The sequence below is a fragment of the Microbulbifer mixtoriginis (SeqCode) genome, assembly GCF_052466865.1.
The window spans coordinates 961,533-1,076,875 of sequence record NZ_CP174293.1; the positions used below are offsets into that span (position 1 = coordinate 961,533).

Sequence of the window (115,343 nt, forward strand, 5' to 3'; positions counted from 1 at the left end):
TGCCGTTGGTGGATGGGCCGGTATTGTTGGTATTTGCAACGCCCTTGCTAGTGTCGTATTCGTCAACCAATAGGCATGAGCGCTCGCCGGCGACGCCACAACCGGTTTCTGAGCTGGGATCGTCGTAGTCGCGTATTGCCCAGCTGCTTATTGCCAATTGTTCGTCGCCTTCCCAGGGCCCGTAAATCGGGTAGCCATCGGCGGTATAACCATAAATTGGTGAGTGGGCATCACCTACATCCCCCACCAGATTTGCCAGGCAGTCGCTGTAGAAATGATGATGGTAATCACCGTTGGCGGCATGACCACCACAGACATCCACATCATAGACTTCGGCCAGAGGGGCTAGGGTGTGCCAGGTGTTGTTGACAGACTGGCCGTCGCTCCACTGATAGATAGAGGTGCCATTTACCCAGTAGCCCTGCACGCCAAGGCTAGTTTCACAGTCTTCTGTTGCAGCTTCCGGGGATTTGGGGATGTAGCCCTGATGCGAGACATTCTCCGGGCAGACGGGGCCGGGGGGCCAAAAGCCATAGCCTGCTTCGGCACCACAGGAGGCGTTGCTGCGATAACCGATATTCTGACCAAAACTGATGAAGTCACCCACTTGCACATTGGGGCTGCCGTTTAGGAAATCACTGTTAACCTTGGGGCGGGTGAGCAGGGCACTGAGGATATTTTCGGTGATCAGAATTTCGTAGTCGGGAATTCCGCTCGCGGATACCCGGGTGTATTCCTTGCCGCTTACAGTAATGGATTCAACACTCTGCACATTGACCAGAACTTGCTCATTACTGTTGTTCTCGTAGATATAGGGCGCGCGCTCTCCGGTGGTATTGACGACCCAGACCCCGGTGTCTTCCGTACTGCTGTCGGCTCCTCCAGTGTCTTCGTCCCCACTGCTGTCATCACCGCTGTCGCTGCCGGTTGAGGAGTCACTGCCCTCGCTGCTGATTTCTGTATCAGAGGAAGAACCCCCTCCGCCACCGCATCCCTGTAAGGCACCGGTGATCAGTGTAAGGGCGATGGCGCAGGATAAAAGCGAGCGCTGGTCCGGGAGGAGCATTTCTATTCTTTTCATGGGTAACCCTGACATCAAAGGAGAAGCCACCTGAAAGTACTGAAGAAAAGAGGACAAAATATGGACAATATGCAGACTTGCGCAGCTGGTTTTCCCGATGAGAAATGCCTTTCACTATTGCGCTAAAACAGACCATTGCGTGAAAGCGTCTATGTCTGCAAAAACCTTTCTCCCCAATGGGTATGGGGAAGCCATTCATTCCCCCTCTGCCGATTTTTTAACGCGATGAAAAAAATATGATGCCGCTCTCTGGCAGAGATCGGCACTGTTAAATTTTGCAAAGTTTGCCTTGGGGAATAGTCTTCAAGCGTAGTGACAGTTGTGCGGGTGAGATTGCCACCACGCTGTGGGGGAATCCCGCAGCGCGGTTTAATTGCAGCAGCGCTTAAAAATAAATGCAAAACCTTAAGGTGTTTCGGCTTACCTTGGTGGGGGTCCCGGCGGAGTACCGCCCCCGACCTCATCGGAACAGACACTGACGATCGTCTGGCTATCCAGCTTACCGTAGAAGCGCGGCCCGAAGGTATAGGGAAAGGCCGGAATAAGCTGCCCGTCTTCGGCCTGGGTCACGGTGAGGTGATAGTGGTAACCGCGTTCACTATCGCTGTGACCGTTGTATTGATCCAGATGGGCACCGCCGAGCGCAGTAAGGACGCTGTCCCAATAATAATCCTCATAGAAAAAACCAGACCTGGTAATAAACGTATTGCCCGATAGAGAAGTGAAAACATCACTGGTGCTGGGACCTCTATTGTTTAGTACTTCAGTGCCTTTAGTGAAATCGTACTCATCGATCAACAAGCAGCTGCGCTCCCCGGCTATGCCGCAACCACTCGGTGCGCTGGGGTCGTCGTAATTGCGAATGGCCCAGCTGCTTATGGCCAGCTCTCCATCGGCTTCCCAGGGGCCGTAGATGGGATAGCCATCGGCGGTAAAGCCGTAAATCGGGGAGTGAGTACCGCCTGAGTCCCCAACCAGATCCGCCAGGCAGCCGCTGTAAAAATGGTGATGGTAATCCCCCCTAGCCGCATGGCCTCCGCAGATATCTACATCGTACTTTTCTGCCACCGGTGCCAAGGTGTGCCAAGTGCCATCCACTACCTGGCCATCGCTCCACTGATAGATGGAAGTGCCGTTGACCCAGTAGCCCTGTGCTCCAAGCCCGCTTTCACAGCTTTCATCGGACATTTCTGGTGCCAGTGGGAAGTAGCCTTGATGAGAGACGTTCTCAGGGCATACGGGACCGGGAGGCCAGTAGCCGTATCCCGCATTCGTAGCACAACTCTGCGTGTTACTGCGGTAGCCGATATCCTGGCCAAAGCTGACGACATCGCCAACCTGCACAATGGGGCTACCGCTGACGAAATCAGTGGCGGCCTTGGGGCGATTGATCAGCCAATCGTATAGGTTGTCAGTGATTTCGGTTTCGTAATCGGGGATGCCTGTCGCCGTTATCAGAGAGTAATCTTTGCCGTCCACCATGACTGACTCCACACTCTGGATGTTCACCAATACCTGTTCGTTGCTATCGCTTTCGTAGATATAGGGTGCGCGGACGCCAGTGGTGTTCAGAATCCAGGGCTCGTGGTTCCCGTTGTCACCGCCGCCGTTATCTCCGGGATCATCTTTTGGAGGGGTATCGGGGTCGTCCTGATCGCAGCCCATTAGGCTTGTTGAAACCAGGGTCGAGAGCAGAGCTGACAGGACTGTGTTGCGCCACAGTTGCCAGCGAAGCGGTGCACTTTCCTTTTCTTGCATAAATCACCGTCCTTGCTGCGGAGTAAGTAGGCGTGACCAGACTCTGGGTTCGGCTACGGCTGAAACTAACGTGCAAAGTGGGAAGTAATATGCAAGCTCACTAATGTGGCGGATAATTCATTATGAAGGCGGCAGAGTGAAATACAGCGCTGTAAAGTTGAACAAGAGGCAGCCTCATGGACGGGAGAGTTGCGCAATGAGGCTGTCGCTTGTGTTTTCCTGAACTGAAATTAACTGGCCGATAGGGGTTCTGTTGTGTCGACTTCCGCACTGCGCTTGCTGGTATCGTGGCGCAGCCACCACCAGGATAGGGCGCCGAGCAACAGGTTGGATGCGGCGGTAGCGGCAAACAATCCGGTCATGCCCCAGAAATAGTTGCCGACCCACGCTAGGGGGAGATAGATACCGAGTACCCGCAGGAACGAGATCATGGTTGCAGGCAATGGCCGACCCAGGCCGTTGAAGGCGGCATTGGCCGACATTACAAAACCGTAACCGGCATAGCTGAACGGCACCAGGCTCAGGTAGGCGACAGCCACGGCGATAACTTCTGGGGAGTCGCTGAACAAGCGCACTACTGGCTCGCCGATCAAATAAAGCAACACCGCCAACCCCGTCCCCAGTATCAGGCAGAAGCGCGCCAGTACACTGACGGTTTCCCGCAGCCGGTCGGTGTTGCCGGCCCCGGCGTTTTGTCCCATAAAGGGGCCGACGACTGCAGAAAGTGCATAAAAAATAATCAGGGCGACCGGCTCGATACGCAGGGCCACGCCGAGTCCGGCCACGGCCTCGTCGCCGTGTACGGCCACCAGTGCTACTACAACACCGCCGGCCATGGGGATAATGACATTGGTGAGTACCGCCGGCAGCCCCACGGCGAGGACTTTGCGCCAGGATTCGACTAGGGTACCGAAGTGCCATTGGGGCGCGGCCACAAGATTTTCCCGGCGGATCAAGTAATAGAAGGCGAAGAAGAAACTGATGGCGCGCACGATGACAGTGGCGATCGCTGCGCCCTGTAATTCCAGCCGGGGAAACCCTAGCAGGCCAAAAATTAGAATAGGATCGAGGATCACATTGAACAGGGCCACCCCCACCATGATTCGACCGGTCAGCGCGCTGTTGCCGATTGCGCGCAGAGCCGAAAGGGCAATGGTGGGGACTATCACGAAGATGGTGCCGATGTACCAGGGCACCATGTAGTCCTCAATCAGTGGCATCAGCTCTTCGCTGGCACCGAGCAGGGAAAACAGGGGGCGAATGCTCAACAGGCCGGCGACAGTAATCAGCAGAGAAATGAGGAGCGCCAATACCGAGGCGTCTGTTACTAATCTGCGCACATTCCCTACATCTCCAGCACCGTAGGCACGGGCTACGGCGGAGGAGGTGCCGGCGCCGAGACCAATGGAGAAACTGTTGATGACCATCACAACCGGGAAGGTGAAGCTCATAGCCGCTAGAGGGGCACTGCCCAGCTGTGAGACAAAATAGGTATCCACGATATTGAAGGACATTACCGCGAGGATACCCCACACCATGGGCAGAGCCAGTCTCTGCAGGTGGCCGGAAACCGAGCCTTCTAGGAGTGAGGGACTGCTTTTAGATAGCGACATTCGATAACTCTTTCCAACAAATCGGTTGTTTGGGCAGATTTTCTGATACTGCTCAGGCAATGAAGATATGGTTCGGCAGCATCCCCTGCGGAAAACTGCGTGGGATGGCACGGCGAGAAATTTGGGCCAAAAACGCCCGCTGACTGTTTTAAGCTACGGTTGCGGCTCTGCCAGGGCGAGGCTCATGAGTACAGCATTCTCGCGTTTGCCGTTTTCCGCGGGATAGTAATTCTTGCGCAAGCCATCCTCAGAAAAACCCAGTTTGCGATAGAGTGACTGCGCGGCGAGATTGGAGGCCCGCACCTCCAGCAATAGCCGCCGGATATCTTTGTGTCGCTCGTCGATAAGGCGGCGCAACAGCGTTTCCGCCAAGCCATGCCGGCGCCACTGGGGTACCACGGCCACATCGAGAATTTCCGCTTCGTCAAACAGCTGGCTGATTACACAGCAGGCGACAGTCACACTGCCGCTGTTGAGTAGCCAGCACTGGTGCCCGGCTTTTAGGCTCTGCAGATATTGTGTCTCACTCCAGGGGTGGCTGTGGGCACTGAGCGCCAGATTGGCCAGAGCGGCACAGTCAGTCTCCTCAGCGAGGCGTAAATCCAATTTGGTGTTGGACAACATCATTGAGCGCGGGTCTCTGCGGGATAGGCTTTGCGCAGCAGCTGCCAGAGTTCGCGCTTGCGTTGGGGCTGTTGTAGCAGTTGCGACAGACTGGGCATGGGAAGGATGCGTATACCATCCCAGTGGTTGATATCGCTTTCCAGAGGCTGAGGTGTACAGAATTCCTGTGCCTCTTGCCCCATCAACCAGATCGACCGCACTGGATAGCGCGAGCAGGAGGCCTCCAGCCAACTGGAAAAGGTATCGCGGGCCTCCGAGGCGTCTGCCGCCGGGCCGAAGCGGTTTTCTGCCATTGGCCAATGCAGACGCTCTTGCTGGCGCGGTAGCTCGTGCCAGTTAAGCGCTCGAACGATATTGCCGAAAAGAGCCTCCAGTGGCAGTGCGGCACCGGGCTCGTGGCTGTCTACTGCCAGCAGGGTTTCGCCGAGACGCCAGCAGTTGAGTACAAAGGGTTTCACTGGCTGGCTCGGCGCCGCCACCGGTATGGCAATAGTAGGTTTTGCCGGAGCCTGTGCTTTTGTCGCGCTAGTTAGTGCGTTGATCTCCGCCGCGACAGTATCACGCTCTTTGGTTGCCGGTGCGTCGACAATCTGTGCCGCAGACTGCGGCAGGGGGTTGCTAGCTAACGGCAGCGATTGGTCAGTAGCGGTATCCGGCTCCGCCGGTGGCAGCTTGGCCTGGCGGGGCTCGGGAGCGAGCGGTAATACAAAGCGAGGCACATAGCTGGCTATACCCAGTACCGATAGATATTCCGCTCGCTGCAGCTCGTTCACTTACACGCCCTGTTTCTTACTCTCACTGATGGCGAGCAAGTTTAACGCATCCATGTAGGCTTGTGCCGAGGCAATCAAAATATCGGTATCGGCGCCAACACCATTGACTAGACGGCCATCTCTCTCCAATCGCACGGTGACAGAGCCCTGGGAATCTGTTCCCTGGGTGACCGCGTTGACGGAATACAGCTTTAAATCTGCGCCACTATCCACGATATGCTCGATAGCTTTGAAAGTGGCATCTACCGGTCCGCCGCCTTGAGCCTCAGTCTGGTGGGGCACACCATCGATGGATAGTTCGATAAAGGCTTGTGGTGCACTGCCGATTTTAGTGCGTACGTCTAGGTCGAGCAGCTTGAAGCGCTCGGCGGGTTCCTCGCGCAGGGCCACCAGAGAGTGCAGATCCTCGTCGAAAATTTCGTGCTTCTTATCGGCCAGTTCCTTAAAGCGCTGGAATACCAGTTGGAACTCTTCGCCATCGCTAAAGGCGATGCCCAGCTCCTCATAGCGGGCACGTACCGCGGCCCTGCCGGAATGTTTACCGAGCACCAGGCGGTTTTGCCCCCAACCCACATCTTCGGCACGCATGATTTCGTAGGTTTCGCGGTGTTTGAGTACCCCGTCCTGATGGATGCCGGACTCATGGGCGAAGGCGTTGGCACCGACAATGGCCTTGTTGGGTTGTACCGGGAAGCCGGTTACCGACGAGACCATGCGTGAGGTGGGCACAATATGGCTGGTGTCGATGCCGGTGTGTACCGGGTAGAGATCCTGGCGGGTCTGTACCGCCATCACGATTTCTTCCAGAGAGGCGTTACCGGCGCGCTCACCCAAGCCGTTGATGGTGCACTCTACCTGGCGTACGCCGTTCATAACGGCCGACAGGGAGTTGGCCACTGCCAGACCCAGGTCGTTGTGACAGTGGGTAGAAAAGATGGCTTTGTCGGAGTTGGGGACACTCTCGATAACCCGGCGGAACATGGCACCGTACTCGCCCGGTTCACCATAACCGACAGTATCGGGGATATTGATAGTGCCGGCACCGGCGGCGATCACCGCCTCGATAATGCGATACATAAACTCCGGTTCAGAGCGACTGCCATCCTCCAGAGAGAATTCAACATCGTCGGTAAACTGGCGCGCGGTCTTTACGGCTTTCACCGCTTGCTGCAGCACATCCTCCGGATCCATCTGCAGCTTGTATTGCATATGAATTGGGGAGGTGGCGATAAATGTGTGAATACGCGAGGCGTTGGCTTTTTTCAGGGCCTCTCCGGCGCGCACTATATCGGCGTTGACGGCGCGAGCGAGGCTGCAGATACGAGACTCGCTCACGGCTTCGGCAACCGCCTGAACAGCTTCAAAATCTCCGGGGCTGGCAATGGCGAAGCCAGCTTCAATCACATCTACACGCATGCGTTCCAGCATACGGGCTATGCGCACCTTCTCCTCTTTGGTCATAGAGGCGCCGGGACTCTGCTCTCCATCGCGCAGAGTGGTATCAAAAATGACTAACTTATCTTTTTTGGTGCTCATTTCTGTTTTTTCTCCTTATTTGTTTCGAGGCTAAACAAGGGGCTTCGCCGCTGTCTACGCAACGTCCAAATAAAGTTGGGAATTCTGTTGAGGGTGGGGGGGAGAAAAATTATATGCCGCGCAAGGGCAGTCGTAGCGAGGAAGCTAGGGCGAAATGGCGAGGCTGAAAAGTACAGTTGTCAGTCTTCATGTGTGGCGATACCGGCAGCGGACTGGATTTCGCATATTATGGAGGTTATTTAAGCTTGAGGTCAATGCTCATCCTAAATATTCATTCAAATCGTTTTTTATAGGTAATTATGTCCTAATAATTATGCTATTTGTTGGCTTATTCTCTCTCTTGGGGTGTTTACCCCAAGGATGAAGGTTCCCGGGGGCGATGAGGAAAATAATGTTTCTACTTTGCAGTCCCTATGGGATTGCTACCTTCCAGCTTGTTTAGAAATTGCCAGAGGTCACCGTGAAGCTGTTTCACCTCAGTACGAGTAATGGCTGAGTTTTGGATGTTTTGCTGCACCCACTGCTTGGCCCGGGGCTTTAATGCCAGACCAGCACTGGTGGCAGCCACTAGAGTGACCCGTTCATCCCATGGAGCGCGTTTTCTCTCTACCAGTCCATGTTCCTGCATGCGCTTCAAGAGGGGGGTGAGAGTGCCGGAATCGAGCATCAAGCGCTGCCCGAGAGCGCCGAGGCTTCTCTCATTATCCTTTCCGTCTTTTTCGACTTCGCAGTTTTCATCTTCACGTGCCCACTCCCAGAGCACCATCAACACAAGGTACTGGGGGTAGGTGATGCCCAGGTCTTGCAGCATGGGCTGATAGGCTTTCGTCATAGCCCTGGAGGCAGCGTAGAGGGCAAAACAGAGCTGGCGGTTGAGAGCCAGCTCGGAATCTTCGTCGCAAATCACAGTTACAACATCCGTTCGATTTCTTCCTGCAGGGACTCAGGGGTGTCTTTTGGGGCGTAGCGTTTAATTTCCTTGCCATCCTTACTGATCAGAAATTTGGTGAAGTTCCACTTGATGCCTTCGGTGCCAAGGAGACCCGGTGCTCTTTTCTTCAGCTCCACAAATAGTGGGTGAGCCGTGGGGCCATTGACATCGAGTTTGGCGTAAACGGGAAAGCTGACGCCAAAATTCAGTTCACAGAACTCTTGGATTTCATCGTCACTGCCGGGTTCCTGTTTGCCGAACTGGTTACAGGGGAAGCCAAGCACGGTTAGGCCGCGGTCTTTATATTGATCGTAGAGGGCTTCGAGTCCTTTGTACTGCTTGGTGAATCCACACTTGCTGGCAGTGTTTACCACAAGGATCAGTTTGCCCTTGTAGTCCTCAAGGGAAGTGGTTTCGCCGCTGGCGGTCTTTACGGGGATTGAGTAAAGGTCTGTCATGGTGTGCTCCGCTTTTTAAGTTGTGCACAATTTAATTGTGGGCAATGTAAAAAGCAAGGCTTTTTCAACTCAATGAATATAGGTGAGTTTAAGCATGGGGTTTATTATGAGAATGATTATCAATAATATTGTGCGCTCCATAACGAATATTGTTTGTAGCAACTGAAAAGGACACTCCATGCGCCTTTCCCACTATCTGGCTCGCTTGTTTTTAGCGTTGCTGGCCATTTCGATTATCCCCGCCCAGGCCCAGCAGGGGGGGCTCTCAGAGCAGGAACTGCGCCAGTTGATGCAAATGGCGGAATATATTGGCGTTGATTACCCGGAGGCTGTGGCCGGAGGCAAGATCATCAATGCCGACGAATATGCTGAAATGGAGGAGTTCGCCGGGCTGCTGATCGACCGTGGGCAGCAGCTAAAAGATTCCACCGAGGCCAGTGTTATTCGCGCAGAGGCCCAGGCCTTACAGGCGGCGATCCAGCGCAAAGCGGATATTGATGAAGTGCAGGTGCACACAGCCAGTTTGCGCCAGGGGTTGCTAGCTATTGCTCCGGCATTATCACTGCCAAGTGGATTAGTCAGTACTGAAGAGACTCTCACGCTTTATCAGGCCCAGTGTATTGCGTGTCACGGTGTGGAGGGTCACGGCGATGGCCCCCTGGCGGCGAATCTGGAGCCTGCGCCGACCAATTTCCACGAGCGCGAGCGCGCTGTTAATCGTTCTCTGTTGGGGCTTTACGATGCGATCAGCAATGGTATTGATGGCACCGCCATGACTGCATTTGCTAACCTCACCGAGCAGCAGCGCTGGTCTCTCGCTTTTTACGTGGGTGGCTTGGCATTTGCCGGTGAAAGCGACTCGGCTGCGGAAATGAAACCTAGCTTGCAAGATATGGTGATGTATAGCCCACAGGTGCTGCGCAATGATCGTCCGGAAATCTCCTCGCAGACGGTGGCGGCACTACGCGCTGATCCGAGTGTGCTATTTACCGCAGAGGCCTCGGTAGGCGGCTCTCCCATTGATGTGGCGCGCACACAGTTACAGGCGTCGCTGCTGGCTTATCAACAGGGCGACTTCGCCAAAGCTCGCACACTGGCTATCAGCGCCTATCTCGATGGTTTTGAGATGGCGGAAAATTCCCTGAATGCTCTGGATGCAGACCTGCGCTTGGCCACTGAGCGTGAGTTGTTGGGATTGCGCGCGCAACTCCATGCCGATAGCGATCCCCAACAGGTTCGGGCGCAGATTGAGACAATCCTGCAGCAACTAGCTCAAGCGGAGTCGCTAATGCAGGAGGGCAACCTGTCTGGTGCTGCTCTATTTATTGCCAGTCTGGTGATTCTTCTGCGTGAAGGGTTGGAGGCGTTGTTGGTGGTGATTGCTCTGACTACCATCCTGGTAAAAACTGGCCGTCGCGATGCCCTCAAATTTGTGCATGTGGGCTGGGTCGGTGCCTTTGCCGCCGGCTTTGCCACCTGGTTTGCGGCGCAAACACTGATCACCATTAGTGGCGCCGGTCGTGAGGTGATGGAGGGCGTGGCCGCCTTGCTGGCCGCGGTAGTGCTCTTCTATGTGGGCTTCTGGATGCACAGCAAAACACAAGCGGACGAGTGGCAGAAATATATCCGTGAAAGCATCAACCGTAGCCTGAGTACCGGTGCACTTTGGGGTATTACAGGGCTGGCATTTATCGCAGTTTACCGTGAGATCTTCGAGACCATCCTGTTCTACCAATCTCTACTGGCGCAGACTTCTGTAGGTCATTATGGCACTTTGTGGACAGGGGTTGGCGCTGGTGTAGTTTTACTGGCGGTGATTGGTTTTGCCCTAGTGCGTTACTCGGTGAGCCTGCCGATCGGTAAATTCTTCAGCGTGACCACATATGTATTGCTGGCACTGTCATTCGTACTTGCTGGCAAGGCGGTTGCCGCGTTGCAGGAGGCGGCCTGGATTGGTATTTCACCGCTGCCGGTGCAGTTTAGCTTCGACTGGCTGGGTATTTACCCAACTTGGCAGGGGATTGGCTTGCAGGCCTTGGTGCTTATCGGAGCGCTTTGGCTGATGAGAAAGGGGAGTGTTTCTACTGAGGCTCCTGCCAAGGTTGCTTAATAAAACGCAGCTTGAAAGTATTGAAAATACCCGCTCCTAGAAGCGGGTATTTTTTTGCTAAAGAAGCTCCACTTAGAATCTGAATATGCCAATTACCCTATTTGGGTGTGGAGTTCGCAGCTGTTGCTGGACTTGAGCGCGATTAAACTCTGAATTTGGGGTTCGAATAAGGCACATTTTTTACTGGTGGTTAGTGGTTGCTGGTTAAATCGATGAATTAAGTAACACTTTGGCTGAGTTACTCAGCTAAGGCTGATTTGTTTATATCTTTCGCTGCAATAGGCTGCCCTACGCTGATATGTACTTTGGGGAGAAAGCGCATTTTTTTATGATTGGGGCTGCCTGAAACCTCATCGTGCAATCCCTTCAGAGTAAGGGGGAATATGGGGGTGGCCGTATGCGTTAAGACCTCCTTTAGTTGTCTTTCAATATCAGTAAATTCACTGTCACAGTGATCTTTAACGGGAAAGAAGCAGATTAATTCACCATTCCCTACAGCTCGACGTATTTCCGCTGAGAACTTATCTTTATCTCCTGTTGCGTCGTAAAAAATGGGCGCAAGACTGTAATTGTTAAAAATAAATCGCAGCAAAGGAAATTGGTTAAACCCCTGGGGCAGAATAAAGCGAATCGGCCTCAGTAGAGTATCCATAAGCAGTTGGGGCGCCAGCCGGGCTGCTGGGCTGCAGACTAGTAATGCAGCTCCTGTGGCGGGAATGTGCTTGAGTTCTCCGTAGGAGGTACGGGCGAATAGATGCGAGGAAAGCCACACAAGTAAGTGCACAATAAATTCTGGTTGTTTGAAAAACAATAAAGCCATTACTGTACAGTTCACCAGAGCCATCAGGATAAATAGCTGCGGAATTGTAATTTTCAGTACGTCGAGAAAAAAAATACTAAGCAGCGAGATCAGTACAATAAATAGGGCGTTTAAAACATTGTTTAGGGATAGGACTTGCGCACGCACAGCGTAGTCGGTCCTGTCCTGCATGATTGTATAAAGCGGTACAATGAAGATACCGCCAAATATGCCCAGTAAAGCGGTATATATGAGTACGGCATAAGCGCCATCACTTTGCAGGTATTCGCTGATAGATGCCCCGGACAAGGTGTCAAACTGTGCAGTGGTTATACCGAGGCCCAGCCCACCTAGAGTGATCCCCAAGGCGCCGATAGGTACTATGCCAAATGTGATGCGCCCTCTGGAGAGTGCTTCGCACATCAGGGAGCCCGCCGCCACACCAATGGATAGGCAGCACAGAATAATGGTGATAACTGGCTCGCTCGCGCCTAGTACATTCTTGGTGAGGCTGGGCACCTGTGCCAGATAGGCTGAACTGACCAGCCAGAACCAGGAACAGGCGAGAATAGCGTAAAAAACTGATGGATTCTTAACCGTTAGCCGCATTATACGCCAAGCTTGGGATACGGGGTTCCAGTCGATGCGCAAGTCTGGGGTCGGGGGAGGTGCTTGTGGGATCATTCGGCTGGCAAGATAGCCTAAGACGGCTATCACAACCATGATGGCTCCCAATTCCTCCAGTCCCGGTTGACCCGGTTTTGTGTAACCGGCGAGTAGGGTACCGGCAATAGTCCCGACTAACACCCCGGCAAAGGAAGCCATCTGTGCCAATCCATTGCCTCCCATCAACTCGCTGCGCTTGAGGTGTTGGGGTAGTAGGGCATACTGCACAGGGCTGAATATAGCGGTGTGTGTTGCCATTAAAAACAGCACAATAAAGTTCAGGATCTGGTTGTTATAAATAAGGCTATAGGCTCCCAGCAAGACAAAAAATATTTCCGCTAACTTCAATATCCTGATAATTCGGCTCTTGTCATATTTATCCGCTAGCTGGCCGGCCGTTACCGAAAAGAGAAAATACGGTAGTATATAAAAGCCCGTTGCGAGATTGATTAAGGCATTAGCCTCGGACTCCGCCAGACGAAATGCCAGCATCACCAGGAGTGCATTTTTGAAAATATTGTCGTTGAAGGCGGCACTGATCAGTGAGAGAAACAGTGGCAGGAAGCGGCGCTTGGTAAAAAGGGTGAATTGGTTTTGCTGGGCCATTGGCGCCTTTCTTTAGTTGGGTTGCTTCCCTTGAACAAATCCAGTGACTAAACCATTGTATCAGTGCAAAAGTGAGTAACTAATAGCATAGGGTAAAGCTGAATCAGTGGATGCTTGGAGAGTAGAAGAAACTGCTGCCAACTAGCAGATGGAATTTGGTTTTATAGTGTTGATTGTTATTGTAAAAGAGTAGTTGTGGTTTTTGAGGTCTTTATCCTTAAATGGTGAGGCTGTCTTTGTAGGTTTTCTTTTTAAATATCGTCGTCTTTGTAAATGTTTTTTAAGGTTAATAATGTTCTTCTGCTTAACTGGCTTTTTGTCTTCTTGATCTGCAATAGAGTTTGAATAATGGGAACTTTATGATTCTTAAATATGCCCCATAACTGTTTTCTTCTTTTCATGATTGAACTTGAATGATCTTGCTTGTCTATAAATAGACACAAAAGTTCCTCTTTTTTTGTTGCGCTTTCTATTTCGTTGAGAAGGTTGATATTCTTTTCTGTTTTTTCTGAGTTGTAAATTATAGGTTGTGTGCCCCCATTGCTAAGGGCAAAGCGTATTAATTTATGATTGAATAATGATTGCGGTAAGATAAAACGAACGGGGCGCGGTATTATCTCATATAGGATTAGAGGTGCCCGGTAATTTATGGACGTGCAGATGATGAGAGTGGTTCCTTGTTCCGGTATCAGTTTCAAGTTTTCTCCTTGCACTCGAGCCACGATATTTGTATAGGCCCAGGTGGTTAGGTGCACTAACAGCTCGGGTAATTTGAAACAGATAAAAATTAATGCAAGGAAATTTAAAATTGCAAGGAATATTATAAGTTGGGTGATAGATATCTTTGCCGCATCTAGCAATATAATATTGACTATTGAGATTATGACAACGAATAGGGCGTAGGACATGTTATTCAGTGCAAGAATTTGTCCGCGTATTTGCTTTTCTGCCCGGTCTTGAATGATGGTGTAGAGTGGCACGATAAAGATCCCCCCGGAGAAACCCACCAATACTGTGTAGAGCAAAATTGAAACTGCGTTGTCGCTCATCATAAATTCAGATATGGAAGCTCCAGATATAGTATGAAAACCTAGTGCGCTAAAACCCAGACCAAGCCCGCCCAGAGTTATCCCAAGCCCACCGATGGGTACTATGCCAAGTGTAATGCGGCCTCGAGATAAGGTATTGCACATAAGGGATCCAAGCGAAATACCAATTGTTAAGCAGCAAATCATCAGGGTAACCACGGGTTCGCTGGCGCCCAGTGTGTTTTTGGTGAAACTGGGAATTTGCGCAATAAAAGTTGTGCTGATTAGCCAAAACCAAGAACAGGCGATGATGGAATAAAAAACCGAAGGGTTCTTCATTGTTTGCTGTAAAATTTTCAGAGTTTGCTTTACTGGGTTCCAATTCACTTTTAAGCGGGGTGACAATGGTGGTGCTGGAGGTATTGCGCGGCTGCTTAAATAACCGAAAACTGCGATACCAGACATGACAAGGCTAAGATATAAAACCCCATGTTGTCCCGGCTTGATAAAATCTGCGAGTAGAGCGCCTACGATTGCACCGCTAAGGCTGCCAGCAAAAATTGCCATTTGTGCCAACCCATTAGCACCCATCAGTTCTTTTCGTTTCAGGTGTTGGGGCATAACTGCATAGCGGGCAGGGCCGTAGAAAGTCTCGTGGGTTGCTAATAGGAATAAAACTAAGAAGCTTAGCATCTTACTGTTGGCATACAGCGCAACAGCCCCCAGAAGTACAATGGGGATTTCTAGCAGCTTAATCAGCCTAATAAATTTGCTTTTATCGAACCTATCTGCCAATTGTCCCGCTGTGATAGAAAATAGGAAAAAAGGTAAAAGATAAAGTGCGGTTGCCAGATTGATCAGGGTATTGGCTTCGTTTTTTGCCAGCTGGAAAGCGAGAATAACTAAGAGAGCATTTCTGAAGATATTGTTGTTGAAATAGACAGTGATCAGAGTAAGGAATAGGGGGAGGAAGCGGCGTTTTCCCAATAGCTGAAACTGATTCTGTCGAGCCATTGCCACTTCCTTACATGAGACAGCCTATATCTGATTGTTTATCAGTCGGGGATTCATATTTGTTGAGTGATGCTGCGAATATTCCTTGTTAGACCCGTATTCGGTCATCGTGCTTTATAAGGTTCTGAAGATGGGGTTACATTGAAGGAAGTTTGGTTAAGCATAGGACAGCAGTAAGACTACAGTAGCCTTGGTCTGGTCAAATATCCTGGCGCGTAAGGGTTTTGATGACAGGGCTGGTGTTATCCCAGCCCCAAAATATGTGTTGATCTATTTTAATTCCCCGCGCAACTCCAGTACCTCATCGTGTAATGCCTCTACCTTGGCTTCAGGCGCTTTAATCGGAGCGCCTGCCACGACACTGACTTTGGACCAGAAGCGCTTTGGCAGGGTGGTGAAGGCGTGTCCACCTTTATGACTGAAGAAGCTGCCCCAAAGTCCGCGTAGGGCCATGGGGATTACTGGCACAGGGGTGCGCGCAAGGATTTTTTCAATGCCGGCTTTAAACGGTTGCATCTCTCCGTCTTTAGTGAGTTGTCCCTCTGGGAAAATACATAGCAGGTCACCATCTTGCAAACCCTGCTCAATGTCCTTGAATGCCTGATCATAGCCTGCAGGATCCCGTGACTTGGAGCAGATGGGAATGGCGCGCCCAGTGCGGAAGATAAAGTGCAGCACCGGGATTTCATAAATCGGCTTATACATGATAAAGCGTATTGGGCGGCGTACGGCGCCGGCTAACAGTAGGGCATCCACATAACTCACATGGTTACACACGATCAGGGCTGGTCCTTCTGCGGGAATCTGCTCTAACCCTTGATGCTTTACCCGATACATTGTGTGGGAGAGCATCCAGATAAGTAGACGCATCGCGAATTCGGGAACCTTGGTGAATACAAAGATAGCCACGGCGGCGTTCATCAGGGCGATGACCAGGAAAAACTGTGGAATCGTGGCTCCTAGGATATTCAGGAACAAAATACCCAGCAGCGCTGAAACAACCATAAACAGCGCGTTAAGAATATTGTTGACCGAGATAATCTGTGCGCGAATTTCTCGAGGCGATCGGTCTTGCATCATAGCGTAGAGAGGCACAATGTAGAGGCCACCAAAAATACCTAACAATGCGATGCAGATAAGAATAGTGAGGGCGCCATCGCTGTTGAAGAAAGCGCTTAAGGTGGGCTCTTGCAGTTCCTGAAAGCCCCCCCCGGCACTGGAAAGAGCGATTCCGGCAATGGTGAGGCCGGCGGCACCCAGTGGTACTAGGCCCAATTCGATATGGCCGTTGGATAAGCGCTCGCACAGCATGGAGCCCAGGGCAATACCGACGGTAAAGGCACACAACAATAGGGTGACAAGGGATTCATCTCCCCCCAGTACATTATTCGTAAAACTGGGTATCTGCGTCAGATAAGCCGCGCCCAATAGCCAAAACCAGGAGATGCCGATAATGGCATAGAAAATTGATGGGGTTTTGGCGGTAGTACGCAGGATTTTGTTGGTTTGGGTGATGGGGTTTGGGTTGATATGCAAATTTGGTGAGGGCGCTGGACTTTGAGGAATCCAGCGGCTTGCCAAGTAGCCGAATATCGCGGCCCCCATAATGATCAGGCTGAGGTAGAAGAGACCGTGTTCCCCTTGCCCGGTCAGTCCGGCGAGTAGGCCGCCCACAATGGTGCCGGCGAGGATACCAACAAAAGTACCCATCTCTATCAGGGCGTTACCACCGACCAGTTCAGAGCGTTTCAAGGATTGTGGCAGGATGGCGTACTTCACCGGGCCAAAGAAGGCGGACTGCACTCCGAGCAGGAACAACACGGCAAGGCAGAGCAGATTACTGCCGCTATAAAGCGCACCTATACCGAGGGAGCCAATAACGATCTCTCCCAGCTTGATCAGTCTAATTAAGCGGCTCTTATCAAATTTGTCTGCCAACTGACCTGCAGAAGCGGAAAATAGGAAAAACGGCAGTATAAACAGGCCGGCGGCGATATTAATTAGAGCATTGGCTTCGCTTTCCACCAAGCGAAAGGCGATCATCACGCTCAACGCATATTTATATACGTTATCGTTAAAGGCACCTAAAAACTGGGTGATAAAGAAGGGCAGAAAGCGGCGGCTGGCAAGCAGTTGGAACTGGGTGCGATGGGCCATTGGTGGTATCTCTTATGAAAGCACGCCATCCATCTTAAGCTATTGCGGCAAAGATTTGTCCATCCTGTAGTGTTGATGAAATGGATGGTACAAGAATGAGGAAATATTGGGAGAGAGGGAAACTTCGAGGAAAATATTGAGAGAAACCGGCCGCCGGGGCGGCCGGTAGAGCGGAAAGCCGGTAACAGATGGCAGGATTATTGCCAGCGATTACCAGATCTTCACGCGCTCCTCTTTCGGCAGGTACATACCGTCACCTTCTTTAATATCAAAAGCTTCGTAGAAAGCTTCGATATTGGGGAGGACCCCTTTCACTCGGTACTCCGCAGGAGAATGGGTATCCACCTTCATACGGCCGCTCAGAGCTTCATCGCGGATCTTGCTACGCCAAACCTGTGCCCAGCCCATAAATACGCGCTGATCACCGGTGAAACCGTCGATGACCGGTGCTTTTTTACCGTTCAGGGACATTTTGTAGGCTTTATAGGCGATGCCGAGGCCGGACAAGTCGCCGATGTTTTCACCCAGAGTCAGCTTGCCGTTGATGTGTTCATCTTCTAAGGGTTCGTAGGCGTCGTATTGGGAGACCAGCTTACTGGTTAGGCTCTCAAAGTTATTGCGGTCAGAGTCAGTCCACCAGTTATTTAGGTAGCCTTTGCCATCGAATTTACTGCCCTTGTCATCGAAGCCGTGACCGATTTCATGGCCGATCACACCACCGATACCGCCGTAGTTCACTGCATCGTCGGCATTCATATTAAAGAATGGCGGTTGCAGAATTGCTGCGGGGAACACGATCTCGTTCATTGCCGGGTTGTAGTAGGCATTCACGGTCTGTGGGCTCATGCCCCACTCACCGCGGTCGATGGGCTTGCCCAGTTTGTTGCGATCATAACTGGCCTCAAACATATTGGCTGCCAGCACATTGCCCACCAGGTTATCGGCATCTACCTTGAGTGCGGAGTAGTCACGCCACTTGTCCGGGTAGCCAATCTTGGTGGTGAAGTTTTCCAGCTTAAACAATGCCTGTTTGCGGGTGTCCTCACCCATCCACTCCAAGGACTCGATGGATTCACGGTAGGCGGCTTTCAGGTTGTCCACCAGCACAGTCATGCGCGCTTTAGCTTCCGGTGGGAAGTACTTTTCAACGTAGCGCTTGCCGACCAACTCACCCACTGCGCCATTCACAAACTGGGTGCCGCGCTTCCAACGGGGTTCCATCTGCTCTACGCCGTGGAGTTTGGTGTTGTAAAAATCGAAATGTGCCTGGGCAAGCTCACTGTGCATGTAAGGCGCCATGGCGGAAAGTACCTTGACCTTCAGGTAGCGTTTCCAGGTGGCCATATCGGTGTCGACAATGATCTGATTAGCGGCTTCCAGGTACTCGGGCTGGCCCACAATAAAGCTGTCAGCCTTGCCCAGTTTGGCTGCGCTTAGGTAGCTGTTCCAGTCAACTGCGGGCATCAGCTTTTTCAGCTCCGCAGTGGATTTCTTGTTGTAATACTTTTCGGGGTCGCGGTTGTCCAGACGTGTACGGTGATACTTGGCGAGGCTCTCTTCCAGCTTGAAGATTTTCTTGGAGAACGCTTCGGCATTATCCAGCTGGCCTAACTTTTGAATTTCTACCAGATACTCTTTATAGGCCTTGCGCAGCCCCTTGCTCTTCTCGGTATCTTCGAAATAGTAGTCGCGGTCGGGCATACCCAGGCCGGCCTGCCACAGGTAGAAAATATAGTTCTCGACCTCTTTCAGGTCTTGGTAGATGCCGCCACCGAAGGGTACGTCGTAGCCGGCGATATCAGCGTAGGCGAAATAGTTGGTCAGATCCTTGCGGGTCTTAATTGCGTCGATTTTGGCGAGTTCGGAGGAGACAGCGGTAATGCCTTTCTTTTCAATCAGCTTTTCATTCATAAAGCTGTTGTAGAGGTCACCGATCTGCTTGGCATCTTTGCTGCTGGCGCCTTTACTGGCCTCCATGATCAGTGTTTTAACTTGTTCTGTGCTTTTGTCTCTCAGGGTTGTGAAGCCGCCCCAGAGGGATTTATCTGCTGGAATTTCGGTGTTCTTTAGCCAGGTGCCGTTTACATAGGCGAAGAAGTCATCCTGTGGGCGAACACTAGTATCCATCGCGGTGAGGTCGATACCGGAAGTGAGCTGCTGCTGTTCAGCAGTGGCCTTATGGTGGCTGGAGCCACTGTGATCGTGGGCGTGAGCTGTTAGTGACAGCTGGGTGCCGGCGAGAATGCCTGCAATAGCGACAGGTAGTAATAGTTTTTTCATTTCGGCTCTTTTGGCTAAATTTTGTACAGTTGTATCAAACGTACATGGTAAAAGGGGATAGTAAGGTTGGGCAAGAGGGCTGCGTTTAGCGGCGGATGGATTGCGGCAGATGGTGGCTTGGCTAATTTGGTTAGGAGTTACAAATTTAGCGAAATTTCTTAGTAAAAAGCCCCACAGAGTGGGGCTTTTGCGAAAGAGTGGGTCAGTCGGGTAGATTGAAGGTAATCGGCAGTGAGAAGCTGAAAGTCTCCTCGCCCAGCTGGGAGGGTACTGCGGGGTATGGCGCCGCTCTCTCTACCGCAGCGCGAGCTTCACGGTTGAGAGTACCAAAGCGGGATTCTTGCACTGCCTGAATCTCCTCTACTTCACCGCGGGTGTTAATAACCACATTCAGGCGCACACTACCTTCCTGGCCCCGCTCCTGGGCGCGTTTCGGATAGCGAATATGACGGTAGGTGTGGCGCAGTAGATTGGAAGTGTAAATTTGGCGAGCCAAGATCATACCGGCGGTTAGGGGGGCCTCTTCTTCCTCCTCAAACTCCTCATCCATTTCTGCCAGCGCTATATCCTCAGGGCTGTTTGCGGCTAGTTGGATAGGCTCGCCGCTATTTTCGTTTTCCTGCTGCAGGGGGGCTTCCTCTGTCTGTGAAAGCCCATCGGTGACTCCAGTCTGAGCTACCTGCTCTGTGATTTGCTCGGCCACCTCCAACACTTCGGAGCTTGCCGGAGTCAGAGTCATGGTGGGCGGGGCGAGATCCACCTCAACCAGTGTGGGCTTGGATAGCTCCTCCTCTTTCTGTGGTGCCTGCGCCGCCGCCAGGGCTTCCTCTTGGCTAATCAACTTCAACTGCAGCTCGGCGATCCGCTCGCTGCTGGGCTCTAGGCTCTCAAAAGTGGAGCGCAGGGAGTCGGGAATATTTCCGGCAGAGAGCAGTCCGTCACGAAAATCTGTCGAGGGGGGGACAGGGCCGATCCAGGCGCGCAGCAGGGTATTGAAGAAATCCGGATTGGCTATCTCACCGAGGGTGATACCATTCAGGGAAACCGAAGTGATACCGCTGTCGGCGGCAAAATCGATGGCTAACTGGTCCCCACGGTGCAGGCGGCCTTTAAACAGGTTGGCAAAGGTCACCATATCCTCCGCCTGACTGCTCAGGGTGTCACCGCGGTTATTGATGGCGATACTTTCCATCCACTGGTTGCGGAAACGGCGCGCGGGCAGGCTTTTGGCGAGCACCCGTACTTCCAGGCGCCGCGGTGTCTCTGGGGTGAAAAGGCCGGCTGAATCACTGGAAAGACTCTCCGAGTAGACAGCGGCTATATAGAGTTCTTTGTTAAATTGTTGTTCGAGTGCAAGGCCATTTAGGAGCGGTGCAGCTGAGGTAGTTACAGCAAATGTTAACACCCAAAGTGAGAAGACAATTTTTATCGATTTCATTGTTCTATGGTGTCTGCATATCCGGACACACGGGTCCCGGTAATTAAGATTGAGGTGTCCCTCCCCGGTGCACACAAATCAGATGAAATAGTGCGCATTCAAAGTGTGAGTGAGCACACTGTACTCAACACTTCGCCTAACTCTACTGCAACTGGAATGGAGTTCAAGCCTGGAGAGGTTAGAATGCCCCCCTTCGCAGGATCGCGGGTGCCGAGTGGGAAACGATTGTCATAGCCAACGATGTGTGTGGCAGATCGATATCGTTTAGAATCCGGCATCGCCAAGTGGCATCGGCCACACTTTTAGAAAAAATGGAAAAGTTTTCACTAATTTTGCGGTATCTATGGAAACCAAGCCCCTTATTGACTATCCGCGGGAAGCTGTCGATAAGCTTCTTAACGTCATTCATCTGTTTCGAGATATTCGTGCGGCCAGTGAGTGGCAGTACGATGTATTGTTAAAGCGCTCCCGACTTTTGAGTTTGGAACCTGGCGAACAGCTGCTGCGCGCCGGCGACGTGGATCAGTGGGTTTTTTTCCTTTTGCGGGGAGAACTGCAGGTTCAAGTGGAGGGCAATGGGCTTAATGGCGAGCGTCCCCTGGCGGTTATTCGCCCAGGGGAATTATTTGGCGATCTCTCTATGTTGTTGGCAGAGCCTCGTAGCGCGAATATTTTTGCTGCGCACAATAGCCGCGAGACCCAGGTGCTCGGGCTCGATTGCTCCCTGTTTGGGGATCTTGAAGATTTCACTCTGCTGCAGTTGCCAACAAAATTGACGTTTTATCGCAATATGGTGCATTCGCTGCGCTGGAAGTTGGAAGTGTATCGCTCTAAGTACCCCAGCCATCAACTGGCCGACAGCCATCGCAAATTAAAGCTTTACACAGGGCCAAAGAATAGCCGCGAAGAGTTAGTTGCCCTGGCCGAACAGGCAAGGGCTCTGGCCAGAATACTTCTCGATTGGAATGCAGAATTTGGTTCCGGTGAACTGATTGATGATGAGTCAGACATGCTGGGCTTTTTGGAATCGATGCTGTCTTAATTCTCACTAAATGATGCGGTCGGAGTGCCCTGTGAAGACAGTCTGACCGATTTCCCCTCTTTGCCCCACGCGAAGCACCTGCCCCTTCTTATACTCAATTTACTCAGACATCGACTGATGTTACCGGCCCCGCAGCCTTGTCAGCTGGTCTATTTCTCTGAAAATTCAATTTAGGAATACGACTGGGCTGTGTAAAATTTGGCCTACTCAAAACACTGCGCCAGCGTTGCTGCCGGCCGCTTTATTTGTGCCTGACAGGTTTCTATTTATGAGTGCACTGGTATCTATCTGGTCTAACCGAAATTATCGAATCGCATTACTCGTTACCCTACTGGCCCTTGCCTGGCTATTCAGTGGAGTTTTGCTACCTGAAGAGGATAGTGAGAGTGCGAATTCCGCCGAAAAAGCGGGGATTGTTCCCGAGGCGGCGATGCGGGTTCAGGCCCGGCGGATTGAGGCTCAGTCCTACGCGACACGGGTGTTGGTCAATGGGCATACCGAAGCAAATCGCAGCGTGCGCCTGAGAGCGGAACTGGATGGTGTTATAGCCCGGCTGCCAGTGCCAGAGGGAAGCCAAGTACAACAGGGTGAGGTGATCTGTGAAATCGAAGCGGAGGACCGTCTGGAAAAACTGGCCCTGGCCGAAGCCGCGCTCAATAAAGCGCGTCTGGATTATGCTGGCGCTGAGCGGCTAAAAAAGAAAGGCTTGCAGTCCGATACGGCCATGGCTCAGCAGAATGTTGCTCTGGCGCAAGCGCAGGCGGATTTCACCTCGGCCAAGGTGATGGTGGATAACTTGAAAATCCGCGCGCCTTTTGCCGGCGTGGTCAATAAGCGCGTAGTAGAGCTGGGTGATTTTATTCGCCGGGGAGAAGAATGTGCGACCCTGCTGGATTTGGATCCAATTCTGGTAGTTGGTGAGGTCTCCGAGAATCAAGTGGGCAATTTAGTGCCCGCGGGCCCGGCCAGTGCAGAATTACAACGTGGTATTCCGGTTCAGGGTAAATTGCGTTACATCAGCCAGCAGGCTCAAGAGATCACCCGCGCTTACCGTGTCGAGGTGGCAGTGAATAATCCCGGCAACTTGCTGCGCGGTGGTTTAAGTGGTCGCTTGGCTCTGCCCACCGGTGAAATACTGGCACACCATATTAACTCCTCACTACTGACTCTGGATGACAGCGGCACACTGGGTGTGCGGGTGCTCAATGAAAACAATCGGGTCGATTTTATCAATGTCACTTTGGTGGGTGATGGAGACGGGGGTGTTTGGGTCAGTGGCCTGCCGGACCCGGTTACTCTGATCACCGTCGGTCAGGAATATGTGAGCCAGGGCGATATTGTCAAGGTGGAAATGTCTCCACCAGAACCTGCACCCAGTGTGCAATCCCAGCCTGTGGATATCACCCCTGAGCCGGTTTCAGTGCCCAGTGCACAGGATGATCAGGAAGGTAACTAGCGATGAAATTATTGGAGAATGCGATTGCGCGCAATCGCAGTGCCATTTGCCTGATGTTGCTGATTGTCTTAGTGGGGCTTGTGGCCCGCGGTGCTATGACAATTGAATCTAGCCCTGAAGTGAATCCGCCATTTGTCATGGTGCAGGTTACCCATGAGGGGATTTCTCCTGAGGATGGCGTGCGCCTTTTGGTGCGCCCCTTGGAGCAGGAAATCCGTGCGGTCGAGGGAGTTGTCGAGGTGATTGCGGTCGCCCGTGAGTCCCTGGCCTATATAGTGGTGGAATTTGACTCCGCAATTGATGTGGATGATGCGGTGGATGATATACGCAACGCGGTGGAGAGGGCCCGTGCAGAGCTGCCAAGGGATGCGGAAGAACCCACCGTTGAGGAGGCATCGGCGCAACCTTTTCCCACCATTGTGGTTACCCTCTCTGGGGAAAAAGTTAGTGAGCGGGTACTGCTCAGTAGTGCCCAGTTACTTAAGCGCAAAATAGAAAATATCAGCGATGTATTGAGCGCAGATCTACACGGTAATCGCGAAGAGGTAGTCGAGGCAACTATTGATCCGGTGCGCCTGGAGCACTATCAGGTGACCAGTGCAGAGCTGATTAACGCGGTGCTGGGTAATAACTTGCTGATTCCCGCAGGAGAATTGGATACAGATCGCGGGCGCTTTTCTGTCAAAGTTCCCGGCCTGATTGAGAGTGCACAGGATGTTTATGAGATCCCGTTAAAGAATTCGGCAGATGGCGTCGTTACCCTGGGTGATGTGACCGATATTCGCCGCACCTTCAAGGATGCTGTGAGTTTTACCAGCATCAACGGTCGCCCCGGTCTCGCTATTAATGTCGAGAAACGCAATGACGCCAGCTCCGTAAATGTGGCAGATCGGGTCAGATCGGTTGTGCAAGAGGAGCTGGGAGCTTTACCCCAAGGCGTAAAAGTGGAGTTTGTTTTTGACCAGTCCAACTTTGCGCGGGATATGGTCAGTGAAATGCAGGGCAATATTCTTACCGCAATGCTGCTGGTAATGATTATTGTGGTGGCTGCCCTGGGTTTCCGCTCAGGCATTCTGGTTGGATTGGGGGTGCCATTCTCGCTGCTGTTCGGTTCTATCGTCACCTGGTATCTGGGGTACTCCTTTAATTTTATGGTGATGTTCGGCATGTTACTGGCCCTCGGTATGCTGATCGATGGTTCCATCGTGATTACCGAATTTGCCGATCGAAAAATGGCAGAGGGTTTGAGTGCTCGTAACGCTTATATCGCATCGGTCAGTCGTATGTTTTGGCCGGTTGTCGCCTCAACGGCAACTACGCTCGCCGCTTTTCTTCCGATAATGCTGTGGCCGGGAGTGGTCGGCGAGTTTATGCGCTACCTGCCGGTGACTGTCTTTGCGGTATTAGCGGGATCACTGCTCTATGCACTGTTTTTTGCTCCGGTGCTGGGCGCTTTATTTGGCAAAAGTAATTTAACAGCTTCAACGCGTAGCTACTTAAAGCAGTTAGAGGAGGGGCAGCCCACGCTCCTACCGGGAATTACCGGTTACTATGCCCGCCTCTTGGCCTTTGTCTTGCGTCGCCCGGGGATGGCCTTTACCACCACAATTGTTCTCTTGGTCTGCATATTTATTGCTTTTGGCCGCTTTGGTGCCGGGGTTGAATTTTTCACCGAGACCGAAGAGCAGTACGGCAATGTTGAGATTAGAGCGCAGGGCAATCTCTCCATGGCGGAGAAGAAAGTGCTGGTCGCCCAAGTGGAAAAAGCGGTCCTGAGTATTCCAGAAGTACGTATAGCGCACACGACAATCGGTTCCGGTGGAATTTCCGGTAACTCCGATCGTGCCCCGGACCAGATTGCCAATATGTTGGTGGAGCTGCTGCCGGCTGAAGAGCGCGAGCGGCGCAGCCGGGAAGTTTTCGAAGATATTCGTGCACGCACAGCAAATTTTGCAGGGATCAAGGTTACGGCTAACGTAATGGAAGGCGGCCCGCCAGTTGGCAAAGATATTGTGTTAGAGCTACGCGGGCAGAACTATGAAAAATTATTGGCCGAGACTTGGCGACTACACCGTGCAATGGAAGATGATTTCGGTGGTTTACGAGATATTGTCAATACTGCACCACTGCCAGGGATTCAGTGGGAGGTGCGGGTGGATCGTGCCAAGGCCTCCTTGTATGGAGCTGATCTGACTGAAGTAGGACGAGCGGTTCAGCTGGTAACCAACGGTGTGCGAGTGGCTGAATACCGTCCCGATGATACTGATGAAGAGGTGGATATTCGTATTCGTTACCCGCAAAGTGCTCGCGGTATAGCCGCTCTTGATCAACTCAAGGTCAACACTCCGCGCGGTACAGTGCCTATCAGCAGCTTTGTACATACAGTGGCCATGCCGAAAGTAGACAAAATTGAAAGGATCGACGGCATTACCCGCATGCAAGTAAAAGCTGACGCTCAGGAGGGTGTGTTGCCAGACGATAAGGTCAAAGAAATCCGGGCTTGGCTTGAGCAGAATCCGGTAGATCCAAGCGTGGAGTTATTATTTCGCGGTGCGGATGAAGAGCAGAGTGAGTCCTTTCAGTTTCTAGGGGTGGCTTTTCTACTTTCACTGTTTTTGATGTTTATCCTGTTAGTAACCCAATTCAACAGTTTTTATCAGTCATTGCTGATCTTGTCTTCGGTGATTATGTCGACGATTGGTGTGATGTTGGGTTTATTGCTTAGCCAGAGCACCTTCAGTGTCATCATGACTGGAGTAGGGATTGTTGCCCTCGCGGGGATTGTGGTTAACAACAATATTGTTTTGATCGATACCTATAACTTTGTACGTAAAAGTGAGCCTGACCTTAGCCCCGCAGAGGCTGCCCTCAAAGCTTCCACGCAGAGGTTACGCCCGGTATTTCTCACTACTGCGACGACGATTTTAGGTTTGTTGCCGCTAGCCCTAGGTGTGAGTGTCGACATGGTAGGACGAAATGTTGTGGTCGACGGTGTAATCGCATCATTCTGGGTCAAACTGGCCAGTGCTATCGTCTATGGATTGTCCTTCTCCACACTCCTGACGTTACTGGTGACCCCGGTTCTTTTGGTTTTGCCTGGGCATTTGCGCAGCAAACTCTCTTGGAGAAAGTTAGCAGGTCCTCGATTGAGCTAGCATATTCAGTATTAAATTATTCTTGTGATCACTTTTTACGGGGGCCATGGCCCCCGTTTCTTTATGGTGAATAAGAGGCTTGATTAAAAATTGGAGCAGAATCTGGAGGGAAGATTGGGAAACAAGTTAGAGACTGGAATATGTCGCTGGCCGGAGGAAATTATCAAACTTAGCCGTGAATTAGCAGGGACAAGTCTACGGCAAGTGATTGGTAGTTTTATTCAGAAGCACCAACTGCCAGCAGATTTTTCTCATGAGATAGAGGCCTATTACTTGCCATTGGCTTTATGGCTCATGAAAAGACACAAGGAAGGGCAGACCCTGGTTGTGGGGATTAGTGGTGGGCAGGGCACTGGCAAGTCAACGTTATCGGACTTTATTTGCCTGATCCTGGCGAAACAGGGGTTCAACTGCTGTACTTTTTCTTTGGATGACATTTACCTGACTCATTCCCAGCGGCTGCAGCTCTCCCAAGAGGTTCACCCGCTCTTGCGCACCCGAGGAGTACCGGGCACTCACGATGTTCAATTGGGGTTAGATACTCTGGATGCTCTTTGCAGTGCTGGAGATCAGTCACAAGTTTATCTGCCGCGTTTTGATAAATCCAAAGATGACAGGGTGCCCAGTAACCTTTGGCCTGTGCATAGTGGCAAGGTGGATATTGTATTGCTTGAGGGATGGTGTCTCGGCGCTAAGGCATCGATAACACCAATTCAGCCTATTAATTCATTGGAGAGGTTAGAGGACACTTCCGGCAGCTGGAGACGTTTTATTAATCAGCAACTGGAAGGGATCTATCGCGAACTATTTCAGCGCGTGGATATCATGGTGATGCTGTGTGCTCCTGGAATGGAGTCAATTTTTGAGTGGCGCAAACTACAGGAACAAAAGTTACATAAACGTACAGGGGCGGGGATGGAGGAGTCTGAGCTGGACCGCTTTATTGAGCACTATGAACGGATAACACGAAATCTGTTAATTGATATGCCTAACTGGGCCGATTGCATTTTGTATTTGGGGAAGGATCACCACATACGCGCGGTCAGTATTGGTGTTCAAATCGGTGAGTACAAAGGATAGCCCCCGGGCTTGCCGGGGGCGGTTCAGCGGGCGCTGTTGTTCCCGCTGAACAAGCTAAGTGAGTTACTTATTACTTAGCCTTGGGCGGACGACCACGGCCGCGCTTTACAGGAGCAGCTTCAGTTGCAGCTGGGGCTGCGGCTTCGACTTTTTTGGGGCGCCCTGGCTTTTTCTTGGCTGCTTCGCTTTTAGCCGGGCGACCGGGCTTCTTTTTCGCAGTTTCTGCCTTTGGCGGGCGGCCGCGACCGCGTTTTACAGGAGCAGCTTCAGTTGCTGCGGCTTCTGTTTCTGCTTTCTTTGGACGGCCAGGCTTTTTCTTGGCAGCTTCGGTTTTGGCTGGACGACCGGGCTTTTTAGCTTCTTCGGTTTTCTTTGGGCGCCCCGGCTTTTTCTTGGGCTCTTCAGTAGTGGCTGCAGCCTTAGGAGGACGGCCTGGCTTCTTCTTAGCTGAGTCAGCTTTGGCTGGGCGACCGGGCTTTTTCTTTACCGCAGCAGCTTTTTTCTTCTCTGCAGTGGCAGCTTTCTTGGCAGCAGCTGCAGCTTTTTTGGCTTCTGCTGTAGCTTGCTTCTTCTCTTCGGTTGCCAGCTTCTTGGCGATAGCGGCTTCTTCTTTAGCGACGACTTTGGCTACTTTAGCCGCAAGCTTGTTTGCAGCTTTAATGCCGGCCAGCTCTTCTTTTGCTTCTGCAGCGGCAGTTTTGGCCTCTGCAGCGGCAGTTTTGGCTGCAGCAGCAGCATCACGCGCTTTTTTCAGCTGGTTTTGCTGGGCCGGGGTTTTCTTCTTAGCGCGGACAGCGGCAACTTTTTCTTGAGTCGCTTTAGCTTTTTCTGCGGTTTTCTTGGCACTGTTTGCCAACTTTTCTACTTTAGCGGTCAGGTCCTTCTCTTGTTTGAGACGGGCACTTTCCAGTTTTGCGGTAAGGGAGCGCAGCTCCGCTTCCAGCTGTGCAACATCGCTAGTGGCGACTGCGGATACTTTTTTTGTAGCCATTTAAATTTCCCTGCAAATGTATTGTTTTGTTAAATGGGGGCATTCCTATCAATTATTCTCAGCCATCTTCCCAGTGAAATGCACTGTCGAAGACGTCTGTTTTCGGCAGAAAACAATTGATAGTGAGTCCCCCCAAGTGAGCGGCGCTAATTGCAGCTTATTTGTATACCTAAATGCAAGTGTTTTATATGGAATTTTGCTATTTCATGTAAAAAAAATCGTTTTTTTTTATATATTTTCAATTTGAGGACCTAAAAAGAGAGTCGTAGTAGGTATTTGCGCAGTAAAGAAGGCTTTTGTTTTACTCTCGTTGCATAAACTGAAAGGTGTAATTGCAAGTGAATAGTTGAGTAATTTCCTATGGTTTATTGATGACTCTCGTTTTTGTATAAGAGATTAAACTGGAGAGCACTTACAGTTCCGATTTAGCGCAAACCCAGGTAGTGGGGTTAGTGTGTTGAGCAAGTAAAGAGTTAACAAAACTTAACGGACTGTTATCGACAAATGCTTAAGCTCGGAGCCTGCGACTATGAATCATTACAGTCTTTATCAGATGTAACCCTACCGCGCTGAGTTAATGTGGCTGAATACTGATTTCACTATAGTGAAAGTGACTCTAACCATGCCTTAAAAGCTCTGGCTTCTTAAGTGGAGTAAAAGTAGTGGCTGGCTCTGGAGAAATGCCCACTCTTTTCATGGGCCTCTAGTCTGGATGCACTGTCTAACAGAAGAACTTTGAAAGCCGTGGATATTACTATCCTGCACCTGCGAGAGGTTAGGGATGTCAAAGTTCAGCTGAGCCGTCGCGGATCAGTAAGGCACTTCTTATACGTGTACATGTAGGCTTTGATTAATTAGATAGCCTCTTTATTTATGGGGATATTACTCTGTTTAGGTGAGTTAAGAGAAAAGCTCGGTGGTTAAGCTGGATATTGGCCAAGAATTTTCCCATTGATGCCAACAGCCGATCTGAATTCTGGTTGAGTTTTGAGTGTTTGTGGCTATCTTGAAATAGTCGTAGGAACTAATCGCTTTGTTGCAGACTAACTCAACTGGTCTGTTAACTAAGTATCAAAAAGTTAGTGGGTATTTGCTGAGTGTTAAAACGCTCAAGAACATTCACTTGGGTAACTGGGATAATGAAGGCTTTAAAGTAAATTCTTTGTTATCTAGTGACAGGTTGAGTCTTTTGTAGAGTCATCACTTCCTGGAGCTAAAAGTATGCTTCCTAAGTAGGCATTGCTATGAATAGCCTTAGGGGGCTCAGTTTAATGCTGGGCAGAGAATTCTAGGTTAACAAGATATTCCCGTGCAGTGGTTTCTGGTAGTGATGGCGATTGCGGTGAATTAGCTGAAAGTTTTCAAGGTATCTTAATAGCGCTTGGAGATGGATTCTTCTTTATAAAGAGTTGATAACTTAAGCAGAGACTTTGGTGATAGAGGAAGGGATTGCGGCTCTATCACCGTGTCTTGGTATCTAAAGGTTACAGTGGCCCGTAGGGAAGGTAGCGGTTATTGGAGTGTTGACGAATCCAGAGAAGTTGTTCTTTTTGTAATGGTGCTTTGCGTTGGCGCAGCTCTTTGGCCAGGGGAATGACAGCAGACTCTGCCCCGGCATCCCAGCCGGTCAGTTCCATTTCTGCAAGGGTGAAGAAGCGTATGAGTTGCCATAACTGCTCGTTGTCCCAGTGTTGGCTCTCTTCTAACCATTGCTGAGCCGGCAAGCGAATCAGCTTTGAGGCCTTTAAGTCATCTTTATTTAGATTTGCGCTTAGGCTGTTATCAGAGGCGGCAACACTGATAAGCCTCTGTAATTGATCCCGGTCGAATTCCCACTGGTTTTCTTCTTGCCGGCCACTCACCTGTGGCTCCCAGGCTCCTACACTCATATTCTCTCCTTACTTAGGTACGAGGTTTTCACCATTATACCGAGGTGAACCTACTTCTGTGGGGAGCAATTCCTTAATACTTCGTGGGGTGGAGTAGAGGGAACAACTTCCGTGTGATTGGGATAATATAGAAGAGTTACTTTTTATTGAGGTCCTTATGGAATTTATCTCTAAGGCGTTACCCGCGAGTAAACGGATCGCCCTGGTCGCCCACGACAACCGCAAGGGGACCTTGATACAGTGGTGTCTTCGTCACCGTTATCTTCTGGAGAAGCACAGTCTTCTGGCTACGGGCACAACTGGCGGTAAGATAGAGGAAGCTACCGGTCTCAAAGTAGAGAAGCTATTGAGTGGTCCCCTAGGGGGGGATCAGCAGCTTGGAGCCCGAATCAGTGAAGGCAAGGTAGACTTGCTAGTCTTTTTCTGGGACCCCTTTGAGCCTATGCCTCACGATCCAGATGTCAAAGCACTGTTACGTATTGCTGCCGCTTGGAATATACCCGTGGCCTGCAATTCGAGTAGTGCAGACATGATTGTTCAGTCGACCCTAATGGAGCGTGAGTTTGACCGGGAGGTACCGGATTACCAGCGTTATCTGCAGCAGCGATAGTCGGATCTTTCGATCAAAAAATGATCTGATTATTCAGTTTGCTTTCTTAACGTATTGATTTTAAAGGGTTATTTCTATTGGTTATAGGTTGTACTTGCAATGCCTGGCGATTCGCGGCAATCTTGCCCACCAGATGAGACCGGTTAAACCGGCACCCTTGGTATTTGATAACAGCACGGTGTTTTATGAGTAGACGACGCGGAAAGGCCGTAGAAGAAGAGAAGGCGGATATCGACCTAACGCCCATGCTGGACGTAGTGTTCATCATGTTGATCTTCTTTATCGTAACGGCGTCCTTTGTAAAAGAGAAAGCGTTGGACGTAAATGTGCCTGATCCGAACCAGACCCAGGACAACCCGCCTGATTCAGATAAGCAAAACATCCTGCTGGTTGTGAACGCCAACGATGAGATCAGTCTTGCTGGTAGCCGTATTGATAGTCGCGCTGTTCGTGCCCGTATCGCGCAGCTGTATGCCGAGAACCCTCAAGCTATTGTGATTGTACGTGCGCATAACAAGTCGAGTGCGGATACTTATGTACAGATAGCGGATGCTGCTAAGGAAGTGAATCCGGCTATTCAAGTTTCCCTGGTGCCTTTCGAGAAGTAAACCAGAGAGAAGCGAACGAGCCTTCGCATTGCATAAAAAAAGCCAGCAATATGCTGGCTTTTTTTATGCCTGCTGCTAATTACTGAGACCCCGCAACGGGAGCCTTCAATAGCGCAGGAAAGGCGAACGGTAAAAATTGCTTTTTGCCCGCTCATGGCCGATCCGCCAGTGCCTGCTTTGCTTCCATCCTTCGCTCTACCATTATTGTTGTAAAGAACAGTCGATATCGAGCAGCCCTCACAGATCTCATTCAGCAGGGGATCATTGCGATAGATACCAATCAGAACCTTTATCTCGCAGAACTGAAATGACTGAAAGCCGCTGGCGGTTGAGAGCCGGTCCCTGAAGGATAAGAATTCTAGTAGTGTCAGCGTTTCAAGAATATTCACTTATTGAATCAGCGTACGGTAAATTTTATCCGCTCGCTTAAGGGGATGTAAGGCGTGGTCAACTGAAGAGCCATACCAGGAAGCTCTGTTCATGTAACATCTGCTTAAACCAGAGCTCGAAGCTCTGGTGTTTCACAATAAACAGAGGTTCATCTTGCTTAGAGCCATCTGATAGGGACTTCTGGCACCCTAGCAGCTCGTCTATTTTCAAGTATGAGCTATAAGTGAGAGTCATTTGGTAAATTCTGGTCGATTTTTGATCAGCGGCGAAATAATGCTCTCTTTAATCTGTAAGGATCAAAACATAACTTTTGCCAAAGTGATTAATATGATCCTCAATATCAGGCCCGGAGCTTTTTGAATGGAAAACCCCGCACAACAATTGCGTATTGATGGCACACGTCTCTGGCAAAGTCTTATGCAAATGGCTGAAATTGGTGCAACCCCTGCTGGGGGTTGTAACCGGCAGGCTCTGACTGATGAGGATCGTAAAGGGCGCGACCTGTTTGTACGCTGGTGCCGGGAAATCGGTTGTGAAATTCGCGTGGATCGCATGGGGAATATCTTTGCTCGCCGTTCCGGTACCGACAATGACCTCCCCGCAGTGATTACAGGATCGCATCTGGATACCCAGCCCACTGGCGGCAAGTTTGATGGAGTTTACGGTGTGCTGGCCGGCCTCGAAGTATTGCGCACCCTTGAGGAGGGTGGGGTTCGAACCAAGGCACCCCTGGAAGTGGTGGTGTGGACTAACGAAGAAGGGGCTCGGTTTTCACCAGCCATGGTCGGATCCGGTGTTTGGGCGGGGGAGTTTAGCCTCGATTATGGCCACAGCCGCATGGATAAATCTGGCATAACCATTGGCCAGGAGCTGGAGCGTATTGGGTATTTAGGTCCTGAACCGGTCCAGCCGGAACCTATCAAAGCGGCCTTTGAGGCGCATATTGAGCAGGGACCTATTCTGGAAAAACAGGATCAAGTGATTGGAGTCGTTACCGGGGTGCAGGGAATCCGCTGGTACGATGTGACCTTCTTTGGTACCCCCTGTCATGCAGGGCCCACCCCAATGGAGGATCGTCGCGACCCTGTCCAGGCCATGGCGTGGCTGTGCGAGAAACTATATGGGGAAGTGAAGGCTTACTCCGAGGATGCTCGGATTACCTGTGGCGACTTGCGTGCAGAACCGGGTAGCCGCAATACCGTACCGGAAAAAGTAGTGCTCGCATTGGATTTACGCCACCCAACACCGGAGGGGTTGGAGCATTTACACCGCACTCTCTACCGGGTAGCCGAGCAGGCGCAAGAGGCCAGCGGTGTTGTTATCGATGTACGCGAAGAGTGGTTCTCACCACCGGTGGCTTTTGATAAAGACTGTATTGAGGCGGTTGACAGTGCGGTACAAAACCTGGGTTATAGCAATCGTAAGATGGTTTCTGGAGCTGGGCACGACTCGGTCTATATCTCGCGGGTTGCACCCGTGTCTATGATTTTCGTTCCCTGTGCCGGGGGGCTTTCACACAATGAAGCGGAGTCGGCTGAGCCAGGCCACCTGGAAGCGGGCTGTAATGTTTTGTTGCACGCCATGTTAAATAGCGCCGAAGCGGGCTGATTATCCTTACTAGCCAAGATGCAATAAGAACGCCTGGTAAGCCTAAAAGGTTGGCTGGGTTCCTATCAATAGATTTAGGTTGATCATGAGTGAATTTACCTTGAAGTACCGCAAGGATAACGGTGGTACAGCTCCACTGACTAACTGGGGAATGGACTCGGAGTACGGCGTATTGCGCGATGTACTCATCGGGCCGGTGGATAACTTCAGCTGGCGCACGGGAAATGCCAGTGCACGCCGAGCTGAACGCTTAGGCATGCAGTTCGATCACAAAGTGGCTGAGATGCAGTATAAAGAAATGCTGGATGCCTATCGCCATGCGGGAGTGACTACCCATTTGATTCCGGCAGACAGCAGCTTGCCCTATCAGATCTACGGACGTGATTCTTCGGTAATGACGCCCTGGGGACCTATTGTTACGCAAATGTTTAGCCCTTGGCGCCGGGGGGAGTGGGCCCCTATCGTTAAGAAGTATGCGGAACTGGATATCCCCATTTATGATGTCATCACCGCCGGCTCTCTGGAAGGTGGTGACTTTATGGTGCTTGAGCCGGGAGTGATTCTGTGCGGTTATTCTGGTGAGCGCACCAGTCCTCAGGGCTTTGCGCAGATGAAGAGCTGGGTAGAGAAGGAGGGTTGGGAGGTAAAGGGCTACCAGTTTGACCCCTTCTTCCTGCATATCGATGTTATGGTGGCAATGCTGGCGGAAAAGCTTGCGGCCATCTGTGTTGATGCCGTCGAGCCGGAGCTGGTGCAGTGGTTTAAGAGTCGCAATATAGAGATTATCGATATTCCTTTCCCGCAAGTACTGGAACTGGGAGTTAATGTGGTGGCCCTGGGGAATGATCGAGTGATGCTACCCAAAGCCAATACTGGCCTTGCTGAGAAGTGTCGGGCCCATGGTCTTGAGGTAATTGATCCGGATATCTCCATGATTACTCCCGGAGGTGGTGGTGTTCATTGTATGTGCCAGCCTCTGCGTAGAGAATCCGCGCGAAAGCCCTAACAAGTGCCCTGAAAGAATAGCTCGGTGATCTATGAGCCACCGGGTTATTCCCGTCAACGAATGTGGTTGGTTATGAACTCGCCTCTGGGCTTATAGTCGTTAATATGAATCGCCTGTCAAAGGCGGCTCGCGGCTATACACCCGGTTATCAAGCCTTTTGTGCTAACTAATAAGATAAAAGTGGTTTCCCTTGGGAAAGGCATGGAAATTTCGCGCTAATCAACGGAAATCTGTTTATTTGCGGTTGCACACTTAGGCCAAGATCCTATTAGTATTCCGGAAGCACTATCAGAAGCTCTGCGTTTACTCACAGCTCTGTTTTTTGGCCGCTGCGGCTGTCTATCAGTCTTAAATGATTCGAACCCGGAGAACATTATGCAAAGCGCATGTGCGGAAATTCAGGCCCAGGTAAACGAGCGTATCCTGGAAATAACCATCAATCGCCCTGAGCGCAAAAATGCACTGACTATGGCTATGTATACTGCCATGGCAGAGTTGCTCAATAGTGCAGTCAATAATAGTGAAATCCGCGTAGTTATTCTCACTGGTGCCGAGGGCATTTTTACCAGTGGCAACGATTTGACAGATTTTCTCGGTGGCTCTGCAGAGGGTGAGGAGTCTCCGGTATTCCAGTTTATGAGCGCACTTTACAACTTTCCCAAGCCAGTGGTTGCAGCAGTGAATGGCCCTGCAGTGGGTATCGGTACCACTATGCTGTTGCACTGTGATCTGTCATTTGCCGGACACGATGCCCTGTTCCAAATGCCGTTTGTCAACCTGGGGTTATGCCCTGAGTATGGTTCCAGTTACTTATTGCCTCGTATTGCCGGCCACGCAAAAGCATCGGAATTATTGCTATTGGGCAAAAAGTTTAGTGCTCAGGAAGCTGTAGAGATCGGTATCTGTAATGCGGCGGTGGAGCCGGAGCAGGCGATTGTTCGGGCCCGAGAGGTGGCCGCTGAGCTAGCGGCGAAGGCACCGGCTGCCGTGCGGCTTTCCAAGCAGTTATTGCGTCGCGCAACCCAGGAAAAGGGTTTGGAGATTATTCAGGAGGAGGGTCGCCATTTCCAGGACCGCCTCACTTCTGAGGAGTTTAAAGAGGCGGCTACTGCCTTTATGGAGAAGCGCCCTGCAGATTTCTCAAAGTTCGATTAAAAAAGTGGCCCCTGATGCGGCCACTTTTTTGTTTGCTTAATATCTGCGTTTTCTATGGTGAGGGCGGGAAAGGTAATTGACAGCTTGATCGGGCTGGTCAGTAAAAATTCCATCGACGCGCAGTTGGTAGGCGGCAAAGTGGAGGAATTGGTTAAAGCTATCGAATTCCTCTGGAAGCTTCTCCGGGTCGGCGCGAAAAGTATAGGGGTGAACTTGGAGATCCCTACGATGGGCACGGCGGACGATATTATTGGCCCTTGGCTTGCCATCCTCAACTTCTATTAACATGGGGTACCAAGGGCCGATGCCATCGGCATAGCTGGTGATTTTGCGCATGCCGCCAGGCTCCAGCATCCAATCGTAATCATAATTTTGAATTATGCCATCAATCTCAATCAGTTTTTCCCCCCAGCTGGTTGCAGCAATAAGCTGAACGAGGGAAAGATCCATCCCCATGGCGGGCATTAGTTCAAACTTGATACGTTGTAACTCTTCTGCATCGAAGCACTGTAAAAAAACTTTTTGTTGTTTGTCGCTATAGCCGTATTCCTTAAGTTTTTGCAAAGCGATTGTGGCGATATCTTTTCCTTCCCAGTGGTGGAAGTATGGTTTTTTTATTTCTGGATAAATACCAATTTCATATCCAAGGGATTTATTTAAACCCTGGATGAGTTCTATTTCTTCTTCGAAAGTGGATAGTTGAAAACTGGATTTCCATAGGGGGAAGCGATGCGGGTATTTTGCCTGAGGCCCATCCTCGCCTATTGAGAAAGCTTCGCTAACACGGAGCTTTTTTAATTCTTCCAGCGTGAAATCGATAGTGTAGTAATGCCCATCTTCACGAGCTCGTCCAGGAAATATCTCTGCAACATTGGTGGTGCTATCGAGGTAGATATCATGCATCACGATCAGGTGATTATCTTTGCTAAGAACCAGATCCTGCTCAATATAATCTGGTCGCATAGCATAGGCCATGGCCTTTGCTTCGAGAGTGTGCTCTGGTAAGTAAGCAGAGGCACCACGATGAGCGATAACCAAGGGGGATTCGGCTCCAGCGGTACTGTTTTCAGCACAGGTGATATTTGCACTGGCAGAGCCAATGAGTAATAAGGTAGACAGAATTCTTTTGAACATTTGCAAGAGATCTCAAATAAGTGTGGGAAGCTTTCTAGCAAAAGAATATGACAGAGATATATCAATGCTAAAGTGGTTAAATATAGTGTGAACCATAGGGCATTTAGATTTGCTCAACGGTTTCAAGTGGCAAACCGGGCTTATTGCCCGGTTGAACTGGTTGCTAAGATGCTTGCCTTTCTGATGGCAATTTATACTGATACTTCTTGAGGCCAGAGGTGTTGTGCAAATTGCTGCCGCAAGTCTTTCTTGCTAATTTTTCCCGTAGCGGTATGGGGGATTTCTGAGGTGATAATACAGTCATCAGGAATCCACCATTTTGCGAAGCGCCCGTGAAAAGCGGCGAGAATCTGCTTGGCTTCGAGCTTTCCGTCGGTCTCTGGCACCACGATCAATAGTGGCCGTTCGGCCCATTTTTCATGAGCGACACCTATAACTGCTGCCTCAGCAACTCCATCAAGGGTTATAGCGAAATTTTCAAGCTCAATGGAAGATATCCATTCTCCCCCAGATTTAATCACATCCTTGGTTCGGTCGGTGATGGTCAGATAGCCTAAAGAGTCTATAGTGGCCACATCGCCGGTATCAAACCATCCGTCCACCGTGAGCGCAGACTCTTCGGCTTTATAGTAGCGTTCGCAAACCCAAGGGCCTCTTACCTGTAGTGTGCCAAAAGCAATACCATCGTGAGGAAGGGGGCTGCCGAGAGGGTCTACAATTCGCATTTCTACTCCAAACCCCGCACGGCCCTGCTTCAGGCGTAGGGCCTTGGCTTCATTCTTAGGTAAATATTCATCTATGCGGGCATTGTAGGTACCAAGTGGGCTCATCTCTGTCATACCCCAGGCATGATGGGTATAGACACCATGCTTTTCTTCAAACTCTTCCATGATACTCCAAGGGCAGGCAGAGCCGCCGACGACCACACGGTTCAAGCTAGAGACCTTTTCTCCACTTTCACGCAAGTATTTGAGAAGTGCTAGCCAAACGGTGGGCACGCCAGCGGCGATGGTGACTGACTCTTGTTGTATAAGTCTACTAAGTGTTTCACCACAACCCATTTTAGGGCCTGGTAAAACTAACTTAGCGCCAACAGCAGGTGCCGCGTAGGGAATGGACCAAGCATTAACATGAAACATGGGCACTACGGGAAGGATGGCTTCATCGCGGCGTATGGCGAAGACATCGGGCATTAGTACCCCGTAGGTGTGCAGTGTCATTGCTCGGTGAGAGTAGAGGACTCCCTTAGGGTTCCCTGTGGTGCCGGAGGTATAACAGAGAGCGGCGGCACTTTGCTCATTCAATTCCGGCCAGTGGAAATCGCCAGAATGATTATCGAGAAGCTCTTCATAGCAATAGTAATTATGTAGAGTGCTTTGGGGCATATGAGCCCTGTCGGTTAAAACGATGAAACCCTCTACGCTGTTGAGTCTATCAACCATTTTTTCAATAAGCGGAACAAACATTGGGTCGATAAACAGCCAGCGATCTTCGGCATGCTCGACAATATAATGAATTTGTTCCGGAAATAAGCGTGGATTGATGGTATGGCAAACAAATCCACTACAGGAAGTCGCATAGTAGAGTTCAAAATGACGATGGTCATTCCAGGCTAGAGTGCCGATACGATCTCCATTGCTGGCTCCAAGTCTGGCTAGGGCCTGGGCAAGTTGGGCAGAGCGTTTAAAGGCCTCTTTGTAGGTGTAGCGAAACTGAGAATTATCCGTAGTAATGGAGACAATTTCACTATTGGGTGAATTACTCAAGGCGTGCTGCATGATACCGGTTAGGGTAAGTTGTGACTGCATCATCATGCCGTTCATTTAAAGCTCCTATTATTATGGTTTTTAGCATTTGATCTATATAGGGTTGTGCGGATCGATATTTATGCCTTGCTATGAATGAAGAATAAAAAAGAATACATTGTACTGTGCATAAGCTGTGAATATGTTTCTATGCACTTAATTAAAGTATCCATACACCACTGATGTTACTGGCATAGAGTGTTCTTCAATCGTGAGTAAGGTAGACCAAGGGGTCTCTATGAAGAATGAAAAATTCTGCACGTATAGTGAATTCCGTAAGTTATTATTTAATTTTCCATACGGTATTTCTCAGGTATACAGAATATTGCTACAAATGCCAAGAATAATTGAAAGGTGGTAGCTTTTTTACTGGATTATTTTGATCCATTCACCGGGCTCTGGTTCGCCCCGAGGATAATAACCATTGAGAAGTCGCAGCTGTTCCTCAGCATATTCACCAATTTCCATGTGTCGTGCCAGGGAGGAAAAGGTAGTTTTTTCTGTGGCTTTTACGTAGCGCAGTCGTCTTATATCCTTCTCTACAATATCGGTTTCCCGCAAGGGTCTGAAACTGCGAATACTGGTTAAAAATAGTGTGTCATAATGTTCAAGATCATCTTTTTTCTGCGATGATGCATTGGCCACTTTACCTTCCAGCATAAATTGACGGCTGCCGTAGTAGATAATTGCAACCCGATCTAGATCAATATTATTCTTTTCAAGTGATGGGACTTTACCTGTGTGTCCCTCTAATCGGTATTGATTTAGTTTTTCATCTTGTTCCAGCTTGCGTAAATCGTACTGCTCACGCAAGGCCATATCTGCGGGTTGATTCCCCTCACGTTTAGCGACCTTAATCGTAATTGTTGCTGATTGGTCAGGAGCTGTGCCTACGATGGAGGAGCGTTGATTGGCTACTGTCCAACCATCAGGAAACAGCAGTGAGAAGCCTAAACGTTTATGATTAAAACGATTTTTATTGGATTGCCTGGCATTATCACCGTAAACAAGACCATCAGTTTTTTCACGGTAATAAGCTACTTTAACATCCTTGCTCTCTTCAGGTAGGGTACCTGCGGCCTTGACTACTTCCTGTAGACGAATATCGTTGCGTGGGTGAGTAGAAAAAACGCCATGATATGTCTGCGGTTTTTTACCCTCCACACGCGCCCGTCTGCGGGCGAAGATTTCCTGATCTTTTAGTATGCCAATTACATTGAGCATTGCGGTGGGATCATAACCGGCTTTGAACATATACTGCGCACCAAAGCGGTCTGCCTCCAACTCCATTTCCCTCCCATAACCTTTCACCGCAGCAGTACTCCAGAGATTTGCTGCATCACCAACAACCCGGCTACCTGTTACCAATACAGATAATACTGATGCGGCACTGGCACCAGTGGCAGCGGTTTTTTGACGAACGGCATGGCGTGCAGTGATATGGCCTATCTCATGGGCGAGCACAGCTGCCATTTCTGCTTCGGAGTGAAGGTAAGTCAGCAGGCCGCGATTGATATATACATAGCCTCCAGGTAGGGCAAAAGCGTTGATATCCTGGCTATCGATAATCGTGAAGTGATACTTGATGTCGGGCCTATCGCTGGCTGCCGCTACTTTTTGCCCTACGTGGTCAACATAGGCGGTGAGTACTGGATCCTGGTAGATAGGGGTGCTTTCGATCAGCTTTTCATGCATTTCTTTGCCGATAGAAATCTCTTTATCCTCAGACATCAAGACCAGATCGGGTCGGTTGGTGGCCGGGTTGAAAGCACATGCAGTACATACAAGGACCAATAAAAAGACGTACCACCGAAAGAAATTTTGCATTAACCCTGCCTCCCTGCTTATTTATTGTTTAAGAACTGCTGCCTGCTGCGGGTACCAAAAATTGCTGTAGTTGTACGGCCATCCCTTTACAAGCATTGTTTTGTACCCGTGCGATCAGTGGGATTGGTATTACGATGGCGGGCATATAAGATGTGCCTTTGGCATCTGCGCTCAGCTTTCCGGACAGCTCTCGATCGCGAAAATCCCATACTGATGCTTCATAGTCAGATTCCTTATCCCAGGTACCGAAACCGAAACAACCAGCTCCGCCAGTACTGATCGTGCAGCTTATTGAGCCGGCACTGGCAGTGGTTTCTGTGGAGCCGTCTATCCAGACGATGTATTTCACCCCATAAGACTCCATTCGCTCACGGACCTCCTTATTTTCCATAAGGCGATCGAGTGAACGCACATGCATGGGGGCGGTTCTTGGCTCAAACCAGGGATACATAAGATCGACAAACTCTTTTTCGGGAATAATATTAACCCCCATCTCAGGATTGTGTAATTCTCTGCCGACACAGTCGATAAGATTGGGTTCTGTTTCGTAATCACTGGAATGGCGGCGCCCTAATATCACCACGGAATCCCCAGCCGCAAGTTCACCATCGCTACGTCTGTATTCATCAATAACTACAGTGGTGCATCCGCTAAGGATGAGCAGGGATATAACAATTAATGGCTTGAACACGATGAAACCCTCTATTCAGCCTGTGGGGACTTTACTTTAAATTCCTGTAATGACGCAGATCTAATCCTGCCAGAGAGAAATGCCTGTAGCTCGGGAACCTTTTCGAAACCTGTATATAAGGTTGCACCTGCATCGCGAAGAGCAATATTGATTGCCTGGGTTAAGGCCTGCTCTTGGGACTGTAAAAAGGCGGTTGGTGTTTTACCGTAAGCAGTGATCACCCAGTTGGCAACTTGGTTTCCCTGGGAGTCATAGGCGTTCATATCATATTTGATCCACACCTCAAAAATATTGACTCTTGTTTCTCTGGGCATGGTGAACTGAAGTTCACGGACTTCCGGAACTATAACAAGCTCAACATTAGCGGGGACATCCTTAGGGTATTCAGAAAGTGAGATAGTATTGACAAACATAGAGCGGAGAACTGTTTCAAATAGATTTCCCTGTGCTCTACCAGTATTTATTTTCCATTCCTCTCGGTCCTCACTATCCTCCTGATAGGTATAATTTTTGAAATCCTCGCTCAGATAGATACCCACGGAGAGTGGAAATTGATGACCTACAGGGGCGGGATAGTTTCCTTCAACCTGAACCGTATGGGAGCAGGCCGTAACCATTAGAGAGAGAAAAACCACAATCGCTAGATGAAATGTGGGTGTCTCCTTTATCCTGTGCTTCATGCATGACTCCTGATAACAATCAGCTAGCGAAAATCATTAAGTCCAACAAAAGTGCCACCATTACGATAGGTTAGTTCTCTCATCAGCGCGGCAAAACGTAATCCGGTAGTTTGCAAATGCGGAGGCCTGGAAAACTGTATTGGGAACCCTACTGCGTGGATGCGAATATTGCGTTTACCCTCTCCATGTTGGGCATTGACTCGATCCACAGCCAACATGACATTGCGAATTGATTTCCCTGTAAATTCATCACCTAATACATAGATGCTAATTTTTTTACTGGGATCGTAGAAACTACGCACGGCTTTTTGTATGCCCTCTACAGGACTAGAGTTACTGAAAGGGTTCCATGTTTTTAATCGTTGGAGGATCGCCTGGCGACGTCCAGGGGTATCGGGGATCCACTTGTTGCGGTAATTGAAAAACATGTAATCCCCCATGTCATTCATTACCTGAATACCTTTGACGTTGGGATACAGGTCTAAAGTATTGACCATTTCCGCCATCATGCGGTCCCAACCATAGTTAAACATACTGCCGGAGGTGTCGATAATGAAAAGAATGTATTCACTGTCGACTGGTATACCACCTATGACATTATTTTTACGCTGGTAGTTTTCGCCGAGTAGGCGACGCATTTCTTCGGTCATCGTCTGAAGAGCGATCGTCAACTCACCCTTCAACTTGCCTTCCTGGCTTTGTCCTTCCGTTTTACTGGCGTAGACGGCCTGCAGAGCTTGAAGTTCTCCACGTAGATTGGCAATGCGCTTGCGCTCAATGTCAATCTGCTCGCGCTTGGCGTTGAGGTCCCGGTTGAGGACGGTGGTTTCACCACGAATTTCTGCGATTTGTTCTTGAAGCTCTATAACCTGAGCCTCCAGATCTATCTCCGCTTCTTCCAATACAATGGGCTCGGCTGTTTTGGCAATCATTAACAGCAATACAATAGCGCCAAATCCACAGCAAATGACATCGAGAAAGGAGATGCTGAATTCTTCTTGGCGTTTTTTCTTTGAAGAACCAATCATGGCCAATCCCTTGATGGGGCGAGAAAAGATCCTTGAGTTTGCATGGCCAGTTTCCAGTATTCACTGGCCGCGAAAGGGTCACCTTCCATTGGGGTGAGAATGATATTGATTGGTACATTCTTGGGAAGCACTTTAACCGCACGTTTGAATAAATTACGGCGTTCTCTACCTGAGACAGTGGCACTTCTGGGTGGCTTCATACCTTGTGTAGGCAGGCCATCGGTGATCAAAATAATGTTATCGGGTAAAGGTGTCATGGCGTGAATGGCATTGAATACCCTTTCTAAACTAGTGCCATTTTCTGGCACGATTTCATCCAATTGTTTGATTGCTTTATCCAACTGGTCACGATCATCCACATTGAGCCAGCGATCTTCCGTCCCGGTGATTGCGGCGCGAAAAGATGTATTGAAAGTATAGATCTGGTACTGACTATCTGGTGGCAACTGGGCGGTGAGCCAGGAAACGGTATTGATGGCCCGACGCCATTTTTCTGTCTGACGTTTAACCCTTGATGACATATTGCGGGCGCGAATAACTTTGATAAGTTCATCACCGAGCATTGAAGCAGAGGCATCAAGTAAAATTAGGATGCGATTACCACCAAGTCGAAGCCCTGTAAGGTACTGACGGTCACCATCTCCACTATATTTTCGGACATTGTTACCGAGCTTCTTATTTTCTTCCTCTAAGTCCTTTTTGGCCTGTTCTAATTTTTTGAGTTTGTCTTGTAATCTTTTTATGTCTTCCTTTTCATCAATACTGTCCACTTCGGCAATATTGCCTTTTACCTCTTCTATTTGTTCGAGTATACGACGTGCAAGTCCTTGTGCCTCTGCGAGTTCATCGCTGACGATATCCAAGGTGTTGCGTGCCAATACAAGGTGCTCCTCCCCAATTTCAACTTCTTCTTGTAGCAGGTTGACTTCAGCGCTCAAGTCCTCAGTTTCTACTTCGATTTCGTGATCGGAGCCATGCTTAATAATTAGAAAAATTAGTGCAACCGCACCAAATCCACAGGACATGATGTCTAGAAAAGATAAGCTGAAGGTAGAAAAGCGACGCTGTTTACGTCTCATAGCGTTCCACACTGATTGCAGTTATGACGTCATGGCGATCCGCAATTCCGATCTTATCTCCGGCGTTTAGGTTAACCGGTGCTGCAATTTCCTCACCGTTAAGCATCAGACGAATTCCCGCATCTACTCTTAATGCAAGACGCCCCGCATGGTTGGTAACCGTTGCTGCTGGGTGCTCAGGAGGGGTGGGAGTAACCTGAAATTTATCTTCGTGCCAGAAAACAAATAGTGGCTGTTGTGCGGCAAGGGCGCGATGGCCATATAAAAGATGTGTGGCTACGGCTTCTGAAGGTGCTTCTAAATGCAGGCTGATTTCACTTTCTGGGGCGGCTCTGACACTGCTCACTAATCGCAAAGCAGAGTCAGGACTGCGCAACTCTGTCCAGCGATTCTTAATAGATTGGGCAGTGCTGTCCCTGGATAGAAGGTGCATACGCTGGGCTATCTGCAGACCACCGGGAATTTCTGCCCAGCGATGGGATATAAAGCTCACACTGCCACTATCTGCAAGGTTTTCAATCATTGCCCGAACACGGGAAAGAATAGGAGCTGTAGCGTCCTGAAGTTGGCGCAAAGATATTTTTGCCGTACGATCATCTAACTCTGCAAGAACTTCCCCCTGACTCATTGCGCGGCTGACCCACTGGGGCATCAAATCATAGAGTTGCTGTTCGGATTCTGCAGAGTGCAGTGGATCAAAACGGCACTGCATAACGAAAGCATCCGTGAAAACTCTTGCCCAGGCCTCTTGAAAATGACATAGGCCTGCATCTGCAACACTCTCCGATGATTTTACGGTGGCTTGGTTATCCACCGAAATACGGGAAACGAGAGTTTGATGTAGTTGCAGTTCTACATGCATTTGCAATCCAGCGGGGGCCAAGTCACCAATAGCAGCACTGGCAGAGTCAACCAGGCCAACCACATTCATATTGCTTTCTTTAATAATCCCGAGTAACAGCGCTAATTGCTCGCGGGTAAAATTGCCTGGTACTGCTAGCACCAATTCTTCGGGAAGATCACAGTGTTCGGATATTTCTTGTAAGTGGCAGTAGGCAAGATCGGCATGGTGGCGGCAGCGTTGGTTGGTTGATTTTAAAGATTCTAAACTCAGCCTTCGCCAAAACTGGTTGTTGACTTGGGTGGGGTGGCTGCGGGCACGCATTTGCGCTGCGGTGCCTATGTGAATACGTCCCGGTTCAATTACCGCAATACCGGGGCTTTCCAGAACTTCCGTGGTATCGATAAAAACTCTTAAACCACAGTCATTGATTTCAAGGACACCTTGTCCCATGGAGTATTCCTCGCGGCGAATATCCGAGATGATAATTTTAAGTTCGGCTAGCTGATTTTGAGAAATCTCAGCAGGCGGTTATCGCAATAGTTCTGTGTATCCAAGACCAGTCTTTCTTGCATAAGCTGTAACTGGTGGGTAAAAAACATAATGACAATGCTGATCACCAGGGCAATAAAGGTTGAGTTGAAGGCGACCCCAAGGCTTACGGTAACCCCGGCAATATCACCCTCTACTGCTTTATGGGCTTGAGAAAGTGCCTCGCCGATGCCGCGCACGGTTCCGATAAACCCGATCGAGGGAATTGCCCAAGTGATATAGCGCACCATTGCTAATTCCGAGTCGAGCCGATCGCCCTCTGTTTCGCACACTTCTTTTACCGAATTGGAAACCGCAGCCACATTTTTGGTAGAACCGAATCTTTGTAGCGCGGTGAGCAGTGCTCTTGGCACGAGATAACTTCGCTCCTCTTCGGGTAGTGCTTGTATGGGGCGGGACAGGTCGCGGGTGTCTTCGGGTAATATAGGTGTGCCTTCGCTGATATTAAGAAGGGCTTTATCGAGCAGTTTGCGCTCGCGTATGCTGCGGTGTGCCTTTAGGCCCATGATTGCCATGGCCCACAGCATCAGTACAAAGCAAGCTTCCTGCTCGTAGTCTTTCATCACAATATAAATGGAACGTTGCTGAACGTAGGTTTCTCCTGCTGCCTCCCGTGCAAGCTGTTCTTCTATCAAGGCATCTGCGTTAGGGCGAATAATGGCAACATAAATGGCGTGAACCAGGATAATAGATCCCAGCAGAGCAAATATCTGGAACACAAAGTCTGAGGATTTGAATTTCATGGTGGTGCCCTTGGCGGCTTCTCTTTTAAATATCCACAGGATAGGAAACAGATAAGTCTTCAGAAATTTCTTCTGAAGACTTGTAATCATCTGAACGATTGCCCTTGCGTTTGTTTTTTTCTGTTTTTTCCTTGTTCGCCTGAGCAACGGTCATCTCATTGGTATCTTCTTTCTCCTGGGCAAATAAGTAAGAGGGTAAAAGAATGATGAGTATTAAAATGATCCTGAACATCTTCACTCCTTCTTTAATTAATCCAGCGCGCGACCCTAAATCCAATATCATTGCGGGGAGCTTCGCCATAATCACGGTAAGATAAACGCAGTTCGGTTAACCCTGAATGACGCCAGCTAGAGCCGCGAATTACATGGTAGTCGCCATCCTGTGGGCCAATCGGATTTTCTTCCAGGCGCGATGAGAGTCCGGTACCAATGGTATAGAGGTCGTGAATCCACTCAGAAACATTGCCACCCAAGTCGTATATACCAAGAGGATTTGGACTGTAACTGCCGACGGGAGCTGTGGCTGCATAGCGATCGCTATAGGTACGTAATACTGCCGGGACCAGCTTGGCAGCGTGGCTGTCGGCATAGTTACCAGAGTTGGCGCCGATAGGTAGTTCATTGCCCCAGGGGTATTTACGCATGGTGCCCTTATCATAGCGTGCCAACCAGGCCCATTCGGCTTCTGTGGGAAGACGATAGCCATCTGCCGCTGAATCAAACCCAACTATTTTGCCGCGCTCGGTTAGGTATACAGGGTTAAGACCTTCACGTTCACTGAGCCAGTTGCAAAATAAAGCCGCATCGGCCCAACTGACATTGACGACAGGTAGGTTGTCATTATCCAGGCTAACTCCATTCACATGCCTTGAGGTATGCATACGTTTAAAGCGTCTGAATTCTCCATTAGTGACTTCGGTGGCTCCAATATAAAAAGGACGATTGAGAGCGACTTGGCGCATCACCTCATTGGCACGGCGCCCTTGTTCACGTCGTGAGGATCCCATAGTGAATACAGCATTGGGACGCATTAACTTCATGGTTCCATTCGCGCCATGTTGATAGGATGCCGGAACCTGCTGCCAGCGAGCCTGCTCTTTGGTCAATAATACTGCGCGTACCGTCTGCTCCAGCTTGTCGCTTGGGATTACTCTGGTATCAAATGCTTGGTAGCCATTTTTCCTCACTTCAATTTTGTGACTTTTCGTTGGGAGGTTGAATGACTGTCCGCTTTTACCCGCATATTGCCCATCAATATAAACCTCTGCATCAGTGGGTACACTCGTTACAAATACCCTACCGTACACGGCGTTTAAGTTAACGCTGAGATCCCGTTCCATTCCGGCGGAAAGGTCTATGGTGTGTACTACAGAGGCGTAACCTTCTTTAAAAAAGCGTAATCGATGAGCTTCTCCTGATGACAATTCAAGTTCAAGAGGAGTGTGTCCGCGGAACTCCCCATCAACAGTTACACTGGCGCCTTCGGGAATTGAAACAACTCGTAATAGTCCATCGGCTGGGCCCAGATTTACCGTGGGAAGGGCTTGGTCCACACCGGCGGTAACGGCTATTGGGACATCGACAGTTTTATGTTCTGGTAGGGAGATGGAGACAACCCTATCCCCTTGCACCAGCTCTGTATTGAGAGGTGTTGTGCCAAGAGTTTTTCCATTGGAGGTGACAGTGGCACCTGGGGGATTACTACTAATACGTATATTGGCCCAGGCTGGACGAAGTTTTGCTTGCAAGCGATGAGTGTTGTCGAGCCCCTCGACTTTGATTACTTGGGTATAGGGGAGATAACGATCGGAGAGAATTGTTACCCGAAGGGAACCTGGGCGTATATTTTCCACCAGTCCGTTTGTATTGGGCACTTCACCGCCATTGATTATTACTTTGACTGGAACCGGGGGGTCTGTTTCAACTTGCAGATGGCCTGGCAGCTTATCCAGGGTCACTGCATGGCGGCTGTGCCCATCGCTGCCGACTTCAACCTCACCACTCTTGGATAAATAACCATCTGCACTGATGGTGTAACTGTAGTTGCCGGGAAGCACCAGATGTCCATCTCCCAGTGGCAGGGCAAAGCCATTAATATTGACTTTTGCATTGTTAGGCACGGTTTCAAATATGAGGGAGCGGGCGATGACTAAGTAGGTCAGCGCCAAGAGACTTAATAACAGGCAGGCCGCTACTACCAGTGCACGCTTGGACAGGAACAGGCGTGCACGGTTAGAGCTGACTTGAACCGGTGTGAAACCTATAGGTTCGATGAGAGGTGAGTCATCGACTACAGGCTCATTATCACGAACTGAGACCGCCTCTTTCACTGCCATTTACACTTCCCTATTGCTGTGTCGTTATGGAGTTATCGCAATAATCTGGCACCGATGAAATACGCGCTGAAGCGCAGCCGATACCAAGGCTGGGTTGGATGTTTTTTTGTGTGAAATAAAGCTTAGCTCGCTGCCACCGGAGGGTTGGCGATCAGCGAGCCGTTTGTCACAGAACACCTCTTTTCCTGTGAATGAATCTTCTGATTCATCTCAGGATTTGCCCCTTGCGAATATCTTCTTTATTGGATTTTCATCTCGCTCAGGGGTTCTTGTCTTCAGCTATTATTAGCGCCGTTTACTTTCTCTGCGCACTGAATGACCACTTCGGTGACAGGTTTTCCGGGTTTTACAATGAACTCACGCCGTACATCCCGATACCCATCGCGGGTACCAATGGCTGTGTAGCGACCGGGTTTTAAGGCGATTTCTCGTTGGTCAAAATTACCCAGTCGTCCAACATGGTAAATCGTGACACTGGTACTACGATCGGATTTGAAACGAACGGGTAGAGGTATCAGAGCTTGGGTAAGCGCATTTTCTAGGTCTTCTATTTGCTGAACTAAGCGTGGTGTTTGACCGTTTACTTTACGTGCATCGGCTAAGACAGTGCGGGCAAAGTGGTTGCGCTTACCCTCACTAAGGGTAAGGGGGTCTTTGAGTAATTCTTGTAACTGATCATCTAATTTGGCCCTGGCAGAAGAGCGTGCCTTCCCCGTAACTGCAGCAACCAGGCTACTATCCTTTTTCAACAAGGCCGTATAACTTTTAAGAGCATCACGCCAATCTTCTTTTTTTTCCTGTGAGCGTGCCAAGCTCAGTAGTTTATTAATTTTCTCCCGCTCCATACCATTTTTTGCCTGTTGTAGGCCGATGGTCGGTGCTTTAGCAGTAGGCTTTAATACTTGCGCTTGATTGAAGAATTGTTTAGCGGATGTGTAATTTTTATCGGCAATCGCTGCGTAGCCCGAAGACATAGCCTTTTGATAGTCTCTCTCAGTGATTTTTATTTCAACCCTTGCCAGTAATGCTTGAGCTTCAACAGTCTCAGGGTCAACCGAGAGTGATTGCTCAAGAGATGACTTAGCCTGGTCTAGGTCGGAATCGGAGTAGGCGTCTTTTGCCTGAATATATCTCCACCAGGCAGAGGGTAATTTATCGGTCCGCTCAAGTCCCTTGAGACCTCTTGGGTGATCTTTAGAGATAGTAAGTACTAGATTAAATGCATCTAGTGCAGAATCCTTATCCCCTATATCCAAAGCACGTTTACCCTCGCTAAGGTGTAACTCAATTCGCTCGGGAATACTGTCACGCAATGTCTCTAGTGCTTGTAAGGATTCCCGGTACTTTTCCAGGGCTTGCATGAATTGTCTTTTTCGATAAAGGCTATCAGCCTTTAGAGCTAGGTCTTCAGCGGAGTAGAAATCTTCGAATGCCCATAACTCAACCTGACGTTCTTGTAGCTCCTCTTTAAGGGCGAGAATATCTTGCAGAATTTTTTGCACATCCCTGCGTTGCTGCATGATTTCAGCATCGGAATAGGGGGATGCCTGTGCCGGATCTTCCTCTGGTGCATTTATTGTTTTGGCAACAGCGGTTTTATCGGTTTGTAATTTTGGAGTTTGCACAACTTGGGGAAGTCCCCAGAAAACCCCTACCAAGCCACTGAGCATTACTGCCCCCAGCAAAAAAGGCCAGTATGAATTTTCCCTTTCCGGCTTGTCAGTTTTAGGGCTGGTTTTCTTGGGGATGCGAGCTTCCTCACCGCCAAAGCTAAACTCTGCGGGCTCGATCGGAGTTGAATCTTCCTTGGTGTTATTGCGGTGCTGCATAGTGATTCCGCCGTTTTATTAAGTTACCCAGTGAAGATCTTGGGTGCTTGCTAAGGGTTAAAATCTGACCGGTTTACCTCGATAAGGTCTGCACTTCATATACTGGTTTCGGAAGACGCTGTTTCGGCTTCATAAATTTCTTTCAAGATTTCCCGCCACTGACGATATTGGTTCTCTACTGTGCCGCTCAGGGTGACGGTGCGATCTTCCAGTTCGACAATTTGTGGTTCGACTTCAGCCTCCATCGAGTCTCCCAATTCCTGCAGAGCTTCCAGATGCATCTTGGCATCTGCACGACGATCAAAGCCGCTCTTAATTAAATAACCGCCAGCACCAATACCTACCTGTCCCGCAGCCTGGGCACTGCCTCCTCCTGCACCGGCTGCGGCAATACCGCCGATAATGGCCGCGGCCCCCATGATGGTGTGGTTGCGGGCTTTACGCTTGAGTTCGCGCATTTGCCGAACTTCCTCATAGCTGCGTGCTCGCCACTCTTGGTAGGGTACTTCCATAGTTTTGGCAAAAGTGCCGTAGTATTCCTGGAGTGTGTCCACAAATAGATAATCGCGCTCACGGATTTTTCGTACTCGCTGCAACATAGGATCATTTTCTGCAGGTAGAGCGCTCAGGTAATAAATACCTTCTTGGCTTTGCTGCAGATAGCGCGTAAAGGCTTCGGGGGAAAAGCTCCTGGCGAAGCGCATCTCAGAGATAGTGCGGATTTCAGCAATCTGTTGATTGGATAGCCCTTGTCGATAATTCAACATGTCATTGGAAACCCGGTTATAGATTCCCTGAAAGGCATCTCCTTCAGTAGGGTGCTTACGATCATAGGCGTAGTGAGAAGCGTATTCCGAATATTCCTTGGTAAACCAGCGTTGACCACGGGAATCGGTAACGGTCACTTCCATGGTGAGAATTTCACCATCGGATTGGATTATCTTTCCAGAAACCGTTACATCAATATTGGTGCGGGCAGATGGGATAACTCTCACTGCCCCCCAACCCAGGCTGGACTGCAATGAGTCAGCCAGGGTGACTGCCATAAAGCGGGACTCAGCCTGGCGTAATTCGGGAAAGACCAGGGTGTCTTCGTCAACTTCAACAGTGTCTATACCGGGATCGAACTGGATAACGCCGACGTCCAGCAGGCGCTCTTCCGCAATATTTTTGTCCTCAATGGTGAGGGGAGTAAATGCAGTAGTTCGTACTTCGGTTGTGGTACATCCGCTAAGTAGTGCTAGCAGTAACCCAGCAGTTATCAATGCGAGCCGAGCTGTAAATAAACAGCGATAGTTTTTTCGAGTTAAAAGTGCCATCTATGCGTCCTCTGTAACTACTTCGTCGCATTTTTATATTTTCGATACTCTTCCCAGAGCTTTTCCCGTAATTCAGGATCGGTCTCCCGTGTGGCGGCTTCACGAATTTGTCTTGCCACTACATCATCATCGGTACCACTGGGAATATCTGCAGGCACCACAGGCTGTGAGCCGCTGTGGTTGTACTCCCCTTGGCGCCCCTTAGTGGGTAAACCGGGGCCTGTTACCTGGCCGCTGGAATTGTTTTGCTGTGGGCCCCCGCCGCTGGGTGCTCCGCTTCCGGGTGGAGGGGGGATTTCGGCTTCCGCAGATTCAATGAGATCTTCCAGTGATTCTCCAGGTGGCGCTTCATCCATTGCCTCTTCCTCGCCCTCTTTTGAAGCGGAACCAGGCCTGTTACGGACATAGTCCCGTTCACGCAGGATCATGCCGTCGTAGCTCACCATAGTGGATTCGAAGCGGCCCTCAAGCTCTGCGACTCTCTCCGCGGCTGTGCTGGGAACTTCATTGGGCGCACTGCCAGCGCGAGTAGAGCCACTACTGGGTTGACCGTTGGTGGACGCATTGCTATTTGAGGCTGAACTACTCGACGAGGAGCTGTTCGAGGAAGAACTACTTGATGAGGAGCTACTTGAAGCCGAAGCTGTTTGCTCCTCCTCGGAGAAGTCGATCTCATCCGGCGGGGTGCCGTCCTGGCTAGAAGAGGGATCTGGAGGCGTACGTCTTTCATCCGGAGATTGCTGTGAATCACTGTAGACAGGGGATGATGGAGAGCGATTGCGGGAATCTGCCTCCGGCATGCTATCACCTGCTGAGGGTTCACGGGAGGAACGTTGATTTTCACTGGAAGCTGTTCCGGACTTTTGTTGGGACTCTCGCTGTGCCGTTGGCATATTCGCGCTGGGTTGGCTCGAAGAACGACTACTGGGTTGCCCACCACTGCTACTGGACTGTGACTGGCTAGAGCTCTGTGAACTACTGCTAGAACTGCTGCTTGATGAGGCGCTGCTCTGAGACTGAGATTGCGAGCTGGAAGAGGGCATCGCCGGTGGTTGCGATTGGGTTTGCTGGCTTTTACATCCAGTAATCACTGTAGTCAGTACAACGACAGAGAACAGAGTGTGCCAGCTAATGCCCTGGCGGTGACTTTTTCGTACCGCTTTCCGAGTTGTCATCTCTTTTCTCCTAGAAGGGCTTGGCGTTATGCCGGGAGGCCGCGATCAATTCTGCGACTCCCCGGCTGCCCGGAAAATGGCTGGTGTGGAAATTTAAAAGTAGTTGTTATTTGATTATTTGCGCGCTCTCCACAACACATCACTCAGTGTCTTTTCAGTGAATCACTCAATCGAAAACAAAGCGCTGAACAATACCGCGTGTTGCTACCGCTTCACCATCTTCAAAGCGCGGCCGGAATTTGGCGCGTTTAAGTATGTTTCGGACTTTGGAGCGAATCTGTACTTTATCGGATGGGTAGGCTCTGAGGATTTTAATATTGCGTGCTTTGCCAAAGGCAGTGACATCGTAAGAAACAGTGATATGTGAGTTGGCCAGGGCTTTGCTTTCCGATTCCAAAATCGGCAGGGCAGGAAGTGCGATCGGGCGACCAAAAATATCCTCAATTTCATCGCTGGAGGCACCATTGTCCCACAGAGATTTATAAGCCTCTCCATAAGTGCGGCGCGCGGAATGCCATTTATTGAACATCATATACCAGTCGCCCAACTCGACTTTTGCTTTTGCAGATGCGGCCGGGGGCGATTGAGGGTTACGCTGGTAGACATCAACGATTCGGGTAATCGCTTTTTTGCCAGTATTGAAGCTCTTCATTCGATAGTGGTCTACCATACTGCGCTGACTTACATCGGGGCCGCCGCCAAAGCTGGTATTGACGACGAGCGGCGCCTGGGCCTCTCCTTTGTAATTGGCGAGATAGTAATTCGTTGCTTTCAGCCCGCGTAGTGCGTCCACAAGACGCAGATCGTTGGAGCCAAAATTTTTGCTGATGATATCGACTGCGAGGGTGTAGAGCTTGGTGGCGTTGATTAGGTGCTCGACCAGAGTTTCACCTTTCTTCTCAACATAAGACTGTAGGTGCCAGCGACTCAGGTTATTGATTACAGGCAACATCCGAGGATCTTTTTTACCGTAATTTTTTTCGTGCAACCAGTAGAGATACTGTTGGTTGTCGTTGGCTTCTTCCCATTGATTCAACGCAATCTGGCTTTCTATCAAGCGTTCAATCATCGGTATCTGACTGAGGGAATAGAGGCCCTCATTCACTCTATTAACTAACATTGCACGGCGGAATTCGGTGGCGGCTTCCTCATGGGCTCCAGCTTTCTGCAGTGCAGTGGCCAGGCCCAGCAGCTGCTCATCAATACCGATACCATAGGCACCATACTCAGCTTCAAGATCTTCAATGCGTTCACGGTAATATTCGACAGCCTCTGAGGGGCGCAGTTGTCTTCGGTTTTTTTTCAGCGGTTTGGAGGCGGCTTCAATAAAGGCCTGGGGAGGGCCTTTCGGATCTGGATTCGCAGTGGCGTCATCTGCGGCAATGGCGCCGTTACACAGCAGTGCTGTGGCTGTAAACATCAAGCCGATAGCAAGGCGATTGCAGGTATCTATCTGTGTCACGATTGAACCACTTCCATTCCGGTTTACTTTGCCCACAGCTGTGCAATAGGCCTTAGCCATCACGCAGGGGTGTGGATCTCGTCTCCGCCCGATCGCCGGAAAACCGACAGATACGGTGGAAGCTCTCTCCTGAAATGTGGTTCTGTTACAACTCTGAAGGCACGTCTTTTTTACTCATAGCCGCTCAGAGAAGCCGCATCCGGAGGCTTATTTTTGCGCTCCTGGCTGCGTATTAAACAGTATAGCCAGCACAGTCTGTCATCAGAGGGATTGTGACGGAGACTTCAACCAACCGGTGAATAGGTTACCGGGATGCCTGCGGGCACTCTTTCGGTTTAGCAGCTGGGGAGAAATAGCAGTGCCGAAGGTCGGCAAGTAAGTGCCAAAAATTTTTAGAGTAAATTTAAGTGACTACTCGATGGCTTTGCGCTGCAGGGGTAAGAACAGGAGTATTTGGATTTTCATCCTATATGAATAGGTTTGATTAGGTGAAAACGGCTAAAGCCATGGGGTCTGTGGTCACTACATTTGGATTGCTGGCCGGCAGGCGCCATAATCAGCCGATTCGAATGAGAGGAGAGTGTCGGTGAGCATCTATATCGATCCCGAAGTGGCCGCAAGCCTGCGTGGATATGAAGTACCCGAGAGGCTGGGCTTCGGGACGGCAATGGCCCCTATAATGTTTCGTGCAGTCTATCAGGACGGTTGTTGGAGTCAGGGTGAGTTGATTCCCTATGCACCCTTGTCGATAGATCCTGCAGCAAAAGTACTGCACTACGCTCAATCGTGTTTTGAAGGAATGAAGGCCTACCGGACCCAGGCTGGTGGTATTGCTCTATTCCGTCCCGAGAAAAATGCTGAGCGAATGGCCTTTTCTGCCAAACGCTTGTGTATGCCCCCGGTGCCAGAATCCCTGTTTCTCGATGCCGTGCGTACTGTTGCTTCCTATTGTGCCAACCTGGTACCCGGTAATAGCGGCGAGTCTCTCTACTTGCGGCCGTTTCTGATTGGCACCCAGGCGGACCTTACCGTATCTGCTAGCAGCTCTTATGAGTTCTATGTGATTGCCAGTCCCTCAGAGGCTTACCACTCCGGTAGCATGCGTCTTTGGGTGGAGAGGGAAGATGCACGCGCCGCAGTGGGTGGCACAGGGGATGCCAAGGTTGGCGGTAACTACGCGGCCTCTCTATTGAGCGTAGGACGGCTCAAGGAGCGCGGTTACGATCAGTCTCTATGGCTCAATCCGTCTGACCGAAACAGCGTAGATGAACTCTCTGGCATGAACTTCTTTGCGGTAATTGAAGGGACATTGCATACGCCAGCACTGACCGGCTCCATCCTGGAGGGTATTACCCGTTATTCACTATTGGAGCTGGCCGAAAGCCTGGGCTACCAGGTCGTAGAGGAGTCCATTCCGGTTGATCGATTACTCAGCCAGATAGCTTCTGGCAGCTGCACAGAGGCTTTTGCCTGCGGTACTGCTGCTATTATCAGCCCTATTAGCGTTATTGGTGATGCAGAGCATTGCTATGAGCTGCAGCAGGCTCCAGGTCCTGTGGCCGAAGCTTTACGTCAGGCGCTTCTGGATATTCAAGAGGGGCGGGCAGAGGATCGCTTTGGCTGGATGCAGACTGTTGAACCTGCGAGCTTCTGAGCTTAGCTAAATTATTAAAAGTAACCGGCTGTAGGTTGGTGGCTGGTTACTTTTTTTAATTAGCGAAATTAGCATGGCAGCATTTGATTTTTCTCTACTTCTGCCTCTTTCCCTTTAGTCTGGGGTTGTTTGGTATCACCTCACGCTTTAAAAATGTTTCCGCGAGAAACGTGCATGTAAGCATTCCCGCCAATCTCTTTTCTACGGTTGACTTGAACGACTGTTGCTCCTACAAGTAACTCGATACAAGAAGAAACGCACTGGAGCTTTTGGGGTGGCCTTTTGGTAGTACCTTCATATTGACCGGCAGTTCCAAGATCAATTTGACTAGATAGGTCGCACTCAGAGTTCCCTAGAACCTGAGGAAAACAGAATGTTGACCCATATGTTCGGCCTGATGCTCCAACCTCGCAAGCAGTGGGAGTTGATTAGCTGCCTCCCCGAGAAAAAACTTCGCCGACAAATCTCCTACGTTATTATTTTGGCACTATTCCCTGCAATCGCCTGGTATTTTGGCACTACTCAGGTGGGTTGGAGTATCGGCAATGGGAATCCGGTAAGAATAACCGGCCAGAGTGCGTTGGAATTGGTAGCGGTTTTCTATTGTACGATGGTGTTGGCGGTTGTCTCAATTGGGTACTTAATTCACTGGATGGCGAGAACCTATGGTGCAGAAACGCACCCGATGAAAGGTGTAGTCGTGGCAGGGTTTACAGCGACTCCAATATTTTTGGCAGGTATTGCGGGAATCTATCCGGTGTTGTGGTTGGATATTTTGTTGGCAACTGTGGCGGTAGCTTATGCGGTGTATCTACTTTACCTAGGGATTCCTATTGTTATGGGTGTCTCAGAGGAGCGAGGATTTCTTTTTGCCAGTGCAATTATTACTGTTTCCCTGGTTATCGCTGTAATAATTATGGTAGGCACGGTATTGTTCTGGAGCTATGTGTCCGCTCCTGTTTTCCACTGATTTTTTTTACAGATCACTACCTGTGAATTTTTGTGTTTATCTGCCAGTCGGTTTTACTTGAGCCGGCTGGCTTACCCCCTTCATTTATCAGCTTGTCTTGAATCTATTTTATCTCAACTCAATTGTAATATTCCTTTTTGCACCAAAACACTATGGGTGCTGTTACTCTTTGGAGGTCTCTTTTGAGGAAAGTAAATCCGAACCTCTCTGAATTTCTCAGAGTATGCAATGAGTTGTTATCAGAGCGTACAGCCAAAGGTCATGCCTTTAGTGTTATCGACTCTCGCGAGAGGTCGGAAAGGATAATACAGGAATATGTTACAGACATCCCGGACATTGACCAGGTGATAGATGATGAAATCTATACCAGTGGATACAATGTCCCTGTGAGGATATTTAACCCTAATTCGAGCTTGGCACTACCGGTTCTTTTATATCTGCATGGGGGTGGTCATATGCTGGACAGTGTTAAAGCCTATGACCCTATTTGTCGTAAAATGGCGATAGCTACACAGCATATTGTGGTGGCACCAGAATATCGGCTTGCTCCAGAAAATCCTTATCCAGCCAATATTGAAGATACTTGCGCTGTAGCTCGTGGAGTTTGGGCGAGCCTTTCCCGACACAAGATCGACTATCAAAAGTTACTCTCAGTAGCGGGAGACTCTGCAGGTGGTTCTTTATCGGCAACTTTGTCGCATATAGCACAATTTGACACTGGGATTTATATAGACAAACAGGTTCTTATTTATCCTTGTGTTGACTATACGGCAGGCTGTCAATCTTACCAAAAATATGGGAAAGGATATTTTCTAGAAGCTGAGAAATGTTACTGGTTCTTTGAAAAATATTTTCGGGATGGCCAGTGTAGAAAGTCGGCATCTCCACTTTATATGGATTTTACTCAAAGGCTGCCAAAAACTCTGGTGATTACAGCAGAGTTCTGTCCCTTGTGTGATGAGGGTAAATTTTACTTTGAGAGGGTGAGGTCGGTTGGTGCACACGCTGAGTATATACACTTTGAGGGTGTTATACATGGATTTTTAAATGTTGAAGATTTGCTCAAAGATATTTGTGCAGAAGCTTATGAAAAAATAGGTAGATTTCTGAACAGCTAAATTATTGTAAATTCTTCAGCCAGGCTTGTAATGGTACTTAAGAATATAGCCATTGCTGAGCTCCAATTGCTCAGAAGCTTCTTTTCCAATAGAGAGTTCAATTTCAGTGATCGCATTGATTATCTGTGTGGGCTCGACATCAATGCATTGAATACTCATTGAATAAATGGCACCTTCTTTACTGTCAACAGAATATTCAATAACTTGCAGAAAAAGACTATCTGTCCCATATAAGATTTTAATGCCGGGGCCCTTTAATAGGGGGATAGTATATTTTACAGCCCCCCAGGGGCCATCGCAGCGAATTGCCTGGTACTCTGAGGGCGCTGTTTGGGCAGATGTAGACTTAGATTCCTTACTTAGGGTTAATTCACTCAATATCTGTCGAGTATGAAACTGCCATCCCTCTGGGGTTGTAATCTCAATCTTTAAAGTCGGTTGAGCAAGCACCTGAAAACTTAGAAAGGCAAATGGCATTAGAATCAACTTGCGAAATTCCATCTTGATTGCGATTCCTTAGGGAATGTGGGGTACGGGCAAACGTGCTTTCAATAATTGGTTGCATGAAGCGCCAAGCTGGTAGCCCTGCATGTTTTCTAGTCTTTCAAATAATAATAGTGTCTTGAAGGGTATCTAGGGGTCAGATAGTATGCAGAAGCTTGCCTAGCAAGTTTTTTTGCGCGACTTAACTGGTACATTCGTACCTACCAAAGCCAGATGTAGTAGCTACAAACAATAATTCAAACAAAGGGTGAAGCATGAAGACCTTGTCCTACATCGGGGTGGCTCTCACGTTATTACTAGTCTCCGCCTGCGGAGAGAAGAAAGCCCCTCAATCAAATCCTGCAACTAATGATGTTGATTATCAGAAAAAACTGTTGAGGCAACTTATTGCTGCTAAGCCAGGTGATGTCATTATTGTTCCTGAAGGGGAATTTCAGATTGATCGTAGTCTTTCTCTAAATGTTGATGATGTCACTATTCGTGGTATGGGAATGGATAAATCTATCCTCTCATTTAAGAGTCAAATTCAAGGGGCTGAGGGACTGTTGGTCAATGCTAACGATTTCACGATAGAAAACTTGGCAATAGAGGATACGGTGGGCGATGCCTTAAAAATTAATGAAGGGCAAAACATTATTATTCGTAATGTTCGTGTTGAGTGGACTAATGGCCCATCTACAGAAAATGGTGCCTATGGGATTTATCCGGTGCAGACACGAAACACCTTGGTGGAAGGTTCAGTAGCTATTGGCGCCTCAGATGCTGGCATTTATGTCGGTCAGTCTCGCAATGTGATTGTGCGAAATAATCGCGCTGAGTTTAATGTGGCGGGCATCGAAATAGAAAATACTATCGGTGCTGATGTGTATGGTAATGTGGCAACCAATAATACTGGGGGCATTCTGGTTTTTAATATGCCAAATTTGCCTCAGCCTGGGCATAGTACGCGTATTTATGATAACGATATATTTAAAAACAATGTAAAAAACTTTGGGCATGAAGGAACCCCTGTGGCTGCAGTTCCTGCAGGATCGGGTATCGTGATTAATTCCAATGATCAGGTTGAGATATTTGATAATAAGATTGCGGATAATGATACTGCCAATATTATCGTGAGTAGCTACTTTACTGCGGGTTATTACAGCGATAAGTCGACTCAGGCAGACTTTGATCCATATCCAGAAGGTATTTATATCTATAACAATCACTTTGCAGGAGGTGGTTCATCACCAGACCACTTGGAACTTAAGGCGCTAAAGTTAGCGCGTTTTGGATTAGGTGGAAGCTTGCCCGATGTACTTTGGGATGGTGTTGTGGATAGCAAGAAAATGTTTGAGGGCGCCCTGCCAGACCACCTTCGGCTATGCATCGATAACACGGATGTAGGCATATTGAATATTGATTTCCAAAATAACTATCAGAATATTTCCACAGATATTTCTGCTCATCAGTGCCGTCTGAAAAAGCTACCAGAGGTCGTTTTGAAATTTGACCGGCCAGATAAAGAAAAAAACGCGGGAGATCATTTGGCTGTCTTGGAGGGGGGGAATGAATAAGTGGAAATATTTGGTGGGCTCTTTCCTTCTCCTTATTGCTACATTAATGGTCACCCTTAGTGGCTGCGAGAAAGCCCAAGCCCCAGTTCAACTATTTGCCGAAGATGCTATTCCTGAGAGGCTTAGTGACTGGAATTTGGTCAATATTATTGATAACGGTTTGACCCCCAACGCAGGTGTGCTGCCGTATGATTTAAATACTGGGCTATTTACCGATTACGCCCATAAACTGCGAACTGTGTGGATGCCCGCCGGCACCTCGGCAGAGTATGGTGAGGAGCAGTTTGAGTATCCGGTGGGCACGGTACTTACCAAGACTTTTTACTATCCAAGAGGAGAGGGTGATACAGTTCTGCGCACCGATAATTTTACTCGGGACTACCTTGAAGGGCGCAGTGGAGAAGCTTTGGATATGCGGGCTGTGCGCTTGATTGAGACCCGTCTGTTAGTAAAACGTCAGAGGGGCTGGCAGGCGATCCCCTATATTTGGAATGCGGCTCAAACTGAAGCCGTTTATGAAATCGCTGGTGATACCACACATTTTAAACTGGTGAACGACTCTGGGGATGTCTCAGAATTTACTTATGTGGTGCCCGATGCCAATCAATGCGCCGGTTGCCATGCTGACAACTTTACTGGAAAGAAGATTTCTCCACTCGGCCCGAGAGCAAGACACTTAAATCGAGATTTTACCTATCTTAGTGGAACAGAGAATCAGTTATCCCACTGGCAGAAAGTGGGATATTTGAAAGGGCTTCCCGCGCTGATATCACTACCAAGCCAGGCTAGTTATGCAGATACTTCAAAATCGCTAGAAGATAGAGCTCGCGCCTACCTCGATATCAACTGCGGTCACTGTCATAACCCGGCCGGTGCCGCTGACACATCGGGGCTGATGCTTCATCACAGTGAAACAGACTGGCGCAAGATGGGCCTGTGTAAACCACCAGTAGCGGCGGGTACTGGCAGTGGAGGACGGGTATTTGCCATAGTACCGGGAGAGCCGGATCACTCAATTTTGAATTTCCGTGTAGAGTCCAGCGATCCGGGCGCGATGATGCCGGAGTTAGGGCGAAGTTTGGTACATGAAGAGGGGGTGAGCTTACTACGCCAGTGGGTGGCGGCTATGTCGGGGAGTTGCTCATAGTGCAGTGAGTGATGTCAGGCTGGCCACTTAAGGAAGAAGGCGGCACAGTGTTTGGGCACCGTGCCGCTAACCTGTGAGATAGTCTTTATATTTCAGCCGTATGCTGCGGTCTCGGCAACTTGGGTAGCTGTTGCAGGAATTAAGCCGCGAACCATCATGGTAACTGTGCGCTCAAGCAATGGAGAATCCAGTGCAATGGAGCCACTCAAAATTTCATATTCCAACTTGAGAATAGTGCCGTGAGCGATTTGCGCAGCGGCTTCCGGATCAACAACGCCCAGCAAGTGGAAGAATTCCTGAATTAGGGACTCTCTCGCATGGCTTGACATGCGTACCGCCCGCGTCAGTTGCTCGTTGCGCAGCGCCTCATTGCGGAAGGCCAACTCAACCAAACGGCGGTCACGATCTTCAGCCTGGTTGCGCACATGTGTGAGGATGAAGCGGGTGAGCTGCTGCACCAACAGTTTGTGACTACTACTCGATGCGCGCTCTTGTGAAGAGAGGTTGCGAGCCGCATTGAAACTTTCTTCTTGAAGTTGGCGTGTGCTTTCCAATCCCTGCTCAACGAAGTAAGTGAATGAATCACTGATCAGATCGTTGAGGTCTTTAAAATAGTAGGTAGTGGCGGCCAGTGGTACATTCGCTTCGCGAGCTACGGCGCGGTGGCGGATACCGCGAATCCCCTCTTTTACGATTAGTCGCAGGGTGGCCTCTAGGATGGCCTTGCGGCGCAGGCGGCTGTCGGCTCGCTGTGCGCGGCGGCCGTGATAGACCAGATCAGACTTTCCATTGTCTACAGTCATAGCAGTATCCCTGTTCTTTTTGTGTTGGCTCCGATCGCTCTAGCAAGCTGTTCGGTCGTGCCATTCTAGCCAAACGAATTCAAAAAGAGAGAATAAAGCTATTACATTCGATTACACGAAGATTGCACAAGTCAGAGGCTTCACTTGTGGTTTTTCTACGTGAATCTCCTCAATATGGTGCACTTTTGTGTAGGGGGCTTTTATTGAATCAGAAAATAAAGATTTAGGCGTCAATCCTAGGTCTTTTTCTCACCGGAATATGACAATTACTCGGCAAGTGGGTCAGCGACAATCGAATAGCTTTCGCTACACTAAACGATTGTCGTAGGGAATAAGGGCTTGTTTGGGGCAATCTTAAGAGATTTTTCCAGTAACGCGCACCCGTTTGGAGCCAGGTACAATTCTGATTTGCTGACTGCGGCGCCGTTCAATACCTGTATCAATAGCATTTTTCGCTGCAATCAGTAGACCGGCTACCAGAAATGCACCGGGCGGTAACACCGCTACCAGCACACCGGGATAATTACTTCCCAGCAAGTTTAGGCTCCAGTCTTTGGCCATAGGCCCCAGCAGCAAATCCATATCTGAAAACAAAGTGCCTTGGCCGAGTATTTCCCGCACGGCGCCGATAGCAATCAGCACTGCGGTAAAACCAACCCCCATCATAAAACCATCGACCAGTGACGGCAGCACTGGATTTTTACTGGCGAAGGCATCGGCGCGGCCGAGGATGGCGCAGTTGGTAACAATCAATGGAATAAAAATTCCCAGCACCAGGTAGAGCTCATAAGTGAAAGCCTTCATCAAGAGTTCGACACAGGTGACGAAGGTGGCGATGATCATCACCGAGGCGGGTAAACGCACGGTGTCGGGCATCTGTTTCCGTACTAGGGAAACTGCCAAGTTGGAACAGGTGAGTACACCAGTGGTGGCGAGCCCCAGACCAATAGCGTTGACCACTGAGCCGGTAACTGCCAATAAGGGGCAGAGCCCCAAAAGCTGAACTAGGGCGGGGTTATTTTTCCAGAGCCCGTTGTGAGTAATTTCTGCGTAACCGGGGGTCGCCATTAATTCTGCTCCGTCTTGGGCTGAGCCTCATCAGTATTTTCCGCTTCAGGATTTTCCACCTCAACGGCTCGCTTGGACACCGGTGCACTGAATATTTGCTGATGGTTTTTGGCGACAAACTCCAGCACCTGATGTACTTCAGCAACCACTGCGCGGGGGGTGATCGTTGCACCGGTAAATTGGTCGAAGACCCCGCCATCTTTTTGAACTCTCCACTCGCTAGAGGGTGGGTTTTTCAGTGAGAGGCCATCGAACTGAAGAATCCAATCACTTTTTTTAAGTTCGACCTTATCACCAAGGCCCGGCGTTTCACTGTGGCTGGTGACCCGTACACCAGCTATGGTGCCATCGCGGTTGACGCCTACCAGCATTTTGATTGGGCCCGAGTAACCGTCTGGTGCCACCGCCGGTACAATGACCGCTGAAATCTTACCGTCTTTGCCACGCGCTAAGTTGATATCGCCACCCTGAGAGAGCCCTAGTTGATTCCAGTAGGTCTTGGGAATTGGATAGGTGTCCACAAGTAGGTCATTGCTGTGGCGATCCAGAGGAATAATTTCCAGCAGGGCTTTGGCAGAGGCTGCGCGTATCGCCCGTTCAATGGGCTCTCGGGTGGTGATCTGGGTCACTGCCAGAGTGCCTGCAGTGACCAGGGCAAACAGGGTCAGCACAACGGCATTGGTGGCCATAGACTGCTTGAGCATCAGTGCTCCTCCAAGTCAGTAGCGCGACGCGCCCGCTTGTGGCCATAAGTGCGTGGCAGGGTGTAATTATCAATGGTGGGTGCGGCAAAGTTCATCAGCAGTACCGCAAAGGCCACGGCATCCGGGTAGCTGCCCCAGGCGCGGATAATATAAGTGAAGAGTCCAACACCGGCGCCGAAGATCAGGCGCCCCTTATTACTGGTACAGCCACTGACCGGATCTGTGATGATGAAAAAGGCCCCGAACATGGTAGCGCCGGAGAACAGGTGCAGCAGTGGTGAGCCTTCGGAAAGAGAGCTGCCGCTGTCGTAGAAAAACAGAGAGATCAGGGTCAGGGTTGCGAGCATGGCTACTGGCGCGTGCCAAGTGATAATGCCGCGAAACAATAGAAAAAGTCCGCCCAACAGGAACCCGAAACTGATGGTTTCCCAGCCTGCCCCGGCAAAAGTCCCCTGGCTGAAAACCGGTTCCATCTCGTAGAGTTGTGACAGCAACACTGACTCGTTGAGGCGCACGATTTCCAAGGGAGTGGCACGGGTGAAACCATCCACGTTGTAACTGCCAAAGACCAGGGAGATGGCCTCGCCAATATCCGGTGCACCACCGATCACATCCGCCGCGCCAACCCAGCGGGTCATATCCACCGGGAAACTGATCAGCAATACCACATAACCCACCATGGCCGGATTGAAAGGGTTGTACCCCATGCCGCCATATAGCTGTTTAGCCAATACGATGGCCACGGCGCTGCCGACTACCGGCAACCACCAGGCACAGTATGGAGGCAGAGCAATGCCCAGTAAGAGTGCCGTGACCATGGCACTGTAGTCACGCAGGTAGAAAGCCACGGGCCTGTCCCGCAGTTTCATGATTGCGGCTTCGCACAGCAGAGCGGTAATTACAGAGAAGGCAATATTGATCAACACGCCGATGCCGAAATAAATCACCATAGCCAGAACACCAGGTGCGGTGGCGGCCGCTACCTGCAACATCACTTTGGCCGTGTTATCGCCGGAGCGGGCGTGGGGGGAGGTGGCTCGCATCAAGGACATTACTGGCGACCATCCTGTGCGGCTTTTTGCTCTCGCATCTTGTCTTCCAACTTTTTCTGCAGCTTTTCCAAGGCAGTCTCAAAGGCCGCCAGGTTGGCATCATTTTCATTTTTGGCTTTTTGCAACCTTGCCTCGGCTTTGCCAAGACGCTTCTGCAGGGCCTCGATATCTGCGGCGAGTCGCTCGGCATCGCTCATTTGAGAGCGAGCTTCTGCCGAGGTACGCGCCTTAGTGATAGCGCGCACGGCGGCACTGGTCTCTTCCTGACTGGGCTCTCTGGCGGGATCGCGATCGGCGCGACGCCTGGCCAGAGTGAGCTTGTGTTCGGCTTCCTGCAGTTTTAACCCGGCAGCCTTGAGTTGGGCTGCCAGCTGGTCGCGTTGGCCTTCTTCTGCGGCCTCCACCTTATTGCGCAGGCGTTCGACGCGGCTTTCGGCGCTGGAGAAGGTGCGCTGGGCACGGGCGAGCAGCTGCTGGGGATCCTCCTGGCGGGATTTAACCCGGGCCAGGGCAGCGGCGACGATATCTGCTTGTTGCTTACTCTCTTTGGCTTCCTCGGACTCGGGGCTCTGCTCGCGCTGTTGGCGCGCCAGTTCGGCTGCCTTGCGGCGTGCCTCACGTTTGGCTTCTTTTTCTTTCTCGGCCTTTTCCAGGCGGAGCTTGCGGAATTCAAAACGATCGCGGGCGCGGTCGGACTTTTCTTTCTCCTCCTCCGCCAGGCGTATTGCCCCTTTGGCCGCGCGGTAATACTGCACCAGCGGAATCGTACTGGGGCAGACATAGGAGCAGGCGCCGCATTCGATGCAGTCGAACAGGTTATAAGCTTGCAGCTTTTCGCGCTCATCGGCGCGTGCATACCAGTACAGCTGCTGTGGCAGCAGTGAAGCAGGGCAGGCCTCGGCGCAGTAACCGCAGCGAATACAAGCCTTGGCTACCGGTGCTGGTGGCAACTCCTGGTTGGTGGGCACCAATAGGCAGTTGGTGGTTTTGACTACAGGGGCGCGCTCATCGTCGATGGTGTAACCCATCATGGGGCCGCCGATAATCACCTTTTGCATCTGGCTGCGGTGGATACCGTGGTGTTTGAGAATATGGTGAATGGGGGTACCGATGGGCACTTCGATATTGCGCTGGCGCTCCAGGGCTTGCCCCACAACCGTGGTTACCCGGCTGATTAGAGGTTCACCATAGCGAACGGCGCGATAAATGGCCCTGGCGGTACCCACGTTCTGGCAGACGATGCCGACATTGGCCGGCAGGCCCTGATTGGGTACTTCGCGGCCGGTGAGAATCTGGATAAGTTGCTTTTCCCCACCAGAAGGGTACTTGGTGGGGAACACCACGATATCAAAGCGGGTATCTCTGGCGGCTTCGCGCATGGCGGCAATGGCCTGCGGCTTATTGTCCTCAATCCCGATCAATACGCGCTCAGGCTCATCAAGGATATAAGAGATGATGCCAATCCCGGCGATAATCTCTTCGGCGCGCTCGCGCATCAGCATATCGTCGGCGGTAATGTAAGGCTCGCACTCGGTCCCGTTAATGATCAGTGTGTCGATTTCCGCCCCGCCGTGGGGATCGAGTTTCACTGCGGTGGGGAAGCCCGCACCGCCCATGCCGGCGATGCCGCAGTCGCGAATTTTCTCCAGAAGCTCAACAGGCGAAAGCTGGGTGTAATCCTCACAGGGTTGCAGTTCACACCAGTGCTCCTCGCCGTCGGTACGGATCACAATACTGTCCTCGGCGAGCCCCGAAGGGTGGGGGACGGCGCAGGGCTCTATGGCCACGACTTTACCGGAACTGGGGGCGTGCACAGGGCTGCTGATCAGGCCATCCGCCTCGGCAATTTTTTGGCCCTTTAGTACGTCATCGCCGAGTTTGACCAGGGGCAATGCAGTGGCACCACTGTGTTGCAGCAGAGGCACAATCAAATCCTCGGACAGGGGAATGCTGCCAATGGGTTCGCCGGTACTCTGTTGTTTGTTTTCCGGTGGATGTACGCCGCCGTGGAAATCATTGGGGCGCAGTTCCCGCGCCTTTTCGCTGGCGATTAGCTGTGCCTCGCGGGCGGCGCGACGCTCCTCTACCGCTTCGCGCCGCTGGTTTTTTTCCTGTAGCGCTGTGCGGTTTTCATTTTCGGGGTTCAAACTGCACCTCCCCGTTGATCTGTTTGCTGCGGGCGACGGTCGGTGGCAATCAGCTGGATACCGTCTTCGGGCTTTTGTGGATGCCAATCTTGTAGCGGCATATCTACGGGCACCATATCAATACAATCCACGGGGCAGGGCTCTACGCAGAGATCGCATCCAGTGCATTCGTCGGCAATTACGGTGTGCATATATTTGGCTGCACCGGCGATGGCATCCACCGGGCAGGCCTGAATGCACTTGGTGCAGCCAATACATTCGGCTTCGCGAATAAAGGCCACTCTTTTTACATCTTCGACCCCGTGCTCTGCATCCAGGGGCATGGGTTCCATATCCAGCAGGTTGGCCAGCTCGTTGATGGTGGCTTGACCGCCTGGGGGGCATTTGTTGATGGCGTCTCCATGCACAATTGCTTCGGCATAGGGACGGCAACCGGGATAGCCACACTGCCCGCACTGAGTTTGCGGCAGCAGGGCATCGACCTGTTCTACCAGAGGGTCCCCCTCCACCTTAAAGCGAATGGCGGCAAATCCCAGCAGGGCGCCAAACACTAGAGCCATACCGCCGAGTACCAGCAGGGGGGAGGAAATTTCAGAAATCCAGTCCAGCATCACGTAACCCTATACCAGACCGCTAAAGCCCATAAATGCCAGGGACATCAGCCCTGCGGTGACCATGCCAATAGCGGCGCCGCGAAATGGCAGCGGTACATCCGCGGCAAACAATCGCTCGCGCATGGAGGAAAAAAGAATCAATACCAAGGAGAAACCTACCGCGGCGCCAAAGCCATACAGGGTGGACTGTATAAATGTGTGGGCCTTCATGGTGTTTTGCAGCGCTACGCCCAGTACGGCACAGTTCGTGGTAATTAGCGGCAGAAAAACGCCCAAAACCTTGTACATCAGTGGGCTGGTTTTTTCGATAAACATACGGGCGAATTGCACCACTACCGCGATCACCAGAATAAAGGAAATAGTGCGCAGGTATTCGATGCCAAAGGGCTCAAGCAAATAGGTATTCACCAGGTAAGAGCAGATTGAGGCCAGTGTGAGTACAAAAGTGGTGGCGCCAGCCATACCCACGGCGGTCTCCAGTTTGTTGGAGACACCCATAAAGGGACACAGCCCAAGAAACTGCACCAACACATAGTTGTTGACCAGGATGGTGCTGAGCAGGATGACTGCAAATTCGGTCATATCAGGTCCGGTTGAAGCCCAGGAACAAAATGATGCAAGCGCCTTGGCGGAGTCGAGGTGCCCCGGTGAGAGGCAGAGGGCCTGGGGCTCCGTCGAATGTCGCGCAGGGCCGGTATTATGGGTGAGTCGCGGGGGGCCTTCAACTCAGTGGGGGATCTTCTGGCAGCAGAGGACCCCCGTAAGGTGCCAAGCTAGGTTCTGGCTTTGAGAATAGTTGGTACCTCTGGGCTAGTGCGCGATGCTTGCGAGAGGCGATTTAAGGTTTCCATGGATTTATTGGCGCGACCCTTTACTCTCGGGGAGTATGCCCTTATCTCTATTGGATTAACCCGTAACACCAGTTGGAGCTCTGTAATGCCGGATCAACCCTATACTCCGCCCAAGGTTTGGAAGTGGGATGCGGAAAGTGGTGGGCAGTTTGCCAAAATTAACCGCCCCATAGCGGGAGCCACCCATGATAAAGAATTACCTCGGGGCAAGCACCCGATGCAACTGTACTCCCTGGGAACCCCCAATGGTGCCAAGGCTACGATTATGCTGGAGGAGCTTCTGGCACTGGGGGTTGAAGGGGCGGAATACGATGCCCACTTGATTCGCATCACTGAGGGCGAGCAATTCGGCAGTGGTTTTGTGGATATCAATCCGAATTCAAAGATCCCAGCCCTGGTTGACCACAGTACGACACCACCAATTCGGGTTTTTGAAAGCGGATCAATTCTTCTGTATCTGGGAGAGAAATTTGGCGCCTTTCTGCCGCATACACCGGAGCAGCGTACCGAGACTCTCAATTGGCTGTTTTGGCAGATGGGGGCGGCGCCCTATCTCGGTGGAGGCTTTGGGCATTTTTATGCCTATGCGCCCGAGAAACTGGAGTACCCCATCAATCGTTTCGCCATGGAGGTAAAGCGGCAGATGGATGTATTGGACCGGCAACTGGCTAAGCACCAGTTTATCGCTGGGCGTGAATACACCATTGCAGATATCGCCATCTGGCCCTGGTACGGAGCCCTGATCCGTAATGAGGCCTATGATGCCAGCGAATTCCTGCAGACCGAGAGTTACAAACACCTTGTGCGCTGGTCTGATGAAATTGCACAGCGACCGGCGGTACAGCGTGGGCGTATGGTGAACCGCACCTGGGGGGATCCCAGTAAGCAGCTCCATGAACGCCATGACGCCAGTGATTTTGATGAAAAAACCCAGGACAAAATGGCGCAAAAAGACAGCTGAGCAGTATTGAATGGCAGTTTTTTCTATTGCACGCCCATGGTGAGATGGTTGTCTCTCTGCTTATTTAGCTTTAGCGAAATAGCTTATAGGGCGCGCATAGAGAGTGCGAATTGAATGATTTGTGAGGTGTGTGGCAGCTGCCAGAGTTTTTCGGTAATAAAGCCGGCGGCAAAAGCGACGCCGAGAATGGCCACTATAGGAATTTTGCCCAGCTGCTGGTTGACTTGCCTTTGCTGTTGATCAAACAAACGCAACGCACTGCGGCGCTGTTTTTCAGCGTCCACACGGCATTGTGTAATTTCTCTATTTAATTGTCTCAGCGACATCTTGTAGGGCCTCTTTTACCTGCCGTTTGGTTTCTTCAAATCCCAGCAGAGGGCGCAGCTTTTGCTGATAAAGCAACACACCGAGGAAAAGGGCAATTTGTATCAGTACAAATACAAGGAAACCGATATAGATCGATTGGCTAAAATAGTAGGCAATCAAACCAATGCCACCGCAAAGGCTGACGAGTAGTGCGGTTCCCAGGGGTACCAGCATCAACTGCAGAATAATCAGTCTTTTCCCGGCTGTTAGGGTTCTCTCCAGCTCTAGCTGAAATAAGCGCTGAATATTACCCATCCATGCAGTTATAAGAGTGAGAGTGGCTTCAACACGAGCCATAGTCTCCTCTAAACTGCCGCCAGTGTCGCTACTATCACCGTTACCGCTGCCTTCAGCGGAACCGTCCCGCCCGCGCTGTTGCGCGGTCGGGTCGGAATTCTGGTCAGTTCCCTGGCGTTTTTCTCCATTGCCCATCGGCGGTTTCCTTACCGGTTAAAACGGCAAACGCTTTGGCTTTATTTAAAAAGCTTGGCGATTGCCCAGCCGACCACAAAAGCACAGCCGACTGCGAGGATCGGTCTTTCCCGCAGGGAAGACTCCGCTTTTTCCATAACCTCTGAAGCGCGTTGCCTCTGTTGCTGGACAGAAGATCTCGCTCTCTGTCTCAGGTTTTCAGCAGCATCAGAAGCGGCCTCTCCTGCGAGATTATAGGCCTGTTGCAGCTTATCCCTGCTGGAGTTATGTGGAGATCTTGCAGTTGCCATCGGGTTGCTCCTTTTCAGGGGATGATTGCCGCAGAATTCTATAGTCGCAGCAATCAATTCACAGAAGCATTGGCTCTTTATTTAGGGTAATAAAAAATAACTCCGAACTGTTTTGGTGAATTTAGTTATATCGCTATTGATCGGTGTCTCTACAGGGGGCTGATGGCATTTATGGTGTGAGTGTCTGTTTCCAGGCCTCAATATTGTTTACCACACCATCGAGTAAGCGCTGGCGGCTCTCACGGCTGATCCAAGCGTTGTGAGGCGTGATAATCAGGTTGGGAATATCAGTGGCCAGTAGGGGGTGACTTGCCGGTGGGGGCTCTTCACTCAAAACATCCATTGCGGCGCCGCCGAGCTTTCCACTGCGCAGTGCGTCGGCTACTGCCTCCTCATCCACCAAACCGCCCCGCGCGGTATTGATCAACAGTGCGCCGGATTTCATGTTGGCGATAAAATCGCGATCGATCAATTTCTCCGTCTGCTTCGTGAGGGGGCAGTGCAGACTGATTACATCGGATTCCTTTGTAAGTTGCGCCAGTGGTGCCCGGTCAGCGCGTTTTTCTCCACTGAAGGATTCCGCCACCAAAATCTGCATATCCAGGGCTTCCCCCAGTTTGGCGACCTTTTGCCCTAATTCACCATAACCGATTATTCCCAGGGTTTTACCGGCTAGTTCTACGACAGGATGATCGAGTAAACAGAAAATTTCCGACTGACTCCAGCGGCCGGTCATGACGTCCTGATGGTAGTGATGCCAGCGGGAAGCGAGGGCGAGAATTAGTGCCAGGGTGTGCTGTGGTACCGAAGCGCCGGCGTATCCCTGCACGTTGCGCACGGGAATACCCGAGTCCTGTGCGGCTTGCAGGTCAATATTATTCGTGCCTGTAGCGCACACACAGATCAGCTTGAGAGAGCGGGCCTGCTCCAGAAGCGTGCGGTCCAAAACCACTTTATTAGTAATAACTACGTCCGCATCGGCGATACGTTCGGCGGTTTGCTTGGCTGAGGTGGTCTCATAGAAATCCCAATGATCTAGACTGTTTTTTAGGGACTGTATATTCAACTCCCCAAGTTTCATGGTCATTGCGTCCAGAAATACTCCGCGCATGGAATCTCCTCAATTTCCTGTGTGAGATAGCGGCATGCTACGTCAGCAGAGGTCGAATGCAATGGCTTTTATAGGACGGCTGCAGATCTTGTAGGGTTGGCTACGGTTTGTTTACGGGCCTTTCTGTCACAAATGAAGAGGGCCTTTATGGGAATATCGATAACTGCAGCATCATTGGTTTTAATCTCGGCATTTCTTCACGCGGGCTGGAATTTACTGGGAAAATCCCGCACCCCCTCCCCAGCTTTTTTCTGTATCGCCACCCTTAGTGTGGGTTTACTACTTCTCCCCCTTGGTCTCTGGGTCCTGTCACAGGCTCATTCACTGCCGCGTGCTTTCTGGTTGTTGTTACTGGCCAGCGGTTTTTTTCAGATGATTTATATGGGAGGGCTGGCATTAGCCTATCAGCGCGCTGATATCAGCCTGGTTTACCCTATCGCACGGGCTCTGCCGGTACTCCTTGTGGCACTGGCAACGGTGTTGTTAGGGCAGGTTCTGCCCTGGCAAGCCTGGCTGGGCATGTTGTTGGTGACGATCGGCTGTTTGTTGGTGCCGCTGGTGTATTTTCGTCAATGGCACTGGAGTGTGTACTGGAGAGCGGACTGTGCCTGGGCTCTGGTAGCGGCACTGGGTACGGTGGGATATTCATTGGCGGATAAGGGCGCACTGCTTTATTTGGAAGAGGCACTTGGCGACGCGGTAACACCTGCGGTGGTGGCGTATAGCTACTTGGGCTTGCAGTTTTTTGTCAGTGGAGTCTGGTTACTATGTGGCTGTATGAGTCGAGTGGGGCGCGGACAATTATTAGAAAATCTGCGGGATTTGAAGGTTGGTATCTTGACCGGCCTGATGATGGGAGCGACTTATGGACTGGTGCTGCTGGCGATGACGATGACGGAAAATGTGAGCTACGTGGTCGCTTTACGCCAGCTCAGTATTCCGTTGGGAGTGGGATTTGCTATCTGGTTGTTGGGAGAACCGGCACACAGACCCCAGCTGTTAGGCGTGGGGCTGGTATGTGCCGGTTTAATTGCGGTATCGCTGCGCTAAGGTGGACAGTGCCCACCTCCAAAATAAATTACATTACGCGCATACCGGGCCTGGCGCCTGTGTGGGGTTCGAGAATCCACAGGTCTTTACCGCCTGGACCGGCGGCCAGCACCATGCCTTCACTCACACCAAAACGCATTTTGCGCGGCGCCAGGTTAGCGACCATAACGGTGTGCTTGCCCACCAGGTCTTCCGGCGCATAGGCACTCTTGATACCGGCGAATACCTGGCGGGTCTCTCCGCCCAGGTCCAATGTCAAACGCAGCAGCTTGCCGGCACCCTCGACGTGTTCCGCCTTGGCGATCAGGGCAATGCGCAAGTCTACTTTGGCGAAATCGTCGAACTGGATCTGCTCGGCGATAGGGTCTTCTGCCAGCGGGCCACAGGCCGCTTTGACTTCAGCCTGTAGCTGGGCCAGTGATTCCTGTGCGGCTTCCATCACCGCATCTACCTGGGTTTTTTCTACCCGTTGTAGCAGCGGTTTGAATTTTTTGATCTCGTGGTCCGCTAGCGGTGTGGTGGCCTGGGTCCAATCCAGTTCACTGTTGAGGAATTCCGCTGCCTTTTGCGCGGTATTGGGTAGTACCGGTGCCAGCCAGGTGATCAGGGCGCGGAACATATTTACGCCTTGAGAGCAAATCGCCAGTACTTCGGCTTCTGTGCCTTCCTGTTTGGCAAGGGACCAGGGTGCCTTGTCGGCGATCCAGGCATTGGCGGCATCGGCCAGGGCCATTATGTCGCGCATGGCGCGTGCGTATTCGCGCTGCTCGTAGTAATCGGCAATACGCGGTGCGGCCTCGACAAATTGATTCCACAGCTGTTCATCGGCCAGTTCGGTGGCGAGCTTGCCGCCGGCCTTACTCACAAACTTGGCGGTGCGCGAAGCGATATTGACCACTTTGCCCACCAGATCGGAATTTACCTTGGCAATAAAATCGTCGAGGTTGAGGTCCAGGTCATCCACGCCCGCTGTGAGTTTGGCGGCGAAGTAATAGCGCAGATATTCCGGGCTCAGATGGTCCAGGTAGTTGCGGGCATTAATAAAGGTGCCACGGGACTTGGACATTTTCTTGCCGTTAACGGTGAGGAAGCCGTGTACGCACACTTTATTGGGGGTGCGGAAATCGGCGGAGTCCAGCATGGCTGGCCAGAACAGGGCGTGGAAATTGACGATATCCTTGCCGATAAAGTGATATACCTCGGCATCGCTGTCTTTTTTCCAGTAATCGAGCCAGTCGCTACCATTTTTATCACAGTAATTTTTCAGGCTGGCCATATAGCCGATGGGGGCGTCCAGCCATACGTAAAAGTATTTGCCCGGCGCATCGGGGATTTCAAAACCGAAGTAAGGCGCATCGCGAGAGATGTCCCACTCCTGCAATCCCTCTTCGAGCCACTCGGCCAGCTTATTGGCCACTTCATCCTGCAGGGTTCCGGAGCGGGTCCAGTTGCGCAGGAACTCGGTAAAGGCGGGGAGAGTGAAGAAGAAGTGTTCTGACTCTTTTTCCACCGGCGTGGCGCCAGAGATGGCGGACACTGGATCAATCAACTCCGTGGGGCTGTATGTGGCACCACAGGCCTCGCAGTTGTCACCGTACTGATCGGGAGTGCTGCAACGGGGGCAGGTGCCCTTGATATAGCGATCCGCCAAGAAGAGTTGTTTCTCCGGATCGAAGGCCTGAGTAATGGTGCGCGAAGCGATGTGGCCATTTTCACTGAGGCGGCGATAGATCATAGCGGACAGCTCGCGGTTCTCCTCCGAGTGGGTGGAGTGGTAGTTGTCCACGCCGATTAGGAAGTCGGCGAAATCCCGCTCGTGCTCCGCCTGCATATTAGCGATATGTTGCTCCGGTGTCAGACCCAGCTGCTCAGCTTTGAGCATGATTGCGGTGCCGTGCGCATCATCGGCGCAAATGTACAGGCAGTTGTTACCGCGGGAGCGCTGAAAACGCGCCCAGATATCGGTCTGGATATATTCGAGTATGTGGCCCAGGTGCAGGGAGCCGTTGGCGTAAGGGAGTGCGCTGGTGACTAGGATTTTGCGCGTATCGGGCATCGGTTTTTCCATCGCTGTGGGGTTGCGGCCGGAGGCTCCGCTGGAGTGGCCGGAGATCGTCAAAAGACGGCGAAATATAGCAGATTTGTACTATGCCGGGGAGGTGTGGGCCATGCTCGTGTATAAAGCGGTCGGGATTGAGCCCGTCGCTGGCGCTGGGCCGCTTCATCCGACACAATGCGGTTCTGACAAGAAGCACCTAGAGGGAGATACCGTGAGCGATCACCACCACGATCATGAAGAGTTATCAAAGGAAGTGCAGGCCGAACTGGAGCGTCTGGCAGAGTGCCTTGGTCAGTTGCAGGACCCGGCCAGTGGCCTGCCGCTGGATCAACTGGATGCAGATATTGAGGTGGGCTACGAAGATGATACCGTGTACGTCGGTATTACCCTCGGCTACCCCTGCGCAAGCCAGGAAGTACATTGGCGCAAGCGGGTTACCGAGGCCTGTGAGCCCCTGATGAAGAGTGGTCCCCTAGGCGGCCACGGCTTGCAATTTGAATTATTCAGCGATATCCCTGCCACCTCATCGGCCAACGCCCCAGAGCCATTGCGTGGCGTAAAGAATATTGTCGCAGTTGCTTCTGGTAAGGGTGGCGTTGGCAAGTCCACCACAGCCGTGAACCTGGCCTTGGCGCTGGCGGCAGAGGGTGCGCGGGTCGGGTTACTTGATGCGGATATTTATGGCCCCAGCCTGCCCACCATGCTTGGTACCGAAGGGGTCCGCCCGCATGTGAAGGAACAGAAGTTCTTCGTGCCGGTGGATGCATTAGGTATCGAGACAATGTCTTTGGGGTACTTGATGACTGAGGATACCCCGGCAGTTTGGCGCGGCCCTATGGCCAGTGGTGCACTCAATCAAATTCTCACACAAACACTTTGGTGTGATGCTAAAGAAGAGCTGGATTATTTAATTGTGGATATGCCCCCGGGTACCGGAGATATCCAGCTGACTCTGGCGCAAAAAACCACTTTAGCGGGTGCGGTGATTGTGACTACACCACAGGATTTGGCGTTGAAGGATGCTATCAAAGGCGTGGAGATGTTTCGCAAGGTGTCGGTACCAGTGCTTGGCATTGTTGAGAATATGGCCCTTCATACCTGTTCCAAGTGTGGCCATAGTGAGCCGATCTTCGGCATAGGTGGTGGTGAGCGTATCGCTGAGGAATACGATACCCACCTGCTTGGCGAATTGCCTCTGGCACAGAAAATTCGCGCCGATATCGACAGTGGTCGCCCCAGTGTAACCGCAGACCCCGAGGGTGAAATTGCCGGTTTCTACCGGGAAATTGCCCGCAAAGCTGCAGCCCAGGTTTGGTTGAATGCCAGCAGCGACGAGGAACTGCCGGAAATCGAAATTAGTTGAACCCAACCGCGATATTGATCACAAAGCATTAACTTTTTATTTTTTGTGGTTTTTTAAAGGGGCAAAACTCCCTATATTGAACTCCTTCGGGCGCCTCTGTGAAATTTCGTTTTTGCAGGAGCGCTCAATCTTGATAAGCCAGAATTTAACGCAGGCTTTTCATGTCTCTGTAAAGATTCGTAATAATGACTTGTGTTGATGGGTCGCAGTTGAGCCATTGAAAAATGGGTCTTTAAATAATTTATTTATTGCGATTTTGTATTTACGGCGCCTTCGCTCGCGCTAGTGTGCCTGTTAGCCTTTATTGGTACGCTGCCGAGTTAATCGTCAGGGTTTTAGTATTTTTTTAACAGACCCAATTTATTCTGTAGATACTTATGGCAGTTTTGCCTATGACTGCTCGAATTCAGCCTCTGCGGTAAAAAGAGTAAGTATTCCTGCTGAATATCCTTTGGCAATCGTCAAGGTATTTATGTGATTTTACTTTTATTGGAGGGACAACTCGGATAATCAGAAAAGCCGCGATAATCCACGGAATATACCGGGAGATGCTTAGTCGGTTCGTGGATAACACTCGGTTGCGTGGTACAGACATACTGCGCCGAGGGCAATAATATCAGGAGTGCAAACCTGTGGTGGCCACCGTGTTATTGGTCTCAGGTAGGGCATACATCAGGCATTGCAGTAGCTGTAGTCGATAAAAATAACAAAGACAAAAGCGCGAGTGCTTTCATCCATGAATTTTAATATTAGCTATCGACCGATAGGGGGTATAGCGCGGGTTTTATTTTATGGGCCCGTGGGATTTGCAGAAAAAATGGAGGCGGCTGCCCGATTGGTAGAAAAGTACCGCCACCGTGTACCTTTGCGGGTATTACTGGATATGCGCTATGCGCGCACGAGGGTTACCCTGGAGGAGCAGCGGCAGTTCACCAGCTTTATAGCCGAGCACCCGGTGTTGCGCTGCGCTTATATTGCCGTTTTACATCCGCGCAACCGTTGTACTTCCCCCCTGTCGACCGACGGCACCTGCCTGTGCCGGCATAGTTCGCGGGAATTCGTTGCCGAAGCTGAGGCTGAGGCCTGGCTCACCCAGATCAAGGGCGTTCCCAGGCCGAGACTTCGCTGATTGCTACGCCTACTGGGCTTTGGCCTGCTCAGCTTCCGCCTGGCGGCGCCGCTCTTCTTTTTTCTGCAGGCGTTTAGCGGTAGTCATTTCACGGGCATCTTGGCCCATGTGTTTTTCCCCGCGTTTTTTCGCCAGTTGAATCTGCTTCTCGCGCTCGCGGAAGCGGTGGCGATCGGCGTCACTCACTTTGTCATAGCAATGCGGACAGCTAACTCCCTGCTCAAACTGTTCTGACTGCTGGTCCTCCTTGGTGATAGGCATACGGCAGGCATTGCACTGATCGTACTGGCCTCGCTCCAGATCGTGGTTGACGGTGACGCGCTCATCGAAAACAAAGCACTCCCCCTCCCACAGAGATTCCTCTTTGGGTACTTCTTCCAAGTACTTGAGGATGCCACCGTGCAGGTGATAAACCTCTTCAAAGCCCTGTTCTTTCAAATAGGCGGTGGACTTTTCACAGCGGATACCACCAGTGCAGAACATGGCGACTTTTTTGTGTTTGGCTGGATCCAGGTTCTCTTTGACGTACTGGGGAAACTCTCGGAAGGTTTCGGTATTGGGGTTGAGAGAATCTTTGAAAGTACCCACCTGGAATTCATAGTCGTTGCGGGTATCCACAACAACGACTTCTGGGTCGCTGATTAGGGCGTTCCAGTCTTTTGGTTTGACGTAGGTGCCAACCACTCGGCGGGGGTCAATGCCCTCTACGCCCATAGTGACAATCTCCCTCTTCAATTTGACCTTGCTGCGCAGAAACGGCATCTCGCCAGTGTAGGACTCCTTGTAATCCAGCTCGGCAAGGCGCTCGTCTGACTTCAAGTAGGCGAGGATGGTGTCGATGCCCTCGCGGGAACCAGCAACAGTGCCGTTAATGCCCTCTCGGGCCAAGAGTAGGGTGCCGCGCACTTGGTTTTCCAGCATAACGTCAAGCAGGGGAGTGCGCAGAGACTCAAAGTCCTCCAGAGTGACGAACTTGTAGAGTGCACAGACAACGAATTGATTCATGGTACTTCCTTAAATGCAGTCCGGAGCGTAAATCCGGGGCAGAAAAAATCGCCGCGCATTTTATCGCAAAAAAAACAGCTTGTCGTACATTTAGCAAGCGCTCCAGCTGTTGTCCCAGCACAACAATATTTGTTGACCGGGGAGCCGCAACTTGTCAAAGTTCTGGCCGAATTTTCAGGGTCATAGCGAGGTGAACCCCATGGGCGAAGAATTTGCACCGAAAGAGTCAGAATTGAGCCAGATCTACCGCGAGGGCGAGGTATCTGTGCAAATCGATATATTCGAGGATGGTGAGGGCGGATGGCTGCTCGAAATTGTCGATGAGAATAACAACTCCACCGTGTGGGAGGATGCTTTTGAGACAGAGCAGGATGCTCTTGAGGAAGCCTTGGACGCTTTGCGGGAAGAGGGCATCTCTACTTTTGTCGGCCCTGTTCAAGAAGCGGATGGCGGCTGGTAGATAGTTTTGCTGTGACCTCAAAGTGCACCTGCTGCTGGTGGATGTCTTCCCGGTAGTCCTGGGAGGCGGCTCTTTGGGCCCAATATGCCGATAACTGCTATGGTTATGGTGAAGGGAATCGCGACTGTGTGACAGCACACCCCAATCACAGCGCCGTCGCGAGGCAACTGTGGAGCTTTTGTCTCCGGCGGTGCTACCAAACCAGCGGTTGCCTTCCCCATGATAATGCGCGGTATTTTTATCATGGTCTGCTTGCAGATCCCGCCCCTTTCCCTCCATGCCGACCCCTTGGTGCCAATTGTCCAACAGCAGCTTTATGCAGACCTCAAGGAGGTTCGCCTAGTTGCGAAGCTGCATGGCTACGCAATAGTGGCTGGGCGCCACTGCATTGATTGCGATGAGAATCTAGCGATTTATATACGACGTATTGCCAGGCCGGGTGAAGTAGTTGGTAATAACCAGTCAGATGGTGATCGTTATACCTATCCGGGTAGGTATCTCGACTATATGACGAAAAAGCTGGTAGAAAAAACCCGTATGTTTTACGGCTATTGCTATGAGGGGCTGCCTTCACTGTTATGGTTGACCGAGTACCGGTCGGGGGATGCTTGGATCAAGTCTGAATACCTGCTTTTACTCACGGGTGAAAATCTGGAGCACCGTTACGTAGAGGGGCATCAGCCGAGTGTTTTCCATTTGGAGAGTGCGAACTGTAAGGAATTACCGGGGATTTTGATGGAAATGGAGCCCTAGAAATTGTGGCCTTTTTCAGTCATTTGAGGAGAGAGTGAGCCGGCATTGTTTCAGGGGCTTCTTTGCATAAGGGCCTCGAGAGAACAATTATAGTGCTCTCTAATCAAGTCCTTATTAATAATGGACCGGTATGTAATTAGCGGTCATCCACTTTTTACTCTGATTCCTACTTAATGACAGAAATAAAAAAACCCCGCTGGAGGGCGGGGCCAAAAGGGTCGTTGAAATCAGTTCTGCTTTACTTTACCGGTTCAAAAACAATTTTCAGTTTCTTCTTACCCCAGGCGCGAGCCTTGCGGATATCTTTTTCCATCCAAACATCAATACGGTTTGTGAAGCGTTTGTTCATGCGGTCACGCACAGTGTAAGTACCGGGCAGACCTTCAATCTGAACTTTAGCGCCGTTGGTCAGGCCGTGTTTTTCCAAATCACGGGAAACGGCAATGATTTTATCGCCTGGACGCAGGCGGTTGTTCCAGGCAGCTACCCAAGGGTCGCTATCTGTCTGGCCGGGCACCGAGTTATACGCGGTAGCGTCGACAATCATGGTTTTCTTAAGAGCGGCTGATGCATTGACACTCACACCAATAGCAAGCAGGGCGGCGATGAAAAAAGCAGTGTTACGCAGAGTCTGTTTCATGATGTCCCATTACCTCCAGGAATCAAATGGTCGCAAGCCAAAAGGTGCTTACGAAATTTCCAAGTGCTTTTGGAAATGGTTGATCAATATTTAATCAACGCTGGTTATATTACTGGGGATTTGGGTTGAGGCAACTTTTTCTTATTTGGCGACAAAAGGCCTTAAAGAATGGCTGGTTATTGTGAGTGCTTGAAATCAATAACCCTTTTTAGTCTTACTTTTAAGATTTTTGTTTGTGCTTAGACGCTACTACTGGTTACAGAATTCCTATTTTTTTCTGATTAAGAAATTTCATTTTTTAGGTGGGATTTGCAGTGACAGCGATGTCATTCTACGGTTTACAAACTATTTTCTTGGATCGGCTTTCTAATTCGTACGAGAAAAGTAAAAAATTTCCCTGAAACTATTTGTGACCATTCCGCCAAAACTGTCTGGTTTGAAGGGAAAACCTGATTTTAGGTGGAAAAACTGCTTCGTCACTGATTTTTTTGGCAAAGAAATGGGGTAAATAAGAGCTAAAGGGTGGCTACCCAACTCTGTTGTAGAGGCTCGACTATCTGTGGTGAGACTATAGGAAGTAGACTCTGCTGCAGAGATACAGAGATACAGAGATACAGGGATATAGGGATATAGGGATACAAGGATCTCTTCTTTCAACGTTCCAGGCGCATACGTTTGAATAAGCCTCTAATTAATCATTACTAATAATCTCTGCCATGAAATTAGAGAGCAGTAATTCTCTCTTTTGATTGTTTACCTAACGGCAGAAATAAAAAAACCCCGCTGGAGGGCGGGGCCAAAAGGGTCGTTGAAATCAGTTCTGCCTTACTTTACCGGTTCAAAAACAATCTTCAGTTTCTTCTTACCCCAGGCGCGAGCCTTGCGGATATCTTTTTCCATCCAAACATCAATACGGTTTGTGAAGCGTTTGTTCATACGGTCACGCACAGTGTAAGTACCGGGCAGACCTTCAATCTGTACTTTAGCGCCGTTGGTCAGGCCGTGCTTTTCCAAGTCACGGGAAACGGCAATGATTTTATCGCCTGGACGCAGGCGGTTGTTCCAGGCAGCTACCCAGGGGTCGCTATCTGTCTGGCCGGGCACCGAGTTATACGCGGTAGCGTCGACAACCATGGTTTTCTTAAGAGCGGCTGATGCATTGACACTTACACCAATAGCAAGCAGGGCGGCGATGAAAAAAGCAGTGTTACGCAGAGTCTGTTTCATGATGTCCCATTACCTCCAGGAATCAAATGGTCGCAAGCCAAAAGGTGCTTACGAAATTTCCAAGTGCTTTTGGAAATGGTTGATCAATATTTAATCAACGCTGGTTATATTACTGGGGATTTGGGTTGAGGCAACTTTTTCTTATTTGGCGACAAAAGACCTTAAAGAATGGCTGGTTATTGTGAGTGCTTGAAATCAATAACCCTTTTTATTTTTAAATTTAAGGGTTTTGTTCACGCTTATACGCTATTGATGGTTACATAATTCGTATTTTTTTCTGATTAAGAAATTTCATTTTTTAGGTGGGATTTACAGTGACAGCGATGTCATCCTACGGTTAACAAGCTATTTTTCCGGATCGGCTTTCTAATTCAGACGAGAAAAGTAAAAAATTTCCCTGAAACTATTTGTGACTGCCCCACCAAATTAGTCTGAATTGAAGAAAAAACGTGTTTTAACGCAGCAAAACGGCTTCGTCGATTCATTTTCTGGCAAACAATTTGGGGAAAAGTGAGGGCTAAAGGGTGGTTCCACGGTTCTGCTGTACCGGTTCTACCTGCTGGCGAAGCGCGGCCAAATAGTCACTATCCTCTTTTAGGTCGGGTAATTTGTGCTGTAAATCCAGTTCTACCGCTTTCTCCAGCCAACGAATGGCCTCTTCAATATTTCCTTGCCACTCACAAACCTGCCCAAGATTGAAATAAGTAATAGAAAGGTTGTGCCATTCCTCCTGATTGAGCAGACCTTCAAGGGCACTTTTATAGAGGAGATAAGCAGTGCTGAGGAGGTGTTCACGCTGCGTGGCCAACTCTTCGCTGGCAGCTTGGCGGTGGTAAGTGTGTGCCAGGGCAGAGCGCACTCTTGCGCTGGAGTGAGGTAGTTGTGCACCTGAATCCAGGTAGCGCAGAACTGATTGAAACTGGGCCCGCGCCAGCGGGTAGAGATCTGGCCTCGATTTGGCCCCCAAGGCATTTAGTACTATGCCGTAGCGGTAGCGCAGGGTGTGCTGCTGGGAGGGATAGGCGCCGAGAGCGGAAATGGCTTTTTCATAGAGTGGCAAGGCATCGCCAAAATTACCCTCGCGGGCGAGTGCCTCCGCTTCGTTGACCCAGTGGATCGCCCCTAGGGTTTCTCCCCCGTGAGATTGAGCTCTGTGAGTCTGGGTATTGTTGGGGAGAACGTCCGAAATAAGGGAGACTGCCGCTAATAGTGCGGTTAGGCAGAAAAGTGCATAAAAAAATATGTATAAATGAGGCAGTGGTTTATGCATAGGGATTTTCGCGCTTGGCCCGATGACGTATGGGGCCATAGTTACGGCCCTCATACGTCAGTAAATCCCTAGTTATCGAGTTGTGCCAGTAATCCCTGCAGAGGATGGCGCAGACTAACACCTGCAAAGCGGCTGGCTTGGCAGCGGCAGGAGTATCCGGTGGCGAGTTGGTTGTGCTCCCCACCATTGAGTTTGGGAGCCCAGGACTGCTGGAAGATCACCCGCGATGTTTCCTTATGCGCGGTCTCGTGGCCATAGGTCCCAGCCATACCACAGCAGCCGAGATTTTCACTCTGCAGCTCCAGGCCCAAGGCGGCGAATACTGTTTGCCAATCCTTGAGTGAGGCGGCGGCATTGGTTTGCTCGGTGCAGTGCGGCAGTAGTTGAAAGCTGCCAGGTTTTACCCGAGCGCGCTGTTGCTGCAGGTGATCTTCTTGTTGAACCAGCCATTCTTGTAACAAATGTACTTTCGGGGCGCGTTCCCCGAGGAGTTTCTTGTATTCAGAGCGATAGGTAAGGGTCATGGAGGGATCAATGCCCACCAGGGGGATACCGCTCTCCGCCAGGTTGTTAAGCATCTCACTATTGCCTTCGGCAATTCGTTGGAACTGGCGTAAAAAACCATGAACGTGGAGGGGTTTACCGTTGGCCCGATAGGGAGCGAGAATCGGCACAAAGTCCAATTGTTTGAGCAGGCGCAAAATATCCGCTACCACTTCGGCATCAAAATAGCTGGTGAAGGCATCCTGCACAATGATGACCGCGCGGCTGCGCTGGGAGGGCCCCAGAGTATCCAGGCAGGCTTTTGTAGCGGTGGGTACTCCCAGTTCTCTCATGCTGGTTTGCAGGGTTTTTTGTGAGAGCTGTGGGCTATCCACCATGCCGAAAACACGCTCCATCAAAAAAGATATAGGCTTCAGCTTTAGCGGCCAGTTGTACAATTGCGGTAGTCTGGCTAGATGCGGCATCAGGAATTCCAGTCCGCCCACGGCGTAATCCTTTAGCGGGCGAAGGTAGCGGCTGTAATAAAGCTCCAAAAACTTGCTGCGAAATTCCGGCACATCCACGCGAATAGGGCACTGCCCTACACAGGATTTACAGGCTAGGCAGCCCTGCATGGCTTCATTGACTTCGTGGTTGAAGTCGTACTCGCCGCGGGTTTTTGCCAGGGTATTTACGATGCGTTTGGGCAGGCCGACAAAAAAAGAGCGTTCGCGGTATTTACGCGCGCTGGCTACCGCGTCTACATCGTGTTTACTCAATAGACGCAACCATTCTCGCATCAGCGAGGCACGCCCTTTGGGGGAATGGATCCGGTTGCGCGTGGCCTTGTAGGAAGGGCACATGGCATCGTCTGGATTCCAATTAAAACAGGCACCGTTGCCGTTGCAGTGCACACCCTCGTCGTATCCCTCCCATACTTGCGCGGGAATTTGTCGATCGTGTTCACCGCGGGTGCTCACCACATCAATTTTCAGTAGGCTGGCGCTGTCATCGGGTGTGGCAATTTTGCCGGGATTTAATTGATTGCGTGGATCGAAAGCGGATTTAATTTTCTGCAGCTCTGGATACAGCTCGCCGAAAAATTCCGGGGCATATTCGGAACGAACACCTTTGCCGTGTTCTCCCCACAGCAGCCCTTTATATTTTTGTGTCAGTGCCACCACCCGGTCGGTGATGGGGCGAATTTGTGCGGCCTGTTGGGGATCTTTCATATCAATTGCCGGGCGTACATGTAATACGCCGGCATCCACATGGCCGAACATACCGTAGTCGAGGCCGGCCTCATCCAGCACTGCGCGGAATTCGGCAATAAAATCGGCCAGGTTTTCTGGTGGTACGGCAGTATCTTCTACAAAGGGAATCGGGCGCTTTTCCCCCTGGGCGTTGCCCAGCAAACCCACTGCGCGTTTGCGCATGGCCCAGATACGATTCACCTCGGCGTGGCCGCGGGCGATAGAATAGCCGAAGCTCTTGCCTGGCTGGCCAATGGCAGCCTCGATATGTGCAATAAATTGCTGCAGAGCTTTTTCCAGTTCCTCCTCGGTATCTGCAGCGTACTCCACCAGGTTGATACCCTTGACCGGGCGATCCTCTGCGGGGAAAAATTCACTGACGCTGTGCCAGACGATATCTTCCATGGCCAGCTGCAGAACTTTGCTGTCCACTGTTTCGATCGACATGGGGCCTGCGCCCATTAGGTCCTTGGCATCGCGCAGCGCTTCCTGGAAGTGGTCGTATTTTAAATTGACCAGAGCCACACTCTTGGGAATGGGCAGCAGATTGAGTTTGGCTTCTGCAATAAACCCGAGGGTGCCTTCGGAACCGCACAATACGCTGTTGAGATTAAAGCGATTGCCTTCACGAATATGGGCCAGGTCGTAGCCGGTGAGGCAGCGATTGAGCTTGGGGAATTTCTGCTCGATGAGTTCGGCTTTTTCCCTGGCAATCTTGTCACAGGTTTTATGCACCTCTGCGACGCGGCTATTTTCAGCGCATATTTCTTGCAGCTGAGTGTCCCCTATAGCGGTGGAGTGCCACAGCTCCCCGCCCATTAACACTGTGTGCAATTCCAACACGTGATCGCGGGTTTTGCCGTAAACACAGGATCCCTGGCCTGAGGCATCCGTATTGATCATGCCACCGATGGTAGCGCGGTTGCTGGTAGAAAGTTCTGGCGCAAAAAACAGGCCGTGGGGTTTAAGTGCGGCATTCAACTGGTCTTTTACCACGCCAGCCTGTACGCGAACCCAGCGCTCTTCCACATTGATCTCAAGGATCTGGTTCATATGGCGGGAGATATCCACCACCAGCCCATCGGTAAGCGATTGGCCGTTAGTACCGGTGCCACCGCCTCTGGGTGAGAGCACTACGGAGTGGAACTCCTCCCGTTCGGCCAGTTCCGCCAGTAGTTGCAGGTCGCGGTGATTGCGTGGGTATACCACTGCCTGAGGTAGAACTTGGTAAATAGAGTTATCGGTCGCTAAAACGGTGCGGCTGGCGTAACTGGGTGTGGTGTCACCGCGGAAACCCGCGTCTGCAAGCTCCTGCAAAAACTGCAAATAGAGCGCCTGAACCTCGTCGACTTCGCGCAATGCTGGAATCATGAGCTAATCCGTACTTTCGGGGAGGAGGAGGCCGCAAATTGCCGGGGTAGCTGGTGAGATAAAGAATCACAGCCCTGCCGCTCGGTAAAAATGCGGCCCTGCATTGTAGCTATGGTGTGTATGGGCGCAAGCGGCCATAGAGACTTGATTACTTTCCAAAAGTTGTACAAAGCTATCTATTGTACAACTAGTTGTGAGAGTCTATAAAAGAAGAACGTGAACCGATTCTGTGCAGCAAAACTATGCATATACAGCTCTTGTCTCAAAAAATTCCGGTGGGCATTAGCCGCTGTGCCGTGGGTGATCCGGTGCGTTACAACGGCAGCCACAAGCACAGTAAAGTCTGCACCCAACTGCTGGGCAATTGTTTTGAGTTGCAGGCTTACTGCCCGGAGGTTGCCATTGGCATGGGCGTGCCCAGACCGCCTATTCACCTTATTGTGAGTGACCGGTTGCGTGCGGTTGGCCGGGAAGATCAGAACTTAGATGTTACCGAGGCTCTAGAGGACTACGCGGATACGATTGTCCCTGAAGTGGAGAATCTGCGTGGTTTTATTCTGATGCAGAAATCTCCCAGCTGTGGAGTGCGAACCACTCCCCACTATAAAGAAGATGGTACCGGGGTGCTGGCGCACGACTCCGGCTTATTCGCGGCACGCTTGCGCCAGCATTTTCCCCATATGCCGATGGAAGAAGTGGGGCGGCTCAATGCCAGCGATTTGCGCGAGAATTTCCTCACCCGTGTTTTTGCTTACGACGCCTGGCATCGCTATGTGGCCACCGACCTGCGCCCAGCCAGGGTCATTGAATTTTACACCGCTTATAAATATCTACTGTTGGCGCACAGTCAGCCAATGACCCGTGCACTGGGTCAGTTTGTTTCTAACTCGCGCGCATTGCCGGTGGAGGAGTTTGCCTATGAGGTGAGAGGTAAAATAATGGAGATTCTCAGCCAGTTGGCCAGCCGAAAGGACCGCACCAACGCCTTGATGCACAGCCAGGGCCACCTGAAGAGCTACCTGAGCAAGGAAGAGAGAGCCGAGCTGGCGCTACTCATTGACGAATACCGTCAGGGTAATAAGCCTTTGTCGGCAGTGCTAACGATGTTGCGCCATTATTTGCCGCGCACTCCTCACCAGTTTATCCATAGTCAAGTGTTGCTCGCCGCTGAGCCGGCAGAGCTGGGTCTGTGTGAATTTCGCTGAGAATTGTGATGGTTGAGATTGCCCCCCTTACTGAAGCCAGCTTACCAATTCGTGAGGTAGCGCGTCGTACCGGCGTGCACCCTGTCACCCTTCGGGCCTGGGAGCGGCGCTACGGCCTGTTAACACCGGCCAGAACCAGCAAGGGGCACCGACTTTATAGTGAAGAAGAGGTCAGGCGTATCGAAGAGGTACTGGCCTGCCTGGCCCGAGGTGTAGCTATTGGACAGGTGCGGGAATTATTGGCACGTGGTCCATCCTCCCTGTCAGCCAAAGAGAGAGAGGCAAACACTGCAGGTGGTTGGCGTGAGATGATCGATGAAGCCTTAAACTTGTCACAAAACTTTGACGAGCCAAAGCTTCGCAAGCAACTGGACCACTGGATTTCCACCTTACCGGCATCACTATTACTCGATCATTGGCTCAAGCCGCTGCATACCGAGTTGGCTAGGCTGAGGCGATCGCAAGCCGCGCAAGGTTTCTTTTGGCAGCTGGTTAATGAACAATTGTTATTGGCCAACGGCATAGCTCGCAGAAATTTAAATAAAGATCGTTTGGCTTGCGAGAGTCGAGTCCTATTGCTGGATTTCCCCGGTGAAGATCAGCGGGCCTTTGTGCAATTATTTTGCGCCACACTTTTGGCTGCCGGTATTGGCGTAGTGGTTTTGAATTATCGGGCCGTTCTGCTGGGGCTTACTGAAAATGTGAGAAAGCTGGATGTGCATGCGCTGCTCTGGTACAGCCATCGGGCACTGCCAAAACCCTTACTTGAGGAGGAATTACCACGTTCATTTCAGGAGCTAAGCAAGCCTCTTAGGCTTGTGGGGGATTTCGTAGAGTTACAGTCTGCAAGCTTGGATAACCTAAAGAAAATACCGATGATATCAGTATTATCAGGTACTACAGACTTCGTGGTAACGCAACTGCGGGAGCAGCTGAAGCGATGAGCCGACAAATATCAATACAGCGGGGCCTAGTCTGGTTCCGCAGCGATTTGCGTATACAGGATAATTCGGCGCTGTATCATGCCAGTACTCGATGCGAACAATTGGCCGCAATTTTTATCGCCTGTCCAGAAACCTGGAAAAACCACGATGAAGGCGATGCACTGGTTTCTTTTCGTATGGCCTGCTTGCAGAAACTCCAAGGGCAGTTGCAAACTTGCAATATTCCCCTGTACTTCCTCGAAGTCCCTGAGTTTTCTCTGGTTCCGGACGCGCTGCAGCAAATTATTCAGCGTCTGAAAGTAGAGGCATTGTTTGCCAATGCTGAGTATCCTCTGAATGAGCTGCGTCGAGACAATGCCGTTCGAGAAAAATTGCTGGAACACAATGTTTCGGTTGAATACTACAGTGACCGCACCTTATTACCGCCAGGAGCAGTGAGAACGGCGAGTGGTGATCCCTACAAAGTGTTTACCCCTTTCAAGCGTGCCCTAATCCAGTTATGTGCAGGGAGCGAGGTTAAGCCCTTGCCCACTCCCAGGAAAATACCACCTTCTGCCAATAGCAAACATTGGCCGAAGTGGTTCGCAGTGGATGTAAAAGGAAATCGAAAACTAACGCAGAAAATACCTAACCAGTTATTGGGCTACTCACTCAATATTGATCGATCAGGTAGTGTTAAAGGTTGGGAGAGTGGTGAGCAAGCTGCGCAAAAGTGCTTGAAAGTTTTTGCCAAAATTATTGATCAATATCAGGCCGAACGAGATTTTCCAGCGAAAGATAGTACCTCTCGCCTTTCCCCTTATTTAAATAGTGGAGCTATTTCTATTCGCCAGTGCGTCAAGATGGCCCTCAGCCAGAATAAAGGCCTTTGGCAGGGTGGAGATGAAGGGATTGCCTGCTGGATCAGCGAACTTATCTGGCGGGAATTCTATACACATTTACTGACTGACTTTCCCCGCTTGAGTATGGGCAGGCCATTTAAAGAGGAAACAGAACAAATTCCTTGGCGCTATGATGAAGGATTATTTTCCCTTTGGGCAAGTGGCGAAACCGGAGTGCCTATTGTCGATGCTGCAATGCGCCAGCTAAATGAAACCGGCTGGATGCACAACCGCTTACGAATGATTGTCGCCTCGTTCTTGAGTAAAAATATGCTGATCGACTGGCGTTGGGGTGAACGCTATTTTATGCAGCACTTGATTGATGGTGACTTTGCCTCAAACAATGGCGGTTGGCAATGGACCGCCTCAACCGGTACGGATGCAGCACCTTATTTCCGGGTATTTAACCCTTATAGCCAGTCGCAGAAGTTCGATCCTAACGGAGAGTTTATTCGACATTATGTGCCGGAAATTTCCTCACTAAGTAATAAGGAGATTCATGAGCCCCCAATGATTGAAGGGTATCCCCAAGTAATTTGTGATGTGAGTGCCGGGCGCAAGCGAGCGATAGAGGTATTTGCCAACCTTAAATAACCATGTTCAGAGGCAGGTTGGTAGGCAGAGATAAGTTTTGTAGAGCAGGTACTCTAGATAAATAGAAGAGAACTATGTCGACTATTTGATAGTATTCAAAACGACTCATCCTCCCTGTATAAATTGATAGAAATAGAGCCCTCTAGGTCAGCGGTAACGTGAAAAACTATGGGCTTACAGCAGACCTGGCAGTCTTCTATATATTCTTGCGGAAGTACAGAAATATCAATGAGTGTACTAAAGTGTTCGCCGCAGTAGGGACATTGAATAGTTTCTTCTAGGATTGGGTTCATGCTGAAGTAAAGCCTATCTAATTCGAGATTTTTGAATTTTAGGTTAAAGCCTACGTAAAATGCCAGAATGATTTTATTTCTAGTTGAATGTCTGGAGTGATATTTTGAAATTCTATCTTTCTGTAATTCTTGCTAATAAGTTAGCTAGGAAATTAGTAGTGTTGGGGAGTTGAGGTATGTGATTGCTCAAGGGGAGTATATTTATTTTCTTGAGTATGGGTGTTGACAGTTTTAGGGGTTAATGCAAGGGTAAGATAGTAAATTTTTTTGCATAAACCCTATAGGTTTCTTATGGTTTTCCTGGAGGATGTTTTTGTTAAATGGGGAGTTTGGTCGAATTAGGCTTTGTCGGTCTTTTTGTTTCAGCATTTCTAGCGGCAACAATCTTGCCAGTAAGTTCGGAGATCGTATTAACCACTCTGCTGATCAATGGTTTTTCTCCAGTTGCATTGGTGACTGTTGCAACAATTGGTAATGTGGCCGGTTCATTGGTGAATTATGCTCTTGGCTATTGGGCTAGTTTGGGTATTATAAAAAAATGGTTAAGGATGTCAGAAAATGAATTTGTAAAGGCTGAGCAGCGTTTTAAAAAATATGGCCTGATTTCATTAGCTTTTGCTTGGGTTCCAGTTGTTGGAGATCCATTAACCGTTATGGCGGGGGTGTTAAGAATACGATTGTTATGGTTTTTGATTTTGGTGACGGCGGGTAAGCTTTTGCGCTATGTAGTTGTTAGTTATATGGTGTTGCAGGTTTCTTAAATTTAATGATTTTTAGTAACGTTGTTTTTTGATTTTTCAATTATTTTTTTTGTTTTTTTCGAAGAGTATGACCATAAAGTATCGATTGTGGTCAGATTGTCAAGAGCTTTCAAGTTATATGCCGGAATAATGTCTGGCTTTATATTTGAGGTGGATGATCTTGGTTTTAAGAGTTTGGGGGTAGTTTTTTTAATTTTTTGGGTTGGTTGATTTTTGTGCGGTATTTATCAGTACAGAAAAAGATATTGTTAATTTGTATAAGCTCACTCTTATCCCTGGCCTTTTTTGTATAGTTGGAAGTAGATGGTGGTCATGCTAACTGCTGCCAGTTTAGAGTTTTCATTATAGGGGTGTTCCTATAAGTACATAAATTAAAAAAACCTAGCCTTAAATTTTTATTTTATGTTCCATAAACGTGCCGGATAAATCTAGATTAATTAGCAGTATTGTAATATGGAGGTCGTCTAAAATACTCGCGAAGAAGGTTGTATTTTTGAGGTGAGTGATCTATTTGTTATTTTTGAATACCAACTCTCCGCTCGCTTTTTCTCTATTCCAGTCAACTGTCTGAAATTCTGTTACGGCTTCATTAAAGTAAAGATACATATTGTCAGTTTTTGCTTTGAGAATGACTTCATTCTTTTGAGTGATATCCCAGGTCACCCCTGACCAACTTTTAAGTTTGGAGATGGTGCCGTCGGGTTCAAAAGTGAAAATATAGTTTCGATTCCTCCATTTGTAATTCCATGTGGAGCTCGATACTTTGCTTTTGAAGCTCGCAATGTCAACCATATGATCAAATGAATCCTTATTCTTCGCAAAAGAGAGTGGGCTTAAAAGTAAAAGTGTAATTGCAATAGTTAAACGATTTTTCATGATGAGTCTTGTATGTAATGCTCGATCTAATGTTTTTATTGGTTTTAGCTCAATAAATTTTATAAGAGTGAACTAATCTTTCAGTTTAGAAATTGATGTATTTATCAGTTTCCCCACTTAACCAATTTCTCCAGTTGATTTCCAGACCTCTGATCCCGCCAATATAGTCTTTATCGACCAGATAATACGAGTGCGTACGATCACCACGCTCCAGCTTATGGACTAAACGAATTACAAAGCTTTTACCGACTGGTGTTGATAATAGAAAGTATAAAAATTGCCCGGCCTGTGCTTGTAAAGGCGCAGTCCCATTTCTTTGTGCTTGTCGCCATCTTGTGTTAGGGATCCTAAGGAATGTACTGATATCCATAAGCCTCTCATGGCGCTTGAGAGGATTTACCCATCTATAATTTTCCCAGTGACTAGTGATGCGCAGTTGCCCGTTCACTTTAGTGAGGGTTTCCATCTGCTCGGCCAAACCTTCATTTAGCCAGGATTGGGCGTAGGGAGTGACAGTATCGGTTATTGCATGACTAACCTCGTGTTTAATAGTGCGGAATGTTCTGGCTCTATCCTCTTGGATGTAAACAATAATTTGGTTATCTTGAGAGAAATATATCCCATAAGAGGCTGATGGTTCTTTTCCCATTCTCTTTCTTAGGTGTTCGTAGTAGGCTTTTTTATCCTTTAGAACCAAGACCTTAACGGGTACCGTTTTGTAAAAGTCAAAAAACAGAACGCGATCGTAAAACTCATAGACGAGGTTGACATCTGTAACAATCCTGTTTAATTCCTGATTGCTCAGGTTGGTGTCAATGGCTTCGACGGAAATATCAAATCGAGACCAATCAGACTTGTGCTTTCTAGGCTTAATAACTTCTTGTTTAATATTTTCTATTTTCTTGTCACTGAAGTGGACTTGGCCATTTTCATCGATCCACTTGTAGATATTGGCTGTTGCGTTTAGTGGAATTAGAGACAGAAGAGTAGCTAATACAGCTGGTAGGTGAGGAGTCACTGCTAGAAACTTTTAACTAATTGAAAGTTGGTACTATGATTCTTTGACTGACACCTGACTCAAGAGGCTACAATCGCCTCTTTTATCGCGGCCTCAGCTAAAAGGTGGTTAGAGTTTAACGTTGGTAACGCAGAATTACTATCATCGATAATCAATGGTATTTCGGTGCAACCCAGGACAACTGCATCACATCCATCCTGTTTGAGGTTGTTAATAGTGTCTTGGAAGTATTGCACTGTTTCCTGTCGAAATACCCCAGTGACTAACTCTCCCATAATCAGCTGCCCGATCCTTTCAACAGCCTTCTTAGGCGGCCGTAACCAACCTATGTTTGCCGCCTCTATTTTCGACGGATAAACATCGCTCTCAACTAACCATCGGGTACCGAGTAGGCCCAGCTTTCTATAGCCCTTGATGGTGGCTTCAGCAATAACACTGTCGGCAATATGTAGCCAGGGTAGGGGGGATCTCTCTATTACATAGTCAAAGGCTTGGTGAATAGTATTATCGGGGCAGATCAGAAAACAGGCCCCCTGGGATTCGAGCTTGTCAGCGGAAGAGAGCATTAGATCGCCAACACTTTGAAGATCATTGGAATCCAAATATTCTACATATCGAGCCAGAGAATGAGTGTGCATGGATATCTCGGGATGAGCATGTTCACCAAGATATTTGCCACTTTCTGTGCAAATTGTCTTATAGCATAGGGCTGCGCCCTCAGAGGAGCAACCAACAAGACCGATGTGTTTTGTCTGATTTAAATTCTTCTTTAAGTTCTTCATTCGAGGAAATCACTCAGGCTGAAGTTGATCTAGTTGCGTCTTTCTTTGTTAGTCAATACTTCTAATTGTTCACTAACTTCCTTGAGTTGTTGTGGATTGTTTGTTGTGTTTTGAATGATATGTAGAGACTCTTGGTAAGCAATATCAAAAGCCTCCTCTTTTGAAGCGATAATATCTGGTAAAACGCCGGTACCTTCCCAGTTGCTTTTGGTAATTGGATTTACAGCTCTTGCGATAGGAATTGATACCTTGAACTCCTTATCAAGGCTGAGAAATTGTATGGGATGGGCTCCACCTTTGGTGACTTCGCCAATAATTGTGGCTCGTTTAAGATGTTTTAGATAATAAGTAAATGCTTCCGCGGCCGAAAAGGTATTTTTACTGGTTAAAACGAAGACTGGAACTTTGGCTTTTCTTTTGCCATTGAGGGTTTCGAAAGTCCAGAATTCGGTGGTGCTATCTGTTGCTTTCCAGTAAATACTGTTTAGGTGGGTGGGCTTCTCAAAAAGATAACTGCTAATTAGGCGGCCCATATTGCCATCACCGCCGCCATTATTTCTAAGATCGAAGATGATGGCATCGGTATCTTCAATCAAGGTCATTACGGCTTCTAGACGTTTCTTTGAGACTTCGTTGACATGATCAAAGCCCCAGAAATCGATATAGCCAATGTTACCTTCGAGTATTTCAACTCGCGTAAAACCAGAATTTTTCCTGGCTAGTTTACTGAACCAATCCTCTCGCTTTGGTCGTTTCTTTGGGATGTTTGGATCGTACCAACGCACACCAAAATGCTTATCGTGCTTTTCCAGTGCCTTAGTAAGTAGATCGGCTGTTTGTTTTGGAGTTTTAGTTTTTTTTAGGGCCTCGGAGTGTGCAATTTTTTGCAAGCTTTCACGAATTGAGGGGATGTTCTCCTGAAGTATATAGCGGTTGGAAATCTCAAGCTCAAGGGCATCGATGAGAGACTTTTTTTGCTCTGCTGAGAAGGTGGCGGAGAAGCCGTGCGATGAGATAAGCAAGAATACAACCGCTAGATATTTCTTCATTACAGTAACCCTCTGTTTTCGTTATTCCCTCGAAATCAATATATGGGCCTGGATTGCAGAAAAAAGAGGCCGCCAAAGATAATTTCTGGCACATTTGCCTCAGTTAAGTCGGTAGGGAGGGGTTGACTGGGGGCTTGGCTGTAAGTGACAGATGTATGACTCTTATCTTTTCTTCTGCTGTTGAAATGCGCCCAAGACTGGGCGCCATCTTTGGAGTCTGGATTCGTTTATAGAGCCAGTTTGGAGAATCTGTTTCTGTGTGTGATCGGAGGAAGCAGATGTACTGGCATCTGCCTAATAGGCTATTCGGTCGCCTGCGATAAATATTTTATGACCGGCTGATGTCAAATAGTCTATCCCACCTTTATGCATAGACAATGCCTTCAGAATTTTCTGCGGTAATACCCATAGAAACTCCTGAGTAATGCGAAATATGCGGCTATATAGCGGTATAGATTACTTTGATGGTTGCTACCTTAGCAGGCATAAATGGCAGATAAATAGTGAAAAACGTGACAGATTTTACCCCCCAATTCAGCCTTCAAAGCGAGGCTCTGAACTGTGAGGATTCCAATGTCTGGGCGGTCAGTGACCGGGCCCATGATCTTGCCGATAAGGGGGAGGATGTCATTTTCCTCTGTGTGGGGGACCCCAACTTCGATACCCCCGAGCCAATTCTGGATTTTGCCCGCGCTCGCCTGGGTGTCGGGCGGACTCATTACTCTCCCGCCGCCGGTGAGCCGGTGTTGCGCAGAGCTATCGCGGATATCGAGAGTAAGGTTTCACCCCACCCTTGCAATCCCGATGATGTTGTGGTGTTTCCCGGCGGTACCAATGCTATCTACGCGGTACTTTCCTGCCTGTTGAACCCTGGTGAGGAGATTGTTATCCCAGAACCGATGTATATCGGTTATGTCCCCATTTGTGACAGTCTCAGGCTGTCTGTAAAGCGGGTAGCCTGCCCGGCGGAACAGAATTTTGCGTTCGATGTGGACTCGATCAAAGCGGCAGTCACTGAAGAGACCCGAGTGGTCATGATCAATACCCCGGTCAACCCCACCGGTGCAATGGCAACTCCTGAACAGTTGCGTGAACTGGCTGCCTTTTGCCGTGAGCGCAACATCTGGCTGGTGTCCGATGAAATGTACTCCATGATCACTTTTGCCCGCCGCCATACCTCATTGCGCACAGCAGCAGAGTCTCTGGACAATATTGTGGTGATTGATGGTCTGTCTAAGTCTCATGCCATGAGTGGTTGGCGTCTGGGCTGGGCGGTAGCGCGTGGCGCCCTGGTGGAGCGCCTTGCGGCATTCGCCGGAGCCACTATCTTCGGCTGTCCACAGTTTATCCAGGAAGCTGCGGCTTTTGCTCTGGAGTTCGATACCTATTTCGTGAAACAGATGCGTGACGCCTATGAACGTCGCCGCAACTTGATCGTTGAGAGAATCGGCAAAATTCCGGGGCTTAGCTGTTACAGCCCGGATGCGGGTATGTTTGTGATGGTCAATGTTTCCGAGTTGGCCAGCTCTGGTCAGGTATTCGCCGAGGCCCTGCTAGAAGCCGAGCGGGTATCAGTATTGCCGGGTACACCTTTTGGTGAAAGTGCGGTGAATCATGTGCGTTTGACGCTAGCGGCCGATGACAGTGAGTTGTCGCGCGCTCTGGACCGAATCGAGCGTTTTGTCACCTGCGCTAATCGCCAGGCTAGTTAACCCAAGTGGCGGTAGCCAGCTCTCAGCCTCTCTTGCCGGGGGCTGGCTTTTTCATCTCTGGAGGTTATAGAGTTTCAGCCTCCGGCGATTACCGCTATCCTTGCCCCCTTTCAGATTCAAAAGAAATCAGTTCCGTGAAAATTGACCGGCATAATTTGCGTATTTTGCAGGCTCTGCAAACTAACGCCCGTATTAGCAACCTGAATTTGAGTGAACAAATTGGCTTGTCGGAGAGCGCTTGCCTGGCCAGGGTGAAGCGCCTTACCAGTGAGCGTTATATCCGTGAGTTCCTTGCCGAGATCAATCTGGACAAGGTGCGCCACGCTGAGTTTTATGTGAATGTGGCCCTGAAGCGCCAGGATGCGCGCACCAGTGAAAACTTCCGGCGAATTATCAGTGATATCCCACAGATCGTTTCCTGCGTGAAGATGTCTGGTGAATTCGATTATATGCTGCGCTTTATTTGCCCTGATGCGGCAGACTTCAACCGGGTTTCCGAGCAGTTACTGGCCAATGAGGAGGCCGCTATCTCGCGTATGACTTCGCATTTGGTGATCGAGAAAACCAAGCCTTTTACCGGTTATCCATTGGAGCTTCTCTTCCAGGATTAGGAACAGGCCAGGCAGTGGGCAGGTTTAATGCCACTGCCTGCTCCTTATTTTATGGTGCGGCTTTCGTTTGCACTTTCTGACATGCTGGTCAAAAAGTGATCCTTATTCTTCGACGATACCTACAGCGAATAGAGACTGTTGCCAGCTGGTCAAGAATCCTTTCTCTTGCTTTCTTTGCTGTTTGTTCAATAGCTTGAAGCCCCCAGCTCAAAGAGTTGAGCATGATTAATAGTTATCCAGCCTAGAGATTGCGGAGAGCTGCTCAGTCTGTGCCATGCGTATGACAATTTTGTTGCGGTAAACCCTGCCTTCTTGTACAAGCGTGTTAAATGTGGTGTCTCTAGTCGGCCAGATTAATTTCGGGCTGTCCTAGGTGGCGGGTGCCCATGTTGTTTTGAGCCGTTTTCTTCGGGGATTCTAATCGGTTGAATTAGCTGCCAGGCGAGTAGTCTGGCTTGATCCTGTGACGAATTTAAAGAACTTACCTCCCTTTTATGTCCATTTTGTGAGGTTGGTGATCCAATTGAGAGAGTGGCGGCTGTAACCTCATATATACTTTAGACAGGCTTCTGTGTAGCGACAGCGGTTGGAAAGCTGCTATCCAGAGGCTGGTAATCACCGCTGGTGCAGGGGAGTGGCAGTTGAAATATTTAGGGCGAGTCTACCTGACTCTCAATTTATTGGCTTTTGCGTCTATCGGTCTTGGGGCCCTGTTTAATCCGGAGTCGTTTGCCGCGGCTATTGGATTTACATTTACCTCACCTACCGCTGTGCCCGAATTTCTTGCAACTTACGCCGGCTTTATGTTGGCAATCGCCGTTCTCTTACTGATTGCGTTGGCCATGCGCCCTCACCGCCGTGCCGCCTATGCTTCACTCTCAATCTCTTACATTGGATTCGCGGCTGGCCGTCTCTTTGGCATGTTTTCCAGCGGTAGCTTCGATGAACGCAATTTACTGTTCTTCGCCCTGGAAGTGATCATGGTAATGTGGGGACTCTACTGTTATCGGGAATCTCGTTGGCTTCCCCTGCAACACGGGCATTAATCCAAAACAGCTAAATACTGGGATCGCCCTTAGCTCTGTTCACCGGTGACTTTGGCCTGTGGGCAGTTCTTACTTTTCGCGTTAATACTGAGAGAAGTCTGGCCTGGTGTTTGCCGCATCCTGTCACTGATGGATATGAGTAATGTCTCAATTCCAAAGTTTGGTGGAAGCTCTGGTTATCCTGGTTGCGCTGTGTGCCTGCGCGATTTGGTTGCGAAGTCGCGGGGTGATTCTTAGAGAAGAGCAAGGAGTATTTGGGCGTCTGGCAACAGACTTTGCGCTGCCGGCAGTAATTTTACATAGCTTGATTAAAGTCCCTTTTTCTTCCCAGGCTCTTCTTCCCGCACTGGCCTTATTTGCTGTGAGTATTGCAATCATGGTGCCTGCGTGGGCAGTGGGTAAATTGATGGGGCTGGGGCGTAAGACCCTCGGCTCGATTGTGTTGGTTGCGGGTTTTGGCGGCTCTTCGACTTTAGGGTTATCGCTGATTCGTCGGATTTTTCACGATAACCCTCTGGTTATGAGAGACAGTGTTCTCATTGGTGAATATGGCGCACTTTTATCTGTATTCACTGTCGGTGTTGCTGTGGCCATTTATTTCGGCCGGGATGAGGGAGAGCAGGTCAATGTTTGGCAGGCCTGTAAGCCTTTCTTTGTATCACCAATTTTTATCACGATGGTTTTAGGCACAATTATTTCCCTATTTGGCCTGCCCCAGGGGAATGTTACTGTGCAGCTGCTGGAGGATATATTACGGATTTCCGGACAATCCTTGATAGTGCTGGTGGCATTTAGTATCGGTCTGGCCCTGCGCCCCATCGCTGTGCGCCAACTGGCGGGCCTGATACTGGTGGTCGTCCTGTTAAAGCTGGTGGCAGAGCCTATGGTGGCATGGGCTCTGGCAATGCCAATTGAGTTACCGCACATCGAGCGGGAGCTATTGGTTTTACAGGCGGCAATGCCCTCTGGGGCGATTGCCGCCGTACTGGCGAAACGCTATGGATGCGATGGCGGTGTTGCATCCGCAATGGTGGTTGCCACCTCTTTTATCAGTTTGATAACACTTCCGTTGACTCTCTACTTTGAAAGCCAGTGATTGCACTGTAGCCATTGATCAGGCGGTTATTTTCCCAGAGTTGTCATCTGCGGAGTGCTGTTCCAGCGTGGTAGTTTCCACCTGCTGTCCGCCGTGTAGTTTGCCGTCTACAGCCTGGCGGAAAACTTCTTTGTAGTCCTTAAATTCCGTGCCCATTAGGCGGTCCCACCAAGTGAAGTAAAAACCGTAATTGCCCTGAAAACGCTGGTGATGCAGGTCGTGATGAGTTGTGGTGGTCATATTATCCAGCACGCCATCGACCCAGCTGCGTGGGTGGAATTCGCGGCCTGTATGCAGCATGGCGTTGCGGAAAATCATTATGAAAAGGAAGCTAAGCCAGATACTTGGGTGCAATGGTATCGTTAGGGCGATCAGTGGAGAGAAAAGTCCGTTGATAAATATTTCACCGATAGAAAAGCTATAGGCAGTCCAGGGAGTTGGGGTTCGCGACATATGGTGCAACTTATGGAAGTGCTTAAACAGCTTTGGGTGGTGCATTGCCCGATGGGTCCAGTAGAAATAGGCGTCATGCAGGAGAATTACCACAGGCAGGCTCAAGATGCTCCACCAGAGCGGGTAGTCATTCCAGTTCCAATACAGCTTGGCGATCCCCATATCCTGTAGCAAATTTATGCTGATGCCAAACAGGGTGAAAATACAAACAGTCAGCATGGAGTAGCTGACTTCCCGGCGAATATCCCCCCAGCTAGCACGCCGTTTTTGGATGCGGCGCCGGTTCATCCAGGCGCGAAACAGCCAGCTCGCGCAGATACTCATCACAGTAGCCGCCAACACATAGCGAAATAGGGTCAATTTAAAGTGGGTGGTTCCGTAATCAGCCACATCTGCGAAGAAATCCATCTTTTTCACCATCCTTTTTCATCGGCGTTGCTAAAGGGGCAGCGTTGGATATTGAGGATCTTTTGGGATTCTAAGTGCTACCCACATGGGGAGCTTTTGCATCAGTGCTTGCAGTCTGGGGGGCTTTGCTGACTGAGGCTTACGGAAAATGAAAAAATGCTGACGAATTCCGAATTGCTGCCCTCTTAGGCGGGCAGCTTGTCGCGACGGTACTCGGTTGGGGTCTGGTTGTGACGACGCTTAAAAGCGGCATTAAACGGGCTGAGAGATCGGTAGCCGATATCCAGGGCGATGGTCAGCACTGGTAGATGCGCCTGTTCCGGATCGGCCAGGCGGGCGCTGGCCTCATCAATGCGAAATTGATTGAGATATTCGTTGAAGTTTCGATAGCCCAAGTGGCGGTTTATCAGTGTACGCAGCAGGTGCTCGCGGGTATCCAGTTGCTCCGCCAGTTCGCGAATGGTCAACCCGGTGTGTCGATAGCCTCCACTTTCCATATGCTTTTGCAATTTAGCCAATTGCATCTGCTGCTGCTCATCCAAGGTTGGTACAGGTGCTGGAGGTGGGGCTTCCTCTTCAGGGATATCTGTTGCAGGTTGTGGTAGAGAGTCGCCCAGGGCGCTGGGTGAGAGCGCAAGCAGCCATAAACAGGCTGCCAGGGACAGCAGGCTGGCGAGTAGGGCGTGAAGAGTTGGCACACTATTGGGGACGGGGCGGTAGGCAAACAATGATTCAGCACTGATAACGATCAGCATATAAGTGCCTACCGCAATCAACAGTATGGCGCGCAAGCGACGGCGCTCCTCCACCAAATCCGAGTGAAACTGCCCGAGTAGAGTGAGCATGCCCAGGCCAATCAGACCTAAGCGGGTAAATTGGGACAGATTAAAAAAAACCTCTTCGGCGCTATTGCCTAAAGGGATTGGTGAGTGACTAGCGGCGACACTAAAGGCAATGGAGAGGCCGATAGGCATCCAGCCCCAGCGGGGAAAGGGTTCTTCCTCGCGACAGAGCAAGTGGGTAAACAGCCAGAAGGCGGCGGGCACCAGAATCACCGGCAGGTGAATCAGCAGCCCCATGAGCCCGACAAGGGGAGGGAGTGTCGGTAACAGTAAATAACAGATAACACCGATCAAAACCAAAATCAGCCAGCGGCCCGCCGCGAGGCGTCGATGATTGACGGAAACCTTGGTTGCGGCCAGTAAGAGTAAGGCGCAGGCCCCGCCGGAAAAAAATAAATAGCCTGAAGTCACGACTTATCTCCAGCGGTTGGCCCAGGCATCCAGCACCTTACTGCTATAGGTGTGGCGGCCATAGCTGCCGTTGTAGTAGGCGAGGGCGTTGGCCAGATTGCCCTTCGCTTTTTTGATGTAGTGCTTGAGGATGGTGCAGCCGTAACGCAGGTTGGTATCCATATCAATCAGGTTGTCACCGGGACGGCCGATCTCTTTCTTCCAAAATGGCATTACTTGCATCATGCCTTGTGCGCCTACCCGGGATACTGCGTAGGGGTTAAAGGCACTCTCGATCTGGATTACCGCCAGAACAATTTCCGGGCGTAAACCCGCTCGGGTTGCCTCGCGATGCACAGCCTTAAGAACGTGCATGCGCCTTTTAGGGTCTTTGATGTAGCGTGCTAGGGGCTGGGATTTTGACATCAGCCACACCTCCGCATCGAAGCGATCGACAAAGCTGTCTGCCTGAGTAATGGCCTCGCGCAGGGCGAGCCGCAACTCGGGGTCCACTTGCTTGGTGTTAGTCTGGGATATGGCACTGCAGCAGATAAGGCAGAACCCCATCGCGGTAATAGCTTTTCTTATCATGCTGGGAATTTTACGAGATCCAGGGAGATTGGGTAGCGCCTTTTATGGACCTTTTGCGCAAATCTGGACAGGAAGAGGCATTTGAATTGAATAGGGCTGTGAAATACCAACGGACTTAAAGTGCTGCGTTGGCATTTCACGGAGGTATTTTGAGATAGATAAGGAATATCTATCTCATCATCAGATTAGCGCAGGCCGAATTTCTCCAGCAGTACTTCCTCCAGCTGGGATACCGCAAACTCCTGGCTTTCCGTATCGGCGCGGCCCTTGTATTCCACAATGCCTTTCTCCAGGCCGCGGTCGCCGATAACGATGCGGTGGGGGATACCGATTAATTCGACATCCGCGAGCATGCCACCCAAGCGAGCCTTGGGCTCATCCATTAGCAGTACATCCACGCCTTTGCTGCGCAGGGATTCATACAGGTGCTCACACTTTTCCCGTACCACATCGCTCTTGTGCATATTGATGGGCACAATTGCCAACTGGAACGGCGCTATGGCGTCTGGCCAGATAATGCCGGAGTCGTCGTGGTTTTGCTCAATAGCGGCGGCGACAATCCGGGATACTCCAATGCCGTAACAGCCCATGGACATGACCTGCTCCTTGCCGTTCTCATCGAGTACGGTGGCGTTCATGGCGCGGCTGTATTTGTCACCCAGCTGGAAAATATGGCCGACTTCGATTCCGCGTTTGATTTCCAGGGTGCCCTGGCCGTCGGGGCTGGCGTCACCGGCAACGACATTGCGCAGGTCTTCAACGCGGCCGAGTTCCACGTCGCGGCCCCAGTTCACGCCGGTGAAGTGGTAATCGTCGCGGTTGGCGCCACAGATAAAGTCCGCCAGGTGTGTCGCAGCTCGGTCCACAATGGTTTCGAGCTTCATGCCGACAGGTCCTAAAGAGCCAATGTTGCAGCCCAGTTCATCGGCAATACGTTGCTCCGGGGCGAACTGCAATGGGCTGGCGATGCCGGCCAACTTTTCTGCTTTCAGTTCGTTCAGTTCATGGTCGCCACGCAGCACCAGCGCAACCAGGGGCGCGGTTTCACCCTCTTCGCATTCACCCAGCACGATCAGGGTTTTTACCGAGTGGGTGGGGTCGCTGTTCAGGAATTCGCTGACATCGGCGATGGTTTTTTGCCCTGGCGTGTGTACTTCCTGCATTTCCTGGCTCGGTGCGGCGCGCTCGCCTGCAGGGGCCAAGGCTTCGGCCAGCTCAACATTGGCGGCGTAGCGGGATTCGGTGGAGAAAGCGATATCGTCTTCACCGCTCTGTGCCAGAACGTGGAACTCATGGGAGCTGGAACCGCCGATAGAGCCGGTATCCGCCAGCACCGGGCGGTAGTCCAGGCCAATACGATCAAAAATGCGGCAGTAGGCGCCGTGCATAATGTCGTAAGTCTCCTGCAGGGAATCCGCATCAATGTGGAAGGAGTAGGCATCCTTCATGGTGAATTCACGCGCGCGCATCACACCAAAACGCGGGCGAATTTCATCGCGGAATTTTGTCTGTACCTGGTAGAAATTGGCAGGCAGCTGCTTGTAGCTTTTGATCTCATTGCGGATCAGATCGGTAATAACTTCCTCGTGGGTTGGGCCCAGGCAGAAGTCATTGGAGTGGCGATCCTGGATGCGCAGTAATTCCGGGCCGTACTGCTGCCAGCGGCCGGACTCCTCCCACAGCTCCGCCGGCTGCACTACCGGCATCAATACTTCCAGGGAACCGGCACTGTTCATCTCTTCACGCACAATACGCTCTACTTTGCGCAGTACGCGCAGGCCGGTGGGCAGCCAGGTGTAGAGGCCGGAGGAGAGACGGCGGATCATACCGGCGCGCAGCATCAGCTGATGGCTGATTACTACCGCGTCGTTGGGCGTTTCTTTCTGGGTGGCGATAAGGTAACGGGATGCGCGCATAGGAATAAACTGGGTTCAATTATCGGTAAGCTGGTTATTTTACGCTATTCATCAGCTAATAAATATTGCCGGATAGACTCCCGTATGGGATCGGTTATTTTTTATGGAAGCTACACCCTGCTGATATTGATAAGGGCGTGGTTAAAAGGGTAATTGGTGTAGCTAAGAATGGGGCTATGGCCAATCTTTAGATGGTATATAGGGGCATAAAAAAACCCCGCAGTTGCGGGGTTTAGTGCCTGAGGCTGGGAGTCTTAGGACTCAGCCATTTCCTTCAGCTTCTTCAGCGGGCGAACTTTTACCTGGATGCTTGCAGGCTTGGCCTTGAAGACAGTCTCTTCACCAGTGAAGGGGTTGATACCTTTACGGGCTTTTTTGGCCGGCTTCTTCACAGTGGTGATTTTCATCAGGCCCGGCAGGGAGAATTCGCCAACAGCGCGCTTCTTGATGTGACCTTCAATAATATCGCTCAGCTCGTCCAGAACAGACTGTACCTGCTTGCGGGACAGTTCAGTATTTTCTGCGATCTGGTTCAGCACCTGGGTTTTGGTGAACTTCTCTTTGATCGCTTTTACTTTCTTAACTGGAGCGGCAGCGGCTTTCTTGGCTGGAGCCTTTTTGGCAGCAGTGGTTTTGCTGGCAGCTTTCTTGGCGATTGCCATAGCTTACTTCCTTCTTTGTTGTTCGGTGTATATCCGGTAAAAGTGTGTTCGGTCTCCCGCTGCGCTGCATCCACAAAACGGCGTCTCAGCGGGTGATGGTGGGAAGTATATATAGTTTTTGTTTGGCCGCACGGGGAAATACTAGAAAAATAGTGCTTTTTCCTTATTTTGTACCTATTTTGAGATCCCAAACCCCTTCTACAAAGGCCAAAAGGGGGTGCCTGCTTCTTCCCTCTGGGGGGCTCATGTATACTCTGTCCCCCTTTTTCCAGCATCGGGTACCGAGTAATGCCGATCTATGAATACCAGTGCAATGCCTGCGGCCACGAGATGGAGGCCTTGCAGCGCATGAGCGACAACCCCCTCAAAGACTGTCCAGCCTGTGACAAGGCCGAGTTGCACAAGAAGATTTCAGCAGCTGGATTTCGCCTCAAGGGCGGCGGCTGGTACGAGACAGATTTTAAGACCGGCAGTAAGAAAAATTTGGCCGGCGATGCTGCCAATGGCAGTAAAGCTAAAAGTGGCCAGCCGGCAAAAACGGCGAAGACGGCTTAAACCCGCTGTGCGGAGCCGCTTGTGCGGTGTACTCTCTATTTAACCTTTTTACCTATCGATAACGGGAATTTTCATCCATGCGCAGCGACTACTGTGGCGTCCTTCGTTCCGCGGACATAGACCGTGTAGTAACCCTCTGTGGCTGGGTCGACCGCCGCCGCGATCACGGCGGTGTAATCTTTATCGACCTGCGCGACCGCGAGGGAATTGTTCAGGTGGTATTCGACCCGGATGCGGCCGAGCATTTCGAAATGGCCGATCGCGTGCGCAGCGAATATGTTCTCAAGGTCACCGGCCGTGTGCGTGCCCGCGCGCCCGAAGCCCTTAATCCGAATATGGTGACCGGTGAAGTTGAGGTTTACGGCACTGAGCTGGAAATTCTCAACACGGCAGAGACAGTGCCTTTCCAGCTGGATGAGCACACCGCTGTGGGTGAGGACGTGCGCCTCAAGTACCGCTACCTGGACCTGCGTCGCAACGAAATGCAGAACAACCTGTATTTCCGCTCTAAGCTCACCACGGCCATTCGCAATTATCTGGATGAGCACGGTTTCCTCGATATCGAAACCCCGATCCTAACCCGCGCCACCCCCGAAGGCGCGCGCGATTACCTGGTGCCGAGCCGCACCCACGATGGCAAATTCTTTGCCCTGCCGCAGTCTCCGCAGCTGTTTAAACAGTTGTTGATGGTGTCCGGCTTCGATCGTTACTACCAGATTGCCAAGTGTTTCCGCGATGAAGACCTGCGCGCCGATCGCCAGCCGGAATTCACTCAGATCGATATCGAGACTTCTTTCCTCGACGAGGAAGAGATTATGTCGATCACTGAGGGCATGGTGCGCAAGCTGTTCAAGGAATTGAAAGGCATTGAGTTGGGTGAATTCCCACGTATGTCCCATTACCAGGCGATGTTGCGCTACGGCTCTGACAAGCCGGATCTGCGCATTCCACTGGAAATGGTAGAGATCAAAGACCTGATGACCGAAGTGGACTTCAAGGTGTTCTCTGGACCGGCCAATGATCCCAAAGGTCGCGTAGCGGCTATCAAGGTGAGCGGTGGCTGCGACAAGCTGACCCGCAAGCAGATCGATGACTACGGCAAGTTTGTGGGCATCTACGGTGCCAAGGGTCTGGCCTATGTGAAGGTGAACGACCGCTCCGACCTGGAGAATGGCCTGCAGTCGCCGATCGTGAAATTCCTGCCCATTGAGACTCGTGCTGCCATTCTGGATCGGCTTGAGGCTGAGAGCGGCGATATTATTTTCTTCGGCGCGGATACTGCCAAAGTAGTCTCCGAAGCGCTGGGTGCGCTGCGCTGCAAGTTGGGTGAAGACCTCAATCTGTACACCAGTGAGTGGGCGCCCCTGTGGGTAGTGGCCTTCCCGATGTTCGAGGAAAATGAAGACGGCAGCCTCACCGCGTTGCACCATCCGTTTACTGCACCTTCCTGTAGCCCCGAAGAATTAGAGCAGAACCCACTGGGGGCGCTGTCGCGCGCCTACGATATGGTGCTGAATGGTACCGAGCTGGGTGGCGGTTCTGTGCGTATCCACGACCAGGCCATGCAGCAGACGGTGTTCCGTATTCTCGGTATCGATGCGGAAGAGCAGCGCGAGAAATTTGGCTTCCTGCTGGATGCTCTCAAGTATGGTGCGCCGCCCCATGGAGGCCTGGCCTTTGGTTTGGACCGCTTGGTAATGTTGATGACAGGCAGCGATTCTATTCGCGATGTGATTGCCTTCCCCAAAACCCAGAGTGCCGCCTGTGTCATGACGGATGCTCCGGGCACGGTGGATGCCAAGCAGTTGCGCGAGCTGAATATTCGCCTGCGCCAGAAAGAAGAAAAAATCAGCTGATTTTCCCCCGACGGGCCGGGCGAAGCGGGCCTGTCAAATCGTGGTGATGGGCATTTCGCTTCGCTTATTGGCCCATCCCTCGCACAGATTGAAGAGAGACGGAACATGGCCGGACATAGTAAATGGGCCAATATCAAGCATCGTAAAGCGGCTCAGGATGCCAAGCGCGGCAAGATCTTTACCAAGATCATTCGTGAGCTGACCGTAGCGGCCAAGGCGGGCCCCAACCCCGACGATAACCCGACATTGCGCGCGACTATCGACAAGGCTCTGGGCGCGAACATGAAGCGCGACACCATCGATAAAGCCATTGCCCGCGGCGCCGGCAATGCGGAAGGTGATAACTATGAAGCTGTGGTTTATGAAGGTTACGGTGTCGGCGGTGTCGCAGTACTGGTGGAGTGTCTGACCGACAACCGCAACCGTACAGTGGCCGAGGTTCGCCACGCTTTCTCCAAGCGCGGCGGCAACCTGGGTACCGATGGCTCCGTAAGCTATCTGTTCACCCGCAAAGGTCAAATGTTTTACGACATTGGCGTGGATGAAGACGCGCTGATGGAAGCGGCCCTGGAAGCGGGTGCTGAGGATATCGAAACCAACGATGATGGCAGCGTTGAGGTGACCACTGAATTCCAGGATTACCTCACGGTGAAAGATGCGCTGGTAGCCGCAGGCTTCACGCCTGACAGCGCTGAAATCGCCATGATTCCGTCCACCACTATCCCGTTGGATAAAGAGGGGGCAGAGAAGGTGTTAGCCCTGATCGAGATGCTGGAAGATCTCGACGATGTGCAAAATGTTTACACCAACGCGGATATTCCCGCAGAGGTGATGGAAGAGTTGGGCTGAGTCCCAGTTCAGACCGGGGCGGACGGTGTTTGCTCCGGTTTACCCTCATATCGCTTCAGCAGATAGCCACTTTTTCTATGCTGTCTGCGATCTCCCTTGACGCCTCGCTCCCACCTTGGGACACTCCCGCCACTATATAAACATACAGATATTTGGGGAACACCTCTTGACCCGAATCCTGGGTATTGACCCCGGCTCGCGTAAAACCGGCTATGGAATTATCGATGTAGAACGGGGTAATGCCCGCTATGTGGCCAGTGGGGTAATTCGTATTCCTGAAGGCCCCCTACCTGAGCGCCTAAAGCTGATTTTCGATGCGGTTTCTCAGATTGCCCAGCAATACCAACCGGCGCAGATGGCAATTGAAAATGTATTTATGTCTAAGAGTGCGGGCTCAGCCCTGAAACTGGGTCAGGCGCGCGGTGCAGCCATAGTGGCCGGGGCCAATAGTGGTCTCGCCGTGGCTGAGTATGAGGCGCGCAAGGTCAAACAAGCGGTGGTGGGCAGTGGTGCAGCCGATAAGCTGCAGGTGCAGCACATGGTCAAAACCTTGCTGTCACTACCGGGGACTCCCCAGGAGGATGCCGCCGATGCACTCGCCGTGGCTCTCTGCCATATGCACACGGAGCAGACTCTGCTATTTACCGCCGGCGGAGCGCGCAGCCGCTTTCGCCGCGGTCGCCTCAGCGTTTAGAAAACTCTACAGAACTTGGCCCTCATTGTGGGCAGCGATAGATAAACCTGGAACAACACATGATTGGAAGACTGAGTGGCACTCTGGCCGCGGTACAGCCCCCTTTGTTACTGATTGATGTGCAAGGGGTGGGCTACGAAGTACTCGCGCCTATGACCACAATTTTTGAATTGCCCGCCCTGGGACAGCCGGTTCAAGTACACACGCACTTGGCGGTTTCCGAAACGGCCCAGCAACTCTACGGCTTTATCCGCGACGCCGATCGCAAACTGTTCAGGACCCTGATCAAGGTCAGTGGTGTGGGCCCCAAGATGGCCCTGGCGATTTTATCCGGTCTCGATGGTGCGGCTTTGGCACGCTGTGTGGCTGAGGATAATGTTGCGGCACTGGTAAAGGTACCAGGCGTTGGCAAGAAGACGGCCGAGCGTCTGATTGTAGAGCTGCGCGATAAGTTGACCCCGGATTTCGGTGATTCCAACGATATTCCATTGATGGCGGCAGCCACAGCACCCAAGGTAGATCATACCGGCGAGGCGGAGAGCGGCCTGGTGGCCCTGGGTTACAAGCCCACTGAGGCCAGCAAAATGGTGGCCCGCGCGAGCAAGGAGCAGCCGGAAGCCGACAGTGCCACCCTTATCCGCCTGGCCCTAAAGGGCATGGCACCCGCCTAAACCGGGAGGCTTGGAGTGTTATTGCGATGATTGAAGCCGATCGTTTAGTAGCCCCAGAACCTGCGGGGCCCTCTGGGCAGGAAGAGCAGTACGACCGCGCTGTGCGCCCCAAAGCGCTGGCCGACTATGTGGGTCAGCCAGTGGTGCGCGAGCAGATGGAGATCTTTATTCAGGCGGCCAAACTGCGCAAAGAGGCCCTGGATCACACTTTAGTGTTCGGTCCTCCAGGTCTGGGTAAAACCACTTTGGCCAATATTATTGCCGCAGAGATGGGTGTTGCGATCAAGACTACCTCGGGGCCAGTGCTGGAGAAGGCCGGTGATCTAGCCGCGCTAATGACGAATTTGGAACCTGGGGACGTACTGTTTATCGATGAGATTCACAGGCTCAGCCCCCATGTAGAAGAGGTTTTGTATCCGGCCATGGAGGATTACCAGCTGGATATTATGATCGGCGAGGGGCCGGCGGCGCGTTCAATCAAGTTGGATCTGCCACCCTTTACTCTGGTGGGCGCCACTACCAGAGCGGGCCTGCTCACCTCGCCCCTGCGCGATCGATTCGGCATAGTGCAGCGGCTGGAATTCTACAACGTGCAAGACCTCACCAGTATCGTGCGTCGCTCCGCTAGGTTGATGGGGGTTGAGATGGATGAAGGCGGAGCCTTACAAGTGGCGCGTCGCGCCCGCGGTACCCCGAGGATTGCCAATCGTCTGCTGCGCCGTGTGCGCGATTACGCAGATGTTAAGGGCGATGGTGCGGTGGATGCTGATATCGCCGATGCCGCTTTGAATATGCTCAATGTGGATGCAAAAGGCTTTGACTCTCTGGATCGACGTATGCTGTTGGCGATGATCGAGAAATTTGATGGTGGTCCAGTGGGGGTGGATAGTCTCGCCGCTGCTGTGAGCGAAGAGCGGGATACTCTGGAAGATGTATTGGAGCCCTACCTGATCCAGCAGGGCTATATTGCCCGGACACCCCGTGGGCGAGTAGTTACCGGGCTCGCCTATGAACATTTTGGCCTGCCTAAGCCGGATAAGGTCAGTTGATGATTCAGCACCAGTTACTTTTGGGGCGGGTGATTGTGGAAGTGAGGGAAATTCAATGAAGGAAGCGTTCGGTATTCCTGTAAGGGTTTATATCGAAGATACCGATGCGGCCGGCATCGTGTATTACGTGAATTATTTGAAGTATATGGAGCGCGCGCGCACAGAACTGTTGCGCTCCCTCGGGTATGATAAGCCGGCGATGCCGCAGGAAGGTGTACTGTTGGTGGTACATTCCGCCGAGGTCCAGTACCGTCGTTCCGCCAGGCTCGATGACGCGTTGCGCGCCACGGCGGCGATTGGCAAACTGGGGCGTGCCGCAGTGACTTTTGAGCAAAAAATTTGGCGCGGCGATGAGCTAATTTGCGAAGGCGTGGTCAAAGTGGCCTGTGTCGCTGACGACAGCCGCAGGCCCTGTGCCCTGCCGGAACCTATTTATTCAGCATTAAAGGCAGTTATTTAAGAAGATGAACGCCGGTGAACAACTTTCTCTTTGGGGGCTAATTCAGAACGCCAGCCTGTTGGTACAGCTCGTCATGTTGCTGCTGTTACTGGCTTCTGTGGTGTCCTGGGTCATGATTATCCAGCGCGGGCTCTACTTATCCCAGGCCAAACGCGCGCTCAATAATTTTGAACGTCGTTTCTGGTCCGGCGCAGATCTGAACAAACTGTTTCGAGAGGGCAACGAGCGCGCCGAAAAAGGAAAGACCGATGGGGTCGAATCCCTGTTTCGCGCTGGCTTTACTGAGTTTACCCGCCTGCGCCAGCAGGGCAGTAGTGGCCCGGAAGCGGTTATGGAAGGTACCGAGCGCGCCATGCGCGTGGCCATGTCCCGGGAACAGGAAAAGGTAGAGATGAACCTGCCGTTTCTGGCGACTGTAGGCTCCGTTAGCCCCTATATCGGCCTGTTCGGCACCGTTTGGGGGATTATGAACTCCTTCCGCGGTCTCGCCACGATGCACCAAGCCACCATTGCCACTGTAGCCCCGGGTATCAGTGAGGCACTGGTGGCAACGGCCATGGGTTTGTTCGCGGCGATTCCCGCGGTAATGGCCTACAACCGTTACTCGGCCAAGGCGGAGTGGCTGTTGTCCAGCTACGAAACTTTCGCCGAGGAGTTTTCCTCTATCCTGCACCGCAAAGTGCACTCCGGCTGAGTAGTGAGTAGGCGAACCCTATGAGTGTGTTTCGCAAGGGAACCAAGAAAAAGCTGGTCTCCGAGATCAATGTTGTGCCCTACATCGATGTGATGCTGGTGCTGTTGATTGTCTTTATGGTCACGGCACCATTGTTGATGCAAGGGGTCAAAGTGGACCTGCCAAATGCGCCCTCGGCGCCGATGGAGGACACCGATGAGGAGCCTTTGATTATTTCGGTGCGTGCCGATGGCACCTATTACCTAAATCTGGGTACCGATGAGCAGGAGGCCAAGTCTCTCACTGAGATCAAGGAGACGGTGGCCAAGGTGTTGCGGCAAAAGCCGAAAACCCCGGTGCTGGTGTGGGGCGATAGCGAGGCCCGCTACGGTTTGATCGTCAATGCCATGACCGAGCTGCAGCAGGCGGGTGCACCCAGTGTCGGCCTGGTGACAGAGCCACCGCAGGGGTAGGGTGCCGGTGAATAAAGGCTTTTATGTATTGGCGATAATAATTAGCCTCCTGTTACACGGGGCGCTAATCACTGCCATTACCTATGGTTGGGAAGCCAGCAGTATGCCCGAGCGCAAACCGATGCCGAAGTTTGTGCAGGCCAAGCTGGTAACCATTGAGGCGGCGACGCCAAAGAAGAAACTGCCCAAAAAAGTAGACAAAATTCAGCAGCGCGCCCAGCGCGAGGCTGAGCAAAAACGCAAGGCCGAAGTGGAGCGCAAGCGCCGCGCGGCCCTGGAGCAAAAGAAAAAGCAGGAAGCGGAGAAAAAGCGCAAGGCCAAAGTCGAAGCCGATCGCAAGGCTAAGCAGGAGAAGGCCCAGCGCGAGAAAGAGCGCAAAGAAAAAGAGCGTAAGGAAAAAGAACTCAAGGAGCAGCTGGCCAAAGAGCGAGAGAGCTCTTTCAATGAAGCGCTGGAAGATGAGCAGGAGCTGCTTGATGCCAATGATGGGCAGCAGGCGGTGATGTCTGTAGCCCAAGCGATTCAGCAGCAAATTGAAGCCGTGTGGAGTCGCCCACCGAGTGCCCGTAACGGCATGTTGACCAAGGTAAAAATAAATTTTGTCCCCACCGGCCGGGTGGTGGCAACTAATATCGTCGAGGGCAGTGGTAATGCGGCCCTGGATCGATCGGTACTCACCGCCATCCGCCGGGTGGAAGTCTTTCCTGAAGTGGCCAAGTTGGCCCAGGAGGAGCCGGTGATATTCGAGCGGGAAGTCCGCACCACAATTTTGAACTTTAAAGTCGAAGATCTGCGCCAATGATCAAGAGTTTACTGAAGACAGTCGTCATTATTGCAATCGCCTCGGTGAGCCTGGGGGCTCGCGCCCAGCTGGTGGTGGATATCACCAGTGGTATCGATGACCCCACCCCGATCGCGGTATCCCCATTCAGCTGGTCAGGCGGTGGTGTCCTCAAAGAGGATGTCTCTGGAATTATTTCCGCCGACCTGCGCCGCAGCGGCCTTTTTTCTCCGGTACCCAAGGAGGACATGCTGTCCTTCCCTAAAACTCCGGAAGATGTGGTGTTCCGCGATTGGCGTATCCTCGGCACCGAGTACATTGTTACCGGCCGTATCGAGCCCCAGGCCTCGGGCTACCTGCTGACTTTTGACCTGGTTAATGTTTTCGGCCAGCACAAGATGTTCACCAAACAGGTACGCGGCGGCCAAACCCAGTTGCGCGATATCGCCCACCGCGCCGCCGATGAAATCTTTGAGGCCATCACTGGTATTCGCGGCGCCTTCTCCACAGAGATGGTGTATGTGCAGGAAGAGAAGCGCGGCGGCAAGCCCAGCTATGTGCTGATGCGCTCGGATATCGACGGTGCCCGCGCCAAGCAGATCCGTCGTTTCAGTGCGCCGGTGATGTCGCCCATGTGGTCGCCCAACGGCCAGGAGTTGGCCTATGTTTCTTTCGAAACCGGTCGCCCGGCGATCTTCCGCGAAAACTTGCGCACCGGCGTGCGCAAGCAACTAACCAACTTCAAGGGCATCAACAGCTCACCAACCTGGTCTCCTGATGGAACCAAGTTGGCTATGGTGCTCTCCAAGGACGGCAACCCGGAGATCTATGTACTGGATTTGGCGAGTGGTAAGTTCACTCGCATGACCAGACACTTCTCCATCGATACCGAGCCGAACTGGATGCCGGATGGTAAATCGCTGGTTTTCACCTCAGATAGGGGAGGGAAGCCACAAATTTACCAATTGACTCTTGCCACTGGTCAAGTCGACCGCTTAACCTTCGATGGCGACTACAATGCGCGGCCGCGTGTTTCTCCTGATGGGAAAACGTTGGTCATGGTACATCGCAACCGGGGAACCTTTACCATCGCCACGATGGATATTAACTCGGGCAGGATGCGTGTCCTCACGGAGACCACCCTGGATGAGTCCCCCAGCATTGCACCCAATGGGGCCATGCTGATGTACGCAACCAAGCGCGGAGACAAGGGCATTCTGGCTGCGGTATCGCTGGATGCCGGGGTGAAGTACAACTTACCCTCACAGAGAGGCGATGTCCGTGAACCGGCATGGTCGCCATACTTTGATTGAGGCGGGGGCCCAGCGCTCTGAAGCGTAGGGTATTTATAAGACCAATTTTAAAAATCTTTCAGGATTTTCGATAACACTAAAAGCGGAGTAGCTTATGTTGAAATCAGTAAAAACGGGCCTGGGGTTGGCCTGTGTTCTGGCAGTAATGGCCGGTTGTAGCAATACCAGCAGCGACAACACCAGCGGTGAAGAGTACACTCAGCCTGAGGTTGATACTCAAGTTGAAACTAACGTTGTAGATGAAGCTGAAACCATGGCTCCGTTGGAAAATGTGGTTTACTTTGACTTCGACCAGTCCCTGCTGAAGCCGGAAACCCGTGAACTGCTGATCCGTCACGCCGACCGCATGCGCAGTAATGCTACTGCTGTTCGCCTCGAAGGCCACGCTGACGAACTGGGCACCCGCGAGTACAACTTGGCTCTGGGTGAGCGCCGCGCCAATGCTGTACGCGACTTTTTGGTACTGCAGGGCGTAGACGCAGCTAACCTGGAAGTAATCAGCTACGGTGAAGAGCGCCCGGCTCAAATGGGCTCTAACGAAGCTGCCCGTGCGATGAACCGTCGCGTTGTTATTAACTAATCGTCAAAATGGATGCCAATGGCTTTTACGATTAGAAAACTGGCGATCGCCGCTGCCATAATGGCTGCGGCATCGCCCGTATTCTCCCAAGCCCCGATTGTCGACCTGACTGCTAGCAGCCAGGAGCCGTCGCCCGTCTCAAGTGACGCTACTAACGAGGACATCTACCTCGCCCGCGCCACAACCCCCAGTCCCAAAGCTAAGACCAACCCCCAGGCTGAAGCCTACTACCAGATGCAGGTATTGCAGCAGGAAGTGCGCGAATTGCGCGGTACGGTTGAGGAGCTGCGCCACGAGATTAAGCGTCTCAAACAACAGCGCACCGAGGACTATATGGATCTGGACCGGCGTATAGCGCGCCTGAGTGGTACAGAGCCCTCAGCTCAGCCGCCGGTGGATACTAAAGGCAGTGGTGGCGCCTCTGTTGGAGGGGGTTCCTCAATGCCACCCAAGCCCCAGGGGCCGAAAGACGGCAAGAGTGAACGCGACCGCTATCAGGCCAGCTTTGGTCTGGCTCGCAATGGTGACTACGGTGGCGCAAGTGCCGAATTCAAGAGTCTGCTACAAGACTTCCCCAACGGTCAGTATGCCCCCAATGCCAATTATTGGCTGGGTGAGATAGCGCTGGTACAGGGAAATTTGGAAGAGGCCCGCGGATGGTTTGTGGCCCTGCTGGACGGCTACCCGAACTCTAATAAAGTCTGGGACGGTCGTTACAAGCTGGGAACGGTTTACCACCAGCTGGGAGATCAGCAGAAAGCGCGCAACCTGCTGGAGCAGGTGGCGGCGAGTGATGCCCGTGCATCAAACCTGGCTAAAAAATATCTGCAGGAGAACTTCTAGCCCGGTGCGGCAGTAATAACTGCTGCTGTTGCCTAACTTGCATCGCTGGTTTTTTGAGCAGAAAAAGCCTATGATCCCGCGCCCGGATGGCATGTGCCATTCGGGCGTTTTTGTGTCGGGTGTGTATGACCAATCTGTCTAAAGAATCACTCAGAATTAGTGAGATTTTCTACTCCCTTCAGGGGGAAGCGCGGGAAAGTGGCCTGCCTACGGTTTTTGTTCGACTGACCGGTTGTCCACTGCGCTGTACCTATTGTGACTCGGAATACGCTTTTTATGGCGGCGAGCGCATGACCCTGGAGCAAATATTGAAGCAGGTGCAAAGCCATCCCGCACACCATGTGTGTGTAACTGGCGGCGAACCTCTGGCCCAACCCAATTGCCTGCCCTTACTTGAAGCTCTTTGCGACGCTGGCTACTCGGTATCACTGGAGACCAGTGGCGCTATGCCGGTGGATCAGGTGGACCCGCGGGTATCCCGGGTTGTGGATCTGAAAACCCCAGCTTCCGGAGAGCAGCACCGCAACCGCATGGAAAATATGCAGGTGCTCACCCGCGATGACCAGATCAAATTTGTGATCTGTGACCGGGGCGATTATGAGTGGGCCAGGTTCACCCTGGATCAGTACAACTTGCCAGAGC

Annotated in this window: 103 protein-coding genes (2 of these 103 cut by a window edge); 43 read left to right on the top strand and 60 right to left on the bottom strand. The window is 50.8% G+C overall.

Features of this window, described 5'->3' with window-relative positions; translation table 11 throughout:
* The 8 genes from ACJJJA_RS04430 to ACJJJA_RS04465 form a co-directional block, all read right to left on the bottom strand.
* On the bottom strand, positions 1–1,081 hold the 5' portion of the coding sequence (locus tag ACJJJA_RS04430) for a YHYH protein (RefSeq protein ID WP_444903847.1). It extends 281 nt beyond the left edge of the window; the window shows 1,081 of its 1,362 coding nt (coding positions 1–1,081); its start codon is at positions 1,079–1,081; the stop codon falls past the left edge of the window.
* Between the two features lie 420 nt (positions 1,082–1,501).
* Positions 1,502–2,839, bottom strand: a complete 1,338-nt coding sequence (locus tag ACJJJA_RS04435) for a YHYH protein (protein ID WP_444903848.1) — start codon at positions 2,837–2,839, stop codon at positions 1,502–1,504.
* 230 nt (positions 2,840–3,069) lie between these two features.
* Positions 3,070–4,452 (bottom strand): MATE family efflux transporter, encoded by a 1,383-nt coding sequence (locus tag ACJJJA_RS04440; RefSeq protein WP_252084538.1) that lies wholly within the window; start codon positions 4,450–4,452, stop codon positions 3,070–3,072.
* Between the two features lie 153 nt (positions 4,453–4,605).
* Complete coding sequence (gene rimI, locus ACJJJA_RS04445; RefSeq protein ID WP_444903849.1) at positions 4,606–5,079, bottom strand: ribosomal protein S18-alanine N-acetyltransferase; 474 nt, start codon at positions 5,077–5,079, stop codon at positions 4,606–4,608.
* The gene (locus tag ACJJJA_RS04450) at positions 5,076–5,849 is read right to left on the bottom strand and encodes a uracil-DNA glycosylase family protein (protein WP_444903850.1); all 774 of its coding nucleotides are present in this window, start codon (positions 5,847–5,849) and stop codon (positions 5,076–5,078) included. Before ACJJJA_RS04450 ends, rimI begins: the two co-directional genes overlap by 4 nt.
* The gene (locus tag ACJJJA_RS04455) at positions 5,850–7,385 is read right to left on the bottom strand and encodes a 2-isopropylmalate synthase (RefSeq protein ID WP_444903851.1); all 1,536 of its coding nucleotides are present in this window, start codon (positions 7,383–7,385) and stop codon (positions 5,850–5,852) included.
* A gap of 397 nt (positions 7,386–7,782) precedes the next feature.
* A complete protein-coding gene (locus ACJJJA_RS04460; RefSeq protein ID WP_252084542.1) occupies positions 7,783–8,292 on the bottom strand; it encodes a MarR family winged helix-turn-helix transcriptional regulator in 510 nt (169 codons plus the stop codon).
* Between the two features lie 2 nt (positions 8,293–8,294).
* Positions 8,295–8,774, bottom strand: a complete 480-nt coding sequence (locus ACJJJA_RS04465; RefSeq protein WP_444883748.1) for a glutathione peroxidase — start codon at positions 8,772–8,774, stop codon at positions 8,295–8,297.
* A 178-nt stretch (positions 8,775–8,952) separates the two neighbouring features.
* Here ACJJJA_RS04465 and ACJJJA_RS04470 point away from each other — a divergent pair, with 178 nt between their 5' ends.
* The gene (locus tag ACJJJA_RS04470) at positions 8,953–10,884 is read left to right on the top strand and encodes a cytochrome c/FTR1 family iron permease (RefSeq protein ID WP_444903852.1); all 1,932 of its coding nucleotides are present in this window, start codon (positions 8,953–8,955) and stop codon (positions 10,882–10,884) included.
* A 238-nt stretch (positions 10,885–11,122) separates the two neighbouring features.
* Here ACJJJA_RS04470 and ACJJJA_RS04475 read toward each other — a convergent pair whose 3' ends face one another.
* The 5 genes from ACJJJA_RS04475 to ACJJJA_RS04495 all read right to left on the bottom strand — a co-directional run bounded on the left by ACJJJA_RS04475 (position 11,123) and on the right by ACJJJA_RS04495 (position 20,872).
* The gene (locus ACJJJA_RS04475) at positions 11,123–12,955 is read right to left on the bottom strand and encodes an MFS transporter (RefSeq protein ID WP_444903853.1); all 1,833 of its coding nucleotides are present in this window, start codon (positions 12,953–12,955) and stop codon (positions 11,123–11,125) included.
* Positions 12,956–13,206: 251 nt separating this feature from the next.
* On the bottom strand, positions 13,207–14,997 hold the full coding sequence (locus ACJJJA_RS04480) for an MFS transporter (RefSeq protein WP_444903854.1): 1,791 nt from the start codon (positions 14,995–14,997) through the stop codon (positions 13,207–13,209).
* A gap of 270 nt (positions 14,998–15,267) precedes the next feature.
* Positions 15,268–17,154 (bottom strand): MFS transporter, encoded by a 1,887-nt coding sequence (locus ACJJJA_RS04485; RefSeq protein WP_444903855.1) that lies wholly within the window; start codon positions 17,152–17,154, stop codon positions 15,268–15,270.
* Between the two features lie 210 nt (positions 17,155–17,364).
* Positions 17,365–19,434 carry a M13 family metallopeptidase gene (locus tag ACJJJA_RS04490; RefSeq protein ID WP_444903856.1) on the bottom strand — a complete coding sequence of 690 codons (2,070 nt, stop codon included), beginning with the start codon at positions 19,432–19,434 and terminating at the stop codon, positions 17,365–17,367.
* A gap of 202 nt (positions 19,435–19,636) precedes the next feature.
* Positions 19,637–20,872 carry a TonB family protein gene (locus ACJJJA_RS04495; RefSeq protein WP_444903857.1) on the bottom strand — a complete coding sequence of 412 codons (1,236 nt, stop codon included), beginning with the start codon at positions 20,870–20,872 and terminating at the stop codon, positions 19,637–19,639.
* A gap of 343 nt (positions 20,873–21,215) precedes the next feature.
* On the opposite strand from ACJJJA_RS04495, the gene ACJJJA_RS04500 reads away from it, so the two are divergent.
* The 4 genes from ACJJJA_RS04500 to ACJJJA_RS04515 all read left to right on the top strand — a co-directional run bounded on the left by ACJJJA_RS04500 (position 21,216) and on the right by ACJJJA_RS04515 (position 27,605).
* Entirely contained in the window at positions 21,216–21,914 is a 699-nt protein-coding gene (locus tag ACJJJA_RS04500) for a cyclic nucleotide-binding domain-containing protein (RefSeq protein ID WP_252084550.1), read from the top strand.
* 268 nt (positions 21,915–22,182) lie between these two features.
* Positions 22,183–23,370: an efflux RND transporter periplasmic adaptor subunit gene (locus ACJJJA_RS04505; protein WP_444903858.1), complete on the top strand. Its 1,188-nt coding sequence runs from the start codon at positions 22,183–22,185 to the stop codon at positions 23,368–23,370.
* A gap of 2 nt (positions 23,371–23,372) precedes the next feature.
* Positions 23,373–26,525, top strand: a complete 3,153-nt coding sequence (locus ACJJJA_RS04510) for an efflux RND transporter permease subunit (RefSeq protein ID WP_444883756.1) — start codon at positions 23,373–23,375, stop codon at positions 26,523–26,525.
* A gap of 114 nt (positions 26,526–26,639) precedes the next feature.
* Entirely contained in the window at positions 26,640–27,605 is a 966-nt protein-coding gene (locus tag ACJJJA_RS04515; RefSeq protein ID WP_444899091.1) for a phosphoribulokinase, read from the top strand.
* Between the two features lie 70 nt (positions 27,606–27,675).
* On the opposite strand, the gene ACJJJA_RS04520 is transcribed toward ACJJJA_RS04515, so the two are convergent.
* Positions 27,676–28,596, bottom strand: coding sequence for a hypothetical protein (locus tag ACJJJA_RS04520; protein WP_444888013.1), 921 nt, complete (start codon positions 28,594–28,596; stop codon positions 27,676–27,678).
* A gap of 1,484 nt (positions 28,597–30,080) precedes the next feature.
* On the bottom strand, positions 30,081–30,485 hold the full coding sequence (locus ACJJJA_RS04525) for a hypothetical protein (protein ID WP_252084555.1): 405 nt from the start codon (positions 30,483–30,485) through the stop codon (positions 30,081–30,083).
* A 157-nt stretch (positions 30,486–30,642) separates the two neighbouring features.
* Here ACJJJA_RS04525 and ACJJJA_RS04530 point away from each other — a divergent pair, with 157 nt between their 5' ends.
* Together ACJJJA_RS04530 and ACJJJA_RS04535 are read left to right on the top strand one after the other, a co-directional pair.
* Complete coding sequence (locus ACJJJA_RS04530) at positions 30,643–31,095, top strand: methylglyoxal synthase (protein ID WP_444883759.1); 453 nt, start codon at positions 30,643–30,645, stop codon at positions 31,093–31,095.
* A 185-nt stretch (positions 31,096–31,280) separates the two neighbouring features.
* Positions 31,281–31,703 (top strand): ExbD/TolR family protein, encoded by a 423-nt coding sequence (locus ACJJJA_RS04535; protein ID WP_252084556.1) that lies wholly within the window; start codon positions 31,281–31,283, stop codon positions 31,701–31,703.
* Here ACJJJA_RS04535 and ACJJJA_RS04540 read toward each other — a convergent pair.
* Together ACJJJA_RS04540 and ACJJJA_RS04545 are read right to left on the bottom strand one after the other, a co-directional pair.
* A complete protein-coding gene (locus ACJJJA_RS04540) occupies positions 31,673–32,092 on the bottom strand; it encodes a hypothetical protein (protein WP_444903859.1) in 420 nt (139 codons plus the stop codon). The genes ACJJJA_RS04535 and ACJJJA_RS04540 overlap by 31 nt on opposite strands.
* 58 nt (positions 32,093–32,150) lie before the next feature.
* The gene (locus ACJJJA_RS04545) at positions 32,151–32,327 is read right to left on the bottom strand and encodes a tryptophan 2,3-dioxygenase family protein (RefSeq protein WP_444903860.1); all 177 of its coding nucleotides are present in this window, start codon (positions 32,325–32,327) and stop codon (positions 32,151–32,153) included.
* A 126-nt stretch (positions 32,328–32,453) separates the two neighbouring features.
* Here ACJJJA_RS04545 and ACJJJA_RS04550 point away from each other — a divergent pair, with 126 nt between their 5' ends.
* From ACJJJA_RS04550 to ACJJJA_RS04560, 3 genes are all read left to right on the top strand, one after another.
* On the top strand, positions 32,454–33,701 hold the full coding sequence (locus tag ACJJJA_RS04550) for a Zn-dependent hydrolase (RefSeq protein WP_444903861.1): 1,248 nt from the start codon (positions 32,454–32,456) through the stop codon (positions 33,699–33,701).
* Between the two features lie 85 nt (positions 33,702–33,786).
* Complete coding sequence (locus ACJJJA_RS04555; protein WP_444903862.1) at positions 33,787–34,707, top strand: dimethylarginine dimethylaminohydrolase family protein; 921 nt, start codon at positions 33,787–33,789, stop codon at positions 34,705–34,707.
* Between the two features lie 375 nt (positions 34,708–35,082).
* Positions 35,083–35,862: an enoyl-CoA hydratase gene (locus ACJJJA_RS04560; protein WP_252084561.1), complete on the top strand. Its 780-nt coding sequence runs from the start codon at positions 35,083–35,085 to the stop codon at positions 35,860–35,862.
* Positions 35,863–35,898: 36 nt separating this feature from the next.
* Here the strand turns inward: ACJJJA_RS04560 and glpQ are convergent, their stop codons facing one another.
* The 15 genes from glpQ to ACJJJA_RS04635 all read right to left on the bottom strand — a co-directional run bounded on the left by glpQ (position 35,899) and on the right by ACJJJA_RS04635 (position 54,363).
* The gene (gene glpQ / locus ACJJJA_RS04565) at positions 35,899–36,996 is read right to left on the bottom strand and encodes a glycerophosphodiester phosphodiesterase (protein WP_252084562.1); all 1,098 of its coding nucleotides are present in this window, start codon (positions 36,994–36,996) and stop codon (positions 35,899–35,901) included.
* Between the two features lie 191 nt (positions 36,997–37,187).
* On the bottom strand, positions 37,188–38,819 hold the full coding sequence (locus tag ACJJJA_RS04570) for a long-chain-fatty-acid--CoA ligase (RefSeq protein ID WP_444903863.1): 1,632 nt from the start codon (positions 38,817–38,819) through the stop codon (positions 37,188–37,190).
* Positions 38,820–39,167: 348 nt separating this feature from the next.
* Positions 39,168–40,628, bottom strand: a complete 1,461-nt coding sequence (locus ACJJJA_RS04575; RefSeq protein ID WP_252084565.1) for a M48 family metalloprotease — start codon at positions 40,626–40,628, stop codon at positions 39,168–39,170.
* 28 nt (positions 40,629–40,656) lie between these two features.
* Positions 40,657–41,319 (bottom strand): hypothetical protein, encoded by a 663-nt coding sequence (locus tag ACJJJA_RS04580; protein WP_252084566.1) that lies wholly within the window; start codon positions 41,317–41,319, stop codon positions 40,657–40,659.
* Positions 41,320–41,330: 11 nt separating this feature from the next.
* A complete protein-coding gene (locus ACJJJA_RS04585) occupies positions 41,331–41,999 on the bottom strand; it encodes a hypothetical protein (protein ID WP_252084567.1) in 669 nt (222 codons plus the stop codon).
* A gap of 23 nt (positions 42,000–42,022) precedes the next feature.
* Positions 42,023–43,027 (bottom strand): VWA domain-containing protein, encoded by a 1,005-nt coding sequence (locus ACJJJA_RS04590; protein WP_252084568.1) that lies wholly within the window; start codon positions 43,025–43,027, stop codon positions 42,023–42,025.
* Positions 43,024–44,106: a VWA domain-containing protein gene (locus ACJJJA_RS04595; RefSeq protein ID WP_444888019.1), complete on the bottom strand. Its 1,083-nt coding sequence runs from the start codon at positions 44,104–44,106 to the stop codon at positions 43,024–43,026. Before ACJJJA_RS04595 ends, ACJJJA_RS04590 begins: the two co-directional genes overlap by 4 nt.
* Entirely contained in the window at positions 44,096–45,400 is a 1,305-nt protein-coding gene (locus ACJJJA_RS04600) for a hypothetical protein (RefSeq protein WP_444903864.1), read from the bottom strand. The genes ACJJJA_RS04595 and ACJJJA_RS04600 overlap by 11 nt, the downstream gene beginning before the upstream one ends.
* A 47-nt stretch (positions 45,401–45,447) precedes the next feature.
* On the bottom strand, positions 45,448–46,242 hold the full coding sequence (locus ACJJJA_RS04605) for a MotA/TolQ/ExbB proton channel family protein (protein WP_252084571.1): 795 nt from the start codon (positions 46,240–46,242) through the stop codon (positions 45,448–45,450).
* Between the two features lie 25 nt (positions 46,243–46,267).
* Positions 46,268–46,474: a hypothetical protein gene (locus ACJJJA_RS04610; protein ID WP_444888021.1), complete on the bottom strand. Its 207-nt coding sequence runs from the start codon at positions 46,472–46,474 to the stop codon at positions 46,268–46,270.
* A gap of 13 nt (positions 46,475–46,487) precedes the next feature.
* Entirely contained in the window at positions 46,488–48,578 is a 2,091-nt protein-coding gene (locus ACJJJA_RS04615) for a PEGA domain-containing protein (RefSeq protein ID WP_444903865.1), read from the bottom strand.
* A gap of 275 nt (positions 48,579–48,853) precedes the next feature.
* The gene (locus ACJJJA_RS04620) at positions 48,854–50,407 is read right to left on the bottom strand and encodes a tetratricopeptide repeat protein (protein ID WP_444903866.1); all 1,554 of its coding nucleotides are present in this window, start codon (positions 50,405–50,407) and stop codon (positions 48,854–48,856) included.
* 95 nt (positions 50,408–50,502) lie between these two features.
* Positions 50,503–51,726 carry a hypothetical protein gene (locus tag ACJJJA_RS04625; RefSeq protein ID WP_444883770.1) on the bottom strand — a complete coding sequence of 408 codons (1,224 nt, stop codon included), beginning with the start codon at positions 51,724–51,726 and terminating at the stop codon, positions 50,503–50,505.
* A 17-nt stretch (positions 51,727–51,743) separates the two neighbouring features.
* Positions 51,744–52,901: a hypothetical protein gene (locus ACJJJA_RS04630; RefSeq protein WP_444888024.1), complete on the bottom strand. Its 1,158-nt coding sequence runs from the start codon at positions 52,899–52,901 to the stop codon at positions 51,744–51,746.
* Between the two features lie 166 nt (positions 52,902–53,067).
* A complete protein-coding gene (locus tag ACJJJA_RS04635; RefSeq protein ID WP_252084577.1) occupies positions 53,068–54,363 on the bottom strand; it encodes a tetratricopeptide repeat protein in 1,296 nt (431 codons plus the stop codon).
* 586 nt (positions 54,364–54,949) lie between these two features.
* On the opposite strand from ACJJJA_RS04635, the gene ACJJJA_RS04640 reads away from it, so the two are divergent.
* From ACJJJA_RS04640 to ACJJJA_RS04650, 3 genes are all read left to right on the top strand, one after another.
* Positions 54,950–56,017: a branched-chain amino acid aminotransferase gene (locus ACJJJA_RS04640; protein ID WP_444899081.1), complete on the top strand. Its 1,068-nt coding sequence runs from the start codon at positions 54,950–54,952 to the stop codon at positions 56,015–56,017.
* Positions 56,018–56,390: 373 nt separating this feature from the next.
* Positions 56,391–56,987 carry a Yip1 family protein gene (locus ACJJJA_RS04645; RefSeq protein ID WP_252084579.1) on the top strand — a complete coding sequence of 199 codons (597 nt, stop codon included), beginning with the start codon at positions 56,391–56,393 and terminating at the stop codon, positions 56,985–56,987.
* A gap of 182 nt (positions 56,988–57,169) precedes the next feature.
* A complete protein-coding gene (locus ACJJJA_RS04650; RefSeq protein WP_444888026.1) occupies positions 57,170–58,105 on the top strand; it encodes an alpha/beta hydrolase in 936 nt (311 codons plus the stop codon).
* Positions 58,106–58,120: 15 nt separating this feature from the next.
* On the opposite strand, the gene ACJJJA_RS04655 is transcribed toward ACJJJA_RS04650, so the two are convergent.
* Entirely contained in the window at positions 58,121–58,606 is a 486-nt protein-coding gene (locus ACJJJA_RS04655) for a hypothetical protein (protein ID WP_252084581.1), read from the bottom strand.
* 257 nt (positions 58,607–58,863) lie between these two features.
* On the opposite strand from ACJJJA_RS04655, the gene ACJJJA_RS04660 reads away from it, so the two are divergent.
* A complete protein-coding gene (locus ACJJJA_RS04660) occupies positions 58,864–60,165 on the top strand; it encodes a parallel beta-helix domain-containing protein (RefSeq protein WP_444903867.1) in 1,302 nt (433 codons plus the stop codon).
* Positions 60,158–61,312, top strand: coding sequence for an SO2930 family diheme c-type cytochrome (locus ACJJJA_RS04665; RefSeq protein ID WP_444903868.1), 1,155 nt, complete (start codon positions 60,158–60,160; stop codon positions 61,310–61,312). Before ACJJJA_RS04660 ends, ACJJJA_RS04665 begins: the two co-directional genes overlap by 8 nt.
* A 92-nt stretch (positions 61,313–61,404) precedes the next feature.
* Here ACJJJA_RS04665 and ACJJJA_RS04670 read toward each other — a convergent pair whose 3' ends face one another.
* The 7 genes from ACJJJA_RS04670 to rsxA all read right to left on the bottom strand — a co-directional run bounded on the left by ACJJJA_RS04670 (position 61,405) and on the right by rsxA (position 68,282).
* Positions 61,405–62,115 (bottom strand): TetR/AcrR family transcriptional regulator, encoded by a 711-nt coding sequence (locus tag ACJJJA_RS04670; RefSeq protein WP_252084584.1) that lies wholly within the window; start codon positions 62,113–62,115, stop codon positions 61,405–61,407.
* Between the two features lie 354 nt (positions 62,116–62,469).
* Positions 62,470–63,183 carry an electron transport complex subunit E gene (locus ACJJJA_RS04675; RefSeq protein WP_444899076.1) on the bottom strand — a complete coding sequence of 238 codons (714 nt, stop codon included), beginning with the start codon at positions 63,181–63,183 and terminating at the stop codon, positions 62,470–62,472.
* The gene (gene rsxG / locus ACJJJA_RS04680) at positions 63,183–63,887 is read right to left on the bottom strand and encodes an electron transport complex subunit RsxG (protein WP_444903869.1); all 705 of its coding nucleotides are present in this window, start codon (positions 63,885–63,887) and stop codon (positions 63,183–63,185) included. Before rsxG ends, ACJJJA_RS04675 begins: the two co-directional genes overlap by 1 nt.
* Entirely contained in the window at positions 63,887–64,939 is a 1,053-nt protein-coding gene (locus ACJJJA_RS04685; protein WP_444883778.1) for an RnfABCDGE type electron transport complex subunit D, read from the bottom strand. The genes rsxG and ACJJJA_RS04685 overlap by 1 nt, the downstream gene beginning before the upstream one ends.
* A complete protein-coding gene (gene rsxC, locus ACJJJA_RS04690) occupies positions 64,939–66,966 on the bottom strand; it encodes an electron transport complex subunit RsxC (protein WP_444905226.1) in 2,028 nt (675 codons plus the stop codon). Before rsxC ends, ACJJJA_RS04685 begins: the two co-directional genes overlap by 1 nt.
* Positions 66,967–67,082: 116 nt before the next feature.
* Positions 67,083–67,697, bottom strand: a complete 615-nt coding sequence (rsxB, locus tag ACJJJA_RS04695) for an electron transport complex subunit RsxB (protein WP_252084588.1) — start codon at positions 67,695–67,697, stop codon at positions 67,083–67,085.
* 9 nt (positions 67,698–67,706) lie between these two features.
* Positions 67,707–68,282: an electron transport complex subunit RsxA gene (gene rsxA / locus ACJJJA_RS04700; RefSeq protein WP_444883780.1), complete on the bottom strand. Its 576-nt coding sequence runs from the start codon at positions 68,280–68,282 to the stop codon at positions 67,707–67,709.
* A gap of 354 nt (positions 68,283–68,636) precedes the next feature.
* On the opposite strand from rsxA, the gene yghU reads away from it, so the two are divergent.
* The gene (gene yghU, locus ACJJJA_RS04705) at positions 68,637–69,512 is read left to right on the top strand and encodes a glutathione-dependent disulfide-bond oxidoreductase (protein WP_444899074.1); all 876 of its coding nucleotides are present in this window, start codon (positions 68,637–68,639) and stop codon (positions 69,510–69,512) included.
* Positions 69,513–69,595: 83 nt separating this feature from the next.
* Here the strand turns inward: yghU and ACJJJA_RS04710 are convergent, their stop codons facing one another.
* The 4 genes from ACJJJA_RS04710 to ACJJJA_RS04725 all read right to left on the bottom strand — a co-directional run bounded on the left by ACJJJA_RS04710 (position 69,596) and on the right by ACJJJA_RS04725 (position 71,711).
* Complete coding sequence (locus ACJJJA_RS04710) at positions 69,596–69,838, bottom strand: hypothetical protein (RefSeq protein ID WP_444903870.1); 243 nt, start codon at positions 69,836–69,838, stop codon at positions 69,596–69,598.
* Positions 69,816–70,310 (bottom strand): hypothetical protein, encoded by a 495-nt coding sequence (locus ACJJJA_RS04715; RefSeq protein ID WP_444888032.1) that lies wholly within the window; start codon positions 70,308–70,310, stop codon positions 69,816–69,818. Before ACJJJA_RS04715 ends, ACJJJA_RS04710 begins: the two co-directional genes overlap by 23 nt.
* A gap of 41 nt (positions 70,311–70,351) precedes the next feature.
* Entirely contained in the window at positions 70,352–70,600 is a 249-nt protein-coding gene (locus tag ACJJJA_RS04720) for a hypothetical protein (protein ID WP_252084591.1), read from the bottom strand.
* 169 nt (positions 70,601–70,769) lie between these two features.
* Positions 70,770–71,711: a D-2-hydroxyacid dehydrogenase gene (locus ACJJJA_RS04725; protein WP_444903871.1), complete on the bottom strand. Its 942-nt coding sequence runs from the start codon at positions 71,709–71,711 to the stop codon at positions 70,770–70,772.
* Positions 71,712–71,858: 147 nt separating this feature from the next.
* Between ACJJJA_RS04725 and ACJJJA_RS04730 the strand changes: the two genes are divergently transcribed.
* Positions 71,859–72,761 carry an EamA family transporter gene (locus ACJJJA_RS04730; protein WP_444903872.1) on the top strand — a complete coding sequence of 301 codons (903 nt, stop codon included), beginning with the start codon at positions 71,859–71,861 and terminating at the stop codon, positions 72,759–72,761.
* A 28-nt stretch (positions 72,762–72,789) separates the two neighbouring features.
* On the opposite strand, the gene metG is transcribed toward ACJJJA_RS04730, so the two are convergent.
* Positions 72,790–74,817: a methionine--tRNA ligase gene (gene metG / locus ACJJJA_RS04735; RefSeq protein ID WP_444903873.1), complete on the bottom strand. Its 2,028-nt coding sequence runs from the start codon at positions 74,815–74,817 to the stop codon at positions 72,790–72,792.
* 214 nt (positions 74,818–75,031) lie between these two features.
* On the opposite strand from metG, the gene apbC reads away from it, so the two are divergent.
* Positions 75,032–76,183: an iron-sulfur cluster carrier protein ApbC gene (gene apbC / locus ACJJJA_RS04740; RefSeq protein ID WP_252085959.1), complete on the top strand. Its 1,152-nt coding sequence runs from the start codon at positions 75,032–75,034 to the stop codon at positions 76,181–76,183.
* Positions 76,184–76,919: 736 nt separating this feature from the next.
* Positions 76,920–77,312 (top strand): hypothetical protein, encoded by a 393-nt coding sequence (locus tag ACJJJA_RS04745; protein WP_444903874.1) that lies wholly within the window; start codon positions 76,920–76,922, stop codon positions 77,310–77,312.
* Between the two features lie 9 nt (positions 77,313–77,321).
* Here the strand turns inward: ACJJJA_RS04745 and trhO are convergent, their stop codons facing one another.
* Entirely contained in the window at positions 77,322–78,317 is a 996-nt protein-coding gene (gene trhO / locus ACJJJA_RS04750) for an oxygen-dependent tRNA uridine(34) hydroxylase TrhO (RefSeq protein WP_444903875.1), read from the bottom strand.
* Positions 78,318–78,516: 199 nt separating this feature from the next.
* On the opposite strand from trhO, the gene ACJJJA_RS04755 reads away from it, so the two are divergent.
* Positions 78,517–78,777, top strand: coding sequence for a hypothetical protein (locus tag ACJJJA_RS04755; protein ID WP_252084598.1), 261 nt, complete (start codon positions 78,517–78,519; stop codon positions 78,775–78,777).
* A 219-nt stretch (positions 78,778–78,996) separates the two neighbouring features.
* Positions 78,997–79,530 (top strand): hypothetical protein, encoded by a 534-nt coding sequence (locus ACJJJA_RS04760; RefSeq protein ID WP_444903876.1) that lies wholly within the window; start codon positions 78,997–78,999, stop codon positions 79,528–79,530.
* A 238-nt stretch (positions 79,531–79,768) separates the two neighbouring features.
* On the opposite strand, the gene ACJJJA_RS04765 is transcribed toward ACJJJA_RS04760, so the two are convergent.
* The 4 genes from ACJJJA_RS04765 to ydiJ form a co-directional block, all read right to left on the bottom strand.
* The gene (locus ACJJJA_RS04765) at positions 79,769–80,170 is read right to left on the bottom strand and encodes a 3D domain-containing protein (protein ID WP_444883789.1); all 402 of its coding nucleotides are present in this window, start codon (positions 80,168–80,170) and stop codon (positions 79,769–79,771) included.
* 825 nt (positions 80,171–80,995) lie between these two features.
* Positions 80,996–81,397, bottom strand: coding sequence for a 3D domain-containing protein (locus ACJJJA_RS04770; protein WP_252084600.1), 402 nt, complete (start codon positions 81,395–81,397; stop codon positions 80,996–80,998).
* Positions 81,398–81,914: 517 nt separating this feature from the next.
* Complete coding sequence (locus tag ACJJJA_RS04775; RefSeq protein ID WP_444903877.1) at positions 81,915–82,667, bottom strand: tetratricopeptide repeat protein; 753 nt, start codon at positions 82,665–82,667, stop codon at positions 81,915–81,917.
* A 68-nt stretch (positions 82,668–82,735) separates the two neighbouring features.
* On the bottom strand, positions 82,736–85,774 hold the full coding sequence (gene ydiJ, locus ACJJJA_RS04780) for a D-2-hydroxyglutarate dehydrogenase YdiJ (protein WP_444903878.1): 3,039 nt from the start codon (positions 85,772–85,774) through the stop codon (positions 82,736–82,738).
* Positions 85,775–86,016: 242 nt separating this feature from the next.
* Here ydiJ and ACJJJA_RS04785 point away from each other — a divergent pair, with 242 nt between their 5' ends.
* From ACJJJA_RS04785 to ACJJJA_RS04795, 3 genes are read left to right on the top strand one after another with little or no spacing between them, the layout of a single operon-like run.
* Entirely contained in the window at positions 86,017–86,979 is a 963-nt protein-coding gene (locus tag ACJJJA_RS04785; protein WP_444903879.1) for a YbgA family protein, read from the top strand.
* Between the two features lie 8 nt (positions 86,980–86,987).
* Positions 86,988–87,923 carry a MerR family transcriptional regulator gene (locus ACJJJA_RS04790; RefSeq protein WP_444903880.1) on the top strand — a complete coding sequence of 312 codons (936 nt, stop codon included), beginning with the start codon at positions 86,988–86,990 and terminating at the stop codon, positions 87,921–87,923.
* A complete protein-coding gene (locus tag ACJJJA_RS04795) occupies positions 87,920–89,398 on the top strand; it encodes a cryptochrome/photolyase family protein (protein ID WP_444903881.1) in 1,479 nt (492 codons plus the stop codon). Before ACJJJA_RS04790 ends, ACJJJA_RS04795 begins: the two co-directional genes overlap by 4 nt.
* Positions 89,399–89,493: 95 nt before the next feature.
* Here the strand turns inward: ACJJJA_RS04795 and ACJJJA_RS04800 are convergent, their stop codons facing one another.
* A complete protein-coding gene (locus tag ACJJJA_RS04800) occupies positions 89,494–89,691 on the bottom strand; it encodes a CPXCG motif-containing cysteine-rich protein (RefSeq protein WP_444883795.1) in 198 nt (65 codons plus the stop codon).
* Positions 89,692–90,011: 320 nt separating this feature from the next.
* On the opposite strand from ACJJJA_RS04800, the gene ACJJJA_RS04805 reads away from it, so the two are divergent.
* A complete protein-coding gene (locus ACJJJA_RS04805) occupies positions 90,012–90,452 on the top strand; it encodes a YqaA family protein (protein ID WP_444883796.1) in 441 nt (146 codons plus the stop codon).
* A gap of 507 nt (positions 90,453–90,959) precedes the next feature.
* Here the strand turns inward: ACJJJA_RS04805 and ACJJJA_RS04810 are convergent.
* From ACJJJA_RS04810 to ACJJJA_RS04825, 4 genes are all read right to left on the bottom strand, one after another.
* Positions 90,960–91,328: a hypothetical protein gene (locus ACJJJA_RS04810; protein ID WP_444888043.1), complete on the bottom strand. Its 369-nt coding sequence runs from the start codon at positions 91,326–91,328 to the stop codon at positions 90,960–90,962.
* 85 nt (positions 91,329–91,413) lie between these two features.
* Positions 91,414–92,346: a DUF4124 domain-containing protein gene (locus ACJJJA_RS04815; RefSeq protein WP_444903882.1), complete on the bottom strand. Its 933-nt coding sequence runs from the start codon at positions 92,344–92,346 to the stop codon at positions 91,414–91,416.
* A 59-nt stretch (positions 92,347–92,405) separates the two neighbouring features.
* Positions 92,406–93,128 carry an aspartate/glutamate racemase family protein gene (locus tag ACJJJA_RS04820; protein ID WP_444888045.1) on the bottom strand — a complete coding sequence of 241 codons (723 nt, stop codon included), beginning with the start codon at positions 93,126–93,128 and terminating at the stop codon, positions 92,406–92,408.
* Positions 93,129–93,157: 29 nt separating this feature from the next.
* Positions 93,158–94,177 carry a S41 family peptidase gene (locus tag ACJJJA_RS04825; RefSeq protein WP_444903883.1) on the bottom strand — a complete coding sequence of 340 codons (1,020 nt, stop codon included), beginning with the start codon at positions 94,175–94,177 and terminating at the stop codon, positions 93,158–93,160.
* A 503-nt stretch (positions 94,178–94,680) separates the two neighbouring features.
* Here ACJJJA_RS04825 and ACJJJA_RS04830 point away from each other — a divergent pair.
* The 4 genes from ACJJJA_RS04830 to ACJJJA_RS04845 all read left to right on the top strand — a co-directional run bounded on the left by ACJJJA_RS04830 (position 94,681) and on the right by ACJJJA_RS04845 (position 98,642).
* Positions 94,681–95,889, top strand: a complete 1,209-nt coding sequence (locus tag ACJJJA_RS04830) for a pyridoxal phosphate-dependent aminotransferase (RefSeq protein WP_444903884.1) — start codon at positions 94,681–94,683, stop codon at positions 95,887–95,889.
* Between the two features lie 134 nt (positions 95,890–96,023).
* Positions 96,024–96,500 (top strand): Lrp/AsnC family transcriptional regulator, encoded by a 477-nt coding sequence (locus ACJJJA_RS04835; RefSeq protein ID WP_226644702.1) that lies wholly within the window; start codon positions 96,024–96,026, stop codon positions 96,498–96,500.
* A 641-nt stretch (positions 96,501–97,141) separates the two neighbouring features.
* Entirely contained in the window at positions 97,142–97,546 is a 405-nt protein-coding gene (locus ACJJJA_RS04840; protein ID WP_444903885.1) for a DUF4345 family protein, read from the top strand.
* 142 nt (positions 97,547–97,688) lie between these two features.
* The gene (locus ACJJJA_RS04845; protein WP_252084612.1) at positions 97,689–98,642 is read left to right on the top strand and encodes an AEC family transporter; all 954 of its coding nucleotides are present in this window, start codon (positions 97,689–97,691) and stop codon (positions 98,640–98,642) included.
* An 18-nt stretch (positions 98,643–98,660) separates the two neighbouring features.
* Here the strand turns inward: ACJJJA_RS04845 and ACJJJA_RS04850 are convergent, their stop codons facing one another.
* From ACJJJA_RS04850 to ACJJJA_RS04870, 5 genes are all read right to left on the bottom strand, one after another.
* On the bottom strand, positions 98,661–99,503 hold the full coding sequence (locus ACJJJA_RS04850; RefSeq protein ID WP_444903886.1) for a sterol desaturase family protein: 843 nt from the start codon (positions 99,501–99,503) through the stop codon (positions 98,661–98,663).
* A 185-nt stretch (positions 99,504–99,688) separates the two neighbouring features.
* Entirely contained in the window at positions 99,689–100,756 is a 1,068-nt protein-coding gene (locus ACJJJA_RS04855; protein ID WP_444903887.1) for a helix-turn-helix transcriptional regulator, read from the bottom strand.
* A gap of 3 nt (positions 100,757–100,759) precedes the next feature.
* The gene (locus ACJJJA_RS04860) at positions 100,760–101,302 is read right to left on the bottom strand and encodes a lytic transglycosylase domain-containing protein (protein ID WP_444885956.1); all 543 of its coding nucleotides are present in this window, start codon (positions 101,300–101,302) and stop codon (positions 100,760–100,762) included.
* 209 nt (positions 101,303–101,511) lie between these two features.
* Entirely contained in the window at positions 101,512–103,242 is a 1,731-nt protein-coding gene (locus ACJJJA_RS04865) for a proline--tRNA ligase (protein ID WP_444903888.1), read from the bottom strand.
* A gap of 254 nt (positions 103,243–103,496) precedes the next feature.
* A complete protein-coding gene (locus ACJJJA_RS04870) occupies positions 103,497–103,904 on the bottom strand; it encodes an HU family DNA-binding protein (protein WP_252084616.1) in 408 nt (135 codons plus the stop codon).
* Positions 103,905–104,192: 288 nt separating this feature from the next.
* Between ACJJJA_RS04870 and ACJJJA_RS04875 the strand changes: the two genes are divergently transcribed.
* From ACJJJA_RS04875 to queE, 14 genes are all read left to right on the top strand, one after another.
* Positions 104,193–104,459, top strand: coding sequence for an FmdB family zinc ribbon protein (locus ACJJJA_RS04875; RefSeq protein WP_252084617.1), 267 nt, complete (start codon positions 104,193–104,195; stop codon positions 104,457–104,459).
* A 77-nt stretch (positions 104,460–104,536) separates the two neighbouring features.
* A complete protein-coding gene (gene aspS / locus ACJJJA_RS04880) occupies positions 104,537–106,315 on the top strand; it encodes an aspartate--tRNA ligase (protein WP_444888052.1) in 1,779 nt (592 codons plus the stop codon).
* Positions 106,316–106,420: 105 nt separating this feature from the next.
* Positions 106,421–107,164 (top strand): YebC/PmpR family DNA-binding transcriptional regulator, encoded by a 744-nt coding sequence (locus ACJJJA_RS04885; protein WP_252084619.1) that lies wholly within the window; start codon positions 106,421–106,423, stop codon positions 107,162–107,164.
* Positions 107,165–107,330: 166 nt separating this feature from the next.
* Positions 107,331–107,858, top strand: coding sequence for a crossover junction endodeoxyribonuclease RuvC (gene ruvC, locus ACJJJA_RS04890; protein WP_444903889.1), 528 nt, complete (start codon positions 107,331–107,333; stop codon positions 107,856–107,858).
* A gap of 59 nt (positions 107,859–107,917) precedes the next feature.
* Positions 107,918–108,529 carry a Holliday junction branch migration protein RuvA gene (ruvA, locus tag ACJJJA_RS04895; protein ID WP_444903890.1) on the top strand — a complete coding sequence of 204 codons (612 nt, stop codon included), beginning with the start codon at positions 107,918–107,920 and terminating at the stop codon, positions 108,527–108,529.
* Positions 108,530–108,555: 26 nt separating this feature from the next.
* The gene (gene ruvB, locus ACJJJA_RS04900) at positions 108,556–109,578 is read left to right on the top strand and encodes a Holliday junction branch migration DNA helicase RuvB (protein WP_252084622.1); all 1,023 of its coding nucleotides are present in this window, start codon (positions 108,556–108,558) and stop codon (positions 109,576–109,578) included.
* A gap of 55 nt (positions 109,579–109,633) precedes the next feature.
* Positions 109,634–110,038 (top strand): tol-pal system-associated acyl-CoA thioesterase, encoded by a 405-nt coding sequence (gene ybgC, locus ACJJJA_RS04905; protein ID WP_252084623.1) that lies wholly within the window; start codon positions 109,634–109,636, stop codon positions 110,036–110,038.
* Positions 110,039–110,042: 4 nt separating this feature from the next.
* A complete protein-coding gene (gene tolQ / locus ACJJJA_RS04910; RefSeq protein WP_152451559.1) occupies positions 110,043–110,732 on the top strand; it encodes a protein TolQ in 690 nt (229 codons plus the stop codon).
* Between the two features lie 20 nt (positions 110,733–110,752).
* Positions 110,753–111,184 carry a protein TolR gene (tolR, locus tag ACJJJA_RS04915; protein WP_444883811.1) on the top strand — a complete coding sequence of 144 codons (432 nt, stop codon included), beginning with the start codon at positions 110,753–110,755 and terminating at the stop codon, positions 111,182–111,184.
* A 7-nt stretch (positions 111,185–111,191) separates the two neighbouring features.
* On the top strand, positions 111,192–111,986 hold the full coding sequence (gene tolA / locus ACJJJA_RS04920) for a cell envelope integrity protein TolA (protein WP_252084625.1): 795 nt from the start codon (positions 111,192–111,194) through the stop codon (positions 111,984–111,986).
* The gene (gene tolB / locus ACJJJA_RS04925; RefSeq protein ID WP_444903891.1) at positions 111,983–113,278 is read left to right on the top strand and encodes a Tol-Pal system beta propeller repeat protein TolB; all 1,296 of its coding nucleotides are present in this window, start codon (positions 111,983–111,985) and stop codon (positions 113,276–113,278) included. The genes tolA and tolB overlap by 4 nt, the downstream gene beginning before the upstream one ends.
* Positions 113,279–113,372: 94 nt before the next feature.
* The gene (gene pal, locus ACJJJA_RS04930) at positions 113,373–113,858 is read left to right on the top strand and encodes a peptidoglycan-associated lipoprotein Pal (protein ID WP_252084627.1); all 486 of its coding nucleotides are present in this window, start codon (positions 113,373–113,375) and stop codon (positions 113,856–113,858) included.
* Between the two features lie 18 nt (positions 113,859–113,876).
* Positions 113,877–114,701 (top strand): YbgF trimerization domain-containing protein, encoded by an 825-nt coding sequence (locus ACJJJA_RS04935; RefSeq protein ID WP_444891296.1) that lies wholly within the window; start codon positions 113,877–113,879, stop codon positions 114,699–114,701.
* Positions 114,702–114,826: 125 nt separating this feature from the next.
* A protein-coding gene (gene queE, locus ACJJJA_RS04940; protein WP_444903892.1) for a 7-carboxy-7-deazaguanine synthase QueE crosses the window boundary here: on the top strand, positions 114,827–115,343 show its 5' portion. It continues 143 nt past the right edge of the window; only the first 517 of its 660 coding nucleotides appear in the window; the start codon lies at positions 114,827–114,829; its stop codon lies off the right edge, out of view.

Excerpts from the sequence above, each read along its gene's own strand:
- ACJJJA_RS04435 (WP_444903848.1), bottom strand. The coding sequence starts at position 2,839 with ATGCAAGAAAAGGAAAGTGCACCGCTTCGCTGGCAACTGTGGCGCAAC.
- ACJJJA_RS04440 (WP_252084538.1), bottom strand. The coding sequence starts at position 4,452 with ATGTCGCTATCTAAAAGCAGTCCCTCACTCCTAGAAGGCTCGGTTTCC.
- rimI (WP_444903849.1), bottom strand. The coding sequence starts at position 5,079 with ATGATGTTGTCCAACACCAAATTGGATTTACGCCTCGCTGAGGAGACT.
- ACJJJA_RS04455 (WP_444903851.1), bottom strand. The coding sequence starts at position 7,385 with ATGAGCACCAAAAAAGATAAGTTAGTCATTTTTGATACCACTCTGCGC.
- ACJJJA_RS04465 (WP_444883748.1), bottom strand. The coding sequence starts at position 8,774 with ATGACAGACCTTTACTCAATCCCCGTAAAGACCGCCAGCGGCGAAACC.
- ACJJJA_RS04470 (WP_444903852.1), top strand. The coding sequence starts at position 8,953 with ATGCGCCTTTCCCACTATCTGGCTCGCTTGTTTTTAGCGTTGCTGGCC.
- ACJJJA_RS04475 (WP_444903853.1), bottom strand. The coding sequence starts at position 12,955 with ATGGCCCAGCAAAACCAATTCACCCTTTTTACCAAGCGCCGCTTCCTG.
- ACJJJA_RS04480 (WP_444903854.1), bottom strand. The coding sequence starts at position 14,997 with ATGGCTCGACAGAATCAGTTTCAGCTATTGGGAAAACGCCGCTTCCTC.
- ACJJJA_RS04485 (WP_444903855.1), bottom strand. The coding sequence starts at position 17,154 with ATGGCCCATCGCACCCAGTTCCAACTGCTTGCCAGCCGCCGCTTTCTG.
- ACJJJA_RS04490 (WP_444903856.1), bottom strand. The coding sequence starts at position 19,434 with ATGAAAAAACTATTACTACCTGTCGCTATTGCAGGCATTCTCGCCGGC.
- ACJJJA_RS04495 (WP_444903857.1), bottom strand. The coding sequence starts at position 20,872 with ATGAAATCGATAAAAATTGTCTTCTCACTTTGGGTGTTAACATTTGCT.
- ACJJJA_RS04500 (WP_252084550.1), top strand. The coding sequence starts at position 21,216 with ATGGAAACCAAGCCCCTTATTGACTATCCGCGGGAAGCTGTCGATAAG.
- ACJJJA_RS04505 (WP_444903858.1), top strand. The coding sequence starts at position 22,183 with ATGAGTGCACTGGTATCTATCTGGTCTAACCGAAATTATCGAATCGCA.
- ACJJJA_RS04510 (WP_444883756.1), top strand. The coding sequence starts at position 23,373 with ATGAAATTATTGGAGAATGCGATTGCGCGCAATCGCAGTGCCATTTGC.
- ACJJJA_RS04520 (WP_444888013.1), bottom strand. The coding sequence starts at position 28,596 with ATGGCTACAAAAAAAGTATCCGCAGTCGCCACTAGCGATGTTGCACAG.
- ACJJJA_RS04525 (WP_252084555.1), bottom strand. The coding sequence starts at position 30,485 with ATGAGTGTAGGAGCCTGGGAGCCACAGGTGAGTGGCCGGCAAGAAGAA.
- ACJJJA_RS04530 (WP_444883759.1), top strand. The coding sequence starts at position 30,643 with ATGGAATTTATCTCTAAGGCGTTACCCGCGAGTAAACGGATCGCCCTG.
- ACJJJA_RS04535 (WP_252084556.1), top strand. The coding sequence starts at position 31,281 with ATGAGTAGACGACGCGGAAAGGCCGTAGAAGAAGAGAAGGCGGATATC.
- ACJJJA_RS04545 (WP_444903860.1), bottom strand. The coding sequence starts at position 32,327 with ATGACTCTCACTTATAGCTCATACTTGAAAATAGACGAGCTGCTAGGG.
- ACJJJA_RS04550 (WP_444903861.1), top strand. The coding sequence starts at position 32,454 with ATGGAAAACCCCGCACAACAATTGCGTATTGATGGCACACGTCTCTGG.
- ACJJJA_RS04555 (WP_444903862.1), top strand. The coding sequence starts at position 33,787 with ATGAGTGAATTTACCTTGAAGTACCGCAAGGATAACGGTGGTACAGCT.
- ACJJJA_RS04560 (WP_252084561.1), top strand. The coding sequence starts at position 35,083 with ATGCAAAGCGCATGTGCGGAAATTCAGGCCCAGGTAAACGAGCGTATC.
- glpQ (WP_252084562.1), bottom strand. The coding sequence starts at position 36,996 with ATGTTCAAAAGAATTCTGTCTACCTTATTACTCATTGGCTCTGCCAGT.
- ACJJJA_RS04570 (WP_444903863.1), bottom strand. The coding sequence starts at position 38,819 with ATGAACGGCATGATGATGCAGTCACAACTTACCCTAACCGGTATCATG.
- ACJJJA_RS04575 (WP_252084565.1), bottom strand. The coding sequence starts at position 40,628 with ATGCAAAATTTCTTTCGGTGGTACGTCTTTTTATTGGTCCTTGTATGT.
- ACJJJA_RS04585 (WP_252084567.1), bottom strand. The coding sequence starts at position 41,999 with ATGAAGCACAGGATAAAGGAGACACCCACATTTCATCTAGCGATTGTG.
- ACJJJA_RS04590 (WP_252084568.1), bottom strand. The coding sequence starts at position 43,027 with ATGATTGGTTCTTCAAAGAAAAAACGCCAAGAAGAATTCAGCATCTCC.
- ACJJJA_RS04595 (WP_444888019.1), bottom strand. The coding sequence starts at position 44,106 with ATGAGACGTAAACAGCGTCGCTTTTCTACCTTCAGCTTATCTTTTCTA.
- ACJJJA_RS04600 (WP_444903864.1), bottom strand. The coding sequence starts at position 45,400 with ATGGGACAAGGTGTCCTTGAAATCAATGACTGTGGTTTAAGAGTTTTT.
- ACJJJA_RS04605 (WP_252084571.1), bottom strand. The coding sequence starts at position 46,242 with ATGAAATTCAAATCCTCAGACTTTGTGTTCCAGATATTTGCTCTGCTG.
- ACJJJA_RS04610 (WP_444888021.1), bottom strand. The coding sequence starts at position 46,474 with ATGTTCAGGATCATTTTAATACTCATCATTCTTTTACCCTCTTACTTA.
- ACJJJA_RS04615 (WP_444903865.1), bottom strand. The coding sequence starts at position 48,578 with ATGGCAGTGAAAGAGGCGGTCTCAGTTCGTGATAATGAGCCTGTAGTC.
- ACJJJA_RS04620 (WP_444903866.1), bottom strand. The coding sequence starts at position 50,407 with ATGCAGCACCGCAATAACACCAAGGAAGATTCAACTCCGATCGAGCCC.
- ACJJJA_RS04625 (WP_444883770.1), bottom strand. The coding sequence starts at position 51,726 with ATGGCACTTTTAACTCGAAAAAACTATCGCTGTTTATTTACAGCTCGG.
- ACJJJA_RS04630 (WP_444888024.1), bottom strand. The coding sequence starts at position 52,901 with ATGACAACTCGGAAAGCGGTACGAAAAAGTCACCGCCAGGGCATTAGC.
- ACJJJA_RS04645 (WP_252084579.1), top strand. The coding sequence starts at position 56,391 with ATGTTGACCCATATGTTCGGCCTGATGCTCCAACCTCGCAAGCAGTGG.
- ACJJJA_RS04655 (WP_252084581.1), bottom strand. The coding sequence starts at position 58,606 with ATGGAATTTCGCAAGTTGATTCTAATGCCATTTGCCTTTCTAAGTTTT.
- ACJJJA_RS04660 (WP_444903867.1), top strand. The coding sequence starts at position 58,864 with ATGAAGACCTTGTCCTACATCGGGGTGGCTCTCACGTTATTACTAGTC.
- ACJJJA_RS04665 (WP_444903868.1), top strand. The coding sequence starts at position 60,158 with ATGAATAAGTGGAAATATTTGGTGGGCTCTTTCCTTCTCCTTATTGCT.
- ACJJJA_RS04670 (WP_252084584.1), bottom strand. The coding sequence starts at position 62,115 with ATGACTGTAGACAATGGAAAGTCTGATCTGGTCTATCACGGCCGCCGC.
- ACJJJA_RS04675 (WP_444899076.1), bottom strand. The coding sequence starts at position 63,183 with ATGGCGACCCCCGGTTACGCAGAAATTACTCACAACGGGCTCTGGAAA.
- rsxG (WP_444903869.1), bottom strand. The coding sequence starts at position 63,887 with ATGCTCAAGCAGTCTATGGCCACCAATGCCGTTGTGCTGACCCTGTTT.
- ACJJJA_RS04685 (WP_444883778.1), bottom strand. The coding sequence starts at position 64,939 with ATGTCCTTGATGCGAGCCACCTCCCCCCACGCCCGCTCCGGCGATAAC.
- rsxB (WP_252084588.1), bottom strand. The coding sequence starts at position 67,697 with ATGCTGGACTGGATTTCTGAAATTTCCTCCCCCCTGCTGGTACTCGGC.
- rsxA (WP_444883780.1), bottom strand. The coding sequence starts at position 68,282 with ATGACCGAATTTGCAGTCATCCTGCTCAGCACCATCCTGGTCAACAAC.
- yghU (WP_444899074.1), top strand. The coding sequence starts at position 68,637 with ATGCCGGATCAACCCTATACTCCGCCCAAGGTTTGGAAGTGGGATGCG.
- ACJJJA_RS04710 (WP_444903870.1), bottom strand. The coding sequence starts at position 69,838 with ATGTCGCTGAGACAATTAAATAGAGAAATTACACAATGCCGTGTGGAC.
- ACJJJA_RS04715 (WP_444888032.1), bottom strand. The coding sequence starts at position 70,310 with ATGGGCAATGGAGAAAAACGCCAGGGAACTGACCAGAATTCCGACCCG.
- ACJJJA_RS04720 (WP_252084591.1), bottom strand. The coding sequence starts at position 70,600 with ATGGCAACTGCAAGATCTCCACATAACTCCAGCAGGGATAAGCTGCAA.
- ACJJJA_RS04725 (WP_444903871.1), bottom strand. The coding sequence starts at position 71,711 with ATGCGCGGAGTATTTCTGGACGCAATGACCATGAAACTTGGGGAGTTG.
- ACJJJA_RS04730 (WP_444903872.1), top strand. The coding sequence starts at position 71,859 with ATGGGAATATCGATAACTGCAGCATCATTGGTTTTAATCTCGGCATTT.
- metG (WP_444903873.1), bottom strand. The coding sequence starts at position 74,817 with ATGCCCGATACGCGCAAAATCCTAGTCACCAGCGCACTCCCTTACGCC.
- ACJJJA_RS04745 (WP_444903874.1), top strand. The coding sequence starts at position 76,920 with ATGAATTTTAATATTAGCTATCGACCGATAGGGGGTATAGCGCGGGTT.
- trhO (WP_444903875.1), bottom strand. The coding sequence starts at position 78,317 with ATGAATCAATTCGTTGTCTGTGCACTCTACAAGTTCGTCACTCTGGAG.
- ACJJJA_RS04755 (WP_252084598.1), top strand. The coding sequence starts at position 78,517 with ATGGGCGAAGAATTTGCACCGAAAGAGTCAGAATTGAGCCAGATCTAC.
- ACJJJA_RS04760 (WP_444903876.1), top strand. The coding sequence starts at position 78,997 with ATGATAATGCGCGGTATTTTTATCATGGTCTGCTTGCAGATCCCGCCC.
- ACJJJA_RS04765 (WP_444883789.1), bottom strand. The coding sequence starts at position 80,170 with ATGAAACAGACTCTGCGTAACACTGCTTTTTTCATCGCCGCCCTGCTT.
- ACJJJA_RS04770 (WP_252084600.1), bottom strand. The coding sequence starts at position 81,397 with ATGAAACAGACTCTGCGTAACACTGCTTTTTTCATCGCCGCCCTGCTT.
- ACJJJA_RS04775 (WP_444903877.1), bottom strand. The coding sequence starts at position 82,667 with ATGCATAAACCACTGCCTCATTTATACATATTTTTTTATGCACTTTTC.
- ydiJ (WP_444903878.1), bottom strand. The coding sequence starts at position 85,774 with ATGATTCCAGCATTGCGCGAAGTCGACGAGGTTCAGGCGCTCTATTTG.
- ACJJJA_RS04785 (WP_444903879.1), top strand. The coding sequence starts at position 86,017 with ATGCATATACAGCTCTTGTCTCAAAAAATTCCGGTGGGCATTAGCCGC.
- ACJJJA_RS04790 (WP_444903880.1), top strand. The coding sequence starts at position 86,988 with ATGGTTGAGATTGCCCCCCTTACTGAAGCCAGCTTACCAATTCGTGAG.
- ACJJJA_RS04795 (WP_444903881.1), top strand. The coding sequence starts at position 87,920 with ATGAGCCGACAAATATCAATACAGCGGGGCCTAGTCTGGTTCCGCAGC.
- ACJJJA_RS04800 (WP_444883795.1), bottom strand. The coding sequence starts at position 89,691 with ATGAACCCAATCCTAGAAGAAACTATTCAATGTCCCTACTGCGGCGAA.
- ACJJJA_RS04805 (WP_444883796.1), top strand. The coding sequence starts at position 90,012 with ATGGGGAGTTTGGTCGAATTAGGCTTTGTCGGTCTTTTTGTTTCAGCA.
- ACJJJA_RS04810 (WP_444888043.1), bottom strand. The coding sequence starts at position 91,328 with ATGAAAAATCGTTTAACTATTGCAATTACACTTTTACTTTTAAGCCCA.
- ACJJJA_RS04820 (WP_444888045.1), bottom strand. The coding sequence starts at position 93,128 with ATGAAGAACTTAAAGAAGAATTTAAATCAGACAAAACACATCGGTCTT.
- ACJJJA_RS04825 (WP_444903883.1), bottom strand. The coding sequence starts at position 94,177 with ATGAAGAAATATCTAGCGGTTGTATTCTTGCTTATCTCATCGCACGGC.
- ACJJJA_RS04845 (WP_252084612.1), top strand. The coding sequence starts at position 97,689 with ATGTCTCAATTCCAAAGTTTGGTGGAAGCTCTGGTTATCCTGGTTGCG.
- ACJJJA_RS04850 (WP_444903886.1), bottom strand. The coding sequence starts at position 99,503 with ATGGATTTCTTCGCAGATGTGGCTGATTACGGAACCACCCACTTTAAA.
- ACJJJA_RS04860 (WP_444885956.1), bottom strand. The coding sequence starts at position 101,302 with ATGGGGTTCTGCCTTATCTGCTGCAGTGCCATATCCCAGACTAACACC.
- ACJJJA_RS04865 (WP_444903888.1), bottom strand. The coding sequence starts at position 103,242 with ATGCGCGCATCCCGTTACCTTATCGCCACCCAGAAAGAAACGCCCAAC.
- ACJJJA_RS04870 (WP_252084616.1), bottom strand. The coding sequence starts at position 103,904 with ATGGCAATCGCCAAGAAAGCTGCCAGCAAAACCACTGCTGCCAAAAAG.
- ACJJJA_RS04875 (WP_252084617.1), top strand. The coding sequence starts at position 104,193 with ATGCCGATCTATGAATACCAGTGCAATGCCTGCGGCCACGAGATGGAG.
- aspS (WP_444888052.1), top strand. The coding sequence starts at position 104,537 with ATGCGCAGCGACTACTGTGGCGTCCTTCGTTCCGCGGACATAGACCGT.
- ACJJJA_RS04885 (WP_252084619.1), top strand. The coding sequence starts at position 106,421 with ATGGCCGGACATAGTAAATGGGCCAATATCAAGCATCGTAAAGCGGCT.
- ruvA (WP_444903890.1), top strand. The coding sequence starts at position 107,918 with ATGATTGGAAGACTGAGTGGCACTCTGGCCGCGGTACAGCCCCCTTTG.
- ruvB (WP_252084622.1), top strand. The coding sequence starts at position 108,556 with ATGATTGAAGCCGATCGTTTAGTAGCCCCAGAACCTGCGGGGCCCTCT.
- ybgC (WP_252084623.1), top strand. The coding sequence starts at position 109,634 with ATGAAGGAAGCGTTCGGTATTCCTGTAAGGGTTTATATCGAAGATACC.
- tolQ (WP_152451559.1), top strand. The coding sequence starts at position 110,043 with ATGAACGCCGGTGAACAACTTTCTCTTTGGGGGCTAATTCAGAACGCC.
- tolR (WP_444883811.1), top strand. The coding sequence starts at position 110,753 with ATGAGTGTGTTTCGCAAGGGAACCAAGAAAAAGCTGGTCTCCGAGATC.
- tolB (WP_444903891.1), top strand. The coding sequence starts at position 111,983 with ATGATCAAGAGTTTACTGAAGACAGTCGTCATTATTGCAATCGCCTCG.
- pal (WP_252084627.1), top strand. The coding sequence starts at position 113,373 with ATGTTGAAATCAGTAAAAACGGGCCTGGGGTTGGCCTGTGTTCTGGCA.
- ACJJJA_RS04935 (WP_444891296.1), top strand. The coding sequence starts at position 113,877 with ATGGCTTTTACGATTAGAAAACTGGCGATCGCCGCTGCCATAATGGCT.